At 71.5% G+C, this 115,343-nt stretch carries 91 protein-coding genes, 1 pseudogene, 1 CRISPR repeat array and 1 riboswitch (1 of these 94 cut by a window edge); of the genes and pseudogenes, 42 read left to right on the forward strand and 50 right to left on the reverse strand.

Features of this window, described 5'->3' with window-relative positions; translation table 11 throughout:
* Positions 1–133: 133 nt before the first annotated feature.
* The 7 genes and pseudogenes from ABT008_RS19845 to ABT008_RS19875 all read right to left on the reverse strand — a co-directional run.
* Positions 134–1,351, reverse strand: a pseudogene (locus tag ABT008_RS19845) (histidine decarboxylase); the annotation flags it as partial.
* Entirely contained in the window at positions 1,348–2,103 is a 756-nt protein-coding gene (locus tag ABT008_RS19850; protein WP_350697697.1) for a hypothetical protein, read from the reverse strand. The pseudogene ABT008_RS19845 and the gene ABT008_RS19850, both read right to left, overlap by 4 nt.
* A 12-nt stretch (positions 2,104–2,115) precedes the next feature.
* A complete protein-coding gene (locus tag ABT008_RS19855) occupies positions 2,116–3,588 on the reverse strand; it encodes an APC family permease (RefSeq protein WP_350697698.1) in 1,473 nt (490 codons plus the stop codon).
* Positions 3,576–4,238: an N-acetyltransferase gene (locus tag ABT008_RS19860; protein ID WP_350697699.1), complete on the reverse strand. Its 663-nt coding sequence runs from the start codon at positions 4,236–4,238 to the stop codon at positions 3,576–3,578. Before ABT008_RS19860 ends, ABT008_RS19855 begins: the two co-directional genes overlap by 13 nt.
* Before the next feature lies 1 nt (position 4,239).
* Positions 4,240–5,316: an FAD-binding oxidoreductase gene (locus tag ABT008_RS19865; RefSeq protein WP_350697700.1), complete on the reverse strand. Its 1,077-nt coding sequence runs from the start codon at positions 5,314–5,316 to the stop codon at positions 4,240–4,242.
* Positions 5,317–5,734: 418 nt separating this feature from the next.
* A complete protein-coding gene (locus ABT008_RS19870; RefSeq protein ID WP_350697701.1) occupies positions 5,735–6,400 on the reverse strand; it encodes a 2'-5' RNA ligase family protein in 666 nt (221 codons plus the stop codon).
* Positions 6,397–7,725 (reverse strand): helix-turn-helix domain-containing protein, encoded by a 1,329-nt coding sequence (locus tag ABT008_RS19875; RefSeq protein WP_350697702.1) that lies wholly within the window; start codon positions 7,723–7,725, stop codon positions 6,397–6,399. The genes ABT008_RS19870 and ABT008_RS19875 overlap by 4 nt, the downstream gene beginning before the upstream one ends.
* Before the next feature lie 262 nt (positions 7,726–7,987).
* Positions 7,988–9,359: a CRISPR direct-repeat array (repeat unit 29 nt; unit sequence GGGATCACCCCCGCGTGCGCGGGGAGCAG).
* Positions 9,360–9,662: 303 nt separating this feature from the next.
* Between ABT008_RS19875 and ABT008_RS19880 the strand changes: the two genes are divergently transcribed.
* Positions 9,663–9,959 (forward strand): NIPSNAP family protein, encoded by a 297-nt coding sequence (locus ABT008_RS19880; RefSeq protein ID WP_350697703.1) that lies wholly within the window; start codon positions 9,663–9,665, stop codon positions 9,957–9,959.
* Here the strand turns inward: ABT008_RS19880 and ABT008_RS19885 are convergent.
* From ABT008_RS19885 to ABT008_RS19895, 3 genes are all read right to left on the reverse strand, one after another.
* Positions 9,956–13,492 (reverse strand): nSTAND1 domain-containing NTPase, encoded by a 3,537-nt coding sequence (locus tag ABT008_RS19885; protein ID WP_350697704.1) that lies wholly within the window; start codon positions 13,490–13,492, stop codon positions 9,956–9,958. The two genes, ABT008_RS19880 and ABT008_RS19885, sit on opposite strands and share 4 nt — an antisense overlap.
* A gap of 132 nt (positions 13,493–13,624) precedes the next feature.
* Positions 13,625–15,847, reverse strand: a complete 2,223-nt coding sequence (locus ABT008_RS19890; RefSeq protein WP_350697705.1) for a UvrD-helicase domain-containing protein — start codon at positions 15,845–15,847, stop codon at positions 13,625–13,627.
* Positions 15,844–16,455 carry a hypothetical protein gene (locus tag ABT008_RS19895; protein ID WP_350697706.1) on the reverse strand — a complete coding sequence of 204 codons (612 nt, stop codon included), beginning with the start codon at positions 16,453–16,455 and terminating at the stop codon, positions 15,844–15,846. Before ABT008_RS19895 ends, ABT008_RS19890 begins: the two co-directional genes overlap by 4 nt.
* 705 nt (positions 16,456–17,160) lie before the next feature.
* On the opposite strand from ABT008_RS19895, the gene cas3 reads away from it, so the two are divergent.
* From cas3 to cas6e, 6 genes are read left to right on the forward strand one after another with little or no spacing between them, the layout of a single operon-like run.
* Positions 17,161–19,599: a CRISPR-associated helicase Cas3' gene (gene cas3, locus ABT008_RS19900; protein ID WP_350697707.1), complete on the forward strand. Its 2,439-nt coding sequence runs from the start codon at positions 17,161–17,163 to the stop codon at positions 19,597–19,599.
* Positions 19,592–21,097 carry a type I-E CRISPR-associated protein Cse1/CasA gene (gene casA, locus ABT008_RS19905; RefSeq protein WP_350697708.1) on the forward strand — a complete coding sequence of 502 codons (1,506 nt, stop codon included), beginning with the start codon at positions 19,592–19,594 and terminating at the stop codon, positions 21,095–21,097. The genes cas3 and casA overlap by 8 nt, the downstream gene beginning before the upstream one ends.
* A gap of 12 nt (positions 21,098–21,109) precedes the next feature.
* Entirely contained in the window at positions 21,110–21,706 is a 597-nt protein-coding gene (gene casB, locus ABT008_RS19910) for a type I-E CRISPR-associated protein Cse2/CasB (protein WP_350697709.1), read from the forward strand.
* Between the two features lie 12 nt (positions 21,707–21,718).
* Positions 21,719–22,879 carry a type I-E CRISPR-associated protein Cas7/Cse4/CasC gene (cas7e, locus tag ABT008_RS19915; RefSeq protein WP_350697710.1) on the forward strand — a complete coding sequence of 387 codons (1,161 nt, stop codon included), beginning with the start codon at positions 21,719–21,721 and terminating at the stop codon, positions 22,877–22,879.
* Between the two features lie 2 nt (positions 22,880–22,881).
* The gene (gene cas5e, locus ABT008_RS19920; RefSeq protein ID WP_350697711.1) at positions 22,882–23,634 is read left to right on the forward strand and encodes a type I-E CRISPR-associated protein Cas5/CasD; all 753 of its coding nucleotides are present in this window, start codon (positions 22,882–22,884) and stop codon (positions 23,632–23,634) included.
* Complete coding sequence (gene cas6e, locus ABT008_RS19925; RefSeq protein WP_350697712.1) at positions 23,616–24,320, forward strand: type I-E CRISPR-associated protein Cas6/Cse3/CasE; 705 nt, start codon at positions 23,616–23,618, stop codon at positions 24,318–24,320. The genes cas5e and cas6e overlap by 19 nt, the downstream gene beginning before the upstream one ends.
* Positions 24,321–24,365: 45 nt before the next feature.
* On the opposite strand, the gene ABT008_RS19930 is transcribed toward cas6e, so the two are convergent.
* Genes ABT008_RS19930 through ABT008_RS19940 form a run of 3 tightly spaced genes read right to left on the reverse strand, consistent with a single transcriptional unit; the run spans position 24,366 to position 26,423 of the window.
* On the reverse strand, positions 24,366–25,043 hold the full coding sequence (locus ABT008_RS19930) for a hypothetical protein (protein WP_350697713.1): 678 nt from the start codon (positions 25,041–25,043) through the stop codon (positions 24,366–24,368).
* Complete coding sequence (locus tag ABT008_RS19935; RefSeq protein ID WP_350697714.1) at positions 25,031–25,855, reverse strand: hypothetical protein; 825 nt, start codon at positions 25,853–25,855, stop codon at positions 25,031–25,033. Before ABT008_RS19935 ends, ABT008_RS19930 begins: the two co-directional genes overlap by 13 nt.
* Positions 25,848–26,423 carry an RNA polymerase sigma factor gene (locus tag ABT008_RS19940; protein WP_350697715.1) on the reverse strand — a complete coding sequence of 192 codons (576 nt, stop codon included), beginning with the start codon at positions 26,421–26,423 and terminating at the stop codon, positions 25,848–25,850. The genes ABT008_RS19935 and ABT008_RS19940 overlap by 8 nt, the downstream gene beginning before the upstream one ends.
* 79 nt (positions 26,424–26,502) lie before the next feature.
* On the opposite strand from ABT008_RS19940, the gene ABT008_RS19945 reads away from it, so the two are divergent.
* The 8 genes from ABT008_RS19945 to ABT008_RS19980 all read left to right on the forward strand — a co-directional run bounded on the left by ABT008_RS19945 (position 26,503) and on the right by ABT008_RS19980 (position 34,420).
* A complete protein-coding gene (locus tag ABT008_RS19945) occupies positions 26,503–27,753 on the forward strand; it encodes a YncE family protein (protein ID WP_350697716.1) in 1,251 nt (416 codons plus the stop codon).
* 189 nt (positions 27,754–27,942) lie between these two features.
* Positions 27,943–28,362 (forward strand): roadblock/LC7 domain-containing protein, encoded by a 420-nt coding sequence (locus tag ABT008_RS19950; RefSeq protein ID WP_350697717.1) that lies wholly within the window; start codon positions 27,943–27,945, stop codon positions 28,360–28,362.
* A gap of 92 nt (positions 28,363–28,454) precedes the next feature.
* Positions 28,455–28,629, forward strand: a riboswitch (cobalamin riboswitch).
* Between the two features lie 30 nt (positions 28,630–28,659).
* The gene (locus ABT008_RS19955; RefSeq protein ID WP_350697718.1) at positions 28,660–29,352 is read left to right on the forward strand and encodes an energy-coupling factor ABC transporter permease; all 693 of its coding nucleotides are present in this window, start codon (positions 28,660–28,662) and stop codon (positions 29,350–29,352) included.
* Positions 29,349–29,678: an energy-coupling factor ABC transporter substrate-binding protein gene (locus ABT008_RS19960; RefSeq protein ID WP_350697719.1), complete on the forward strand. Its 330-nt coding sequence runs from the start codon at positions 29,349–29,351 to the stop codon at positions 29,676–29,678. The genes ABT008_RS19955 and ABT008_RS19960 overlap by 4 nt, the downstream gene beginning before the upstream one ends.
* Positions 29,678–30,421 (forward strand): cobalt ECF transporter T component CbiQ, encoded by a 744-nt coding sequence (cbiQ, locus tag ABT008_RS19965; RefSeq protein WP_350697720.1) that lies wholly within the window; start codon positions 29,678–29,680, stop codon positions 30,419–30,421. The genes ABT008_RS19960 and cbiQ overlap by 1 nt, the downstream gene beginning before the upstream one ends.
* Positions 30,418–31,284: an energy-coupling factor ABC transporter ATP-binding protein gene (locus ABT008_RS19970; RefSeq protein WP_350697721.1), complete on the forward strand. Its 867-nt coding sequence runs from the start codon at positions 30,418–30,420 to the stop codon at positions 31,282–31,284. The genes cbiQ and ABT008_RS19970 overlap by 4 nt, the downstream gene beginning before the upstream one ends.
* A 31-nt stretch (positions 31,285–31,315) precedes the next feature.
* Complete coding sequence (locus tag ABT008_RS19975; RefSeq protein ID WP_350697722.1) at positions 31,316–33,490, forward strand: alpha-glucuronidase; 2,175 nt, start codon at positions 31,316–31,318, stop codon at positions 33,488–33,490.
* 99 nt (positions 33,491–33,589) lie between these two features.
* Complete coding sequence (locus ABT008_RS19980; protein WP_502890465.1) at positions 33,590–34,420, forward strand: SCO4651 family lipoprotein; 831 nt, start codon at positions 33,590–33,592, stop codon at positions 34,418–34,420.
* Between the two features lie 38 nt (positions 34,421–34,458).
* Here the strand turns inward: ABT008_RS19980 and ABT008_RS19985 are convergent, their stop codons facing one another.
* Positions 34,459–35,193, reverse strand: coding sequence for a MerR family transcriptional regulator (locus tag ABT008_RS19985; RefSeq protein ID WP_502890471.1), 735 nt, complete (start codon positions 35,191–35,193; stop codon positions 34,459–34,461).
* A gap of 63 nt (positions 35,194–35,256) precedes the next feature.
* Between ABT008_RS19985 and ABT008_RS19990 the strand changes: the two genes are divergently transcribed.
* On the forward strand, positions 35,257–36,822 hold the full coding sequence (locus tag ABT008_RS19990; protein WP_350697725.1) for a DUF6194 family protein: 1,566 nt from the start codon (positions 35,257–35,259) through the stop codon (positions 36,820–36,822).
* Positions 36,823–36,882: 60 nt separating this feature from the next.
* Here the strand turns inward: ABT008_RS19990 and ABT008_RS19995 are convergent, their stop codons facing one another.
* The 5 genes from ABT008_RS19995 to ABT008_RS20015 all read right to left on the reverse strand — a co-directional run bounded on the left by ABT008_RS19995 (position 36,883) and on the right by ABT008_RS20015 (position 43,673).
* A complete protein-coding gene (locus ABT008_RS19995; protein ID WP_350697726.1) occupies positions 36,883–37,563 on the reverse strand; it encodes a DUF624 domain-containing protein in 681 nt (226 codons plus the stop codon).
* A gap of 151 nt (positions 37,564–37,714) precedes the next feature.
* Positions 37,715–39,355, reverse strand: a complete 1,641-nt coding sequence (locus ABT008_RS20000; protein ID WP_350697727.1) for an ABC transporter substrate-binding protein — start codon at positions 39,353–39,355, stop codon at positions 37,715–37,717.
* 45 nt (positions 39,356–39,400) lie between these two features.
* Positions 39,401–40,324 carry a carbohydrate ABC transporter permease gene (locus tag ABT008_RS20005; RefSeq protein ID WP_350697728.1) on the reverse strand — a complete coding sequence of 308 codons (924 nt, stop codon included), beginning with the start codon at positions 40,322–40,324 and terminating at the stop codon, positions 39,401–39,403.
* Positions 40,321–41,298, reverse strand: coding sequence for an ABC transporter permease (locus ABT008_RS20010; RefSeq protein ID WP_350697729.1), 978 nt, complete (start codon positions 41,296–41,298; stop codon positions 40,321–40,323). Before ABT008_RS20010 ends, ABT008_RS20005 begins: the two co-directional genes overlap by 4 nt.
* Positions 41,295–43,673, reverse strand: a complete 2,379-nt coding sequence (locus ABT008_RS20015) for a beta-xylosidase/alpha-l-arabinosidase (protein ID WP_350697730.1) — start codon at positions 43,671–43,673, stop codon at positions 41,295–41,297. The genes ABT008_RS20010 and ABT008_RS20015 overlap by 4 nt, the downstream gene beginning before the upstream one ends.
* A 296-nt stretch (positions 43,674–43,969) precedes the next feature.
* On the opposite strand from ABT008_RS20015, the gene ABT008_RS20020 reads away from it, so the two are divergent.
* The 3 genes from ABT008_RS20020 to ABT008_RS20030 all read left to right on the forward strand — a co-directional run bounded on the left by ABT008_RS20020 (position 43,970) and on the right by ABT008_RS20030 (position 47,746).
* Positions 43,970–44,998, forward strand: coding sequence for a LacI family DNA-binding transcriptional regulator (locus ABT008_RS20020; RefSeq protein ID WP_350697731.1), 1,029 nt, complete (start codon positions 43,970–43,972; stop codon positions 44,996–44,998).
* A 20-nt stretch (positions 44,999–45,018) separates the two neighbouring features.
* Entirely contained in the window at positions 45,019–46,062 is a 1,044-nt protein-coding gene (locus tag ABT008_RS20025; protein ID WP_350697732.1) for an acetylxylan esterase, read from the forward strand.
* A gap of 262 nt (positions 46,063–46,324) precedes the next feature.
* Complete coding sequence (locus tag ABT008_RS20030; protein ID WP_350697733.1) at positions 46,325–47,746, forward strand: endo-1,4-beta-xylanase; 1,422 nt, start codon at positions 46,325–46,327, stop codon at positions 47,744–47,746.
* 114 nt (positions 47,747–47,860) lie between these two features.
* Here ABT008_RS20030 and ABT008_RS20035 read toward each other — a convergent pair whose 3' ends face one another.
* From ABT008_RS20035 to ABT008_RS20045, 3 genes are all read right to left on the reverse strand, one after another.
* Positions 47,861–49,462, reverse strand: a complete 1,602-nt coding sequence (locus ABT008_RS20035) for an RICIN domain-containing protein (RefSeq protein ID WP_350697734.1) — start codon at positions 49,460–49,462, stop codon at positions 47,861–47,863.
* A gap of 250 nt (positions 49,463–49,712) precedes the next feature.
* Positions 49,713–51,044: an extracellular catalytic domain type 1 short-chain-length polyhydroxyalkanoate depolymerase gene (locus ABT008_RS20040; RefSeq protein ID WP_350697735.1), complete on the reverse strand. Its 1,332-nt coding sequence runs from the start codon at positions 51,042–51,044 to the stop codon at positions 49,713–49,715.
* A 280-nt stretch (positions 51,045–51,324) separates the two neighbouring features.
* Positions 51,325–52,431 (reverse strand): L-dopachrome tautomerase-related protein, encoded by a 1,107-nt coding sequence (locus tag ABT008_RS20045; RefSeq protein ID WP_350697736.1) that lies wholly within the window; start codon positions 52,429–52,431, stop codon positions 51,325–51,327.
* 209 nt (positions 52,432–52,640) lie between these two features.
* Between ABT008_RS20045 and ABT008_RS20050 the strand changes: the two genes are divergently transcribed.
* Positions 52,641–53,204: an STAS domain-containing protein gene (locus ABT008_RS20050; RefSeq protein WP_350697737.1), complete on the forward strand. Its 564-nt coding sequence runs from the start codon at positions 52,641–52,643 to the stop codon at positions 53,202–53,204.
* 335 nt (positions 53,205–53,539) lie between these two features.
* On the opposite strand, the gene ABT008_RS20055 is transcribed toward ABT008_RS20050, so the two are convergent.
* The 8 genes from ABT008_RS20055 to pgi all read right to left on the reverse strand — a co-directional run bounded on the left by ABT008_RS20055 (position 53,540) and on the right by pgi (position 62,748).
* Entirely contained in the window at positions 53,540–53,839 is a 300-nt protein-coding gene (locus ABT008_RS20055) for a BON domain-containing protein (RefSeq protein WP_350697897.1), read from the reverse strand.
* A 226-nt stretch (positions 53,840–54,065) separates the two neighbouring features.
* Positions 54,066–55,271, reverse strand: coding sequence for a sensor histidine kinase (locus ABT008_RS20060; protein ID WP_350697738.1), 1,206 nt, complete (start codon positions 55,269–55,271; stop codon positions 54,066–54,068).
* Between the two features lie 13 nt (positions 55,272–55,284).
* Complete coding sequence (locus ABT008_RS20065; protein WP_350697739.1) at positions 55,285–55,980, reverse strand: response regulator transcription factor; 696 nt, start codon at positions 55,978–55,980, stop codon at positions 55,285–55,287.
* A 7-nt stretch (positions 55,981–55,987) separates the two neighbouring features.
* Positions 55,988–56,920, reverse strand: coding sequence for a S1C family serine protease (locus tag ABT008_RS20070; protein ID WP_350697740.1), 933 nt, complete (start codon positions 56,918–56,920; stop codon positions 55,988–55,990).
* Positions 56,921–56,940: 20 nt separating this feature from the next.
* The gene (locus ABT008_RS20075) at positions 56,941–57,891 is read right to left on the reverse strand and encodes a VWA domain-containing protein (RefSeq protein WP_350697741.1); all 951 of its coding nucleotides are present in this window, start codon (positions 57,889–57,891) and stop codon (positions 56,941–56,943) included.
* Positions 57,888–58,871: a DUF58 domain-containing protein gene (locus ABT008_RS20080; protein ID WP_350697742.1), complete on the reverse strand. Its 984-nt coding sequence runs from the start codon at positions 58,869–58,871 to the stop codon at positions 57,888–57,890. The genes ABT008_RS20075 and ABT008_RS20080 overlap by 4 nt, the downstream gene beginning before the upstream one ends.
* Positions 58,868–59,899, reverse strand: a complete 1,032-nt coding sequence (locus tag ABT008_RS20085) for an AAA family ATPase (RefSeq protein WP_502890472.1) — start codon at positions 59,897–59,899, stop codon at positions 58,868–58,870. The genes ABT008_RS20080 and ABT008_RS20085 overlap by 4 nt, the downstream gene beginning before the upstream one ends.
* Positions 59,900–61,113: 1,214 nt before the next feature.
* Positions 61,114–62,748 carry a glucose-6-phosphate isomerase gene (pgi, locus tag ABT008_RS20090; RefSeq protein WP_350697743.1) on the reverse strand — a complete coding sequence of 545 codons (1,635 nt, stop codon included), beginning with the start codon at positions 62,746–62,748 and terminating at the stop codon, positions 61,114–61,116.
* A 211-nt stretch (positions 62,749–62,959) separates the two neighbouring features.
* Here pgi and ABT008_RS20095 point away from each other — a divergent pair, with 211 nt between their 5' ends.
* Entirely contained in the window at positions 62,960–64,390 is a 1,431-nt protein-coding gene (locus ABT008_RS20095; protein ID WP_350697744.1) for a glucose-6-phosphate dehydrogenase, read from the forward strand.
* A gap of 208 nt (positions 64,391–64,598) precedes the next feature.
* Positions 64,599–65,750 carry a sporulation protein gene (locus tag ABT008_RS20100; RefSeq protein WP_350697898.1) on the forward strand — a complete coding sequence of 384 codons (1,152 nt, stop codon included), beginning with the start codon at positions 64,599–64,601 and terminating at the stop codon, positions 65,748–65,750.
* Positions 65,751–66,060: 310 nt separating this feature from the next.
* On the opposite strand, the gene ABT008_RS20105 is transcribed toward ABT008_RS20100, so the two are convergent.
* The gene (locus tag ABT008_RS20105; protein ID WP_350697745.1) at positions 66,061–67,497 is read right to left on the reverse strand and encodes a cellulase family glycosylhydrolase; all 1,437 of its coding nucleotides are present in this window, start codon (positions 67,495–67,497) and stop codon (positions 66,061–66,063) included.
* A gap of 193 nt (positions 67,498–67,690) precedes the next feature.
* On the reverse strand, positions 67,691–67,921 hold the full coding sequence (locus ABT008_RS20110; protein WP_350697746.1) for a hypothetical protein: 231 nt from the start codon (positions 67,919–67,921) through the stop codon (positions 67,691–67,693).
* Positions 67,922–68,355: 434 nt separating this feature from the next.
* On the opposite strand from ABT008_RS20110, the gene ABT008_RS20115 reads away from it, so the two are divergent.
* Positions 68,356–69,405: a hypothetical protein gene (locus tag ABT008_RS20115; protein ID WP_350697747.1), complete on the forward strand. Its 1,050-nt coding sequence runs from the start codon at positions 68,356–68,358 to the stop codon at positions 69,403–69,405.
* Between the two features lie 91 nt (positions 69,406–69,496).
* Here the strand turns inward: ABT008_RS20115 and ABT008_RS20120 are convergent, their stop codons facing one another.
* Genes ABT008_RS20120 through ABT008_RS20130 form a run of 3 tightly spaced genes read right to left on the reverse strand, consistent with a single transcriptional unit; the run spans position 69,497 to position 73,196 of the window.
* Positions 69,497–71,695, reverse strand: coding sequence for a xanthine dehydrogenase family protein molybdopterin-binding subunit (locus tag ABT008_RS20120; RefSeq protein ID WP_350697748.1), 2,199 nt, complete (start codon positions 71,693–71,695; stop codon positions 69,497–69,499).
* Positions 71,692–72,687 carry an FAD binding domain-containing protein gene (locus tag ABT008_RS20125; protein WP_350697749.1) on the reverse strand — a complete coding sequence of 332 codons (996 nt, stop codon included), beginning with the start codon at positions 72,685–72,687 and terminating at the stop codon, positions 71,692–71,694. The genes ABT008_RS20120 and ABT008_RS20125 overlap by 4 nt, the downstream gene beginning before the upstream one ends.
* Before the next feature lie 2 nt (positions 72,688–72,689).
* Entirely contained in the window at positions 72,690–73,196 is a 507-nt protein-coding gene (locus tag ABT008_RS20130) for a (2Fe-2S)-binding protein (protein ID WP_350697750.1), read from the reverse strand.
* Positions 73,197–73,354: 158 nt separating this feature from the next.
* Here ABT008_RS20130 and ABT008_RS20135 point away from each other — a divergent pair, with 158 nt between their 5' ends.
* The 5 genes from ABT008_RS20135 to ABT008_RS20155 all read left to right on the forward strand — a co-directional run bounded on the left by ABT008_RS20135 (position 73,355) and on the right by ABT008_RS20155 (position 79,871).
* On the forward strand, positions 73,355–73,732 hold the full coding sequence (locus ABT008_RS20135) for an MmcQ/YjbR family DNA-binding protein (RefSeq protein ID WP_350697751.1): 378 nt from the start codon (positions 73,355–73,357) through the stop codon (positions 73,730–73,732).
* A gap of 157 nt (positions 73,733–73,889) precedes the next feature.
* The gene (locus tag ABT008_RS20140; protein WP_350697752.1) at positions 73,890–74,288 is read left to right on the forward strand and encodes a tetratricopeptide repeat protein; all 399 of its coding nucleotides are present in this window, start codon (positions 73,890–73,892) and stop codon (positions 74,286–74,288) included.
* Positions 74,285–76,969, forward strand: coding sequence for a CHAT domain-containing protein (locus ABT008_RS20145; RefSeq protein WP_350697753.1), 2,685 nt, complete (start codon positions 74,285–74,287; stop codon positions 76,967–76,969). Before ABT008_RS20140 ends, ABT008_RS20145 begins: the two co-directional genes overlap by 4 nt.
* A 13-nt stretch (positions 76,970–76,982) precedes the next feature.
* Complete coding sequence (locus ABT008_RS20150; protein WP_350697754.1) at positions 76,983–77,381, forward strand: hypothetical protein; 399 nt, start codon at positions 76,983–76,985, stop codon at positions 77,379–77,381.
* Positions 77,382–77,468: 87 nt separating this feature from the next.
* Complete coding sequence (locus tag ABT008_RS20155) at positions 77,469–79,871, forward strand: phage holin family protein (RefSeq protein ID WP_350697755.1); 2,403 nt, start codon at positions 77,469–77,471, stop codon at positions 79,869–79,871.
* Here the strand turns inward: ABT008_RS20155 and ABT008_RS20160 are convergent.
* Together ABT008_RS20160 and ABT008_RS20165 are read right to left on the reverse strand one after the other, a co-directional pair.
* Entirely contained in the window at positions 79,804–80,385 is a 582-nt protein-coding gene (locus ABT008_RS20160) for a DedA family protein (protein ID WP_350697756.1), read from the reverse strand. The genes ABT008_RS20155 and ABT008_RS20160 overlap by 68 nt on opposite strands.
* Complete coding sequence (locus ABT008_RS20165; protein ID WP_350697757.1) at positions 80,382–81,254, reverse strand: MBL fold metallo-hydrolase; 873 nt, start codon at positions 81,252–81,254, stop codon at positions 80,382–80,384. Before ABT008_RS20165 ends, ABT008_RS20160 begins: the two co-directional genes overlap by 4 nt.
* 207 nt (positions 81,255–81,461) lie before the next feature.
* Between ABT008_RS20165 and ABT008_RS20170 the strand changes: the two genes are divergently transcribed.
* On the forward strand, positions 81,462–83,303 hold the full coding sequence (locus tag ABT008_RS20170; RefSeq protein WP_350697758.1) for a family 43 glycosylhydrolase: 1,842 nt from the start codon (positions 81,462–81,464) through the stop codon (positions 83,301–83,303).
* A 48-nt stretch (positions 83,304–83,351) separates the two neighbouring features.
* Here ABT008_RS20170 and ABT008_RS20175 read toward each other — a convergent pair whose 3' ends face one another.
* Both ABT008_RS20175 and ABT008_RS20180 read right to left on the reverse strand, forming a co-directional pair.
* Positions 83,352–83,717, reverse strand: a complete 366-nt coding sequence (locus ABT008_RS20175; protein ID WP_350697759.1) for an MmcQ/YjbR family DNA-binding protein — start codon at positions 83,715–83,717, stop codon at positions 83,352–83,354.
* Positions 83,718–83,874: 157 nt separating this feature from the next.
* On the reverse strand, positions 83,875–84,624 hold the full coding sequence (locus tag ABT008_RS20180) for a Clp protease N-terminal domain-containing protein (RefSeq protein WP_350697760.1): 750 nt from the start codon (positions 84,622–84,624) through the stop codon (positions 83,875–83,877).
* Positions 84,625–84,969: 345 nt separating this feature from the next.
* Here ABT008_RS20180 and ABT008_RS20185 point away from each other — a divergent pair, with 345 nt between their 5' ends.
* From ABT008_RS20185 to ABT008_RS20215, 7 genes are read left to right on the forward strand one after another with little or no spacing between them, the layout of a single operon-like run.
* On the forward strand, positions 84,970–85,716 hold the full coding sequence (locus ABT008_RS20185; RefSeq protein ID WP_350697761.1) for a class II aldolase/adducin family protein: 747 nt from the start codon (positions 84,970–84,972) through the stop codon (positions 85,714–85,716).
* Positions 85,717–85,752: 36 nt separating this feature from the next.
* Positions 85,753–86,772 (forward strand): ABC transporter substrate-binding protein, encoded by a 1,020-nt coding sequence (locus ABT008_RS20190; protein WP_350697762.1) that lies wholly within the window; start codon positions 85,753–85,755, stop codon positions 86,770–86,772.
* Entirely contained in the window at positions 86,769–87,590 is an 822-nt protein-coding gene (locus tag ABT008_RS20195) for an ABC transporter permease (protein ID WP_350697763.1), read from the forward strand. Before ABT008_RS20190 ends, ABT008_RS20195 begins: the two co-directional genes overlap by 4 nt.
* Positions 87,587–88,396 carry an ABC transporter permease gene (locus tag ABT008_RS20200; RefSeq protein WP_350697764.1) on the forward strand — a complete coding sequence of 270 codons (810 nt, stop codon included), beginning with the start codon at positions 87,587–87,589 and terminating at the stop codon, positions 88,394–88,396. Before ABT008_RS20195 ends, ABT008_RS20200 begins: the two co-directional genes overlap by 4 nt.
* Entirely contained in the window at positions 88,393–89,208 is an 816-nt protein-coding gene (locus tag ABT008_RS20205) for an ABC transporter ATP-binding protein (protein WP_350697765.1), read from the forward strand. Before ABT008_RS20200 ends, ABT008_RS20205 begins: the two co-directional genes overlap by 4 nt.
* The gene (locus ABT008_RS20210; RefSeq protein WP_350697766.1) at positions 89,205–90,140 is read left to right on the forward strand and encodes an MBL fold metallo-hydrolase; all 936 of its coding nucleotides are present in this window, start codon (positions 89,205–89,207) and stop codon (positions 90,138–90,140) included. Before ABT008_RS20205 ends, ABT008_RS20210 begins: the two co-directional genes overlap by 4 nt.
* Positions 90,140–91,093 carry an amidohydrolase family protein gene (locus tag ABT008_RS20215; protein WP_350697767.1) on the forward strand — a complete coding sequence of 318 codons (954 nt, stop codon included), beginning with the start codon at positions 90,140–90,142 and terminating at the stop codon, positions 91,091–91,093. The genes ABT008_RS20210 and ABT008_RS20215 overlap by 1 nt, the downstream gene beginning before the upstream one ends.
* 87 nt (positions 91,094–91,180) lie before the next feature.
* Here ABT008_RS20215 and ABT008_RS20220 read toward each other — a convergent pair whose 3' ends face one another.
* From ABT008_RS20220 to ABT008_RS20240, 5 genes are all read right to left on the reverse strand, one after another.
* Positions 91,181–93,634 carry a M14 family zinc carboxypeptidase gene (locus ABT008_RS20220; RefSeq protein ID WP_350697768.1) on the reverse strand — a complete coding sequence of 818 codons (2,454 nt, stop codon included), beginning with the start codon at positions 93,632–93,634 and terminating at the stop codon, positions 91,181–91,183.
* 114 nt (positions 93,635–93,748) lie between these two features.
* Positions 93,749–93,829, reverse strand: a complete 81-nt coding sequence (locus ABT008_RS20225) for a putative leader peptide (RefSeq protein ID WP_350697899.1) — start codon at positions 93,827–93,829, stop codon at positions 93,749–93,751.
* 70 nt (positions 93,830–93,899) lie between these two features.
* The gene (locus ABT008_RS20230) at positions 93,900–94,556 is read right to left on the reverse strand and encodes a response regulator (RefSeq protein WP_350697769.1); all 657 of its coding nucleotides are present in this window, start codon (positions 94,554–94,556) and stop codon (positions 93,900–93,902) included.
* Positions 94,553–95,887, reverse strand: coding sequence for a sensor histidine kinase (locus ABT008_RS20235; RefSeq protein ID WP_350697770.1), 1,335 nt, complete (start codon positions 95,885–95,887; stop codon positions 94,553–94,555). Before ABT008_RS20235 ends, ABT008_RS20230 begins: the two co-directional genes overlap by 4 nt.
* 42 nt (positions 95,888–95,929) lie before the next feature.
* The gene (locus ABT008_RS20240; protein ID WP_350697771.1) at positions 95,930–97,945 is read right to left on the reverse strand and encodes a serine hydrolase domain-containing protein; all 2,016 of its coding nucleotides are present in this window, start codon (positions 97,943–97,945) and stop codon (positions 95,930–95,932) included.
* 267 nt (positions 97,946–98,212) lie between these two features.
* Between ABT008_RS20240 and ABT008_RS20245 the strand changes: the two genes are divergently transcribed.
* Complete coding sequence (locus ABT008_RS20245) at positions 98,213–98,854, forward strand: hypothetical protein (RefSeq protein ID WP_350697772.1); 642 nt, start codon at positions 98,213–98,215, stop codon at positions 98,852–98,854.
* 87 nt (positions 98,855–98,941) lie between these two features.
* Here ABT008_RS20245 and ABT008_RS20250 read toward each other — a convergent pair whose 3' ends face one another.
* From ABT008_RS20250 to ABT008_RS20260, 3 genes are all read right to left on the reverse strand, one after another.
* Positions 98,942–100,501 carry a ricin-type beta-trefoil lectin domain protein gene (locus ABT008_RS20250; protein WP_350697773.1) on the reverse strand — a complete coding sequence of 520 codons (1,560 nt, stop codon included), beginning with the start codon at positions 100,499–100,501 and terminating at the stop codon, positions 98,942–98,944.
* A gap of 159 nt (positions 100,502–100,660) precedes the next feature.
* Entirely contained in the window at positions 100,661–100,951 is a 291-nt protein-coding gene (locus ABT008_RS20255; RefSeq protein WP_350697774.1) for a flavin reductase, read from the reverse strand.
* 149 nt (positions 100,952–101,100) lie between these two features.
* Positions 101,101–102,168 (reverse strand): cation diffusion facilitator family transporter, encoded by a 1,068-nt coding sequence (locus tag ABT008_RS20260; RefSeq protein ID WP_350697775.1) that lies wholly within the window; start codon positions 102,166–102,168, stop codon positions 101,101–101,103.
* Positions 102,169–102,219: 51 nt separating this feature from the next.
* Here ABT008_RS20260 and ABT008_RS20265 point away from each other — a divergent pair, with 51 nt between their 5' ends.
* Positions 102,220–102,579, forward strand: coding sequence for an ArsR/SmtB family transcription factor (locus ABT008_RS20265; protein ID WP_350697776.1), 360 nt, complete (start codon positions 102,220–102,222; stop codon positions 102,577–102,579).
* Positions 102,580–102,599: 20 nt separating this feature from the next.
* Complete coding sequence (locus ABT008_RS20270) at positions 102,600–103,238, forward strand: class I SAM-dependent DNA methyltransferase (RefSeq protein ID WP_350697777.1); 639 nt, start codon at positions 102,600–102,602, stop codon at positions 103,236–103,238.
* Between the two features lie 184 nt (positions 103,239–103,422).
* On the opposite strand, the gene ABT008_RS20275 is transcribed toward ABT008_RS20270, so the two are convergent.
* Positions 103,423–103,947 (reverse strand): DinB family protein, encoded by a 525-nt coding sequence (locus ABT008_RS20275; protein WP_350697778.1) that lies wholly within the window; start codon positions 103,945–103,947, stop codon positions 103,423–103,425.
* Between the two features lie 60 nt (positions 103,948–104,007).
* The gene (locus tag ABT008_RS30490; protein WP_502890467.1) at positions 104,008–105,468 is read right to left on the reverse strand and encodes an NsdA family TPR-like regulatory protein; all 1,461 of its coding nucleotides are present in this window, start codon (positions 105,466–105,468) and stop codon (positions 104,008–104,010) included.
* A gap of 83 nt (positions 105,469–105,551) precedes the next feature.
* Here ABT008_RS30490 and ABT008_RS20285 point away from each other — a divergent pair, with 83 nt between their 5' ends.
* Positions 105,552–105,704 (forward strand): hypothetical protein, encoded by a 153-nt coding sequence (locus ABT008_RS20285; protein ID WP_350697780.1) that lies wholly within the window; start codon positions 105,552–105,554, stop codon positions 105,702–105,704.
* Positions 105,701–106,897, forward strand: coding sequence for a helix-turn-helix domain-containing protein (locus tag ABT008_RS20290; protein ID WP_350697781.1), 1,197 nt, complete (start codon positions 105,701–105,703; stop codon positions 106,895–106,897). Before ABT008_RS20285 ends, ABT008_RS20290 begins: the two co-directional genes overlap by 4 nt.
* A 37-nt stretch (positions 106,898–106,934) precedes the next feature.
* Here ABT008_RS20290 and ABT008_RS20295 read toward each other — a convergent pair whose 3' ends face one another.
* A complete protein-coding gene (locus ABT008_RS20295) occupies positions 106,935–109,760 on the reverse strand; it encodes a condensation domain-containing protein (protein WP_350697782.1) in 2,826 nt (941 codons plus the stop codon).
* Between the two features lie 137 nt (positions 109,761–109,897).
* Here ABT008_RS20295 and ABT008_RS20300 point away from each other — a divergent pair, with 137 nt between their 5' ends.
* Positions 109,898–115,343 carry the 5' portion of a non-ribosomal peptide synthetase/MFS transporter gene (locus ABT008_RS20300; protein WP_350697783.1) on the forward strand. Its footprint extends 149 nt past the window's final position, so the window shows 5,446 of its 5,595 coding nt (coding positions 1–5,446); the start codon lies at positions 109,898–109,900; its stop codon lies beyond the right edge, outside the window.

The raw sequence follows: 115,343 nt of genomic DNA on the forward strand, positions 1-115,343 counted from the left end.
ACCCGGCCGGATCACTGCGCGCCGCCGTACCGGTCCGCCCGGCCGGATCACTGCGCGCCGCCGTACCGGTCCGCCCGGCCGGATCACTGCGCGCCGCCGTACCGGTCCGCCCGGCCGGATCACTGCGCGCCGCTGGAGCACTCCGCGCCGCCGGACCACTCGGCGGTGCCGGGTCCAGACCATTCCGCGCTGCCGGGTCTGGGTGCAGGTCGGCGACGAAGGCGTCGATCTGGCCCTTGGTGAGGCCGGGCATGCAGACGATGTGACTGATCGGACCGTCGGTGGCCAGGAGCCACTTGCGGCGTACGGATGCGGGCGGGGTGTCGAGGACGACGGTGAAGGCGTGCGGGTGCCGCCAGGCGGGCCAGCCGACGGCGGTGAGCCGGTCGACTGCGTACGCGGCGAGGCGGCGGGCCTCGCTGACCCGCCACCGGTGTCCCTCGCGGCCGTGGGTGGCGATGGCGTGCCAGAGCAGGGCGGCGGCCAGGCCGCAGCGGGAACCGGTGACCGTGGTGTCCACGGTGTCGGTGTAGGCGACGGGGGTGCCAGAGGAGCGGAGTCGTCCACGGAGGAGGACGACGCCGCACGGGGTGGGCGTACCGAAGAACTTGTGGCCGCTGATGGCGATGCTGTCGATGCCGCTGGACGGGTCGAGGCGGAGCCGACCGTCGAGGGCGAGCGGGATACCGGCGAGGGCGGCGTCGACGTGCAGGTGCCCGCCGGCGGGGTGGGCGGCCAGGACGGAGTGGATACGGTCCGGGTCGTCGACGGCTTCGGTCATGGTGGTGCCGGCGGTGGCGACCACGATCGCCGGGCGGGTGGGTCGTCGGCGGAGCTGCGCGGCGAGGTGCTGGTGGTCGATCTCGCCGTCGGGACGGGCGGGTACCGGGAGACGCCGGGCACCGAGGATGTCGAGGATCTTGGGGATCGAGTAGTGGGCGGCGGTCGAGTGGTAGACGACCGCTCGGGGATGACGGCGCTGGGCGGCGTGCAGGGCGGCCAGGTTGCCTTCGGTGCCGCCGGTGGTGACGTACCCCCATCGGTCGTCGGCGGGCATGGCCAGCAGGTCGGCGACCCAGGCCACGACGGCCCGCTCCATGGCCTTGGTGTGGGCGGCGCCGCCCGGGTCGGTGGCCGGGTCACCGATGTTGTTCCACAGCCGCCGGCCGAGCCGCGCCATCACCTCACTGTGGTCGAGGTCGACCGCGCCGGGGAAGCCGATGCTCGTCGACGCGGCGGCGTCGGCCCGGTCGACCAGATGACGGAGTACGGCCGCCACGTCGATCCGGTCGCGCCCCAGGTCGACCAGGTCCGCGTCCACGACGGACGGCAGCGTCGGGGTGTCGGTCACGGGCGTTCCCGGGGGAGCAGGTGGGCGGCGAGGACAGTGTGCAGCGACCCGAGTGCCCGCCACACCTCGCGGGTGTGCTGGTCGCCCTGCTCGATGAGGTCGTGGTGCGGGTTGTAGTGGGTGATCCGGTCGGGGTCGAGGGTCCGGGTGCAGCGGATGCCGTCGACACCGAGACGGGCGTGCGGGTTACGGTCGACGTGCAGGGCGGTGCCGTCGGTCAGCAGCGCGTAACACTGACCCTTGAGGTCGAACGCGGACAGCCGCCGACCGCCGGCCGGCGCGTCGCGCAGGGTCCGGGCGACCTGGTGCCAGCGGCCCTGGTCGGTGTCGAGGGTGGTGACTCCGACACCGACGTAGACGGCACCGGCCGGTGGGCTCATGTCGCCACCGTTGACCATCGACCGGTACGGCCCGAGGGGATGCCACCGGTCGCCGGTGGCGGCGCAGCGGGCCACGTTCTCGGCCGCGATGTCGGCCAGCTCACCGAGGAGCCGGGGCAGGTCGTCGGCCTCGGGCGAGGACAGCCACAGCCGGTACGCGGTGTGTAGCCGGTAGCCGTGCGGTTCGGTCGGCGCGGCGGAGACGAAGAACAGCATCACCCCGTGCGGGCCGAGCGCGTCCCGTCGCCCGTAGCGCTGGTCCGCCTCGACGAGGTGGCCCACGTTGAGCCGTTTGGTCCGGAAGACGATCTGCCGGCGCAGGTCGGCCCAGCGTCGGGCCTCCGGCGACACGGTCGTGGCGTGTGTGGTCATCGACTGCCCCGTTCAGATCGCCACGTCGACGGAGTCGGGCACGGCGTTGGTCCTCGGCGTGCCGCGACCGATGCCGGCGTACACGTCGGGGCGGCGGGCACGCAGGTGCCGGGCCCACAGCCCGCCACCGACCGCCGCGCCGAGAAGGACCAGCGGCAGCAGGTACGGGTACGGCGAGCCGGGTGCGGCACCGAGCAGCGACCCGACGTTGCCGACCATCGCGGCCAGCAACGCCGACCCGGCGAACACCCCCAGGGTGGGGGCGAGCCGCCACTCCCAGCGGCCCGGCCGGGGACCGCGTACGGCGGCGGGGGCGGTCGTCGCGGCCACCGACGCGACCAGCAGCAGACCGAGCAACCCCATCGCGCCCAGGGTGGACAACCAGGTGAACATGATCGCCAGCGGGTCGGCGCCGTGCAGCGCGAACGCGGCCACCACGACCGCCGCCACGGTGCTCTGAGCCAGCGAACCACCGCGCGGCGCGCTGACCCGGGTCCCGGTGCCGGACTGCGCGAGGCGGGCGGGCAGCACCTGCTCGCGGGCCATCGCGAAGACGTACCGGGCGACGACGCTGTGGAAGGCGAGCATCGAGGTGAGGATCGCGAGCACCAGCAGCACCTCCGCCACCGGCGGCCACCCGCCGCCGACCCGGGCCAGCACCGCGAACGGCAGCTCGGCCGACGGGTCGGCGGCCAGCGCGGCGACGTCGCCGGGACCGACCGCGACCCCCATCGCCCAGGCGGCGAGCGTGTAGACGGCACCGAGGACGACCACCGCGCCGACGGTGACCCGACCCAGCGACCGGCGGTCGGTGGTCTCCTCGACCAGCGAACCGGGGGCGTCGACGCCGGTGAACGCGGCCACGCAGAACGCGACCGCACCGCCGACACCGCTGACCGCCAACCCCGACGCGTCGAAACCCGCCCAGGACAGCGCGCCGCCGGCCGGTCGCGCCACGGCGGCCAGCACGAACACCGCGACCACCAGCAGCGACGCGGCCAACACCGCGACCAGGAACCGGGTGGACAGCACGATGGCGCGTACCCCGAGCACCCCGACGACGGCCAGCGCGAGGCCCGCCCACACCCACCACGCACCGCCGAGCCGCGCGGCCACCGTCGCGCCGAACAGCCCGTACAGGCTGATCTGGATGGCGTTGTAGGCGACCAGCGCGACCAGACCGGCGGCGACACCCGCGCCACGACCCAGCCCGTGTGCGGCGATGCCGTAGTGGGCGGCCGGGTGCCCGACCTGCCGGGCCATCGCGGTGTAACCGACCGCGAGCAGCGCCACCGCCCCGGCCACCAGCAGGAACGTCAACGGCAGCGCCACCACGCCGGTGGTCGCGTAGGTGGCGGGAACACCACCGACGAGCACCACCAGCGGCGCCGAGGCGGCGGCCCCGAACACCCACGACCCGAAGGGCGTGAGGGTACGGCGGGCGAGCGCCACCGGCACGTGCGCGGAGCCGGTCAGGGTCGGCATGGCAGATCCTCCTGGGAGTGTCGGGGAACCGGGACGCGGTGCACGCGTACCCGGCGGGGCAGAACGCTGTCGTGGTGGGGCGAGGCCCGCCACAGCCGCCACAGCACCGGACCGCCGCCGTCGAGCCGGACCGGCGTGCGCGGTGCGTAGCCGAGTCGCGCGAGCAGGCCGGTCCGGGGCCGGTCGGTCACGATGTCGGCGTACGACGGCAGGGCGTGCGGGTCGATCAGCCGGTGGCGGGCGGCGAGCAACGCCTGCCCGGCGTGCTCGTCCCCGGCCAGGTGGGCGAGCCGGTGGTGCGGTCGGTGCGGATGCACCGCGTCGGTGTGCGCGTGCAGCAGCACGAACCGGCCCGCGTCCCGCCCGAGCGCCCGGTGCAGACCGAACGGTGCTGCCGTAGCCGGCGCGGGCGGGCCGAGCCGGGGACACCAGACCGCCACGGCGGCGCGATCCCCGCTGGTCTCGACCTGGCCGTGGGCCAGGCCGTGCGCCACCACGAACCGGGCGTACGCGGCCAGCAGTGCCCGCCGCCGGACCGGGTCCGGCACCAGCCAGGACGCCAACCGCCCGCGCGCCAGATCGGCGGTGAGCAGCCCGGTCAACGCGGGCAGATCGGCGGCGGTGGCCCGCCGCACGGTGAGTCGTCGCACGTCACGCCTCCGCCGGACGGTCGACGGCACACTGGTCCCGCTGCCGCCCCGGCCGCCGCCCCCACCGCGCCGAGTCCCGGCCCCGCCCGAACGTGACCGCCAGGTGCAGGTCGGCGGCGGCGATGCCGGGGCCGGACAGCCGGGACCGGGCCGCCTCGATCAACGCCGGAGGCCCGCAGACGTACACGGCCTGCCCCGGCCGATGGTGACGCCGGGCGACCGTGACCAGGTCACCCCGGGCGGCCGGAGCCACCGCCGGATCGTCGGAGAACGCGGGCACCACGGTCAGCCAGTCGCGATGGGCCCGCTGGAGCAGGTCCAGGGTGGACGCGTCGTACAGGTCGAACAGGGTGCGCGCGCCCACCACCAACGTGACCCGCCGCCCGTCGGGGGCCGTGGCGACCTGTTCCACCATCGCCCGCAGCGGCGCCAGCCCGGTCCCACCGGCCGCCAGCAGCAGATCCGCACCGCCGGACGCCTCCAGCGACAACCCGACGTCGACCGCCGGACCCAACCAGAGCGCGTCACCCGGCCGGACCTGCGTCGCCAGCAGCGGCGACAGCGTCCCCGCCGACACACTGCGAACATGGAACTCCAGCGTCCCGTCCGGACGCGGCGCGTTCGCCGGGGAGTACCACCGCCACACACCCGGCAGCCGGGGCGTACCCACCGGCACCGCCTGCCCCGGCCGGAACCGCAACCGCCGCACCGGCCGGACCGTCAACACCACCACCCCGGCGACCGGCTCCACCCGCGACTCGACCTCACCGACCATCACCTGCGGCCCGTCGCCGACCGCCCCCGCCACCCGCTCCACCAGCCGCAACGCCCGCCGACACCCGCGTTCCCAGCGCCCCGCCGCGCCCGCGTCCCAGGCCGTACCCGAGAACCGGCCCACCGTGTCCACCAGCGCCGCGCTGATCGCGGTGTCGTGATAGGCGTGCAGCCCGAACCGCTGGTACATCCGCCCCAACACGGCCAGCGCCGCCCGCCGCCCCGCCGGATCGTCCCGCCCCGCGATCACCTGCCCGAGCGTGGTGAAGAACATCGGCGCGTACAGGTGCGGCAGAAACCGCACACTCCGATCCTCCATGAACGCCCAAAAATGATCACTGGCAGAGTCATCCGCTGCGATGGTGGCTGTCCAAGAAGATTCTTGAGTAGCCATTCTCCCGGCAATAGGCACGGATTGGCCTCCTCTCGATAAGCGCACTTCGCGGGATGCGCGAATGGCGCCCGGTGGCGCCGATAGAGCGACTTAAGTCGAGGCAAGGGTCTGTCGGCTAGATGTGTCCACTGTTCTCGACATTCCGATGACAAATCGCATCGCCAGGCTCAATTGCGAGACGGGCTCAGATGTATGTCGAAAGAATGTCGTGAAGGGCGCCATCCGGCAGGACCGGGGATAATGCTGGGTGGTTGCCGCCGTCGTCCACTTTGAGCGGCTGAAGGTTGAGCGCTCTAGTCGGTGAAGGCGGAAGGGTGGCGGTCGAGCGTCACCCTTGCAGTGGCAGCATTGCGATGGTCGTCCATCGGTAGGTGTGCGCTTCGCGTCGGAGGGCGATCAGCGTCACGTGGCGGACGGTGGTCCCTACGGGTGGCAGATGCCGCAGTTCGGCAAGTTGGTTGCGTATCGGAGCGATCGGCGCGGGCGAGCCGCTGTAGGCGATGGTGACGTGAGGCCGGAAGCCCTCGGCAGGCTCGGGCACCTCTTCCCAAACCTCGCCAATGGCCTCCCGAACCGCACAGCGCAGGCGCTCGACTTGGTCCCAGGGCTGAACGAGAAGACCGATGCCTTCGGCATCGGCATCGACCGGCCCGAGGGTCAGTCTCATCGGTGGCAGCGTGGCGCAGCGGTCGCGAGCCACAGCCACGATGTCGGCGACATCGGCGTCGCTGACCTCGTCGGTGAACCCGAGACCCTGCATGGTGAGGTGAAGGCCATCGAGCGGCACCAGGTCCAGACCCGGCAGGGCGAGCTGACGTTGGAGTTGAGAGACGAGGTCGTGCAGGTCGGGTTGATCGTCGAACGTCAGATGCCAGGTGTAGAACTGACGGTCTGCACGCCAGCCGGGACGCCAGTACCAGTGATCAGTAAGGCTGGTCAGCTTCCCGTAAGCGGTCCAGCGTTGACGTAAGCTGGCCAGTTCCCGACCGGTCATGATGGCGATGGTAGGCCCGGGAGGGCCAGTGCGCCGGGCTGAGTACGTGCGGACAGCAGTTCCGCGACGTGCCGTAGCTCTCGTTGCCGAGCGAACGGCCTGGCGGCGGCGAGGAACTGACGCGCGCGTTGGTGCACCGACTCGTAGCGCTGGTCTGCGGTGAGATCGAACGCCTCCAGCACCAGAGCGCCAGCCTGCTCGGGCTCGGGATCGTCACGGTGCAGATACGCGGTTGCCAGGTCGAGTCTGCTCAGAGCCTGAGGACCACGAAGCTCAGCGGCATCGAACGCGGTTATCGCGGTGGTCAGGTGGGTGGTGACATCAGTGCCGCTGCCGATTGCGAGATAGGCCGTTGCTGCGTTGGCCGCTGTCCGCGCCCGACAATAGGGGCCGAGAGCAAGACTCGCGCTGACCTGTCCATCGGAGGGGTAGGTGGACAGCAGGCCGAACGCTCGATCGACCGCGCTGTCAACGCCGTGTTGGTTCCCGAGTCGGGCGCAGGCCCGTGCCTCGCCGTTGACGAGCAGGCGGATCCGGTGTGGACTCGGACCAGCCAGGCGCAACCCGTCCTGGGCGTAAGCGAGAGCGTCGTGGTAGTCGCCGGTGTAGAAGGCTATGAGGCTCTGAGTGGCCCGAGCCCAAGCCCGCGCGTCAGGCTGCTCTGCCGCGTCGGCGAGGTCGAAAGCTTCGGCGGCATAGGCGTGGGCGACTCGAAACACGCCAAGATCCAAGGCGAGGACGCCGAGCAGCCCAGACAGATGGGCGGCGGCCACGTAGAGGCGTAGACGTAGCGGCGGATGCTGTCGGTCCGACATGAGCTGGTCAACATAGCCGCGAAGGGGCCGCATGCGAATCAGGAGCGCAGCAGGCGTCAACTTTTCGTTGTCGGCAATGGCTTGGCGGATCTCGCGCTCAAGATATGCCAGCCGAGCCTCGTCGTCGTCTGCCCCCCTCAAGGTCAGCCGGCGGGCGTCAATGCTGCCTACGTCCTCCCAGACAGTCGATCCGGTGTCGACGTCAGTGATCTCGGACTCGCTTCTTGCAGTCAACCCGATCGCCGAGAGGCGGCGTTGCCGACGATCCTGCTCCCCGATGCGGTCGTACTCGGCAGTGAGCATGCCGCCGGTCTCCAAGGCGTCATCGCAACGTACCCAGAAGGCGCGGTCAGGGTACTGATGGCCGGTCTCCGTGCTCGCCACCGAGCTGCGGCCGTACTGCACGAGCCGCGCGAAGCTGTGCTGGGTGTGATCCGCAGCCTTCCTCAACTGCGCGAGCCGGCGACCAAGATTACGCCGCGCGGTCGATGTCTCATTTCTGTCAGCCATCGCTGTCCCCTGGCTACCTGCGGACGCTGCGACCCCAAGGCCCGCATCTATGACTATAGAGGTTGGTATTTCGGCTATCAGTTGTGCTTCGAGGAGCTTCCAGGATTACCTTCCTGGGCATCGTCGGTGGGCTCATTATCCAATAGGGGGTCCGTCGCAAGGTGCTGTGCATGTCGGGATTTTGTCGGAGTTGCTGTCGGTAGTGGTCGATGGAGTTCGGCTTGAGGCGTCAATCAGCGGGACGGTGTTGCGCTCCCCGGCTGGGATCACCCCCGCGTGCGCGGGGAGCAGGCCGCGGCGGTGGACGCCACGCTGTGGGCGGCGGGATCACCCCCGCGTGCGCGGGGAGCAGCAGAGCTGCTGCTCAGACTGCCGGGCCGCCACGGGATCACCCCCGCGTGCGCGGGGAGCAGGGGCTGCGGGACTGCCCACCGGGCAAGGGCCTGGGATCACCCCCGCGTGCGCGGGGAGCAGGTACACCAGCCCCGCGCTCTTGGCCTGCGACAGGGATCATCCCCGCGTGCGCGGGGAGCAGGTCGCAGTCCCAGCTGGGGCGCAGCGGCTGGTGGGATCACCCCCGCGTGCGCGGGGAGCAGATCAAGGCCGGGTCGATCCTGGCGATCGAGCAGGGATCACCCCCGCGTGCGCGGGGAGCAGGTCGGCCGTGACGCCGAACAGGCTGCGGACGTCGGGATCACCCCCGCGTGCGCGGGGAGCAGCAGGCACCCCACCGGTCGTACAGGCGGCGGGCCGGATCACCCCCGCGTGCGCGGGGAGCAGGGGGTCAGCCCGGCAGCCTGCGCGGCGGGAATGGGATCACCCCCGCGTGCGCGGGGAGCAGGCGCGGATCGCTCGGGCGATCTTCTCGGCGAGGGGATCACCCCCGCGTGCGCGGGGAGCAGCCGAGCGAGGTCAAGCGCGTGCTCATGGCGAAGGGATCACCCCCGCGTGCGCGGGGAGCAGAGGGCGCAGGTGGTGACGCCGTTGGAGTCCTCGGGATCACCCCCGCGTGCGCGGGGAGCAGGGACCGGCCACCGCGACCGGCACCGGCCGCAGGGGATCACCCCCGCGTGCGCGGGGAGCAGTGCACGGTGCAACCGTTGGAGGTGTGGAGCATGGGATCACCCCCGCGTGCGCGGGGAGCAGAGTCGGACGTTCGCCCGGCGCAACGTTCGAACGGGATCACCCCCGCGTGCGCGGGGAGCAGTTCTTCTACGGGACGAACCAGTACGTTGAGAAGGGATCACCCCCGCGTGCGCGGGGAGCAGGAACCGCTGCGTACGGCCGGTCACCTGCTGCTGGGATCACCCCCGCGTGCGCGGGGAGCAGCTTGGGCAGGGCGGCAACGGCGGGTCGCGGGCGGGATCACCCCCGCGTGCGCGGGGAGCAGTTCGAGCGTCAGCAGTTGAAGGCCGTCGCCGACGGATCACCCCCGCGTGCGCGGGGAGCAGTGGCGTGCCTGCCTGTACGAGCGGACGGGCGAGGGATCACCCCCGCGTGCGCGGGGAGCAGTCCGTGTCGTCGAGCTGCACAGACGGTCCGTCGGGATCACCCCCGCGTGCGCGGGGAGCAGGACGTCCGAATGCTCGCCTGGGACTGGGTGGACGGATCACCCCCGCGTGCGCGGGGAGCAGACTTCTTGACCTGCGGCACTAAAGATCAAGTGTGCGGTTTTTCTTCACTTTGCTCCTCAAGATCACTACGCTCCTCGGTCTCGGGGTGACGAGTCGGGTCGGCGTTCACGTAAGCGTGGCGTACAGCGTAGCGGGCATCGGTGATCAGGCGTGTGCACCAACCGCGCGGACCGGTCTTGCCGCGTCCGTGAGATTCCGACTCCGGAGAGCCGTTGGAAGATCGCGTGCGATCGGGCAGCGTGCCATCGTGGGTGGACCGCTGACGAGACGTGGGTTACGGCGCTTCGACGGGATGGCGATGCTGTGAGGACTGTGCAGATCCGCACCTACCGCGTGCGTGAGGGGCGGCTGGACGAGTGGGTGCAGGCGTGGCGGACTCTGGTGGTGCCGTTGCGGCGCGAGTTCGGGTTCGAGATCCACGGGTCGTGGGTGGACCGGGAGCGCGACGCCCACGTCTGGGTCATCTCCTACGACGGGGAGCAGTCCTTCGAGGAGGCGAACGCCGCATACTGGGCCTCGTCACAACGTGAGCAGCTCGGTCTCGATCCGGCGGAGTATCTCGTCGGCGAGGAGGTTCGCACGGTGGAGCAGGTGCTCTAGCCGGCGGTGACGGGCAGCAGGTGGGCGCGGCGCTCGTCGGCGGTGAGCGTCCGGAACACCCGGTGTCGTGCCGCCTCGGTCATCTCCGCCAGGTCCAGGTCGACGGCCCAGATGCGGGCGGTGGCGTCGGCCGAGCCGGTCACGACGTGGGTGCCGTCGGCGAGCCACGCCAGGCAGGTGACCGCGTCGCGGTGCACGCCGATGACCTGGCCGTCGTGGTCGGCCTCAAGGTCCCATCGGCGTACGGTGTGGTCGTCTCCGCCGGAGGCGAGACGGCGGCCGTCGGGCGAGTAGGCGACGGCGCGTACCCGCCGGTCGTGGCCGGTGAGGACACGGGCCGGTGCGTGGGGGTCGGACAGCGACCAGACGCGGACGGTCCAGTCTGCGGAGCAGCTCGCGAGCTGCCGCTCGTCGGGTGACCAGGCCAGGCCGTCGACGTAGTTCTGGTGGCCGGCGAGTACCCGGCTGGTGGCGGGGTTCTCCATGTCCCAGATGCGGATGGTGCGGTCGTCGGAGCCGGAGGCCAGGTAGCGGCCACTGGGCGACCAGGCGAGTGCGCCGACCCAGTCGGTGTGACCGCGCAGGACGCCGCCGACGGTGCGGCCGGGCACGTCGACGAGGTAGATGGTGTTGTCCTTCGCCCCGGCCGCGAGTCGCGATCCGTCGGGGGAGAAGGCCAACGACTCGAACTCCACGCCGCCGTCGATCAGCACGTCGACGCGTGCACCGTCGAGCAGGCGCAGCGAACCGTCCTGGGCGGCCACGGCCACTCGGTCGCCTTCGCCGGCGAGGGCGGTGACAGCCGCAGGCAGTGTGTGGTCGGTGGCGTGGCGGCGTCCGTCGCGGTGCCAGCGGCGTACCGTGCCGTCGGCGGCACCGGCCACCACGTGCCCTGCGCCGTCCACGGTCAGCGCGGTGACGGCGGTCCGGTGGCCGGCGAGCAGGACCCGCTCGGCGCCCCGGGGATGCAGCGCCCAGATCCGGGCCGTGGTGTCGGCGGAGCCACTCGACACCCGGGTACCGTCCGGGCTGACCGCGACACACCAGGCTGTGTGTTCGTGTCCGCGCAGCTCGGCGACCTCCCGCAGCCGGTCGGCGTCCCAGACGTGCACGGTGCCGTCACCGGTGGCGAAGGCGAGCTGCTGCCCGTCCGGCGTCCACGCGACCGACCAGACGGCGGCACGCTGACCGCCGATCGCACTGTGCTGGGTGCCGGTGGCCACCTCCCAGATGCGGAGAGTGCGGTCCGCGGAACCGCTGGCGATCCACCGGCCGTCGGGGGAGTAGGCGACCGCCTCAACGAGGTCGAGATGGCCCCGCAGGGTGAGTGCCGGTCGACCGGTGGCCGGATCCCAGACCACCAGCGTCCGATCGTGGGAGGCGGTGGCCAGCCGGGTCGAATCCGGTGCCCAGTGCACACCCCACACGTCGTCGGTGTGCCCGGCGAGACTGTCGTGGACGGCCCAGGTGGCGGTGTCCCACAGGTGGACCAGCCGGTCACGGCTGGTGGCGGCCAGCCGGGCACCGTCCGGCGAGAACGCCACACCCCGCGCACAGTCACCGCAGGGCAGGACGGCGACCAGCGCACCGTCGTCCGCGTTCCAGACCCGGACGGTGGCGTCCCGCGACGCGGTCGCCACCCGAGCACCGTCCGGAGCGAAGGCCACCGCGTCGACCATGTCGGTGTGGCCACGCAGGACGGCGGCGACCGTGCCGGTGTCCGCATCCCACAGCCGGGCCGTGCCGTCCCGGGAAGCCGTCGCGACGTACGCTCCGTCGGGCGACCAGGCGACGCCCCGGACCGCGTCCCGGTGCCCGGGGAGTACGGCCTCGACGTGGCTGAACGCCAACGCGGACATCAGGGCCCGCGCGGCGGCCGGCGTGGTCGGGCACTCGGTCAACGCGGCCGTGGTCAGCAGGACCGCCAACTCCGGATACCGGTCGACGTTGGTCAGCGCGTACAGGCCGATCGACTCCGACACCCGCCGCAGGAACGCGGTGTCGCGGCGGCGGGACGCGTCCACCAGGTCACGCGCGGCCGGGGTGTCCTGCCCGGCCGACTGCATCGCCTCCAACCACTGCCCGGCCAACGCCAGCCGATCCCCGGTGAGCAGATAGTCTTGGCTGCGGCCGGAACGCTGCCAGTCGGCGGCCCACCGCTCCAACTCCGCCCGCCGCTTGAGATGCTCCGCCCGCGTCTCCACCTCCTGCCGCAACGGTGCCCACTGCCGGAACAACGCCTCGTGCGCCACCTGCACGACGCCGCCCGCGTCACCGTCGGCGGCAGAGGTGAGCAGCCGGGCATCGGTGAAGACGTCCACGATGCGGCGTTGCTCCGTCGACAGCTCGGCCAGCGGCACCCGACGCCGGGTCGGCTCCCCGCCGTCCATCGACACCAGGCGCAACAGGGTGGTGAGGATCAGCTCGACGTCGTACCGCGAGCGTAGCTCCGCCAGCACGGCATCGGCCTGCCGGGCGAGCGCACCGGTCACCCCACCGGACTCCCGATACCGCTGCCGGGTCACCGTGTTGCCGGGACCGACCGCCAGATACAACTCCTGAAGCAGGTACGCCAGCAGAGGCAACGCGTCCGGAGTGCCGGTCTCCTCGACGATCGTGTCGACCAGGCCCGGCGCGAACCCCATCCCCGCCAACCGCGCCGGCTCCTCGACGACCCGCACCAACTCACCCCGACGCATCGTGCCCACCGCCGTGGGCGCCGCGAACAACTCCGCATGCTCCCCGGCCAGCAACTCGGCCAGGAACTCGATGCGCAGCGTCGCCACCACCCACAGCCGACGGTCGGCGCGCAGAGCCGAGGCGACCTGATCCAGGAACAACCTCCGCTCCGCCGGCCCGGACAGGGTGACCAGCTCCTCCAACTGGTCGACGATCAGCAGCACCCGTCCGTGCCTGCTGCCGTGCTTGACCCGCCAGGCGCGTACCGCCCTGGCGAAAGCCTCCGCGTCCGACCACAATTCGCGCAGCACAACCTGCCGCTGCCCACCGGTCAGGCTCGCCGTCAACGCCGCCAGCCGCGCCACCGGTTCACCGGCCGGCGTCAGCGACGAGAGCACCTGCCAGCGGTGCCCCCGCAGCCGAGGCACCACACCCGCGTGCACCAGGGACGACTTGCCACTGCCGGACGCCCCGGTGACGCAGACGAACCGCGCCGCCGGCTCAGCGGACAGCACATGCATGCCCCGGACGAGGTCGGCCGCCAGGTCGTCACGGCCGAAGAAGACCGCCGCGTCCTGCTCGGTGAAAGCCGACAAGCCGGGGAACGGCGAGCGGTCCCCGCTCCAGACCTGCTTGGGAGTACGCGGACTCTCCCACCAGAGAATCAGAGCATTGCCGCCGACCAGCACCAATAACAGGACGATCAGTGCGGGGCCGGCGATGGTCTCGACCCAGGTGAAGACGCCGGAGTTGGTGGCCGCGTCGGTGGCCAGGCTTGTCGTGAGTTCGAGCAGCACCGCCGCCACGAGCAGGGACAGTTGCAGCGTCAGTGACGACCGCCCGCCGTGGCGCAAGCTTCCTCCCCCGTGAGGTCTGCGGAGCAGCCGCCCGCAGGGCATCCACGGTAGTCGACCAAGCGCCGTCCGTGACAGTGTGGCGGTCGGGCAAGCAGCTCTGCTGGATTCATCGTCGGTGCAATTCCTGGTTCAGGGCATCTCCTGTAGCGCTCCAGCACTGATGGCAGTCCCCAACACCTCTGGTAAGGATCCGTTAGCCCTGTTGACATGTATCTCGACGTGCCTGCTGGCCCGTGAGATCGCAAGGTAGAGCTGAGACAACAGATGCCTCGTCTGGGGCCACCTCGGGTGGCGCCGCGTTCGCGGTAAGCCAGCGACGATCACGGTATCGAACTGCAGCCCAGCGACGTACTCAGCCGGAGCGAGAACGACAGTGCGCTTCTCGTACTGCAGGCTGACAAGATCATCCCTGCTGCCCAGCACGTTTACCCGCACCGTGTCCGAGTCGAGCGCCACCTCCTCATAGAGATCCAGAGCATCCTTGTCTACGAGAACGACAGCCACTCGGCCGCCGTCGGGCCGATTAATCCAGCCGCGCGCAGCGCGGAGAGCGTTCCGCGCCTCGTCATGCGCGTCGGTATGCCGGTACAACGTGGGTACCGCCGACGACGGCGCTTCGGCGCGTGCCTGGTCTAAGTCGAGCTCCCAATCATCGCCGAGATCGAGTTGGGGCCAGCTCTTGTTGATGTGCCGCAACAGGGCTAGGACGGTCCGTCCAAAACGGTGCACGCGGGTCAGTGAGTGCTGCGTAACCTCGCCCATGATGGCACCGCTGCGCCCAGACTCCTCACGGGTTACGGAGCGGCCGGCGACGCCGGTATAAACGACTTCTGCCGATTGGCGTGGATCAAGTGCCATGAACATTTTGGGGTAGGTCTTAAAATCTTTCGTCAGATGGTGGAGTGCCCGGCGCTCCTGCTCGTTGAACAGATGTAGTTCGTCCACAAAAATGAGGTCGTATCCACCGGTCAGTCGCTGGTACTGCCAGCTACTCTTCTCAAGATCTTTCACGAAGTCATTAATAATTTGGTCCGAGCTGATCAAATTGTCAGCGCGTAGGCTGTCCACGTAGTGGCCATAGACAACGAGGATAAAGTCCTTTTCTGCGTCCTCCTCCAGGTCCATCATCCAAGACGCGCGTTTGAGTTCCCGGAACTCCTCAGTTGCGTCGTGTGTCCCTGGCGCGATCCCTTCCGGGCCAAGGACGCAGGCAAACTCGTTCAGCACGTCCCAGGAGAAGATCCTGAATTCATCGCTTTCGGGGTCGCTTTCAACAATTTGAGCGAACTCCGATCGAGTTCGGCTTCGATAGGCTGGCCAGTCCGTTTTGACTGCCTTGCTCAGCAGTGATTTAACGCGAGTAAATTGCTCCTGCTTGCCATCATGGCTGTCTTCACCGAGTGGCTCAAGTCCCGCAGGAAGTGTTGTGTTAAACAACATGCTACCGGCGCTAAACAAAGGGAAGACGTCGATCTCATCAATTGCGTTTCCGCCGTTCAGGGTTCGCAGAAGCTGATCGATCTGTGTCTCCATCGCCCAGCTGTGTGTCAGGAAAAGAACTCTAAGGGTCTTGCCTTCCATGCGTGCCTGGGTGACCTCGCGGATGGCCTTGAGTAGTAGGCAGAGTGTTTTTCCCGTGCCAGCGGGCCCTCGCAACTTGACCGGCGGCATCCGTTCAAGAAACTGGCGCTGGTCGTCGCTAAGGTGAGGCAGCCAATCTGCATATGTGCGACCACGAGACGTGGCATCGAACGTGGCGTTGAGCGCCACCATTGGGGACGCCAGATCAGACGACCTCGGGGTTCCGCTGAATCTTGTACGTGCCTCTTCGAGTGCCTCGTCCCAAAACAAGGAGGCTTCTTCGTACCAGGTGTAATCAGGGCGAAAGTCTTGTAGAGCTATGATGTGGTTAGGCGGTGAGAACCGCCAGAACAGCACGTCAACCGATTCTTGTGGTCTGTTTTCAACCGTCCATCGACTCATCCGGTCGGTCTTCGTTCGACGGCTGCCGAAGAACGAGAATAGGTTCTTGTGATGGAAGGCGTGCCAGTCGCGGGGCAGTGAAACCGGTGGAGCGGCCGCCACTATTGCCGCCCGGTGTACCCGCTCAAGAACCGACTTCTTCATCCATCGACTGTTTGCGACGCCAAAAGGCTCCTGATCCACTATCGCGATGCGCCGGGTGGCTGGTTCGTCGGATTCGTGAATGAAGTATGTGGTGTCGCCCAACTCTACGCGCTCGACCTGCCATTGCGAACACTGATCACCTGGCATTTCGGCGAACCACGAGGTCTCAGCCGAAACTAGACAAGCTTGCAGGGACGCAATGCTGAAGACGTAGTTGTCCGTCACGTTCTCTCCAACATGGGCTCAGGCGCTAGGCGGGAGTCGAGGATGCTGTCTCGCGCCAATTCGTATTCCACGGGCAGGCCGATCGAAGCGAATACATCGGCCATCTGCTGCGTTAGTCGGTACACGTATGGTGCGCGCAACGAAGAAGTGCGGTTGGCGACTATGCCACGCGCGTCCTTGTCGTAGTACGAGGTGGAGAGCTGGTGTAGCTGTGTCTCGCGTATAAGGCGGAGATACGCAACGTACCCTTCGGTGTGGTCCTGGTCCAAAGAGCTGAGGAAGAAGACGTCGCCAGGCAAATTCTTCAAACGGTCGCGCACGTCACTCAACAGTACTTCCGATGCGGACCTCTTCTTCGTTGCTGGGAGTATTGACGCTAATGCAACGAACTGCTCGTGATAAGTCGAGGACGTGCGCGCACTTTCGCAGACGGAGATTTCTCCGATCATTGCGGTGAGGGTTTCCCTGTCTTTCTGGCCTAGGTAACGAAGGTGTTGCGCTAGGTCCTCTATCCCGTTTTCAACGGTTGCGAGCACCTCGATGGCATGCGAGGAGAGTCCGGGTTCAATTCCTAGGTCCTTTTCGATCCTCCCCACCGTCTCGGACATTCTTGCCAGTGTGCGCTTGCGGCGGTCATCAGCGATTCTCGGAATTATCCGCCACGCTATATAGTCCCGAAGTGGAAGGATTGGTACGTACGAAATAATTCCGGCATGTTTGTCGTTGGCTATATCGCAATCGGCAGTTACGATTACTCCCGCCTTCCGCCATATGTCACTATCATTTCGGCGATCGCGGAATATGAAGATGTCGCCTTGACGGATGGGTGCGCCGTCGGCGACGGGTGTGCATTCAATTAATACATCGCCCATGGCGCCATCATTGTGCCATTGGTGCGGCTCTGTCAACGCACGTCGTCAATTCGGGCAATTGCCTAACTTGGGGTTAATTCGGATCTGGGGTGGTCGCGATCTGTCGTTGGTCTCGCGTGGGGGATGCGTCTGGGGCAATGAATGATCGGGAGCGGGCGGCCGGGGTGACTTTGCTTTGCTGGATGCGCTGAAGTCCTGTGATCGGGCTGCTCTCGTATCGATCGTGCGCCAGGTCGAGACGTCCACGAACATGTGCGGGACTCCGTCGCCTCGTGATGTCATTTATTTGACAGGAGGCTTTGCTGTTCGGAGTCGCACGCCCATCCTCGGTTCCTCGTGCACGACGATCTCCACCGTCCGCTCCTCGCGAGTTGGTAGGCGGTATCGACGGCGGAATCAGGACGGGTGGGCGTGGCCGTTGTGCCTCTGAGTGGTGAGCAGGTGGACGTCCGTGTCTTCTGGGGCAAGGCCGGCGTGGCCAAACAGGGCGAGGGAACCGTTCCGCATCCCCTGATCTGCCACACGCTCGACACCGCCGCCGTCGCCGAGCTGCTCTACGAACGGCTGCTCAGCGCCGCCTGCCGTGCGGAACTCGATGCCGCCTTCGCCCCGCTCGGCGGTGACACGGCCACCTGGGTCGGCCTGTTCTGCGGGGTGCACGATCTCGGCAAACTCTCGCCCGCCTTCCAGGCGTTGCGGGCCGATGTCGCCGCGAGGCTGCTTCCGCCGGAGGCGGTCGCACAGACCGACCGGCTGAGCCGGATCAGGGCCCGGGGCGGACGGACCGACACCCTGCACGGGATCCTGACCTGCCACCATGTCCGGCAGCTTCTGATCGAGTGGGGAGCCGAGCCCGCGACGGCCCGGACGGTGGCACAGGCGATCGGCGGGCATCACGGCAGCTTCTTCTCCGACAGCGTGCTGCTCGACGCCGAGGTGGCCGTGCCGGATCACGGCGGGCGGCGATGGGCGCGTTGGGCCGAGGAGTTGTTCTGCCGTACCGCCGAGTTGCTGGGGTTGCCTGATCCCCGCACGGTCGGCTGGTCGCAGGTGCAGCTCGGGACCGGCGGCGCGGTCGCGCTCGCCGGGTTGACCACGGTCAGCGACTGGATCGCCTCCGGATCGATCCGTAAGGCCACCCACGCCGGCAGCGATGTCGACCTGGTGGCGTATCTCCGGCTCGCGCGGGAGCGTGCCGTCGAGCAGGTCGTCGACCGGCTCGGATGGTCCGCGTGGCAGCCGGCGGGTGATCTCGGCTTCGTCGCGCTCTATGGGCAGCAGCCTCGTCCGCTGCAACGGGCCTGCGAGCGAATGCTCAGCACCAAGCACCGTCCGGGCATTCTGATCGTCGAGGCTCCCACGGGAGAGGGCAAGACGAAGATCGCGCTCCAGGCGACCTTCGGCCTGGTCGACCGGCTCAGGCTCGCCGGGTTCTTCGTCGCCATGCCCACCCGGGCGACCAGCAACCAGGTGTTCGACGAGGTCGACGCGCTGGTGGCCGGCGTCGACCCGACGTTGTCGGTGAAGCTGCTGCACGGCACCGCTGCCGAGCACCTGGCCGACCGGCGCGCTCGGACGGCCCGGTCGGAACCGATCACGGCGGAGCATGTCGGCACCGACGATCCTGCCGGCGCTCAGGACGCCGCCGTGCGGGAGTGGTTCACCAGGCTGAGGGCGCTACTCGCCCCGCTGGCCGTGGGCACCGTGGACCGCATCCTGCAAGGGGGCATCCGGTCCTCGTGGGCCCCGGTGCCGTTGGTCGGGCTCTCCAACCGGGTGCTGATCCTCGACGAGGTCCACGGCTATCAGGTGTACATGTCGACGATCCTGGACCGCATCCTGTGGTGGATGGGCCGGCTCGGGGTGCCGGTGATCCTGCTGTCCGCGACCCTGCCCCGGGTCCGCCGGGAGGCCCTGCTCCGCCACTGGTACGCCGGTGCCCGGCGATCACGTCCCGACGAGGTGGAGGTGAGCCTGCCCGCGCTGACCTACCCGCATGCCCTCTGGCTCGACGACCGGGGCGTTCCCGAGGTCGTGCAGGCGGAAGCCTCCGACACCAACGCGGATCGGCGCGTCGCGTTGCTCCAACTCACCGACGCTGACCTCACCGGGTGGGTGCTGCGGCAGGCGCGTGCCGGAAAAGGTGTCGCCGTCGTGCACAACCTCGTGCGGCGGGTCGACCACACGGTGGCGATGCTCGAAGAGGCGACGAACGGGCTGCCCGATTCGAAGCGACCGCGGATCGTGGCGTTGACCGGTCAGTTGACGGCGGCGGTGCGCGCCACGGTGGAGCAGGAGTTGCGCGAGCGGTTCGGCCGGGACGGCAGTCGGGCACCGGAGGCGGGGTTCGTCGTCGTCGCGACCCAGATGCTGGAGCAGAGCCTCGACCTGGACTTCGACGCGATGGTGAGTGATCCGGCGCCGGTCGACAGCCTGATCCAGCGGGCCGGGCGGCTGCACCGATTCCGGAAGATCGATCCTCAGTTACCGCCGACCCTCGCGGTGGTGGGTGTGACCGAGAACGACGCGGGCCCGACCTGGCCGCCGTACACCACGAACATCTATCAGGATGCGGTTCTGCTGCGGACCTGGGCCCTGCTGCGCGGTCGGCAGGACCTGCGGATGCCCGATGACGTGCCGGACATGGTGGACGCCGTCTACTCGGAGCCGGACCGGATCGTGTACCCGGCCGGTTGGCAGACCCGATGGCACCGCGCGCAGCAGAAGCTCGACCGGGCGCAACGCGCCGACCACGACATGGCCAAGGCCCTCTATCTCCCGCCCCCGACGGTGCCGGACGCGCTGTGTGAACTCACCCGACATCCACGCCACAGCGGTCAGACCCGCAAGCCGGACGGACGGAGCCGCCGCGATGGATGAGTACGGCGGGACCTCGGTTCTCGGCGAGGGGGTCGACGTGGTCGTGCTTCACGAGGAGAACGGGCGGACGGTGCCGGTGGCGGGCGTGCGCCCCGTCGACCTCGCCGACCCGGCCGACGGCGATGAATGGGAAGGGCTGTGGCGGGCGAAGAAGTTGCCCAGACCCAAGCTGCACGCCGACCGCTTCGAGCTGTTCGACGCCGTTCAGCCGTTCCTCCAGTGCCCGGCGGTGGCCGGTGTCCCGGCGTCCAGCGCGGCGAAGCTGGTGTCCTACCGGGCGGTCGGCAACAACACCACCCTCTTCGACCACACCACCGCGCAGGCCGAGGTGCGCCTGACGCCCGCCGAGGCCGCGCGGTGGCTGGTCACCCTCCAGGCGTACGACCCGGGCGGCATGAAGACCCCGTATGCGAAGGACAAGTCCTCCCAGGCCGCCCCCGTCAACGGCCTGGGAATGGTCCTGGTGGAGGGGAGCACGCTCAAGGAGACGTTGCTGCTCAACCTCGTGCCGTACCGGCCGGGCGAGAGCCCCCGGACGACCGACCTGGACGACCGTCCGGCGTGGGAGGCCCCGCCGCCCGGACCGGAGCCGGCGAAGCGGCACCCGAAGGGCTGGACCGACCTGCTCACCTGGCCGTCACGCCGAGTGTGGCTGGTGCCTCGGCAGATCGACGGTCAGACGCACGTCGACCGGGTGGTGATCACTCCCGGCACCCGGCTCTCCGGTGAGCTGGAAGAGCACGAGTGGATGGCCGCTCACCGCCGGCCGAGGATCAGAGAAGCCCGCACCACCAGGAAGGGCACCACCGCACCCAAGTACGGCCCCTGGTACGCCGTACGGCTCCAGGAGCACCGGGGGGTGTGGCGGTTCAGCCAGGAGATGCTGCTCGCCCCGGTCGCCTCCGAGGAACGGCACTGGCAGCGACCACTGGCCCTCGACCACGTCGCCGCGATGGTCGTGAAGGACGTGATCCCTCGGAAGGCCGTCTACACCCTGCGGGTCTTCGGGCAGCAGCTCGACAGCAAGGGTTCGGTCGTGCAGCAGACCATGGAGGAGACGGTCGCCGCCCCGGTCGCGCTGTTGCGCTCCGACCATCAAGTTGCCGGTGCGATCATCGGACGCAGCATCGAACTGGCCAACCTGGTCGGCAGCGCGCTCAACCAGATGGAGCGGCAGTACCGCGCGGAGTTCAGGTCGACCGCGTCCGTCGGTCTCGACCTGACGTACTGGCCACTGCTCTCCGGGCCCTTCGACACCTTCTTGCACACCCTCGCCGAAGCGTTGGACGCGGAGATCAGCCCGCGCCCGGCCACCGACGGTTGGGAGCACGCGGTGAGGCGGATCGCCTCCGAGGCCGCCGAGCGGTGGGCCGAGCGCGCACTGCGACACGGTCGCAGTCTCGACGTCGCCAGCCAGTGCTACGAGCAGTTCCTCGACCAACTCGACCACGACTTCCGCCCCAGATACCGCGGCTACCTCGCCCGCTACGTCGAGTAGGAGACGGCGCTCATGAACACACCACCGACGGTGGGTCAACGGCGGGACGCATTCGTGCACAGCCTCTACGGGCTGCACTACGCTCTCGACTCCGGAAACCCGCACAAGTCCGGTGAAGCCCGCCGTACGCTGGCCCGACTGCGGCGGTCCTTCACCGGCGGACGGCAGGAAGCCGAGGCGTACAACGTCGTCTTCCCACACGACCCGCCCGAGCGGGAGCAGCAGGTCTGGCTTCTCGTCGCCGGGCTCTTCGCCCTGTACCCACATGGCACGGCCCGAGGGCGCGGCCTGGGCCTCGCGATGCGCGACCTGGTCGAGAAGCGGTCCACGGCGGCGCGACGGTTCACCCAACTGCTCTCCGTCGACCCTCCTGCGCTGCCGCACTATCTCCGGCAGGCCATCCAACTTCTCCGTGCCGAGGACGTGGCTCTGGACTACCACCGGTTGCTCGCCGATCTGGTGGACATGCAGGAGTCAGCGGAGCAGGCGCACCGGACGCGGCTGCGTTGGGCCAGGGAGTACCACCGGCCCAAGCGTCCCACCACACCCACTGACCGCACCCACACCGACCCGGCCGAAGGCGTCGCCGCCGCGCCGGCCAACGCCTAGCCAGGAGAACCAGTGATCATCGAGTTGCATCTGCTCCAATCCTTCCCGGTGAGCAACCTGAACCGCGACGACGTCGGGCAGCCGAAGACCGCCACCTTCGGCGGTCAGGTACGCGGTCGTATCTCCAGCCAGTCGCTCAAGCGCGCCGCCCGGCTGCTCTTCAACCGCTACGGGCTGAGGCCCGACGAGACCGGGGTGCGCACCAAGCGACTCGTGGAGCAGGCCGCCGGGCTACTCAGGGACGAGCACCAACGCGATTTTGAGGAAGCCGTCGCGGTGGCCTCGTCGGGACTGCTCGCTCTCGGCTTCGGGCTCGACAAGCGGCGCAAGACGCTGAGCGAATACCTCCTCTTCGTCGGCACCGAAGCGGCCACGCTGCTCGCCGAGTACTGCGAGCGCGACTGGGACCGGCTGGCCGCCGACGCCGTGGACCGGGCCAAGGCCGCCGAGAAGAAGAAGGCCGACGCCACCGAGGAGAAGACGAGCAAGGTCAAGCCGGACAAGGCGACGCTGGACGCGGCAGCGCGGATTCTCGACGCCAGCCGCGTGGTGGACGTCGCGCTCTTCGGTCGCATGATCGCGGACAACAAAGACTTCAACGTGAGCGCAGCGTCCCAGGTCGCGCACGCGATCTCGACGCACGCCGTGGTCAACGAGTACGACTACTACACCGCCGTCGACGACCTCCAGCCGCAGGACGAGTCCGGAGCCGACATGATCGGGACGGTCGACTTCAACTCCGCCTGCTACTACCGCTACGCCAACCTGCACCTCGACCAGCTCGCCAGCAATCTGAGCGGCGACACCGAGCTGGTGGCGCGAGCGACGAGGGCCTGGTTGGAGGCGTTCATCGACGCCGTACCGAGCGGCAAGCAGAACTCGACGGCGGCCCTGACCCCGCCGGAGACGCTGCTGGTGGTCGTGCGGGACAGGAGCGCCTGGAACCTGGCGAACGCCTTCCTCAAGCCGGTCACCGGCAACGACCTGATGGTGACCTCCACCCAGCAACTCTTCGGCCACTTCAACCGGCTGCGCCGGTTCTACGGCGAGGACGACCTCCGAGCGGTGGTGGCCGCTTCGATCACGGCGGACGTGGCGGGGCTCGACGAGAGAGAGGTCGCACCCAGCAGGCACGAACTGGTGGCCCGGGTGCTGGCCGCGACGAAGGGCTGACCGTGTACTCGATCGCCCTCTGCCTCGATGCGCCGATGCAGTCCTGGGGCACCCGTTCGCGCGGCAGTATCCGGGACACCGCGCGGGAGCCGACGAAGTCCGGCGTCGTCGGGCTGATCGCCGCCGCTCTCGGTGTTCCGCGCGACGAGTCGGACTGCCTGGCCGAGCTGAGCACGCTGCGGATGGGTGTCCGGGTGGACCGAGAAGGCATCCTCGAACGCGACTTCCACGTCACCCAGAACGTGCCGACCACGTCCGGCGGCGGGCATCGCACGGCCCTCAGCCACCGCTACTACCTCGCTGACGCCGTCTTCCTCGTCGTCCTCGCCGGTGCCGACGGGGATCGGCTCGACCAGATCCAACAGGCGCTGCGGGCGCCGGTCTGGCCACTGTTCCTCGGCCGGCGCGCCTTCCCGCCGGCCCGGCCGCTGGTCACCAACGGACATCACGACGGGGCGCACACGGGCCAGGGGCTGACCAGGCAACCACTGGAGATGGCCCTCGCCACCCACCCGTGGCTGGAGGACCGACCCGAAGTCCGCGCGGCCGAGCGCAGGCGTCCCGACCGGCAACCGCTGCGAACGGTCATCGACTGCGACCTGACCGATCCGGACGCCGAACTGCGGATGGACGTCCCCGAGTCGTTCACGGCCGACGACCGGCGTTACACCGCCCGCGCGGTCCGGTCCGGAACCGTACCCCTGACCGACGACCTGATCACTGCGAAGGACGCCTCGTGTACCTCAGCAAGCTGACGGTCAACGTGTACTCGCGTGACTTCCGCCGCGACCATGCTGATCTTCGACAGATGCACCGGACCGTCATGTCGGGTTGGCCGGACCTGGCCGACGACAGCCCCGCCCGGCAGTCCCAAGCCGTGTTGTGGCGGCTCGACACTGTCCATCGCGGCTTCGTGCAGTACGTGCAGAGCAGCTCCAAGCCCGATTGGAGCCGCCTGACCGCCGACTATCTCACCGAGCCCGCCCAGGTACGCAGCCTGCAACCGCTCCTCGACGCCATCACCCCCGGACGACGATTCGCCTTCCGGCTGGTGGGCAACCCGACCCGCAGCGTCATCCGGCCCGCCACCTCTACTCAGTCACCGGTCGAGGGCGGCAAGCGTCCCCGGGGCAAGCGAATTGCCCGGCACAAGCCGGAAGAACAGATCGAATGGCTGATCCGGAAGGGGAACCAGTACGGTTTCGTGGTGCCGACCGCGCACAACGGTCAGCCCGACGTGTCACCGTCACCGTGCCTCACTCAGGCAGGCCAAGCCCGCCCTGGCGATCAAGGGCCGATCACCGTTGTGCCGGTGCGGTTCGAGGGGCACCTGATCGTCACGGATGCGGATGCCTTCCGTACGGCGGTTCGGCAGGGCATCGGTCATGGGAAGGCGTACGGGTGCGGTCTGATCAGCCTCGCCCCTGCCCGCATGCCGTGAGGCAAGAATGAAATCGTCTGATCAACATCCGGGTGATGCGCGCTTTCAATGCGGAGCCGGAGTACGTCTGCTGAGGTTGGCGTACCACAGGTACGTGGCGACGAACGACATCAGGCTCACCGTGAGAACGAGACAAGCGACGGTCGCGATGGTCGGGACTCGCGGATCGTGGAACAACATGACGAACGCGTACACCTGGAATGCCGCGAGGGCGGTGATACCCGCCCAGGAGTCAGTCGTTCGCATCACCTGATGCAGGCGGTCCACTGCCGGATGCTCATCGACGTCGAGTCGGACCGGGCTGGCATGGGTCGACATCGGCCCGTTCCACGGGCTGAGCAGAGGTAACAGCCCGGACGCCCGCCAACTCGGCAATTGCTGACCGGCCGCCTCGTGGAAGACGCGTCGATAGAAGAGGGATAGCCGTAGGGCGGTGACCGCACGGAGCACCATGAGCATCATGGCGACCGGGATGACGAGCCGCACCGGGGAGATGTCATGGATCTTCATCCCCAGCAGTTCGGCTTCCAGGAGCGTGCTGTGCGTGAGGACGACGAATGCGGCGGCGAGAACGAGCCCCCGGGACACCGCCCGACTGGCACTTCGTCCCTGGTCCTCCTGCACCTGCAGGAGGCGCGACAGGAAGAAGCGCACGTCGTCCTTGTCGACGTCGTCGCTCCTAAGGAGCCTGGTCGCCCGCTGCTCGATCGTCAATTCCTCCACGATCTTAACGATATCGAGGTGTGGCAATGCAAATCTGGTCCGGCGGCGGTGACGTCGGCACCGATTCTCGCTATCCGAGGGGTGGACGCGATCTCCACCGCTTCGTCCTTCGTCAGCTCACCTTCGAGGCGGTAGGTCACTCCGCCCTGCTCCCAGATCAGTGTCGCGGCGGCGAGCCGGGCGCTTTCCTCCCGCACCACGCCGTCCCGGTCGACGTACGACACCGGGTGCGGGCCGGCGATCCACACCGCCTGTCGTCCGCCGATCTCCATCCACTGCGCCCCGGAAACGCCGGCCTGTTTGAAGAAGACGCCGTCGAGGCGTCCGTCGAAGGCCTCCAGCCGGATCTCACCGCCCCGATAGAGCAGGGTCGCCACCCGGTGACCGCCCGCGCCGTCCGGGTCAGCCACCAGCACCTGGTCGGGCGGGCCCAGCGCCGCCGGCACCCGGACCGGGAACCGCACCAGCCGTCGCGCCTCGCTCAGGTCGGCCGGGCGTTGCGCGGGCAGCGGTGACGGGGGAGTGGTCGGTGGCGACGAGTCGGGTGCGATGCTGATGGTGATGCCGGCGAAGCGCAGCAGTCCGGCCACCGCGTCGGCCAGCGCGGCCCGGCCGGGCGGCAGGGCCATTACCAGCAGGGCGGCGAGGAGCGCGGCGACCGCGTACCGCCACCGACGACGGCGTCCACCGATCGTCCGGGAGGACCGGGCGGGGGCGGCCAGCCGGGCGCGGACCTGGGCGGTGACGTCCGGTGGCTCGGGGGTCTCCAACCAGGCGGACAGCTCGCGCAGTTCCCGTTCGAGGTCAGCCACGGCTCGGCTCCTCGACGTCGAGCAGGCCGCGCAGCTTCACCAGGGCGCGGGAGGTCCGCGACTTCACCGTGCCGCGTGCCCAGCCGAGCATGGCGACCGTCTCGTCCTCGGACAGGTCGAGGAAGTAGCGGCAGACGATCACCTCGCGGTCGCGCTCCGGCAGCGACCGCAGCGCCCGGACCAGGGTGGCCCGCCGTTCCCCGGCGAGGACGGCGTCGACGGCCTCGTCCTCGACCGCCTCCGAGTTCGGTGCCACCCGGGCGGCCCGCAGCACCAGACCGGTACGCCGGTCGCGTGACCGGTGCAGGTTGCGCGTCTCGTTCGCCACTATCGCCAGCAGCCAGGATCGGAACGAGGCGTCGCCGCGATAGCGGGACAGTTTCCGGTAGCCCTTCACGAACGCCTCCTGGACCACGTCCTCCGCGTCGGCTCCTGCGCCGAGCAGGATCGCCGTCCGGTAAGCGGACGCGGTGTGCCGGGCGACCAGGAGTTCGTACGCCTCCAGGTCACCTGCCTGCGCGCGGGTGACGAACTCCTCGTCGTCCAGGGAAACCTCCGGTGGGATCACTGTCCTGACACCGGTCGCGCCGTCCAGGTTCCACTGTCCGCCGACGGAACCGGGATCGGCGTGGCGGTGTCATCCGGGCATGATGGCGAAGAGAACGGCCACCCGCCGTACCCTGTTGTCCGCGCTGGTGGGCGCTGGTGCCGCGACGCTGGTCGGGTGTGATCCGGACAGGTCCCGGGTGGCGGCGGTGCCGCCGGATCCGCTGCTCGTCGACCTGGCCGACGGACTCGGACTACTGCGCGGTGCCGAGCGGCAGGTCATCCCGCACGCCGTCGCCACCGCCGACGGGCGGTCGGTGTACGCGAGCGCACCGGAGGGTGCCGACACCGCGTTCTGGCGGATCGAGACCGCCACGGGTGTCGCCTCCGCGCGGGTGCGGCTGCCCGGCCGCTGGGTGCCGCAGACAGTCTCCGCCGACGGCACGTGGGTGGCACTGACCACCGAGGCGGTGAGCGTCACCGCAGTGTCTCCGGCCGGGCGGGACGTCACTCCGGTGCTGATCGCCGACGCGGGTGGAGTGCGGCAGCGGCTACGGCTGCCGGGCAACGTCGTCCCGGAGGCGTTCACCCACGACCACGGCGGGCTGTTCGTGCTGGAGTGGCTGCCGCCGCAGGCACCGGACCGGTACCGGGTCCGGGTGGTCGACCTCGTCACCGGTGTGGCGGGCCCGTTGCAGACCCGCCTCAAGCAGGCGATCCCGGCGGGCGCGGAGGAGGAGATGCGCGGCGACGGGCGGCAGGCCGTGCTCGCCCCGGACCGTCGAGTCCTGTACACGCTCTACACCCACCAGCCCGATCACCGGCATACCCGGGACCGGATCAGCGGGCGGCCGGGCCGTGACGTCCACGCCTTCGTGCACACACTGCACCTGTACGAGCGGTGGGCGTACTGCGTGGACCTGCCGCACCCGTTCGGGGAGGGGCCGGCAGACGGGCACGTCATGGCGATCGCCCCGGACGGCTCCCGGCTGCACGTCGCCGACCTGACCTCCGGCACCGTCGCCGAGATCTCCACCGACGAGCTGACGGTACGCCGCACCGCCGCCGTGCCCGTCGCGTCCGGCCCGGCGTACGCGACGGCGGACGACGATCGACTGTTCCTCGGCGGGGCCGGTGTGGTGCGTACCGTGGATGCCGCCGGTCTGCGGGTCGTCGCCGAACGGCCGGTCGACGCTCCCGTCACCGGTCTCCTCCTCGGCCCGGAGAGCGGTCGTCTCTATGTGGGTGGGCGGGATGCGCTGAGATGGCTCGACCCGGCCAGCGGTGCCGAACTCGGCCGTGCCGCGGTGCCCGGCCTGGTGGGGTTGCGTGGCCCGGTGCCGTCGTCCTGAGCGGGAATCACCGTCGGTCAGAGGAGCGATTCCCGGTGTGACCGTGACGTCCGACCCGTCCGATTAGGGTGACCAGCGTCGTCGTACGTTAGGGGGATCAGGGAACCGGATCCGGGGGAGTGTCAGCCCCCTGAGGCCGCGTCTTCTCTGGTACGAACGTAGGAGTTTCGACGAGAGGACAGCGCCCTTATGACCCATGCCCTGGTCACCGCCGAGAACCTCAGCGCCGCGCTGGACGACATCGTGGATCGCGTGCCCGGTGCCAAGTTCGCGGTGGTGCTCTCCCCGGACGGCATCATGCTGGGGGCCTCGCGGGGCATCGACGAGGAGATCGCCGAGCAACTGTCCAGTGTGGTCTGTGGTCTCCAGGCGTTGGGTCTGGCTGCCGCACGATTGTGCGGTGAGGGTGAGCTGCACCAGGTGGTGGTGCAGATGTCGCGGGCGTTCCTGTTCCACGCCACCACCGGCAACGGGGCGATCCTCACCGTCGGTATCGACGGCTCGGCCGAGGTGGGGGACATGGCGTACGAGGTCGCCCTCTTCTGCGCCAGGGCCGGGCATCACCTGCCGGTGTACGTGGAGCCGGCGCCCCACCTGACCGGGCGGTGACCTACCCGGGAATCGTCGTGACAAACGGCACTCTTCGACCGCGTCCGGCCGCTGGGGCATCGATGAGTCTTGTGCGCCGGTGCGCGGAACGGATAACGTCTCGCCGTCGCGGTAATGGGAAGCCGGTGTGAGACCGGCGCGGCCCTCGCCACTGTGACCGGGGAGTTCACTCCGACTTGTACGCCACTGGGTCCGTGGAGGACCTGGGAAGGCCGGAGTACGCGACGATCCGGGAGCCAGGAGACCGACCCCGACGTGTGATCTCGTCCACGAGGTGTTGGAAGGGGAGGTCGACTCATGCACATCGCTGAGGGCTACCTACCACCGGTGCAGGCGGCGGCATGGTTCGCGGTCTCGACACCGTTCGTCATCCACGGTGCGCGCAACCTGGTCCAGCAGGTCCGCGCGAACCCCGACGCGAAGCTGTTGCTCGGCGCGGCCGGGGCGTTCACCTTCGTCCTGTCGGCGCTGAAGATCCCTTCGGTGACCGGGTCCTGTTCTCATCCGACCGGTGTGGGTCTCGGTGCGATCCTGTTCCGAGCCCCCGTGATGAGTGTGCTCGGCACGATCGTGCTGCTGTTCCAGGCACTGCTGCTGGCTCACGGCGGGTTGAGCACGCTCGGCGCGAACGTCTTCTCGATGGCCATCGTCGGCCCCTGGGTGGCCTTCGGCGTGTACGCGCTGATCCGCCGGCTCGGTGGCGGCCTCGGCATCTCGGTGTTCTTCGCCGCGGCCCTGGCCGACCTGGCGACCTACTGCGTGACCAGCGCCCAGCTCGCGCTGGCCTTCCCGGACCCGGATTCGGGCTTCGTCGGCGCGCTGGCCAAGTTCGGTTCCATCTTCGCGGTCACCCAGATCCCGCTGGCGATCAGCGAGGGCCTGCTCACCGTCCTGGTGGTGCGGTTGCTGGTCCGGGTGAGCCCGCAGGAACTCCGCCGGCTCGGCATTCTGCGCCGTCCGGCCCCGACGACCGAGGGAGCGGTGGCGTGAAGTCGTTCGGCCGGACCAACCTGTTGTTGCTGCTCGCCGTGGTGGCGTTGGCGGTGGCGCCGCTGGTGCTGGGTCTCGGCAGCGGCGAGGAGCCGTTCGCCGGGGCGGATGCCCTCGCCGAGGAGGCGATCGTCAACGACCACCCCGACTACGAGCCGTGGTTCAGCTCGATCTACGAGCCGCCGTCGGGTGAGATCGAGTCGGCGTTGTTCGCGCTCCAGGCCGCCCTCGGCGCCGGGTTCCTCGGCTACTACTTCGGGGTCGCCCGGACCCGGCAGCGGCTGCGTGGCGAGCAGACCGCGACCGGGGAGAAGACCACCGACTAGTGCTCGCGTTGGACGTGGCGGCGTACGCCAGCCCCTGGCGACGCCGCCACCCGGCGGAGAAGGCCCTGTTGGCCCTGGGGCTGTTGGGCTGCGCGTTGCTCCTGCCACCGTGGCCGGGTGCCCTGGTGGTGGGCCTGACCGCGGCGGCGGCGTTGCTCGGGCCGGCGGCGCTGCCGCCGCGCCTGCTGGTCCGGGCGGCCCGGACCCCGCTGTTGTTCATCCTGACCGGCTCGGTGCCGATGCTGGTGGCGGTCTCCGGTCCGACGCGCGTGCGGTGGGCGCCGGAGGGGCTGGTGACGGCCGCCGCGACCGCCGGTCGGGCCTGCGCCGCGCTGCTCTGCCTGCTGCTGTTCGCCGCCACCACGCCGCTCGCCGACGTGCTGCCCCGACTGCAGCGTCTCGGGGTGCCCAGCGCGGTCACCGAGGTGGCCGCGCTGATCTATCGGATGTTGTTCCTGCTGTTGGAGAGCGTGCACGCGGTGCGGCAGGCCCAGGCGGCCCGGCTGGGGTACCGGACCTGGGCCAGCACCTACCGGTCGCTGGCCGGGCAGGCGGGCGCGGTCTTCGTCCGGGCGTTCTCGCTGGCCCGGCGCTGGGAGGAGGGGTTGGCGCTGCGCGGTTACACCGGCTCGTTGGCGGTACGCACCGAGGTCCGCCGGCCGTCGGCGGCGTTCCTGGCGGTCACCGTGCTGCTGTTGGCGGCGGTGGTGCTGGCCACCCGGCTGCTGGTGGCGCTCGCGTGAGCAGCGACCCGCCGCTGTTGGAGCTGCGCGGCGTCAGCTTCGGGTACGAGGCGGAGCGGCCGGTGCTGACCGACGCCGACCTGCGGGTGCCGGCCGGGCGGCGGATGGCCGTGCTGGGGCCCAACGGCGGTGGCAAGACGACCCTGTTCCGGCTGATGGTCGGCGCGTTGGCCGCCGACGCGGGCACGGTGCTGGTCGGCGGGGTGCCGCTGCGCCGGACCCGGTCCGGGCTGCTCGACGTGCGCCAGCAGGTGCAACTGGTGCTCCAGGACCCCGACGACCAGTTGTTCGCCGCGACCGTCTTCCAGGACGTCTCGTTCGGGCCGGTCAACCTCGGCCTGGACGACGCGCGGGTGCGGCAGCGCTGTGCCGAGGCGCTGGCGGCGTTGGAGATCACCGACCTCGCCGACCGCCCCACCCACCTGCTCTCGTACGGCCAGCGCAAGCGGGTGGCGATCGCCGGGGCGGTGGCGTTGCGGCCCCGGGTGCTGATCCTGGACGAGCCGACCGCCGGGCTCGACCCGTCGGGGGTGGAGGCGCTGCTGCGGACGCTCGACGCCCTGCACCGGGCCGGCACCACGCTGCTGCTCGCCACGCACGACGTGGACCTGGCGTACCGGTGGGCCGACGAGCGGGTGCTGGTGGCGGGTGGCCGGATCCGGCAGGGCGTGACCGGTGCCGAGCTGGGCGGCGGGGACCTGCTCGACGGTGCCGCGTTGACTCCGGCGTGGGCGCCGGTGGTGCACCGGCTGCTGGACCGCGTACCCGGGCTGGCCGGTGCCCGACCGCGCACCCCGGCGGAGTTGGCGCGGCTGCTGGACGCTCTGGTCGGTACCGGCCGAAAGGTCCCGGAAGGACCTTGACGCATCGATCAGCGTGGTTACGATATGCGCAATGCGACGGAATCGCCCGGAGTGCGACACCAGCCCCGACCCGACCGACGTCCATCCCGCCTGGCTGCCGCCGGCCGCGTTTCGCGCCGTCGGTTCCCGGCACACGCTCGTCCACGGCGACGGCCTGCTCGTCGACACGGTGCTGCGCGAGGTCCGACTCGCCTGCGCCACGCACGGCGGCACGGTCCGCCGCTCCGCCGACGGCCCACCCGCCCACCTCGTCCTCGCCCTGACCGGCCGCTCACCACAGCCCGCCGAGACCGAGGCCGCCGGTCGGCCGGGCGGGACCGCACCCGCGACCGAGCCGTCCGGCCGCACACCATCCGTCGTGAACGACGATGGGATGCGGCGAGTCCTCGACGCCGCGCGGGCCGACCTGGCCGCCGCCGGGGGCGGGCCGCTCGGCGACGAGGGGTACGCGGTCGTCCGCCACGGCGAGGTCACGGTGGTCCTGGCCGACGCGCCGGCCGGACTGCTCCACGGACTGTTCCACGTCGTCCGGCTCGGCGAGTCGGCGTTCGGCGCACCGCATCCGGCGCGGGCGTACCGGCCGGTGATGCGGCGACGGATGCTGGACCACTGGGACAACGTCGACGTGCACCCGGTGATGGGCCAGGTCGAACGCGGGTACGCCGGTGGGTCGATCCTCTGGCGCGACGGCCGGGCACACCCGGACCGGGCGCGGGTGCGGGCGTACGCGCGACTGCTGGCGGGGTGCGGGATCAACGCGGTGTCGGTGAACAACGTCAACGTGCACGCCACAGAGGCGCGGCTGCTCACCGACCGGCTCGACGACGTCGCCGAGATCGCCGACGACCTGCGTTCGTACGGCATCCGGGTGCACCTGTCGGTGAACTTCGCCGCGCCCGTGATGGTCGGTGGGCTGTCCACCGCCGACCCGCTCGACGAGAAGGTACGCGCATGGTGGGTCGAGACCACCGCCCGGGTGTACGCCCGCATCCCGGACTTCGGCGGCTACCTGGTGAAGGCCGACTCGGAGGGACAGCCCGGCCCGTTCAGCTACGGCCGCGACCACGCCGACGGGGCGAACCTGCTGGCCGAGGCGCTGGCGCCGTACGGGGGCGTGATGCACTGGCGGGCCTTCGTCTACAACCACCGGCAGGACTGGCGGGACCGCTCCACCGACCGCGCCCGCGCCGCCCACGACACCTTCGCCCCGCTCGACGGGCGCTTCCAGGACAACGTCATCGTGCAGGTCAAGCACGGTCCGGTGGACTTCCAGACCCGGGAGCCGGTGTCGCCGGTGATCGCGGCGATGCCCGGCACCCGGCTGGCGGTGGAGTTCCAGGTGACCCAGGAGTACACCGGCCAGCAGCGGCACGTCTGCTACCTGGCGCCCTGGTGGCACGAGGTGCTGCGGTTCACGCCGTGGGGCGACGACGGGCCGACGGTCGCCGACGTGGCCGCCGACGGGGGTGGGCTGGCCGCCGTCTCCAACGTCGGCGACGACCCGTTCTGGACCGGTCATCCGCTGGCCCAGGCCAACCTGTACGCGTACGGCCGGCTCGCCTGGGATCCGCGCCTGCGTCCGGAGGACGTGCTCGACGAGTGGATCGACCTCACCTTCGATCCGGCGGCCAGCGCCGACCCCGAGCTGCTGCGCCGGACGCTGCACGAGATCATGGACGACTCGTGGCGCACCTACGAGCGGTACACCGCCCCGCTGGGGGTGGGCTTCATGGTGCGACCCGGGCACCACTACGGCCCGGACGTCGACGGGTACGAGTACACCGCCTGGGGCACCTACCACTTCGCCGACCGGGACGGGGTGGGCGTGGACCGGACCCGGGCCACCGGCACCGGCTTCACCGGCCAGTACCCGCCACCCTGGTCGCAGGTGTACGAGTCGCCTGAGCAGTGCCCCGACGAACTCCTGCTCTTCTTCCACCACGTCCGCTACGACCATGTGTTGCGCAGCGGCAGCACGGTCGTGCAGCACATCTACGACACCCACTTCGCCGGGGTGGCGGAGGTGACGGCGATGAGTGACCGTTGGGCGGCGCTGGCCGGGTTGGTCGACCCGGTCGTGCACGCCCGGGTGGACGAGCGCCTGGCCGAGCAGCAACGCAGCGCCCAGGAGTGGTGCGACCAGGTCAACGCCTATTTCCACCGTAAGTCCGGAGTGCCGGACGTGTACGGTCGCCCGCTGTACTGAGCCCGGGCGGGGTCGGTGCGGGTTGACCGACTCCGGTAGCGTGTCGGCGGTCTGACTGGGGGAGGTCCCCCAGCGTCGTCCAGGGAATGGGGCTGTCAGTTGTCACTGTCCAAGAGGGTCGCCGTCGTGGCGGTCTCCGCGCTCACGGCACTCGCGATGACCGCCTGCGGCGGTTCGTCGTCCGACTCGGATGCTGCGGCGCAGCCGAACGTGTTGGAGCAGCTCGCCAAGGACCTCAAGGGGTCGCTGCAGAAGACCATGGAGAAGACCGAGTCCGTCGACTCGGTGACCATGTCGATGCAGGGCACGGCGGCCGGTGAGAAGATCACCGCGCAGGGTGTCATCGACCTGCGTGACCCGATCAAGGTCGAGATGACCACCACGGGCCCGGACGGCACCCCGACGACCATCCGGATGATCGAGACCGCGGTGTACGTCGAGGTCCCGGAGGCCGACCGCGCCAGCATGGGCGGCAAGCGTTGGCTCAAGATCGACGTGGCGGCCGCCGGTGCGCAGGCCGGCATGGACTTCACCAAGCAGCTCGAGGACGTCGACCCGACCAAGCAGGTCAAGGCGCTGCTCGCCAGCGAGAACGTCACGGTCGTGGGCGAGGAGAACGTGAACGGGGTGGACACCGTCCACTACACCGTGACCCAGTCGATCGAGGAGTACCTCCAGCAGATCGACGCCGAGATGCGCAAGGGCGTCGAGCAGGAGATGGCCAAGCAGGGCGTCAAGGAAGTCAAGATCGACCTCTGGGTCGACGGGCAGTACCAGCCCCGTCGGGCCAAGGTCGTCACCGGCAACCTCGGTGACATCACGGTCGACTACACCGACTACGGCAAGCCGGTGAACATCGAGACCCCGCCGGCGGCGGAGACCACCGACTTCGCCGAGATGATGAAGGGCCTCGGGGACCTGACCTCCTGACCCCGGACCAACACGACTGCCCGGTCGGTGAGTACCCCTCACCGGCCGGGCAGCGTCGTCTCCGCAGGATGGTCCAGGTACGCGGCGAGTCGCGCCGCGCCGGTGAGCAGGTGCCGGCCGCGTACCGTGAGCCGTTCCCGCCAACCGCGCAGCGACGCGGCGAGCGGTGCGGCACCCCCGGCGGCGCGTACCCGGCGGAGCACGTCGGCGATGTGGTCGAGCCGGTATCCGCCGCGCCGCAGCAGGTGGGCGAGTTCGGCGTCCCGCACGTCGTCGGGGGAGTAGACGCGGTAGCGGGTCGCCGGGTCACGGTCCGGCCGCAGCACGCCGGCCCGTTCCCACTTGCGCAGGGTCGCCGGCCGTACGCCGAGCCGGTGCGCCAGGGCCCCGATCGGCACCCCCTCCCGGCGGCGCGGTTCGGGCGTGGCCCCGGTGAGGACCGCCACCGCCGTCTCGACCGCGTCCAGGGTCTCCCGGTCGCGGCGCAGTAGGGCGTGACCCTCGTCGATCACCCGCAACGCCGTGTCGATCTCGCCCCGGTGCACGGCGCGCATGATCTCGCCGCTCGCCGCGTGCCCGTGCCCCGGGATCAACGCCAGGTACGCGTCGAGCGCCCGGGCGTGCCGCTCGGTGTACCGGCGGTATCCGCTCGGACTGCGTGCGGCGGGCGGCAGGACCCCGTCCCGCTCGTAGTTGCGGACCGCCTGCGTGGACAGGCCGTACGGGCGGGCCAGGTCGATCGGTCGCCGTACCCCGCTGTTTGAGGGTTGCACCACGTTCACCGTGCCATTTTGCTGGAAAGTCTCAACGGGCGGTTCAGCGATACGGTCGATGGAGTGACGAATCTCCTGGACCTGCTTCCCGTACCGCCGACCCTGCTCGCGCTCGGCGAACCGACACACGGCGAATCCGCCTTCCTCCAGATCCGCAACGAGTTGTTCCTGGCGTTGGCGCAGCGCGGGTACCGGTCCATCGCGCTGGAGAGCGATCGGGCCGCCGGCCTGGTCGCCGACGAGTTCGTGCGGGGCTCCGCCACGGTGACCCTGGACCGCGCCCTCGCCGAGGGGTTCAGCCACGGGTTCGGCGACGCACCGGCCAACCGGGACCTGCTGGTGCGGATGCGCGAGTACAACGCGGGGCGGCCGGAGGTCGAGCGGCTGACCTTCCACGGCTTCGACGCCCCGCTGGAGATCACCGGTGCCCCGAGCCCCCGTACCTTCCTGCTGCGGGTCTGCGAGTTCCTGGGCCAGGACCGGACGGCCGAGATCGACGCCCTGGTGGGGGACGAGGCCCGGTGGAGCGACCAGGCGGCGATCTGGGAACCGGGGCGGTCGGTGGGCGACACGGCCGAGGCGCACCGCCTGCGGGTGCTCGCCGACGACCTGCTGACCGAGCTGTACCTGCACGCGCCCCGGCGGCGCGACGGCTGGCGGGCGGCGTACGCGCAGGCCACGTCTGCGGTCGCGGTGCTGCGCTACCACGCGGCGGCCGCCGCGCCGCTGGGCCGGGAGGAACGCTTCGCCCGACTGGTGGCGGTCCGGGACGCGCTGATGGCGGAGAACCTGCTCGCGATCCGCGCGGCCGAGGCGGACCGGGGACCCACCCTGGTCTTTGCGCACAACCGGCACCTGCAACGCGACCCGGGCACGATGACGATGGCCGGCACCGAGGTCACCTGGTGCAGTGCCGGTGCGATCGCCGGCTCACTGCTGGGCGACGGGTACGCGGTGGTGGTCGGCAGCCTCGGCGTCAGCCCGGCGCTCGGCATCGAGGCACCCGAGCCCGGCTCCTTCGAGGCGGCCCTCCAGCGCGACGGCGACCTGCCCCGGTACGTCCCCGCCGCGACGGTGCGTCCCGCCGGGAAACGTACCCACGACTATCGCTACTTCCCGCTGGAGCAGGCGACCGTGGACCACGCCGACGTGCTGCTGCACGTGCCGACCGGCACCGACCCGGCGATGCTCGCCGCCCGGATCCTGGCGTTGCCCGACACCACGCAGCTCGTGGCGAGCGAGGAGAACGGGGCGCCGGAGGGTGCCTGGGGTGACCGGTTCTTCTCCGTCGGCCCGGATCACCGCCGACCGTTCGCCACCATCGTGGAACGCGACGTGCCCGGCTTCGACGAGGACTCCGGACTCGACCGGCCGGGTGTCTTCCGGCTCAACCTCGACCTGGGCCGGACCGAGTTCGCGCGACTGTTCGGCTTTCCGCCCGCCGACTTCCCACAGCACCGGCACGAGTGCGACTTCGCCCGGCTGGACACCGTGCTGCCGCATCCCGCGTACGCCCGGCAGGGCTTCGCCAGCATCGTCATGCCCGGCCCGCAGATGCTGCCCGAGATCGACCGGCTGCTGGCGATCGCCCACGCCCGCGCCGTCGCCCGTGCGCAGCGCTCGCGCTGAGGTGTTAGCAGGGGACCCTTCCTATACACGAGACGTTAGGAAGGGTCCCTTCCTTTCACCTCACCGCACGAACTCCTCGCGGACCACGTCGGTCATCGGCGCGGCGCCGCGTACCAGCGCCAGCGCCAGCAGCGACCCCAGGGCCGCGGTCGCCGCCTCCGACGCGACAAGCGTCAGCGCCGTCGCCGCCACCAGCAGCAAGGCGACACCGACCGCCACCACCGGGGTACGCAGTACGAAGTAGCCGGCCAGCCGCAGCACGTCCCGCAGCCGGAACGCGAACAGCGAGGTGATGACCAGCGCGTTGACCCCGACCACGGCGACCCCGACGCCGACCGTCACCAGCGGCACCACCCACCAGCCGGGGACCCCGGCCACCGGCAGGTTGACCAGGTTGACCGCGATGACGGTCAGCCACACCAGCGTCGCCACCCAGACCAGCAGCGCACCGACCAGGTTGGCCCGATAGCCGCGCCAGAACAGCCGCCACGGGTGCAGGTCGGTCAGGTCGAGGCGTTGATGGTGCAGCGTGTAGAGCGCGGCGGACAGCGCCGGGCCGAGCGGCACCGCGCAGAGCGCGACCAGCGGCAGGTTGCTCGGGTGCCGTTCCAGCGCGAACAGGGCGACCAGGCCGGGTCCCGCGCAGACCAGCAGCAGCACCTCGACCACCAGCAGCGTGTAGACCAGCGCCGCGCCCCGCGACAGCGGCCCGTCGCCGAACTCCCGCACCACGGCGCTCACGGCCGCTCCTGGTCGAGCCGGCGGCTCTCGTTCCCGCAGGGCGCGGTGTGGTCGACAACGGTGGTGCGCATCCTCGTCCTCGGGGCTCGCGGGGGCGGGGCGGGGAAGTGGCCGGTCCGATCGCACCGACACGATCGGACCGGCCCGGGGGTCAGCCGTTCGCCTCCTTGTAGCGCTCGTACGCCTTGTTCGCCAGCTCCACGTACGCGTCCATGTTCTTGCTCTTCAGCTCCGCCAGGTAGGCGTCCCACTGGCCGAGGTCCCGCTGGCCGAGGACGAACTGGAGGGTGGCCTGGTAGACGTGGTCGCGTAGCGGGGTCTCCCAGAGCGACACCTGCTCGCGTTCCTCGTCGTTGAGCGGGTACGGCGGTGGCGGTGACTTCGGCGCGCGGGCGTTCATCACCTGCTGGAACTCCTGCTCCTCGGGGGAGAAGAACGCCTGGACCAGCTCGGGCTTGCCACCGTAGGCGAACACGCCGTTGTAGAAGCCGAAGTCCTTCTGCAGGTGCTTGGGCGCGCTCGGGTTGAGGCCGATGACGTTGACGTCGGGGGCCAGCGTGGGCTTGCCGGAGGCGTCCTTGACGAAGGTGGTGCCCTCCACGCCCCACTTGGCGAACTCCTGGCCGGCGTCGGAATACCAGAGCCAGTCGACGAACTGCATCATGGCCACGAAGTTCTTGCTGTCCCGTGCCTTCGACGAGATCATCATCCCGTTCTCCAGGCGGCTGGAGGGGTTGATCTCACCGGCCGGTCCGACCGGCAGCGGGATCTTGGCGATCTTCGCCTTCGGGTTGGTCGCCGCCAGGTCGGGCCGGTAGTCGTTCACCACGGCCTGGGCGTTCGCGCTGATCACGAAGGACTTGCCGTTGGCGAGCTTCTGCCGGGCGGCGTCGTCGGTCTGGGTGAAGCTCTCCGGGTCGAGCAGCTTCTCGGCGACCAGCTTGTTGAGGTACTCCAGTACGTGCCGGTAGTGCTCGCTGGCACCGGTGTACTCGAACTTCTGCGCCTGCGCGTTCCAGCTCATGTGCTGGAAGTTCCAGCCGGCGCCGTCCAGTCCGTGCGTGACGGCCAGCAGGTTGAGCAGGTTGCCGGCCGGGTTGGGCTGGCTCCACCGATCGGAGAACGGATAGACGTCCGGGTACGCGGCCTTCATCGCCTTGAGCACGGTGTAGAGCTCGTCCCAGGTCTTCGGGATCTCCAGGTTCAGCTCTTCGAGGATGTCGGTCCGGATCGCCAGCGAGTAGTCGTGCCAGGGCTTCTCGTGCAGACCGGGCAGCAGATAGAACTTGCCGTCCTGCTGGCGGAGCGTGTCGATCTCAGGCTGGAGGTTCCACTTCTCGATCTTCTCCTTGAGGTTCGGCATCAGATCGAGGTAGTCGCTGACCGGCAGGATCGCCCCGGAGGAGACGAACGTGTTCACGTCCGGCGGGTACGTCTTGGGAATCAGCAGCGGTGCGTCACCGGCGCCGATCAGCAGGCTGCGCTTCTGGTTGTAGTCGCTCAGCGGCACCGCCACCGGATCCAGCTTGACGTTGGTCCGGGAGGTCAACTCGGACCAGAACAGCCAGTCGTTCTTCAGCGGGTAGTTCGGGTGGTTGTTGTAGAGGACGGAGAAGGAGATCGGCTCGGTGGCCTTGAACTGCGTACCGACCGCGTAGTTCTCCATCGCGCCGGCCCGGTTCTCCGACAGGTCCTGGTTGTCGGACGGGTCGTCGCCACAGGCGACGAGGCTGGAGGCGGTGAGCAGGGCGGCAGCGGCTATCGCCACCTGGCGCCACGATCTGCGGAGCATGGCGGTCCTTTCGGTGTGGTGGTGGGAGCGGGGGTGAACCGCTGGTCAGCCCTTGACCGCGCCGAGCATGATGCCCCGGACGAAGTACCGCTGGACGAAGGGATAGACCAGGAGGATGGGCAGGGTGGTGAGCACGATGGTCACGGACTTGAGGGTCGCCTCGGCCTGTACCTCGTTGGCCTCGGCGATCGCGCCGATGTTCTCCGCGCCGGTGGCACCGGCGATCAGGTTGCGCAGGTACACGGTCACCGGCCACAGCTCCTGCTTGTCCATGTACAGGAAGGCGGCGAACCAGGAGTTCCAGAAGGCCACGGCGTAGAACAGCACCATGGTGGCGACGATCGCCTTCGACAGCGGGAGCACGATCCGCAGCAGGATGCCGTACGTGTTGAGCCCGTCGACGGCGGCGGCTTCCTCCAGGTCGTTCGGCAGGCTCTCGAAGAACGCCTTCATCACCAGCAGGTTGAACACGTTGATCGCGTTGGGCAGCGCGATGGCCCAGACGCTGTTCTTCAGGCCGAGGCTGGTGACCAGCACGTAGTTGGGGATCAGGCCGCCGGAGAAGAACATGGTGAACACCGCGATGCCGACCAGCGCACTGCGTCCCTTGAGGTCCTTCTTGGACAGCACGTACGCGTAGCAGGTGGTCAGGACGATCGAGATCAGCGTGGCGGTGACGGTGTAGAGCAGGGTGTTGCGGTAGTTCGTCCAGAACAGCGAGTCGGACAACACCAGGCGGTACGTGTCGACGGTGAACCCGCGCGGCACGAGGTTCACGTCGCCCGCGATGAGGTACGCCTCCCTGCTCAGCGAGCGGGCCACGATGTTGACGAACGGATAGAGCGTCACCAGCACGACCAGGGTCAACACGATCGCGTTGACCACCTGGAACGCCCGGTAGCCCCGGCTCTGCCGGATGCCCCTGCGGCGACGGGGACGGGGACGGACGGCGGTGGGGTCGACGGTCACCACAGGCTCGTCCCCACCGTGCGACGGGCGATCAGGTTCGCCGACAGCACCAGGACCAGCCCGATCACCGCCTCGAACAGGCCGATCGCGGCGGCGTAACTGAAGTTGCTGGACCCGAAACCCATCCGGAACAGGTACGTGGAGATCACGTCGGCGGTCGGGTAGGTCAGCGGGTTGTACAGCAGCAGGATCTTCTCGAACCCGACCGCCATGAAGGTGCCGATGTTGAGGATCAGCAGCGTCACCATGGTCGGCCGGATCCCCGGCAGCGTGACGTGCCAGGTCTGCCGCCAGCGGTTCGCGCCGTCGATCCGGGACGCCTCGTACAGGTCCTCGTCGATGGTGGTGAGCGCGGCGAGATAGAGGATGGTGCCCCACCCGACGGTCTGCCAGACCTCGGAGGAGATATAGATGGTCCGGAACCACTCGGGGCGTTGCAGGAACGGCACCGCGTCGCCACCGGCGGACGTGACCAGCGAGTTCACCGTGCCGTCCATGGAGAGCAACTGCATCACCATGGCTGCCACGATCACGATCGACAGGAAGTGCGGCAGGTACGACACGGACTGCACGAACCGCTTGAGTCGGCGCGCCCGGACCTCGTTGAGCAGCAGCGCCAGCACGATCGGCAGCGGGAAGCAGAACAGCAGCGTCAACCCGCCCAGCACCAACGTGTTGGTGAAGACGTTCCAGAACGTCGGGTCGGCCAGGAACATCTTCACGTACCGCAGGCCGACCCAGTACTCGCCGAAGATGCTGCCGCCGGGCTGGAACCGGCGGAAGGCGATCACGTTGCCCAGCATCGGCAGGTACCGGAAGACCAGGAAGAACAGCAGCGGCAGGATCGCCAGTGAGTAGAGCTGCCAGTCCCGGCGCAGCGCCCGTCGCCAGGTACGCCGTGCCGCGCGCGGGGGGCCGGGCGGGCGGGCCGGTGGGTCGGTGGCCGGTGCGGTCACCGTGGCCGGGGCACTCATCGCCGGCCCCGGGTGGCGGGGGCGACCCGGGCCCGGGAGACCAGTTCCCGCTCGGGGCCGACCTCGCGTTCGGTGCCGACCAGCCGCAGCGCCAGGTGCGCCACCGGATCGCCACTGGACCGGGCCAGCCGCAGCTCGACGTCACCGGGCTCCACCACTCGTCGGCCGCGCAGCCCGGTGAAGGAGGTGACGTCGGCCGGGACCTCGAAGGTGACCCGGGCCGCCTCGCCCGGACGCAGCGGCACCCGGGCGTAGCCGACCAGGCGTACCACCGGTCTGGTGGTCTGCGCGACCGGATCGTGCAGATAGAGCTGGACCACCTCGGTGCCGGCCCACGAGCCGGTGTTGCGGACCGTGACGCCGACCGTGGCGACGCCGTCGACCGGCCACGGCGTGGGTCCGGTGTCGTCGGCGCCGGCCACCGTGGCCTCGTCCCACTCGAAGGTGGTGTAGCTCAGGCCGTGCCCGAACGGGAACGCGGGCGTCGGGTCCACCGACGACACCTGCGTGCGGTGGCCGAGCGGCGGGGAGAGGTACGTGCCGGGCAGCCCGCCGCCGTGCCGGGGCACGCTGACCGGCAGCCGCCCGGACGGGTTGACCTCGCCGGTGAGCACCTCGGCCAGCGCCTGGCCGCCGAGTTGCCCGGGGAAGAACGCCTGCACGACGGCAGCGGCGTCGTCCGCCTGCGCGCCGAGCGCGTACGGCCGACCGGAGAGCACCACCAGCACCACCGGCGTACCGGTGGCCAGCACCGCGCGGACCAGCTCGGCCTGCACACCGGGCAGGTCGAGGTCGACGGCGTCGCAGCCCTCGCCGGAGGTGCCCCGGCCGAACATGCCGGCCCGGTCGCCGACGGCCAGGACGCAGACGTCGGCCTCGGTGGCGGCCTGGACCGCCGCCGCGATGCCGGAGGTGTCGTCGCCGGTGACGGCGGTTCCCGGCAGGTACGTCAGGCGGGGGTGGCGCTGCTGGAGGGCCGTACGCAGCGACGGCATCTCCACCCCCACGCCGTGTTCGGGATAGTGCACCCCCACGTGCAGCGGGAACGAGTAGCAGCCGAGCATCGCCATCGGGTCGTCGGCCACCGGGCCGATCAGGGCCACCTGCCGGTCGGCGGCGAGCGGCAGCACGCTCTCGGTGTTGCGCAGCAGGACGACGGACTGGCGGGCCAGCCGCAACGCGACGGACCGGCCGGCCTCGTCGTCCAGGCGCAGCTCGTCGACGTCGGCGGGCAGCTCCTGCCAGCCCTCGTCGAGCAGCCCCAACTCGATCTTCTGGATCAGGACCCGGCGCAGCGCGCGGTCGACCAGCGCCTCCGCGACGGCACCGGAGCGGACCGCCGCCACCAGCGGGGCGCCGTAGGCGTCCACGGTGGGCAGTTCCACGTCGATGCCGGCGCGCAACGCCAGGCCGGCGGCGTCCCCGGCGTCGACGGCCACCCCGTGCAGACTCTGCAGGAAGCGGACGGCGAAGTAGTCGGCGACCAGGACTCCGCCGAAGTCCCACCGGTCGCGCAGCAGCCCGGTCAGCAGCTCCTCGTCGGCGGCCACCGGCACCCCGTCGATCTCGGCGTACGAGTGCATGACCGAGCGCGCGCCGCCGAGCCGCAACGCCATCTCGAACGGCGGCAGGATCACGTCGGCCAGTTCCCGGCGGCCCATCGGCACCGGCGCCAGGTTCCGTCCGCCCCGGGAGGCCGAGTAGCCGGCGAAGTGCTTGAGGGTCGCCACCACCCCGGCCCGTTCCAACCCCCGCACGTACGCCGCGCCGACGGTTCCGACCAGGTACGGGTCCTCGCCGATGGTCTCCTCGGTGCGTCCCCACCGGTAGTCGCGGGTCACGTCGAGCACCGGGGCGAGTCCCTGGTGCACACCGGCCGCCCGCATCGACCGGCCGATCCGGTCGGCCATCTCCTCGACCAGCTCCGGGTCGAAGGCGGCGCCCCAGCTCAGCGGTGCCGGGTAGACGGTGGCGCGCCAGGCGGCGAAGCCGGTCAGGCACTCCTCGTGCACCTGCGCCGGGATGCCGAACCGGCTCGCCGACACGATCTGCGCCTGCGAGGCGGCCAACGACCGGGCGCCGAGGACGGGGTCGACCGGCGCGGTGCCGAACGGCCGGGTCAACTGCCCCAGGCCGTACCGGATCGCCTCCGGCCAGGGGGGAGTGTGCTCGACCATGTCGGTCTGGTGGGGTGCGACGCCCTCGCCGGAGGCGTCTGCGCCGACCCAGAGGCCGACCAACTGGGCGACCTTCTCCTCCAGCGACATCAGCGGGATGAGCGCGTCGGCCCGCTCGTCGGGGCGCCGGGCCGGGTCGCGCCACCGATCGTCGTCCGGTGACGTCAATCGATCGTCGACAGGTAGCTGACTCGTCATGCGAACCCCTCTGGCCGTACTCCGGCAGGTCGTCCCGGCAGGCCGCACGGACGCCGCTGCGGACGGCGATTCTCGAAATTTTCGGAAACCAGTTCGTCACCCGTGTCGGGAACTTAAGGGCGTCGATGGAGTGTGTCAAGGGTCCGCGAAGCGACTGCCCACGCGGTACCCGCAGGGCAGGCAAGCGATTTCCGACCGTTCGTTCACTCCTCGTCCGCATCGACCGGCGTCGTCGCCATCGGCGGGATCCCGTGCTATGGTTCCCCGAAATTTTCGGGATCGTTGCAGAGGGTCGGATGACGGAGAACCGATCGCCGGACGTGCTCGGCTCCACCACCATCGCGACCATCGCGCGAGAGGTGGGGGTCTCGGCGGCGACCGTCTCCAAGGTCCTCAACGGCCGTTCCGACGTCGCCGCCGCCACCAGGGCGCGGGTCGAGGCCAGCCTGGAGCGACACCGGTATCGTCGCCGTGCCCGGCGGCCGTCCGGCGAGGGTCAGATCGAGCTGGTGTTCCACGAGTTCGGCTCGGACTGGGCCCTGGAGATCATCCGTGGGGTGGAGGCCGTTGCCGCCCTGCCACCGGTGAACCTGGTGCTCTCCCAGCTCGGTGGGGCACGTCGACCGCCGCAGTCGTGGGTGGACGCGGTGCTCGCCCGGCGTCCGCTCGGCGTCCTGCTGGTCATGTGCAACCTGACCGACCAGCAACGCCGACGGTTCGACCGGCAGTCGATCCCGGTGGTGGTCATCGACAACGACAGCGCCAGCGCCGCCTCGGTGCCGGCGGTCGGCTCGAACAACTGGAACGGCGGCCTGCTGGCCACCCGTCACCTGCTGGAGCTCGGTCACCGGCGGATCGCGATCATCTCCGGCCCGCAGGACGTGCTCTGCGCGCGGGCCCGGACGGCGGGATTCCGCTGCGCGCACGAGGAGATGGGCGTACCCGTCGCGCCCGACCTGGTCCGCTTCGGCAACTTCCACCTCGACGCCGGCTACACCCACGGCATGCAGTTGCTCAGCCGCCCGGACCGCCCGACCGCCGTCTTCGCCGGGTCCGACCTCCAGGCGATGGGCGTGCTGCGGGCCGCCCGGCAGCTCGGCCTGGACGTGCCCGGCGACCTGTCGGTGGTCGGCTACGACAACCTGCCCGTCTCGGCCTGGATCGGTCCCGCGCTGACCACCGTCAACCAGCCGCTGCGGGACATGGCCGGTACGGCGACCCAGATGTTGCTCGACCTGGCGCGCGGAGTCGCGCTGCCGACCAGCCGCATCGACCTGGTCGCCGAGCTGATGATCCGCGAGAGCACCGCCCCGCCGTCCACCTGAGCGACCCGCTGCGAGGAGCCATGCCCCTGTTCGACCTGCCCCTCGACGAGCTGCGGCGGTACGCCCCGACCGTGCCGGAGCCCGCCGACTTCGACGCCTTCTGGCAGGGGACCCTGCACGCGACGGCGGCGACACCGGTGCTGATCGACGTCCGGCCCGAGCCGACCGACCTGCGTCTGGTCGACACCTGGGACGTCACGTTCGCCGGCTTCGCCGACGAGCCGGTCCGGGCCTGGTACACCCGGCCCTCCGGGGTGGACGGTGCACTGCCGGTGGTGGTGGAGTACGTCGGCTACGGGCGCGGTCGGGGCCTGCCGCACGAGCGCCTGACCTGGTCGGTGGCCGGGTACGCGCACCTGCTGATGGACGCCCGGGGACAGTCCGGCCAGTACGGCCTGGGTGACACGCCCGACCCGCACGGCGCGACGCCCGGTGGGCCGACGCCGGTGACCCGGGGCATCCTGGCGCCGGAGGGCTACTACTACCGGCGGCTCGTCACCGACGCGGTCCGGGCCGTACACGCCGCCCGTGCCCTGCCCGGCACCGACCCGGCGCGGGTGGTCGCCGCCGGCAACAGCCAGGGCGGTGGCCTGGCGCTGGCCGTCGCCGGACTGGTGCCCGACCTGGCCGCCCTGGTCACGACCGCGCCGTTCCTCTGTCACGTGCAGCGGGCCATCGAGATCACCGACGCCGCCCCGTACGGCGACATCGTCACCTACCTGGCCGTGCATCGGGAGGCGGAAGCGGCGGTCCGGCGCACCCTGTCCTACGTCGACGGGGTCAGCTTCGCCCGGCGGGCCCAGGCGCCCGCGCACTTCGGGATCGGGCTGCGGGACACCGTCTGCCCGCCGAGCACCGTCTTCGCCGCCTACAACCAGTACGGTGCCGGCACCGGCGGTCCCGCCCCCCAGCGGAGCATGCACGTGTACCCGTTCAACGGCCACGAGCACGGCGACGCCACCCACGTACGCCGCCAGCTCCGGTGGCTGGCCGAGCTGTTCTTGGAGGCGACGGGCCGGCCCGGGTCACCGAAACTTCCGGAGGTGTCGGTCGGGATCGGCTGACGGCCTGGCCACAGGGTTATCCCGCTGCGAGGTGCACGGAGGTCCGACTCGGACGGGTCGAAAGTGTGTCGGTGCGCGTTGAGCTTTCAGACGTGTTTCGATACTGTTTTCGATACAACAGCCTCGATCTACTCATGGTGGCGGGCTGCAGGCACCGACCGGCGCGGCTCACGGGCAACCGCGCAGACGGCGGGAGCCACCATGTTTGGGCAGTAGTCGGGGCCGGCTTCCATCAGCACGGCTTCGTCGAAAGGCTCATGCCATGAACAACGCCTTCGCCCGCAGCAGCGGGCGTCCGGCTTCCCGACTGCGGCCACGCATCGCGTTGGTCTCGGCCGCCGTCGGTCTCGCCCTCATCTCCACCAGTGTGGTGGTGACCTCCAGCGCGAGCGCCGCGACCACCCTGGGCGCCTCGGCCGCCGAGAAGGGCCGCTACTTCGGCGCGGCCGTGGCGGCGAACAAGCTCTCCGACTCCACCTACGCCGGCATCCTCAACCGCGAGTTCAACTCGGTCACGGCCGAGAACGAGATGAAGATCGACGCGACGGAGCCGCAGCAGGGGCAGTTCAACTTCGCCAACGCGGACCGGATCGTCAACCACGCCATCTCGCGCGGCATGTCCGTCCGGGGACACACCCTGGCCTGGCACTCGCAGCAGCCCGGCTGGATGCAGAACATGTCCGGCACCCAGCTGCGTAACGCGATGCTGAACCACGTCACCCAGGTCGCCACCTACTACCGGGGCAAGATCCACTCCTGGGACGTGGTGAACGAGGCGTTCGCCGACGGCAGCAGCGGCGCCCGCCGCGACTCCAACCTCCAGCGCACCGGCAACGACTGGATCGAGGCGGCCTTCCGCGCCGCCCGGGCCGCCGACCCCGGTGCCAAGCTCTGCTACAACGACTACAACACCGACGACTGGACCCACGCCAAGACCCAGGCCGTCTACCGGATGGTCCAGGACTTCAAGCAGCGCGGTGTGCCGATCGACTGCGTCGGCCTGCAGTCGCACTTCAACGCCAACTCGCCGTACCCGAGCAACTACCGCACCACGCTGTCCAGCTTCGCCGCCCTCGGGGTGGACGTGCAGATCACCGAGCTGGACATCGAGGGTTCCGGCACCTCGCAGGCGAACGCGTACCGCGGCGTCGTCACCGACTGCCTCGCCGTCGCCCGCTGCACCGGCATCACGGTGTGGGGTATCCGGGACACCGACTCGTGGCGCTCCGGCGGCACCCCGCTGCTCTTCGACGGCAGCGGCAACAAGAAGGCCGCGTACAACTCGACGCTGGAGGCCCTGAACGCGGGCGGCACCACTCCGCCGCCCACCACTCCGCCGCCGACCACTCCGCCGCCCACGACCCCGCCGCCGACCACCCCGCCGCCCGGCGGATCCGGCTGCACCGCGACCGTGTCGCTGAACTCCTGGACCGGCGGATTCGTCGCCACCGTCCGGGTCACCGCCGGCTCCACCAGACTCAACGGCTGGGCGGTGACGGTGGCGCTGCCGAGCGGCAGCACGGTGACCAACACCTGGAACGCCCAGGGCAGCGGCACCAGCGGCAACGTGACCTTCCGCAACGTCAGCTACAACGGAACCGTCAACGCGGGTACCACCACCGAGTTCGGCTTCCAGGGCAACGGGAACGGCCCGACCGCCACCCCCACCTGCACCGCCAGCTGAGATGAAAGGAAGGGTCCCCTGCTAACGCCTCGTGCATAGCAGGGGACCCTTCCTAACACCGCACACCGCACACCGCCGACCGCGCCCGGTGCGCCGGGCGCGGTCGCGCGGGGATCAGCAGCGGCTGATGCTCGCGTTGGAGAGCGTGACGTTGCTGATGGTCAGGTTGGTGGCGCAGGGGTTCTCCACGATGCGGTTATTGGCCAGCGTGAAGTTCCGCAGCGTGATGTCACGGTTGCCGGGGAACTCGGCACGGGCCGCCAGGCGGACCTCCCCGCCACCGCTGATCGTGCCGCCGCCCGCCGCGATGTCCACGCCCGTGCAGTTCTCGATCAGGACGGCGTTGTTGCCGGTGTTGGCGATGTCCACCCGGTTGATCGCCGTGCCGCCGGACTCCGAGACGCAGAAGACACCCCGGCCGCCGCCGCGCGCGCGGACCGTGCCGACCCGGATGTTGATCGGGTACGACGAGCCGATCCGACCCGCGCGGTTGGCGACCCGGAAGGCGGCGTAACCGGTACCCGTACCGGCGTTCTCCGCGTCCACGGTGGTCACCGTGGCGTTGATGGTCTCGTTGAGCAGCAGGCCCGACTCGCCGACGTTGCGGGCGGTCACCGTGCCGATGGTCAGCCCGTCCACACCGTACGTCTCGACCGCGTGCGACCGGGCGCCGGAGACGTACACGTTGTCGATGCGGATGTTGCGCGACCACTGGCTGGTGTCGCCCCGGTTGTCGATGCGGACGCCCAGGCCGCCGGAGAGCCGCATGTCGATCTGCCCGAGGATCACGTTGGTGACGTTGCGCATGAAGATGCCGTACAGCGGGGCGCCGGTGACGCTGAGGTTCTGCACCTCGACCTGGGTGGTGCCGCGTGAGTAGATCGGGGCCTGGTCGCCGGTGCCGGAACCGGTGACGTTGATGGTGCCGCACACGTCGATCGTGGTGTAGCTGGGCAGCGAGATGCGGGAGCCCGCGCTGATCGTGCCGGAGCCACGGACCACGACCCGCTGCTTGCTGGTCCGGCCGGCGCTGAGGCTGTTCACCGCCGCCTGCACGGCGGCGCGCATGTCGGTGCCGGTGTAGACCGTGCTGCCGCCGTTACGGGCGGTCCAGGTGCCGCCGTTCAGCACGGCCTCCGCCTGGAACGCGCCGCTGCCGCAGCCGCTGGAGCCACCCAGGACGGCCAACTGCCACTGCTGGTTGGTGCCGCCGACGTCCTGGTACTGCGAGATTGTGCCGCCGTCCGCGGTGGACCACTCCCACACGTCGAGCGCCTTGTTGGAGTGCCGGTTGACGAAGCGGACGTAACCGCCGTCGGAGTCGGCCAACCGGAAGTGCTGCCGGTTGTTGCCGCTGACCGGCGCGTTCTGCACGAGCTGGACGCCGTCGTTGGCGTTGGGTAGTTCGAGGACCTTGCCGCTGTGCACCGAGCGGATCTGGTAATAGCCGTTGCCCACGTCGACGAAGCGCCACTGCTGCACCGCCGCGTCGTTGCGGGTGAACTGGTTGACCGGGGCGTTGTCGGCGGTGGACCAGTTCCACACGTCCATCGCCTTGCCGCTGTGCCGGTTGACGAACACGTACGTGGCGTTGGGGTCGACGGTCGCGGCCCGTGCGGCCGGCGCGGTGACCGTCTCGGCGGTGCCGAGGAGCACCAGCGCGGCGACGACCACCAGGCCGAGGCGTGGTCGTCCCTTCGTTGTCCTGAGCAGCATGCGGTTCCTCCGGGGTGTGGATCGGTGGTGGCGCGCCTGCCGGCGGAGCGGTGGGACGGGCAAACGCTTTCCCTGTAACCAATATATCGACATAAAACGATTAATCACAACGTGGCGACGCCCGCGCGGACGTGGACCGCGCGGGCGCCGCGTGAGGTGCAAGGAAGGGCCCCCTGCTAACGCCTCGTGCATAGCAGGGGACCCTTCCTAACACGAAACTCCGGGTGGCGAGGGGTACGCCGGCCCGGGGTCAGGCGATCGCGCAGGGCGTGGTGTTGAGGGTGAAGGCCGACGGTGCGGCGGTGTTGCCGCCGTGGGTGGCCTGGAAGCCGATGGTCACCGAGGCGTTGGGCGCGATGGTGCCGTTGTAGGCGGCGTTACGGGCGGTCACCGCACCTGAGGTCGGGGCGTAGGTGGCGTTCCAGCCGCCGGTGATGCTCTGCCCGCCGGGCAGCGTGAAGGCCAGACTCCAGCCGTTGACCGAGGTCGGGCCGGTGTTGGTGATCGTCACCGAGGCGGTCAGCCCGGTGTTCCAGGCGTTGACCGTGTACCCCACCCGGCAGCCGGTACCCGGCGGCAGGGTCGGGGTCGGCGGCGCGGTCGGGGTCGGCGGTGGGGTGGTGGGGGTGATCGTCGGCGTCGGGGTGGTGGTCGGCGGCGGCGCGTTGTCCAGGCCGAAGAACCGCACCGCCCCGGCGGCGTCGACCGGCAGGTTGTGCGACACCCCCTGCATGCTGATCGCCTCGACCGGCGCGGTGCCGCCGGTGCCCCCGTACCGGGTCCGGGTGTAGCCGGCCTGCGGGCTGTCGGTCATCGTCGGGGTCTGGCTCAACCCGTCCACGTTCGTCCACTGCTTGACCTGCTCACCGAAGTTCGGATACCGCAGGATGTCGTCGTTGGTGCCGTGCCAGATCTGCATGCGCGGTCGCGTCCCGGAATAGCCCGGGTACGCGGCGCGGACCAGGTCACCCCACTGCTGCGGGGTACGCGTCACCTGCCCGTTGGCGCACTCGCTGTTCCACTCCGAGCCGTTGGTGGTGGCGAAGCAGCCGAACGGTACGCCCGCGAAGGCGGCCCCGGCGGCGAACACGTCCGGATAGACCCCGAGCAGCACGTTGGTCATCATCGCGCCGGACGAGACACCGGTGACGAAGATCCGCGACGCGTCGACCGGGTAGCGCTGCCGGACGTGGTCCACCATCGACATGATGCCCACCGGATCGCTGCCGCCACCCCGGCGCAACGCCTGCGGCGAGGAGACGTCGAAGCACTGGCTGCTGCGGGTCACCGACGGGTAGACCACGATGAAGCCGTACCGGTCGGCCAGTGACGCGAACTGGGTGCCGGAGTGCAGCGCCGGCCCGCTGCCGGTGCAGTAGTGCACCGCGACCAGCAGCCCCGGCCGGGGCGCGACCCGGTCGGGCACGTAGAGGTACATGCGCAGGTTGCTCGGGTTGGTGCCGAAGTTGGTGACCTCGGTCAGCGTCGCTGCCGAAGCGGGTGTCGGGATCGACAGCGCGGCCAGCGCCGTCAACGCGATGGCCGCCAGGGCGGCGCAGCACAGTCTGATCGCCGTTCTCATCGGGACGTGTCCTCCGGACGGGGTGCGGACAGGGTGGTGTTCCGATCGTGGGCTGCCCGGTGCCCGTGGTCGTCCGGCTCAGGAACATCGATGATTATCAGTCGATGGGGTGGCGGCTGGCAAGCCGCCCGACCCGCCGTGGCTGATGGTCGACGTCAGCTATGCCTCGCCGGTACCCGTGCTCACTGCTCGTCGTCGACCACGTCGGTCTCGCCGTCGTGGGAGAACAGCGACGGCAGGTGCTCGTCGGGCTGCGGTGCCGCCGACCACCCGAACGGGGTCAGGGCCGCAACAGCACCGGACCGGCGTCGATCCGGGTCCGAAACAGCGCGTACGGCTTGCGGCGCAGGTCCCGGCCCCGGTTGAACGGCGGTTGCCGGTGCACCTGGTTGGCGATCACGTACAGGTGCCGGTCGACGGCCACGCTCAACGTGTCCGGCCAGAGCAGCCGCGCGTCGTGCACCACGGTCTCGTACTCGCCGTCGGGTCGTCGGCGCAGCACCGCGTTGTGTTCGTAGTTGGTGAGGTAGAGGCGTCCGGCGTCGTCGGACTCCAACCCGTCGGCGCCGCCGCCCTTGTCACCCTCGTCCACCACGGTCGCCGCCACCGCCGCGTCGCCCAGGGCGCGGTCGGCCAGCGCGTCGGTGGCGACGCTGTACCAGCGGCGGGTCGCGAGGGCGCAGTAGTACAGCCGGGACCCGTCGGCGGAGATGGCGATGCCGTCCGCGCCGACGCCCACCGGTTGCGGCGGGCCGTCCGGCGGCCGGACCAGGAACGGGCGGCCCTCGACCACTGGGCGGAAGTCGGCCGGCGGCGCGGCCTTGGTCGACGGGTGGTCGTTGAGCCGACGCCACGACTCACCGCTGGCCAGGTCCACCACGATCAGCGCGTTCGGCGCCCCGTCGGCGGAGTCGGTGAGGTACGCCAGGCCCGCCTCGCCGCGCCGCAGGTCGAAGCGGACGTCGTTGAGGTACGAGGTGGGCAGTGCCACGTCGGGCGGGAACGTGATCACCTGGACGACCCGGTCGGTACGCAGGTCGATCCGGACCAGCTTCGGCCCGCCCGGCTCGGTCGGCTGGAACATCGGGCTGCCGGTGTCGAGCACCCAGAGCCGGTCGGCGGGGTCGACCACGACGCTCTGCACGGACACGAAGGCCGAGGGGTCGTCGTTGCCGGACGGGGTGTTCCACGCCCGGTCGGGGTACGCGACCTCGCGTCCGCGCCGCAGCTCGACCACGGTCGCGGGCACCTCGTCACCCCAGCGGGGAAAGTTGACGAAGATCCGCCCCCGGTGCGAGACGGTCACCCCGGTCGGCATCGGGCCTCGGAACCGGTGCACCACGTCCAGCGTGCCTACCGGCTCGTCGGTGGGTAGTCCGTTGCGCATCTGCGACCTCCCGGAAGATCCCGGCATCGGTTGATCTCTCTGTATCAATCATTGCAAATCGGGCAGGGGGTCGGACACCTCGCGTCAGCCATCCGACCCACCGACGGCCGGAAATCCATTCGTCACGCAACCGTCATGCGTCCGCGCGGTACCCGCCACCTGCCGGCGGCACTGTGGGGCCGACCCCTCTACGTGGAAAGGAGCGCGCTATGGCCGTTGCACTGGACGACCACCTGGTCACTCTGACCTGCGACAACTGCGGTGACATCGTCACCGGGTCGGGTGCGCCCTCGGGCGGCGAGGTGGTGTGGACGCTGCTCTCCGAGCACGGTTGGAGCGGCTCGCCGCTCGCCGACGGTCCGCACCGATGCGCCCACTGCACCCGACTCGGCCCGGCTTCAGACGGCGTACCCGGAGGCGTCACCGGCATCGAGCACCTCGACGGCGTGACCGTGGTGACCATCGCCGGTGACGTCGACCTCGACACCGGCGACGCCCTGGAGTTGGCCTTGCGGCACGCGACCGACATGGGTGGTCACGTGGTGGTCGACCTCGGCCGCACCGACCTGATCGACTCGACCGCGCTGGGGCTGCTCGTCCGGGCCCACCACCGCGTCGCCGAGCGTGGCGCGACGCTCTGTGTCGCGGCGAGATCGCCGCTGATCCGTCAGGTGCTGCGGGTCACCCGCCTGGACGAGGTCTTCCCGCTCGTCGATACCCGGGCCGACGCGCTGGCCCGCCTCGACGGCGCCACCTCCGACCCTGCCCGCTGACCGACCGTCGACTCCACCGGCCGCCTGAGGCCAGGACGGACGCCGCCCTCGACTCCGTCTCGCGAGCGAGGGCGGGACGGTCGCTGTGCCGATCCCGTCCGCCGAACGGCGGCCCGGCGGGACGCCGTCCACGAGGCGGCCGGGCCGTCGGCGCGCTGATCCGCGTCACCCGCAGAACGGTGGCCGGGACGGTCGTGTCGCCCGACCCCGGGCCCTGGGGGAGGGGCCCGGGATCGGACCGGCCGCGGGACCTGGCCGGGGGATAGGCGACACGGTGTGAACAGATCCGGCCCGCCCGTACCAGCCGGTGCCTGGCGGTACGGGCGAGCCGGAGTTCAGCGGCGGCTGCGCCGGGTGTTGGCCAGCCGCAGGGCGTTGCAGACGTCCACCACACCTTCGACGTCCCAGGCCAGCTCACCGGCGGCCCGGCGGGTCTCCGCGCTGCCGACCAGCCCGGTGAGGATCACCACGCTGTTCTGCACCATCACGGTGATCTGCTGCCGTCGGGTGGTCCAGTCGGCGCTGAGTCGCTGGGCGACCAGGGCGGCCAGGCGGACGTCCTCGTCGTGGTGCTGCGGTTCGTCCCAGAGCGCGCGGAAGGAGTGGTCGTCGGGCATCGGCCAGGGCCACGGCATCACCACAGCGGTCTCCTTCGTCGTCGACGCCGGCGACGCGAGGCGCCGTCCCGATCGACCACCACACTGCGCAACGACCTTGGAGTGGACCGCACGGTTGGATGACATTTGCATGACAGATCCTGCCGATGCCCGCCGCCCACCGGTGCCCGCGCCGGGTCGGCCGGCCCCACCCGGCGTGGCAAAGCCCCGGCAGAAGGCCAGGACAGAGCGCCAGAAGGCCAGGTCAGAGCGGTGCGGTGACCGGCGGCGGCGCGTCGTCGGCCCGGTCTGCGGCGGGCAACCACAACACGAAGACGCTGCCCGCGCCGGGCCGGGAGAAGACCGCCGCCTGCCCGGCGTGCGACTCCACGATTTGCCGCACGATGGCCAGCCCGAGTCCGGTACGCCGATCCCCCGAGTCGCCCCGCCCGGTCTCGCCACGCCAGAACCGGTCGAAGACCCGGCGCTGGTCGTCCTCGGCGATACCCGGTCCCTCGTCCGCCACCGCCAGCCACAGCCAGCCGCCCGCCCGGCCCGTCGCCACCTGGACCGCCCCGCCCAGCGGGGAGAGGCGTACCGCGTTGGAAAGCAGGTTGCCCGCCGCCCGGCGCAGCGCGTCCGGGTCGCCGATGAGCCCCAGGTCGGTGCCGAGCGCGTACCGCAACCGCAGCCCGCGCCCGGCGGCCAGCGGGGCGAAGTCCTCGCCCGCCTCGCGTGCCACCGCGCTCAGGTCGACGTCGGTGTCGGCCATCGCGTCGGCGTCCCGGCGGGCGGTGGCCAGCAGGTCCTCGACCAGCCGGGACATCCGGGTGGTGGCCCGGTCGATCGTCGCCACCGCCGCCGTACGTTCCGGCTCGGTCGCCTCCGGCGAGTTCAGCGAGGCGTCCAGGTTCGCGCGGATGATCGCCAGCGGACTGCGCAACTCGTGCGAGGCGTCGTCGATGAGCTGACGTTGGGCGTGGAAGGCGTGGTCCAGCCGGTCCAGCATCGAGTCGATGGTGTCGCCGAGATCCCGCAGCTCGTCGCGGGGACCGGCCAGCCGGATCCGGCGGGACAGGTCGGTGGCCTGGATGTCCCGGGCGGTACGCGCGATCGCGCCCACCGGACGCAACGCCCGCCCCGACAGCACCCACCCGATGCCGAGGCTGGCCACGAAGAGTCCACCGAGCGCGATCAGCGAGTAGTCCCGGACGGTCTGCAACAGCCGCAGGTTGACCTCGTCCTCTATCTGCTGCACCTCGGCCACCTCGATGGTGGTGCCGGTGGCCACCGTCCGGCCGTCCTCCTTCTGCTTGTAGAGCTGCGCCTCGTACCGTTTGCTGATCGGCTTGGGGTCCACCGCCCGGTCCACCGCCACGTACGCCACCGCCAGCCCCGCCCCGGCCAGCGCGAACAGCAGCGTCGAGTAGAGCACCGTCAACCGGAACCGGATCGACCGGAACAGCCTCACGCCGCCACCTCGCTCACGCCGCCACCTCTCGCAACCGGTAGCCGCGCCCGATCACCGTCTCGATCGGTGGCTCGGCGTCGGTGCCGGTGAGTTTGCGCCGCAGCGTACCCACGGTGACCCGGACCGTCTCGGTGAACGGGTCGGCGTTGGCGTCCCAGACGTGCTCCAACAGCTCCTCTGCGGGCACCACCCGACCGGGATGCGTCATCAGGTACTCCAGCACCCCGAACTCCTTGCGGGTGAGCTGGAGTTCCCGGACGCCCCGCCGGGCCTCCTGCCGCGCCACGTCCAGGGTCAACGCCCCCACGGTCAGCACCACCCCGGTGCCGCCGGTGTCCCGCCGCAACAGGGCCCGTACCCGCGCCAGCAGCTCGACGAGGGCGAACGGCTTCACCAGGTAGTCGTCCGCGCCCTCGTCGAGCCCGCGTACCCGGTCGCCGAGCGCGCCCCGGGCGGTCAGCATCAACACCCGCAGGTCCTGCCCACCGGCGACCTCGACCGCACCGGAGCGGATCGCCCGGCACACCGCGAACCCGTCCTCGTCGGGCAGGTTGACGTCCAACAGCATCAGGTCGTACGCGTTGACCAGCAGCAGCTCGTACGCCTGCGCCGCGTCCACCACGACGTCGACGGCGTAGCCGGCGCGGACCAACCCGACCCGCAACGCACCGGCCAGGTCCTCCTCGTCCTCCACCACGAGCAGCCGCATGTCCCCGTCACCCTCTCGCGATCAGCCTCTGCGCCACCTGCGACGCGCGGTCGATCGGGACCGCGAAGCCGATCCCGATGTTGCCGCCCCCCTCCAGTGTGGCGATGGCGGTGTTCACTCCGACCACCTCGCCCCGACCGTTGACCAGCGGCCCGCCCGAATTGCCGGGGTTGATGGACGCGTCGGTCTGCACCGCCGGCTGCCGAGCGCCACCACCGAGCCGGACCGGACGGTCCAGCGCGCTGACGATCCCGGCGGTCACCGTGCCGGAGAGCCCCAGCGGCGAACCGACGGCCAGCACCGGTTCGCCCACCCGAGTCTGCCCGGTGGGGGCGAGCGGCAGCGGGCGCAGCCCGTTGCCCGGATCGACACGCAGCACGGCGATGTCCGTACCCGGGTCACGGCCGACCAACCGCGCGGTCAGCCGCCGGCCGTCCTGACCGACCACCTGGATCGTGCCGCCCCGGGCCACCACGTGGTCGTTGGTGACCACGTGCCCCCGACCGTCGATCAGGAAACCGGAACCGGAGGCACCGCGCCCGCCGGAGGAGGTCTGCACCGACACCACCCCGGCCAGGACCCGGTCGGCGGCGGCCACCAGGTCGCCACCGGGCCCGAGGGCGAGCGGCGGCGCGGCGGCCTCCGCCGCCTCCGGCGCGTCGTCGCGGGCGGCGAGGTGACCGGCCACCCCACCAGCGCCCGCCGAGACCGCCACCAGCGTCAACCCGACCAGCAACATCCGGGGCCACCGCGACGGGCCGCCGCCGGGGGAGACGTCCGGCGGCGTGTCCGGCCCGACCGACCCACCGGGCCCGGCGGGTACGCCCGGCGGAGCCGGTGTGCCTCCCGGTACGCCGGTCGGGGCGGTACCGGGAGGCAGGTTCGGGGAGACGAACCGCGGCCCGCGCGGCTCACCGAGGCCCGGAATCGTGCTCGTCATGAACTGTCCCTTCGAAGTCGTCACGGCAGGCGGGAGAACCAGAGCATCGACGCCGCCGCGGCCAGCAGTGCGAGCACCAGCCCGCCACCGATGAACCGGGCCGACACGTCCTGCCGCTCCATCCGGTAGCCCACCGACGAGCCGATGTCGGCGTACGCCTCGCGCAGCTCGGCGCTGCTGCCCGCCTCGTAGTAGCCGCCCCCGGACTGCTCCGACACGACCCGCAGGGTCTCCCCGTCGACCGGGACGCGCTGTCCTGCGCCGATCTGGCCGTCGAGCGTGCCGAAGGAGATGGTGTCGACCGGTACCCCGGCCTCCACCGCGTCGCCCGCCGCCGAGGTCGGGCTGCGCCCGGTGGTGTTGGCCCCGTCGGAGAGGATCACCACCCGGGCCGGCGGCGGCTCGGTGACCGCCTGCGCGTCCAGCGTGCGGATCGACTCCAGCGAGGCGTCGATGGCATCGCCGATCGCGGTGCCCTGCACGCCGGTGACGCCCTCGTCGAGCCGGTCGATGCCGGCCGCCATCACCTCCCGGTCGCCGGTCGGCGGCACCATCACCGAGGCGCTGCCGGCGAACGCCACCAGCCCCACGTTGAACTCCTCCGGCAGGTCCGCGACGAACTCCCGGGCCGCGTCCTTGGCGGCGATCAACCGGTCCGGCGGTACGTCGTCGGCGAGCATGGACCGGGACACGTCCACCGCGACCATCACGGTGGCCCGCTCACGCGGTACGCGTACCTCGTCGGTCGGCCGGGCGAAACCGACCACGAGCAGGGCCAACATGGCGATGAACAGACCGGCCGGTACGTGCCGCCGCCACGCCGGACGGGCCGGCGCGACCTTGTCCAGCAGTCGCAGGTTGGTGAAGCGCACCGCGTACCGGCTGCGTCGCCGCTGCATCACCAGGTAGCCGACGACCAGCGCGACCACCCCGGCGAGCAGCCACAGCCTTTCCGGCGATTCCCAACTCACGCTTTACTCCCTCCAGCCGGTCGGGTGGCTCGGGCGAGCCGTCGTTGGGCGTGGACGTGACGGACGATGTCGGTGATCCAGTCCCGGTCGGTGCTCAACGGCAGGTGCGACGCACCGGCCCGCCGCAACGCCCGGGTCACCGCAAGGCGCTGGGCGGCGGCGGCCGCCGCGTACCGCTCCCGCAGCTTGCGGCTGCCGGTGGACACCTCGCGGCGCTGACCGCTTTCCGGGTCGACGAGCGTGATCAGGCCGACGTCGGGCAGCTCCAGCTCGCGCGGATCGCGGACCTCGACCGCGAGCACCTGGTGCCGGGCGGCCAGCCGCCGTAGCGGTCGCTCCCAGTCCGGCGGCGGCCCGTCCGCGCCGCCCATCCCCTCGTCGGGCAGGCCGTCGAGGAAGTCGGAGACCACCACGGCGAGCCCACGCCGACCGGCGGAGCGGCGCACCCCGTCGATCCCGTCGGCCAGCGACACCGGCTGGGTGGCGGGCCGGCCCCGGGGCACCTCCATCAACGTCCGCAGCAGACTGATCAGGTGGTGCCGTCCGGTGCGGGCGGGGAAGCGGCGTACCCCGGCGTCACCGAGCAGGTGCGCGCCGAGCCGGTTGCCGGTGCCGGCGGTGAGGAACCCGACAGCGGCCACCGCAGCCACCGCCAGCTCCCGCTTCTCCAGCTCGGCGGTGCCGAAGTCCATGCTGGGCGTGGCGTCCACGAGCGTCCAGGTGGTCAGCTCCCGGTCCGCGTCCACGGTCCGCACGTGCGGCACGGCGGTACGCGCCGTGACCGACCAGTCCATCCGCCGTACCTCGTCCTCACCGGCCCGGTACTCGCGGCTGCCCGCCGGCTCGCTGCCCGCACCGGGCAGCAGCCCCAGGTGCTGGCCGTGCAGCAGCCCGTCCAGACGGCGGGTGACCGTCAACTCCAACCGACGCAGCCGACCCTGCGGCGCGAGCCGCCCGATACTCGTCGTGTGCGCGTTCACGCCGCCGCCCCCAGGCCGGGCCCCTGCTGCTCCTGCGCCGGGGCGATCTGCGGCGGCGGCACCGCCTCCACGATCCGCCGCACCAGCTCACCGGCATCCACCTCGTCGGCGACCGCGTCGAAGCTGAGTACCAGCCGGTGGGTCAGCACGTCGGCGGCGATCTCCCGCACGTCGGCGGGCAGGACGTAGTCGCGGCCCCGCAGCAGGGCCAACGCCCGTGCCGCGGCGACCAGGCCGAGCGTGGCCCGAGGGCTGGCACCGTACGCGAGCTGGTCCGCCACGTCGGCCAACCCGAAGCGGCGCGGGTCCCGGGTGGCCAGCACCAGGCGTACGACGTACTCGGCCAACGCATGATGGACGAACACCTCGCGCGCCCGGGCCTGGAGCGCCACCAGTCGGCCCGGGTCCAGCACCGGCCGGGCGGCCGGGCTGCTGGTGCCCATCCGATAGAGGATGCCCAGCTCCTCGTCGTCCGTCGGGTAGTCGACCACGACCTTCATCAGGAACCGGTCACGCTGCGCCTCCGGGAGCTGGTACACCCCCTCGGACTCGATCGGGTTCTGGGTGGCCAGCACCAGGAACGGAGTCGGCACCGGATAGGTGCGTCCACCGAGCGACACGTGCCTCTCGGCCATCACCTCCAGCAGCGCCGACTGCACCTTCGCCGGAGCCCGGTTGATCTCGTCGGCGAGCACCAGGTTGGCCATCACCGGCCCCAGCTCCACGTCGAAGCTCTCCGTCGACGGGCGATAGATCCGGGTGCCGAGGATGTCCGACGGCACCAGGTCCGGGGTGAACTGGATCCGGGCGAAGCTGCCACCCACCGCCGTGGCCAGGGTCTCGGCGGCGAGCGTCTTCGCCACCCCGGGTACGCCCTCCAGCAGGCAGTGCCCCCGGGCCAGCAGCGCGGTCAACAGCCGCTCCACCAGCCGGTCCTGCCCGACGATGACCCGCTTCACCTCGAACAGGGTCTGTTCCAACAGTCGGGCCGCCCCGGCGTGCTCGCCGATGACGTCGAATTCGCGTATGTCGGTCGTCGTCACGCACTCGCTCCTCGGTCGCGTCAGGGACGCGGGTACCCGACCCACGGGGAAGGCCGGGTACCCGCTCGTGACCCATTGGGCCAGAGCCCCCCGAAAGCCAACCGAACGACGACCATGAAGGCCGGGCACCGCCAGTTCGATGGACCCGTTCTCCGCAGGTTGTTGGGTGCGGAGTGCACGTGGTCGGCTGCTGGGTGGGGCATCCCGACGAGGTGAAGTGGGGTGTGCGAGCGCTATCGAGCTGATGGCACAGACGGATCGCGGTCCGGCCCCGCGCACCGTCGCGCACGACGATGCCCGTCGCGATAGCACAAACGGTTCAGCTCAACAGGGCGCAGGCCCACAGATGTACGCCGTCTCCGGTCGTGAACTGATTCGGCAGACGAGAGGGCGCCCCGCCCTGCCCCGCCAAGATCACGCTCGATCCTGGATCGAGTGGCATCCCAGCGCCACGATAACGACTCGATCCAGGATCGAGCACGACCTTGATGTCAGCGGCCGGGTGGGCTGACGGGACTCGCCCCGCCCTCGCCCTGCTCGCCCCGCCCTCCTCCGCGTCGATCATGGAGTTGGGGTCGCTCGTTTGTGTTGATACGCCCAACTTTGTTACCGCCACAACTCCATGATCGCGGGGCGCAAGGCGCAGGCCTGGGTGATCAAGAAGTTTTGGTCGTTTACACCGGGGTGGCGTGATTAAAACTTCTTGATCAACTCGCCGGGGCGGGGCGGGGCGGGGCGGGGCGGGCGGGCGGGGTGAGGCGCCGGTCCCGTGTTCCCGCGAGCCCGTCAAGATCCGCGCAACTTCATCGAAGTTGCTGCCTCCAGGTGCCTCCGAGGCAGCAACTTCACTGAAGTTGCGCGGATCTTGCGCGGGTCGGCGCAAGCGAGCGTCAAGCAAGCGTCCGGCGTGCCGAGCCCGTGTGCCCGCCGTGCCCCGTGCCTGCCGTGCCGCGTGCCCGGCGTGCCGCGTGCCCGGCGTGCCCCGGTGCCTGCCGTGCCCGGCGTGCCCCGTGCCGCGTGCCCGGCGTGCCGCGGTGCCTGCCGTGCCCCGGGTATTCGGCGTGCCCCGGGTATCCGGCATGCCCTGGCGCCGGCCGTGCTGCGCGCCTGCCGTGCTGCGCGCCTGCCGTGCTGCGCGCCTGCCGTGGCGCGTGCCCGCGTGACGTGCGTGCGCCGTGCCGGGGTGCCCGCGCGTCCGGTCAGGGGCGGTTGCGTTGGGTGCGGTAGCGGCGGATGAGGGCGGCGGTGGAGCTGTCCAGGGTGGTCAGGTCGGGCTCGTCGCCGGTGAGCAGGGGAGCGAGCTGGTTCGCCATCACCTTGCCGAGTTCCACGCCCCACTGGTCGAAGGGGTTGATGTCCCAGATCGCGCCCTCGGTGAGGACGATGTGCTCATAGAGGGCGACCAGTTGGCCGAGCGTGGCGGGAGTGAGACTGGGGGCCGTGATCGAGGTGGTGGGGTGGTTACCCGCCATCACCTTGTGCGGTACGAGGTCGGCCGGGGTGCCCTCCGCGGCGACCTGCTCGGCGGTCCGGCCGAAGGCCAGCGCGGCGGTCTGGGCGAAGAAGTTCGACATGAACAGGTCGTGCATGTCGCCGATCTCGTGGTTGGGCTCGCTGAACCCGATGAAGTCGGCCGGCACCAGCCGGGTGCCCTGGTGCAGCAACTGATAGAAGGCGTGTTGGCCGTTGGTGCCCGGCTCACCCCAGAAGATCTCCCCGGTGTCGTACGACACGGGTTGCCCGTCGGTGCGGACCGACTTGCCGTTGCTCTCCATGGTGAGCTGTTGCAGGTACGCCGGGAACCGGTGCAGGTACTGCGAGTACGGCAGCACCGCGTGGGTCTGCGCGCCGAGGAAGTTGGCGTACCAGATGTTCAGTAGGCCGAGCAGCACCGGGGCGTTGCGGGCCGGCGGCGCGGTGCGGAAGTGCTCGTCCATGGCGTGGTAGCCGGCCAGCATCTCGTCGAAGCGCGCCGGGCCGATGGAGAGCAGCACCGACAGGCCGACCGCAGACGGCAGCGAGTAGCGCCCGCCGACCCAGTCCCAGAAGCCGAACATGTTCGCCGGGTCGATGCCGAAGTCCGCCACCCGCTGCGCGTTGGTGCTGACCGCGACGAAGTGCCGGGCCACCGCCTCGTCGCCCGCGTCGAGCCCGGCCAGCAGCCAGCGCCGGGCCTGGTGGGCGTTGGCCAGGGTCTCCTGGGTGGAGAAGGTCTTCGACACGATCACGAACAGCGTGCTGGCCGGGTCCAGGTCGGCGGTGGTGTCGTGGATGTCGGTGGGGTCGATGTTCGACACGAACCGGCAGGAGATGCCGGCGTCGCGGTACGCCTTGAGCGCCTCGTACGCCATCACCGGCCCGAGGTCGGAACCGCCGATGCCGATGTTGACCACGGTGCGGATCCGCTCGCCGGTGTGCCCGCGCCACTGGCCGGAACGCACCTGGTCGGCGAAGTCGGCCATCCGCTGCCGGACGGCGTGCACGTCGGCCACCACGTCCTGACCGTCCACGGTCAGCGTGGCGTCGCGGGGCAGCCGCAGCGCGGTGTGCAGGACGGCCCGGTCCTCGGTGCCGTTGATGTGCGCTCCGGCGAACATCGCGGCGATGCGGTCGGTGAGCCCGACCCGCTCGGCCAGCGCGGTCAGCAGGGTCAGGGTCTCGTCGGTGACCAGGTTCTTGCTGTAGTCGACGTAGAGATCGGCCACCTCGACGGTCAACCGCTCGCCCCGGTCGGGATCACCGGCGAACAGGTCCCGCAGGTGCGTCGCGCGGATCTCGTCGGCGTGCTTGCGCAGGGCCTGCCACTCGTCGGTGGTGGTGACGTCCGCAGCCATCGGATCGATCGTCTCCTCGCAGGGTAGGCACACCGGCGGCGTCGTCCGTCCGGCGGGATGGGACCAGCCTGCCACACGAAGATCGCCGTGCCGGGCCGGACGCGGGGGGACCGGTCACGATCCGCGCGGGTGTCGATGCGCTGCGCGCACGGGCGGCGGACGTCGGCGGGGTCGCTGCCCGGTCCCGGCGCGGACAGGGCAAGGTGGAGGCATGACGACGTCGGCACCGAAGACTCCCGCAGCCGCCTCCGCGACCTCCGCCACCCCTCGGCAGACGCTGCTGGTGCTGGGCGCCAGCGGCGACCTGACCGGTCGGCTGCTGCTGCCCGGTCTGGGCCGGTTGCTGGCCAGCGGCGCGGTGCCGAACCTGCGGCTGATCGGCAGCGGCATGGAGGACTGGGACGACGAGCGCTGGCGTCGCCGGGTGGCCGACTCGTTCGCCAGCGTCGACGCGCAGGGCCCGGTGGAGACCGAGGTGCTGCGCGGGACCCGGTACGTGAGCGCCGACGTGACCCGCGAGGAGGACCTGCGGGGGCTGCTCAGCGGCTGTGCCGGCCCGGTGGTGATCTTCTTCGCGCTGCCGCCTTTCGTGACCGCCCGGTCGGCCGCCGCGTTGGCCCGCATCGGCGTACCGCCGGGCACCCGGCTGATGTTGGAGAAGCCCTTCGGCGTCGACCGGATCTCGGCGCGCTCGCTCAACGAGCTGCTGGCCACCCTGGTGCCCGAGGACCAGGTGCACCGCATCGACCACTTCCTCGGCAAGTCCACCGTGCTGAACCTGCTCGGCCTGCGCTTCGCCAACCGGATCTTCGAGCCGGTGCTGAACAACACCCATGTGGCCTGCGTGGACATCGTCTTCGACGAGACCCTGGGGTTGGAGGGCCGGGCCGGCTACTACGACCGCGCGGGCGCGCTGGTGGACATGGTGCAGAGTCACCTGCTCCAGGTGCTGGCCCTGCTCGGCATGGAGCCGCCGCCCACGCTGAGCGCCAAGGAACTGCGCGGGCGCAAGGCGCAGGTGCTGCGGGCCGTCCGGCTGTGGCAGGACGACCCGGTGGCGGCGAGCCGCCGGGCCCGCTACACGGCGGGCGACATCGACGGCCGCCACCTGCCGGCCTACGCGGCCGAGGAGGGCGTGGACCCGAGCCGGAACACCGAGACCCTCGCCGAGGTGGTGCTGGAGGTGGACACCTGGCGCTGGGCCGGGGTCCCGTTCCGGCTGCGCTCCGGCAAGGCCACGTCGGCGGTACGCAAGGAAGCCGTTATCACCTTCAAGCAGCCGGCCCGGGTGCCGGACGGGCTGACCGGGTACGAGGAGCCGGACCGGCTGCGGATCGGGTTCGGGCCGGACTGTCTCGGGCTGAACCTGAACATCAACGGTCCCGGCAACCCGTTCGACCTGGACCAGGTGCACCTGACGGCGGACTTCGGCCCCGGCGAGCTACCCGCGTACGGCGAGGTGCTGCGCGGCGCGTTCGAGGGCGACCCGACGCTGTCGGTGCGCGGCGACGTGGCCGAGGAGTGCTGGCGCATCGTCGAGCCGGTGCTGGCCGCCTGGAAGGCGGGGAGCGTGCCGTTGCAGGAGTACGCGGCCGGTTCGGCCGGTCCGGACGACTCGCTGCTCGGCCCGGTACGCGGCTGACCAGGGCGACCGGCGGCTGCACCGCGTGAGGGACTTTCACTGATGGTGACAGTGCGATATCTCTCAGCTACTTTTCAGCCACCGGTGCTAGCTTCCCGACTCGACGGGATCCATGATGGACGGCGCCGATTCCGTTGCGACACAACGGCTGAGGCGTAGGAGTTTCACGTCCGTGCCACGGTCGCGCCTGCTGTCGAGGGAGAAGCTCGTGGTGTTCAAGAAGATGCTGGGTGCCTTCGGGATCGGCGCGCCCAGCGTCGACACGGTCCTGTCCGACCCGGGCACCCGCCCCGGCTCGGTGCTGACCGGCCAGGTCAACCTGACCGGCGGCAACCAGGACGTGGACATCGACCAGGTCGTGCTGAGCCTGGTCACCCGGGTCGAGGTCGACGGCGCGGACGGCGACCACGATGCGACCGTGGAGTTCCATCGGGTGCCGGTCGCGGGTGGGCTGCGCCTCGCCGAGGGGCAGCACCTGGTCCTGCCGTTCCAGATCCCGATGCCGTTGCAGACCCCGGTGACCGACGTGTACGGCCAGCGGCTGCCCGGCATGACCATGGGCCTGCGCACCGAGGTCGCCATCCGTGGCGCGGTCGACAAGGGCGACCTCGACCCGGTGTTCGTGCACCCGCTGCCGGTGCAGGAGCGGATCCTCGAAGCGTTCGGGCGGCTGGGATTCCAGTTCAAGGGCGCCGACCTGGAGCACGGGCAGATCGCCGGGGCACACCAGACGCTGCCCTTCTACCAGGAGATCGAGTTCTTCGCCGCGCCGCAGTACGCCCACGAGGTCAACGAGGTCGAGCTGACCTTCCTCGCCGACGAGCAGGGCGTCGACATCGTGCTGGAGTTCGACCGGCGCGGTGGCCTGTTCACCGGCGGACAGGACTCCTACGGCCGCTACCGCGTGGCGCACGCCGACGCCGACCAGCGGGACTGGGCCGCCGAGGTCGACGGCTGGTTCCGTCAGGCGCTCGACCAGTACCGCACCCTGCACCCCGGCGGCGGCTTCGCCCAACCCGGCCCGCAGGGCTACGGACAGCCGGGTTACGGGCAGCCCGCCTACGGCCAACCGGCCTACCCCCAGCCCGGCTACCCCCAGCCCGGCTACCCCCAGCCCGGCTACCCCCAGCCCGGCTACCCCCAGCCCGGGTACGGGCAGCCGGTCGGCTACCCGCCGCAGCAGCCCACGTACGGGCACCACCAGGAGGAGCACCACGAGCGGCGCGGGCCGGGCATGGGCGCGGTCGCCGCCGGTGTGGTCGGTGGCGCGGCGCTCGGATTTGCCGGTGGCATGGTCGCCGACGAGGTCTTCGATTCCTTCGGTGACGACGAGGGTGGTGACGAGGGCGGCGAGGAGTGAGCCGCTGATCCTCGTCGCCCCGTCGACGTCACCCACGAAGCGGGTGTCCACCCGCGACGGCCGCCCGGTCGCCAGGCTCCCCACTGGTGGCCGGGCGGTGTCGTGTGGCGGGTCAGCACCGGCCGGTCCGCCTCGATCCGGGCCCGGGTGAGGAAGGCGAGCTGGGCGCTTGTCCGGCCTGTCGATCTCGCCGGCCAGGGTGAACCCCTCGGCGAGGCTCGGGGTGGGCCGCCAGCAGTTGACCGGGGTGGGCTACTGGAACGCCCGGTGAGCGGCGGCCCCGGCGGATCTGCGCCGGGGCCGCCGTCGGTCAGCTCGTCGGGAAGTTGTCCGGGGTCCGGATGCGCTCGCGCATGAACGCGCCCGAGGTGGTGAGCACGGACGTACCCGTGTAGTTGCTGCCGTTGCAGGTGCCCGGCCGCAACGCCGCGCTGCCCTCGGCCTTGTCGGAGAACGTCCAGTTCGCGTACCCGATCTTCAGCCGGTCGAGCAGGTCCAGCCACTGGGTGCTGCTGGCCAGATCGGCGGCGCCGTCACCGGTGTAGTCCACGGTGCCGAACTCGGTGACGAACAGCGGCAGCCGGGCGGCGGCCCGCTCGACCTCGGCCCGGTAGTTGTCCCGGTGGGACGCGGCGTAGAAGTGGAACGCGTACATGACGTTGCTCGCGTTGACCGGGTTGTTGACGATCTCGGTGTGGGTGGCGCCCTCCGAGACGCCCAGCGAGGACCAGCCCCGGGTGCCCACGATGACCACCGCGTCCGGGTCGTTGGCGCGGATGACCGGGATGACCTGGTCGGCGTAGTTCTTGATGGTCGACCAGCTCACCCCGTTGGGCTCGTTGGCGATCTCGTAGATCACGTTGTTCTTCGACGCGTGCCGCGCGGACACCGCCGCGAAGAAGGTCTTGGCGCGCTGAAGGTTGTGCATCGGGTCGCCGGGCGTGAGCGTGTGGAAGTCGATCATCGCGTACATGCCCCGCTCGGTGGCCTCCTCGACCAGGGCGTTGACCCGGTTGGTGAAGCCGGCCGGGTCGGTCTCGTACCCGTCCTCCTGCACGTACATGGCGATCCGGAACAGGTCGGCCCGCCAGTCGGTGGCGAGCGCGTCCAGCGAGGCGTCGTTGTAGCAGTTGCCGAACCACTGGAGACCGTGGCTGCTCATGCCGCGCAACTGGATCGGCCGACCGTACTGGTTGCAGAGGTTGACCCCGCAGACCCGCAACTGCCCGTTGATCGCCACCGGGGTCTGCCCGCCGGGCGGCGGGGTGGTCGGTGGCGGCGTCGTCGGCGGCGTGGTGGGCGGCGGCGTGGTGGGCGTGGTCGAGCCGGTGCAGACCGTGCCGTTGACGGTGAACGAGGTCGGCGCCGGATTCGCGCCGGTGAAGGTGCCGTTGAAGCCGATGGTGGTGCTGGCGCGGGTGGCCAGCGACCCGTTCCAGCTCAGGCTCCGTGCGGTGACCTCGCTGCCGCTCTGACTCCAGGTGGCCGACCAGCCCTGCGCCAGGCGCTGGCCGCCGTCCGGGAAGCGGAAACCGAGCGTCCAGCCGTTGACCGGGTCGCCGACGTTGGTGATGGTCACGCTGGCGGTGAACCCGCCGGACCAACTGTTCGTCGTGTAGGTCACCGAACAGCCGGGCGCGGCCATCGCGGCGGTCGTGGGCAGGACGGCCAGCGTGCCGAGGGTCAGCGCGCCGACGGCACCGGCCGCGACCAGGAGGCGCCGGGTGCGGCGCGGAGGATGCTTCATGGGAACCGTCGCAATCTGGTGGGTGGTGGGTAGGCCCTCCGGCGAGAAAGGACGGAGGCCCGGGAGCGCTCCCACGGCAGCCTACGATGGCTGGAAACATCGGCGCAATATTTAGCGACATCGAAGCGATCTGACGCGGCGACGCCCCGGGAGGGGCTCCCGGGGCGTCGCCGTGGACGGTCGCGCGGGTGCGTCAGAGTTCGCCGGCGGCACGTCGCCGGTCGGCCTCGGCGTCAGCGGCGCCGACCGGGGTCGGGTCGGTGTCCCGCTGCGCCCCGGACAGGTCGATGTCGGCGCCGGCCCGGGCCGCGTCGGCCGCCGCGTCGTCCGCGCCGACCACCTCGCCGGCCTCCGGGTCACCGTCGTTGCGTACGAGATCGCCGGCCGCGGCGAACGCGATCGGCGTGTAGCGGGGCTCGGTCATGTCGTCCTCCTCGTCGCCGGTGTGCTGCTCTGATACCCGGCTCCGGCGCGGCCCACACCGACCCGTGCGTCCACCCTCGACTGTTCGGGGCCGGGGCGGATTTTCGGTGGGTGCGCTACCCGGAGAACCCTTTCCTGAACGCACGCTCAGTAGCGATGTGGGGTTCGTCGATATCTCGGATCGTTGCCGGATCGTTGCATCCGCTTGTCGTATGGCAAAGATCACGCTGAGTGCCTAGGATGGCCCGATTTTCGGTGGCACCGGGCCGAAGATCGGCGTACCGCAGCACTCTGGACACCCAGAGTGAGTGTTTCCAGAGTGTGGCGCGTCCACCCCACGGGACCGTGGCACAGGTGTGCCACCAGGATTTGCGCTGCTCACTACCCTGATCCTGATCATCGGTAGTGAGCCTCTCGACTTGACAAGGGTTTCAGATGAGCGACAGCCACTCTCCGTACGGAGGGCAGCCGGACCCGAACGCCGCCCCGTGGGGTAACCCGCCCGGTTCCCCGGTCGGTCCGCCGCCGATGCCGCCCGGCAGTCCGGCGGGCTACCCGATGCCGCCGGGTGCCCCCACCAGCGGGCCCGGTGCCCCGGGGTACCCCACGAGCGGGCCTGGTGCGCCGGGCTACCCCACGAGCGGGCCCGGTGCGCCGGGCTACCCCACGAGCGGGCCCGGTGCCCCGGGGTACCCGTCGTCGCCGTACGGCGCACCCACGCCCCCACCTCCTCCGCCCTACGCCGTCCAGCCCCAGAAGTCCGGTGGTAACCGGAGCGTCTGGCTCGGCCTGGGCATCGGCGCCGCCGTCATGGCCGTGCTGGTCGCCTGCGGCAGCACCATCGGCTACTTCGTGCTCGGCGGCGACGACGAGCCTGCGGACGTCATCGCCAGCAGCAGCCCGTCGCCCGGGGGCGACACCGGCGGCGGTGAGGGCACGGAGCCTTCGCCGACGCCGGCCGAGCCGGACAACGACGGCGGCAACGGCAACAACAACGCCGTCACGGCCCGCAACTCCAGCGACTTCAACGCCGTCTGCGACGGCAACCCGGTGCTGAACGCGGCGCCGTACACCTCCGCCAAGGGCGCCAAGGTCTACACCTTCGCCAACAACCCGGACCGCCCCGGTTCCTGGCTGAGCAAGTCGGTCGGCTTCAACAAGCCGTACTACGCCCGGACCTCCGACTGGGCGACCGTCTCGGTCGTCGGCTGCCTCACCTTCGTGCAGGGCAGCGAGGGCGAGCCGCGCAAGTGCCAGTACAAGGACCGCGACGACAAGCAGGTCACGGTCGACTACATCTCGTCCCGCTACACCCTGACCTTCCACAACGCCCAGACCGGCGAGAAGATCGGCGACGGCGGTCGGATCAACGCCCCGGCCGGGCGCTGCCCGAGCTTCATCTCCTACAACCGGGAGACGCTGAAGTCGTACGCCCAGCCGGACAACGGCGCCATCGAACTGGCCCTGGACAAGTTCACCTCCTGACCGCAGGCGCCTGACCGGCGGGGGTGGGACCGAGAGGTCCCACCCCCGCCGTCGTCGTACCGGCAGGCGGCGGTGCCGGCGACACGGGCTGTCAGAGGAGCTGGTCGAGAGTGATCGGCAGCGACCGGATCCGGGTGCCGGTGGCGTGGTAGACGCCGTTGGCGATCGCGGCGGCGATGCCTGGCAGGCCCACCTCGCCGATGCCCTTGGTGCCGATCGGGGTGGTCCGGTCCGGACCGCCGACGAAGACCACGTCCACCTCGCCGATGTCGGCGTTGACCGGGATCAGATAGTCGCCGAGGGTGGCGTTCGCGATGCGACCGGTGTCCGGGTCGGTGACGGTCTCCTCCAGCAGCGCCTGCCCGATGCCGCCGACCGTGCCGCCGACGACCTGGCTGCGGGCCAGCTTCTCGTTGAGGATCCGCCCGCCGTCGACCGCGGACACCACCCGGGGTACCCGCACGAGTCCCAGGTCCGGGTCGACGTGTACCTCGACGAACTTGGCCGCGAACGCCCCGGCCGGGGCCATCCCGATCTGCTGCGGGTCGGGCGGGGCGCTCGTGCCGTCGGCGGTCAGCTCGTACAGACCGTGCCGGTCCAGGATCGCGGCGAAGCTCTCGCCCCGCCGCGCGTCGCCCCGGTGGTGCAGCCGACCGCCGTTGACCATGACGTCGTCCATCGTGCAGCCGTGCAGCGGTGACTGGGTGTCGGTGGTGACCAGGTCGAGCACTGCGCGGACCAGCGCCTGGCAGGCCGCGTACACGGCGTTGCCCAGGGCGCCGGTCAGCCCGGAGCCGCCGGCCTGCGGCGCTGCGGGCATCCGCGAGTCGCCGAGGTCGAAGCGGACCTGGTCCAGCCGCAGCCCGAGCAGTTCTGCGGAGAGCTGTCGCATCACCGTGTACGTCCCGGTGCCGATGTCGGTGGCGGCGCTGCGGACGTAGGCGGTGCCGTCCCGGCTGACCGTGGCGCGGGCCCGGCAGGGCACCTGCCACCACGGGTAGCTGACCCCGGCCACGCCGAAGCCGACCCTCCACCGGCCGTCCCGCATCGCGCCGATCCGGGGATCACGGCGGGACCAGCCGAACCGCCGTGCCCCGACCGCGTAGCAGTCCCGCAGCGCCTTGCTCGACCAGGGCAGGCCGGACTCCGGGTGGACCTCGGCGTCGTTGCGCAGCCGCAGTTCCAGCGGGTCCATCCCGAGCTTGTAGGCCAGCTCGTCGAGCGCCGACTCCAGGGCGAAGTTCGCCTGCGCCTCGCCGGGCGCCCGCATCGACCCCGGGCAGGGGATGTGTCGCCGTCGCTGCCGGTCGCGGGCGGTCACGTTCGGGCAGGCGTACGCGGTGGCGCTGGCCGCCGCGACCGGCTCGGTGTTCTCGTCGGCCACCGCCACGGTCTGCGTCGCCTCGTGGTCGATCGCGATGATCGTGCCGTCGCGCCGGGCGCCGATCCGGAGCCGCTGGACGGTGTCCGGCCGGTGCCCGACGCCGGTGAACATCTCCGGCCGGGTGAGCGTCAGCGTCACCGGTCGCCCCACCGTACGCGCGGCGAGCACCGCCAGCAGCACGTGCGGCCAGACCCGCAGTCCCGCGCCGAAGCCGCCGCCGACGTACTTCGCGTAGACCCGTACCGCCTCCTCCGGCAGCCCGAACACGGCGGCGACGGTGGCCCGGGTGTTCGAGGTCCACTGGGTGGAGTCGTGCACGGTGACCGTGTCGCCGGCCCAGACCGCCACGGTGGTGAACAGGCCCAGCGGGTTGTTCGTGTTCTCCGCGGTGCGGTAGGTCGCCTCGTGCACCACCTCGGCGGTGGCGAGCGCAGCGGCGGTGTCGCCGCGCGTGACGTCGGTGCCGAACGGGTCGACGCGAAGCTCGGTGTCGTCGAGGGCCGCCGTCGGCTCGGCACGGTAGGAGACGGTGACGGCGCGGGCCGCCGTGGCGGCCTGCTGCCGGGTCTGCGCCACCACGACGGCCACGTACTGCCCGTGGTGCCGGATCAGGTCGTCCTGCATCGGCGGCGGTGGGGCGGGCCCGATGCTGGTGGTGGGTCCGGCGGCCAGCCGTGCCGCGTCGCGATGGGTGATCACCGTCAGGACTCCGGGCATCGCCTCGGCGGCGGTGGTGTCGAGGACCGCGATCCGCCCGGACGCGACGGTGCTGCGGACCAGCGCCGCGTAGGCCATGCCGGGGTAACTGACGTCGGACGGGTACGCGGCCGTGCCCGAGACCTTGTGCGGCCCCTCCACCCGGTCGACGCCGGCACCCACCACGGTCACCGGTTCGGTCATCGTCATGGCAGGTCACCCACGATGTCGGTCAGGGCGCGGACGACGGTGCGCCGGGCCAGTTCGGGCTTGAACGCGGTGCCGGGCACGGTGAAGGCGTCCCGCAGTTCCGCCTCGGCGGCGGCCCGGTACGTCTCGGGCGTCGCGGGCGCGCCGGTGAGCACCCGTTCGGCCGCGCGGGCCCGCCAGGGGATGGTGCCGACGCCGCCGAGTCCGATCCGCGCCTCGGTGACCGTGCCGTCGGCGACGGTGACGGCGGCGGCGACCGAGACGAGCGCGAACTCGTAGGAGGCACGGTCGCGGACCTTCAGGTAGCCGGAGCGTACGGCCTCCGGCGGCAACGGCACCTCGACCGCGGTGATCAGGTCGCCGTGGCGCAGCACGGTCTCGACGTCCGGCCGTTCGCCCGGCAGGAGATAGAAGTCGGTCAGCGGGACCTTCCGTTCGCCGTCGGTGCCCCGGATGTGCACCACGGCGTCCAGGGCGACCAGCGGTACGCAGAGGTCGGAGGCGTGCAGCGCGATGCAGCTCTCGCTGGCGCCGAGGACGGCGTGCATCCGGGCCCCGGCACCGGTGATCGCGGCACAGCCGGACGACGGGTGCCGCTTGTTGCACTCGGGCACGGTCGGGTCGCGGAAGTAGCGGCAGCGGGTGCGTTGCAACAGGTTCCCCCCGATGGTGGCCATGTTGCGGAGCTGGGTCGACGCCCCGGCCAGCAGCGCGGTCCGCACCAGCGGCAGACGTACCGCCACCGTCGGGTCGGCGGCCATCTCCTCCATGGTGGTCAGCGCGCCGACCCGCAGCGCCCGGCCGTCGGTGGTCACCCCGCGCAGCGGCAGCCGGGTGATGTCCACGACCCGGTCCGGGTCCAGGATGCCGTCCTTGAGCATCAGGTCGACCTGGGTGGTGCCCCCGGCGAGGTACTGGGCGGTGGGCCGCTCGCTCACCAGCGTCACCGCCGCGCCGACGTCCTCCGGCCGCAGGTACTCGAACTCGCGCACGGTCAACCGACCCCCTGGCCGGCGACCTCGCGGATCGCGGCGACGATGTTCGGATACGCGCCACAGCGGCACAGGTTGCCGCTCATGAACTCCCGGATCTCGTCGTCGGAGGCGGCCCGCCGTTCCCGCAGCAGCGCGACGGCCGACATGATCTGTCCCGGGGTGCAGAAACCGCACTGGAATGCGTCGTGCCGGACGAACGCCTCCTGCATCGGGTGCGGGCGGCCGCCGTCGGCGAGTCCCTCGACCGTGGTCACCTCCCGGCCGTCGCACTGCGCCGCGAGGGTCAGGCAGGACAGCACCCGCCGACCGTCCACCAGCACCGTGCACGCCCCGCAGGCGCCCTGGTCACAGCCCTTCTTCGTGCCGACCAGGCCGATCTCGTCGCGGAGCGCGTCGAGCAGCGTGACCCGGGCGTCGAGCCGCAGGTGGTGAGCGATGCCGTTGACGGTCAGGGCCGCCTCGGTGGCGGTCGGCCCGGTCGGGGTGCCGCCGTCGTCTCGGTCCATGTGCGCCCTCCCGGTGCCGTCGTCGACAGACGTACATGAGGGATTATCGGCGCTTTTGGCCTCTTGTGGGGCGAATCGGCCGAGCCGAGCTGCCGGGATGTCCGACCCGGCGACTAGCCTGTCGCCATGTCGGGACAGGCGGGCGGAAGGGGTCCTGAATGGCTGACGCGGACGACGTCCGTCGGTTGGCGCTCGCGCTGCCGCACGTGGTCGAGAACGACAGCGACGGCTTCGACTTCCGGGTGGCCGACAAGGGGTTCGTCTGGTCCTACCCCGAGCGGCTGCCCGGCAGGCCGCGCGTGATCCGCACGGACGTGGCCGTGCTCTACGTCGGGGACGAGGCTGAGAAGCAGGCCCTGCTGCTCGGTGAGCCCGACCTCTTCTTCACCACTCCCGGCTACGACGGACTGCCCCTGGTCATGCTGCGCCTGGCGGCGGTGGGGGTGGACCGCCTCGCCGAGCTGGTCACCGACGCCTGGCGGATGCGCGCGCCGGAGTCGCTCGCCGCCGACCTCGACGAGGCCGCCGTCCGGTGACCTCCGCTGCCCGGTGACGAGCCGCCGGACGGTCCGCTCGGCGACGGGGCGGCGGGGCGGCGGGGCGGCGGGCAGTGTCGGGTTTCCTCCTCGGGGACTTCGTCGCGTGCGCGCCCGGTGACAGACTGGACGACAGTCGATGTCCCGGGGGTGCGCGATGTTCGGTCGTTGGCGCAAGCGGAAGGCACCACCGTCGAGTACGCGACGACCGGCGGGCGAGGCGCGACCGCCGGGTGCCGGCGGACCGGGCTTCACCGTCACCCCGCTGCCCACCGAGACGGCGGCCCGGCAGGCCGCCCAGGGCGGGGCACCGGAGGACCTGAACCGTCTCGGGATCACCCTCAAGCTCGCCGGCCGGGCAGACGAGGCCGCCGAGTGGTTCCGCAAGGCCGCCGAGGCCGGCAACGCCGACGGGATGGCCAACCTGGCCATGTACCTGATGGCGCGCGGTCGCAACCGCGAGGCCGCCGAGTGGTTCCGTCGGGCCGGCGGCCCGCTGGGGGAGGCGCTCGCGCAACAGTTGGCATCGGAGCCCGACACTCCGCCCGACCGGTGACCGGCATCCCCGACGCCTGGGGGACACCGCAGTACCACCTGCTGGTCAGCGCCTGCGGGCAGGCCGAGGCGCACCATGACGCGTACGAGCGCGGCGGGTCGCTGCCGGACCTGGAGTTCGCCCTCGCCGTCTTCACCGAGGTGCTCAAGGTCGCCCGGAACGTCGACATCCGCAGCACCGCCGCCAACGGTCTCGGAACGGCCCGCTGGTCCCGCTACGAACGCTTCGGTGACCTGGCCGACCTGGACGCGGCGATCGGGCTGTTCCGCGACGCGCTGGCGATGTACCCGAACGAGCGCACCCCCGCCACGCCCTCCTTCCACGCCAACCTCGGTGGGGTGCTGCGGCTGCGCTGGCGGCGTACCGGCGTCGAGGCCGACCTGGTCGAGTCGGTGGCCCAGGCCCGTGCGGCGCTGGCCGCGACCGGCCCCGCCCACCCGCGTCGCGCGGGCCGGTTGACCAACCTCGCCGACGGGCTGCTCACGCTGTCGCTGCGCTACGACGACTCGTCCGCCCTCGCCGAGGCGGTCGAGGTGTCACGCGAGGCGGTGGCGGTGGCCGGGCCCGGCGACGACCTCGCCGGGATGCTTTCCAACCTCGCCGAGATGCTGCGACTGCGGTACCGCTCGACGAACGGCCGGGAGCGGGCCCTGCTGGACGAGGCGGTCGAGCAGGGACGTGCGGCGGTGGCTGCGGCCGGCGACGGACACCCGCTGCGGGCGCGGTTCGGATCGAACCTCGCGCTCGTGCTGGTCGACCGGTACGCCGCCGGGCGGCACCCGGCCGACCTGGCCGAGGCGGGACGGCTCGCCGAGCACGCCGTGCGGGCCACCCCCGAGGGGCACCCCAACCGGGCGGAACGGATGCTCGTGCTCGCCAACATCCGGCGGGCGGAGGTGACCCGGCTCGCGGCCGAGGTGCCCCGCCCTCGGGAGGCCCGCCGGATGGCCCGGGCCGCCCGGGACGCGGCGGCGGCCGTGCCGGAGGGGCACTACCTGCGCGCCGACGCCCTGCTCAGCGAGGCCGCCGCGTTGACGGTGTGGGCGGTCAGCGGCGAACCGAAGGCATACCGGGAGGCGATCATCATCCTGCGGCGGGTCGCACGGGACCCGACCGCACCGGTCCGGGTACGCGTCGAGGCCGCCCGGCGGTGGGCCAACGCCGTCCTCGCCAGCAGCCGGGGAGGGGACCTCGCCGAAGCTCGGCAGGCGTACCACCTCGCGGTCGAGCTGCTGCCCCGGACCGCGCCGAGGCGCGTCACGCACGCCGACCGGGAGCGGCACCTGGGCGCCTTCGTCGGTCTGGCCCGGGACGCCGCCGCCTGCGCCATCTCCGCCGGTGACCCGCTCGACGCGCTGCGGCTGCTGGAACACGGCCGAGGGGTGCTGCTCGGGCACGCCCTGGACACCCGGACCGAGCTGACCGAGCTGCGGCGGCGGCGCGCCGACCTGGCGGACCGCTTCGAGGCGCTGCGGAGCGCGTTCGACCGCCCGGAGGGGATCGGTTTCAGTTCCCGGCCGGACGACGTGACGGTGCCCGGCGAGGACCGGCACACGCTGGCCCGGGACTGGGACGCACTGCTGGACGAGATCCGGGGCGTCGACGGTCTCGCCGGGTTCCTGCGCCCGCCCCCGGTCGACGACCTGCTCGCCGAGATCGCCCGGCGCGGTCCCGTCGTGGTGCTCAACATCAGTGGGCTGCGGTGCGACGCCCTGGTGATCGCCGGGGGCCGGGTCCGGGTGGTGCCGCTGCGGCTGAGCCTCGACGAGGTGACCGACCGGGCTCGGCGGCTGCGCGCGGCCGTCGCCCGCAGTACGAGTCCGAGCCTGCCCGCCCAGCTCCGCGAGGAGGCCCGGGCCACGGTCGCCGGAACGCTGGTCTGGCTCTGGGACACCGTCGCCGCTCCGGTGCTCGACGCGCTCGCCCCGCCGCCCGGCTCCCGGGTCTGGTGGGTGCCGACCGGGCCGCTGACCAGCCTTCCGCTGCACGCCGCCGGGCCAATGGACGGACCGGGCGTGTTGGACCTGGTGGTCTCCTCGTACGCGCCGACGGTGCGCAGCCTGGTCACCGCCTGGCAGTCCCGCCCGGTGGCCCGGACGGTCGCGCCGCTGGTGGTGGCCCTGCCACAGACGCCCGGACTGGGCGACCTGCCGAACGTGCCGGCCGAGGTGCGGATGTTGACCACCCGGTATCCGGCCAGTCGGGTGCTCCTCGGTGCGCACGCGGTCCGGCGGTCCGTGCTCGACGCGTTGCCCGGGCATCCGTGGCTGCACTTCGCCGGCCACGCGGTAACCGCCGCCGACGGGAGCGCGGACGGTCACCTCGTCCTGCACGACCACGCCGCCGCCCCGCTGACCGTCGCCGACATCGCGCGGCTGCGGCTGACCGGTGCCGAGATCGCCTACCTGTCGGCGTGTGACACCGGGGTCTCCCACGAGGACCTGGACGACGAGGCCCTGCACGTCGCCGGTGCCTGCCACATCGCCGGGTTCCGACACGTGGTCGGCACCGCGTGGGCGATCGACGACGCGGTCGCCCCCGGCGTCGCGGCCGACTTCTACGCCCGGCTGGACGGGGTCGACGACGCCGCGTCGGCCCTGCACGAGGCGGTGCGTACGCTGCGCGCCGCGCAACCGCACCGGCCCACGCTCTGGGCACCCTTCCTGCACGTCGGTCCGTGACACGATGGTCGATGTGACCGAACCCCGCTACGACACCGAACGTGGTGCCACCGAACTCCTCGTCGGTGCGCTGGCCGGCTCCGCCCTGCTGCCGTTCGTGCAGGCGCTGGCGACGAAGGCGGGGGAGGACGTCTACCAGATGATCCGGGACAGGCTGTCCCGCCGGGCCCGCCGCGAGGTGCAGGACGAGATCCGCACCGAGGGCACCGTCACACTCACCGCCCCCGGCGCGCGGGTGGTGCTGCGGCTGCCGGAACGGGTCACGCCTGAGATGGCGCTGCGGTTGGAGAACCTGCACCTGCCGCCGTACCGACCTGGCTGGTTGCTGCTGTCGTGGGACGCCACCCAGCGCCGCTGGGTCACCACCGGCATGTCCGGGCCGCCGGAGACCGCCACCAGTCTCGACCCCTGACCGTCCCGCGCGGCACGGCCGCTCCACCGGCCGGGAACCCGGGTCCGGCTTTTCGATCTTGTTGGTGCCGTGTGACATGGTGGCGGCATGGAACCGCAGGTGGATGCCGAGCGCCGCGCTCTGCCCGAACCCGTCCGGGTCGCCCTGCGAGTGCTGCGCGACTACCGGCCGACCTTCGCCCGGGTACGCGCCCTGGTGCGCAGCATGGTCACCTCGTTCCTGGTGCTCAGCGCGACGTTCTGGCTGCTGCCCGGCGTCACCATCAGCGGCCTGGTCGGCCTGCTCTGGCTGGTCGCCCTGGTCACCGGCGTCGGGGCGGTGCTGCGGCCGGTGCTGCTGGCCCTGGCCACCGCGCTCGGCGGGCTCGGCGCGTTGGCCATCGGCGTGGGCGTCCAGGCCGTGGTGATGTACGTCGCGCTGCAACTGGCCCCCGAGGCGCACGTCGCCGGGTTCGCCGTCGCGTTCGCCGCCGCCTGGCTCGCCGTGGCCCTGGCCGCCGCGGTCAACTGGCTCGCCGACGCCGGCACCGACGACACCTTCGTCAGCGAGATGCTGCGGTTGATGAGCCGGGTCCGGCGGTCCACCGACCGTGGTGGCCCCCGCTGGAGGCGCTGGCGCCGCAGCGGCCCGCCCCGGCGCGACGCGGCCGGCGACGCCCCGCCCGAGGGCCTGCTCGTGGTCCAGCTCGACGGGGTGGCCGCGCCGGTGGTGCAGTGGGCGGTGCGCGCCGGCAACCTGCCCACCATGGGCCGCTGGCTGCGGTCGCGCAGTCACCGGATGACCCGCTGGCACACCGGGCTGCCGGCCACCACGCCCGCCGCCCAGGCCGGTCTGCTGCACGGCGAGTTCGGTCGGGTGCCGGCCTACCGCTGGTACGAGAAGGCGCCGCCCGGCCCCGACGGGACCGCTCCGGCCGGGCGGCTCGTGGTGACCAGTCGTCCCCGCGACGCGGCCGAGGTCGAGCGGCGACTGTCCACCGGCCGGGGACTGCTGCGCGACGGTGGGGTGAGCATCAGCACCGCCTTCTCCGGCGACGCCCCCACCACCCTGTTGACGGTCAGCCGCGCCGGCCTGCCCGGCCGCTCCACGGCCGGCTACGCGGCGTTCATGACCAGTCCGTACGGCTTCGCCCGGACGGTGGTGCTCGGCGCCGGGCAGGTGCTGCGGGAACTGCACGCCGCCCGGCGGCGACGGGTGCGCGGCGTCCAGCCCCGGGCCGACCGGGGCGGCTCGTACCTGGCGCTGCGTCCGCTGGCCAGCCTGCTCAACGACCTCAACGTGTCGCTGATCGCCGAGCAGATGGCCCGGGGCGCGCCGGTCATCTTCTGCGACTTCGTCGACTACGACGAGGTGGCCCACCACGCCGGCCCGGCCCGGCCGGAGGCGATGGCCGCGTTGGAGTCGCTCGACCACACGCTCGGCATCCTGCAACGGCTGGCCGCCGAGGCGACGCGGCGCTACCACATCGTCGTGCTCAGCGACCACGGCCAGAGCCAGGGCGCGACGTTCCGCCAGCGGTACGGCGAGTCACTGACCCAGGTGGTGTCCCGGCTGGTGGCACCGGGTGTGGCCGAACCCGCTCCGGCGCCACGCAGGCGTCCGCGTGGATCGGGCCGGGACGCGGCGGTCGGCGAGCACGAGACCACCCGCAACGCCGAGGAGCGGGCCCGGGTGGACACGCTGCTCAGTGAGGTGTCCGGCCGCAGCGGGGTGACCGCCACCGCGACCCGGATGGCGGTACGGGCCCGGCCGGAGACGGCGCGCGGCCCGCACCCGCCGCCGGAGCCGGACCGGGCGTACGAGCGGGCTTCCGCGTCGGGGCGTACCGAACCGGAGACCGTGGTGGTGGCCTCCGGCAACCTGGCGATGGTCTACCTGACCCGGCATCCGGGGCGGCTCACCCGCGAGCGGATCGACGAGGTGGCGCCGGGGCTGGTGACGGGCCTGGCCGCGCATCCCGGCGTCGGGGTGGTCGTCGTCGACTCGGCCGCCGGACCGCTGGCGGTCGGGCGCTCCGGCACCCACCGGCTGCCCGACGGGCACGTCGAGGGCGACGACCCGCTGCTGCCGTACGGGCCGAGGGCCCGGCACGACCTGCTGCGGCACCAGGGCATGGACCACGTCGGTGACCTGGTGCTGATCAGTTCCGTGGATCCCGGCCTGGAGGAGGTGACCGCCTTCGAGGAGCTGGTCGGCAGCCACGGCGGGTTGGGCGGCTGGCAGAACGACGCGCTGCTCGTGCATCCCGCCGACTGGCCGCAGGAGGGCGAACTGGTCGGCCCGGACGCGGTGCACCGTCAGTTGCTCGACTGGCTGTCCCGACTCGGCCTGCGTAGCCCCGACGAGCCCGGCGACCCGGCGGACGGCCCCGATCCGGTGGCGCTGGGGAGGCGTCCGGGGGAGGCGGGACTGCGGATACCGACTATGGCGTCGCCGGTGGATGAACCGGCTCGGGCCGGCGTCGCCCCAGCAGGCTCAACCCCTGAGTGACCAGCAGGACCAGCACGATCGCGGCGAGCACGCTCTGCCACGGCTCGGGGAAGATGGCCCGGCCGAGGACGCCGATCATGGCGTAGAGGACCGACCAGAGCAGGGTGGCGGGCAGGTTGGCCACGGCGAACCGCCGCCAGGTCATCCCGGCCATCGCCGCGGCCAGCAGCACCGGCAGCCGGCCGCCGGGCACGAGCCGGGACACCAGGAGCATCGGGACGCCGCCCTCGCGTACCCGTGCCGACAGCCGGTCCAGCCGCTGCGGCCCGCGCAGCCAGCGCAGCCGCCGGGCGATGCGTTCGCCGCCCCAGCCGAGCACCGCGAAGACCACCAGATCGCCGAGGTACGCGCCGAGCGCCCCGGCGAGCACGACCAGGAGCACGGTCACCGGGTCCTGGTGGGCGGCGAGGGCGGCGGCGCCGCTGACCGCCGCACCGGTGGGCACCACCGGGACGACCGCGCCGAACATCACCACCAGCGTGAGCCACGCCAGTGTGCCGAGGACCTCAGTCATGAGCCGGGCACGGTGAGGGACTCACCCGGCTGTAGGACGCGTACCCGGGTGTCGGGGGAGATCCGTTGCGCGTACCGGGCGAAGTCGTCGCCCGGCCCGAAGAACCGGTCCGGCCGGACCCGGTCGCACCCGATCGGCCAGAAGGTGCCGTAGTGGATCGGCACGGCCCACGCCGCCGCCACCCGCCGGGCCGTCTCGGCCGCGCCCTGCGGGTCGAGGTGGCCCGGGCCGAGCGTGGGTCCCCACCCGCCGACCGGGATCAGTGCCAGGTCGAGGGGGCCGAGCGAGTCCATCTCGGCGAAGAAGCCGGTGTCCCCGGCGAACCAGGTGCGCGCCCGGCCCTCGACGAGGTAGCCGATGGCCGCGGCCCGGTGCCGTGACCAGGGGCCGCGTCCGGCGGGATGGGCGGCGGGCACGGCGGTGACGGTGACCTCGCCGACCGTGGTCGCCTCGCCGGGCGCCAGCTCGGTGTACCGGTCGGCGGTGGCGCCCAGCGCCCGCCGCACCAGCGGCGCGGCCCCGGTCGGCAGCACCAGCCGGGTGTCCGGGGGCAACCGGCGCAGCGACGCGAGGTCCAGGTGGTCGGCGTGCAGGTGGGAGACGAGTACGGCGTCCGGTGCGGCCGTCAACCGGGGGGTGGGTCCCCGTCGCCGTCGCAGGTGGGCGAGCCGGTCGCGGAGTAGCGGGTCGGTGAGCAGTCGGGTGCCGGAGTCCTCGATCCACACGGTGCTGTGACCGTGCCAGGTCAGCTCGACCACACCGTCACCCACACCGCCGTCGACACGCCTGCCACCGTAGCGGGTGCGGGTCGGCGGCCCCTCGGCGGCCGTGCCGGCCCATCCCCGGCGTGACCAGAGATAGATGGTCATCCTTGTCTGTGTGATCGCTCACATGTTAGCGTTCTCATCGGTGGTGATGGTAAGCACGCGCTCTGCGGCTTTCCGGCAGGCGGCCGAGGCGTTGATGTTGTCGCTAACACCGCCTCGGTCACGGTCGACCGGCACTGCTCGCCCCGCCGTTCCCGTCCCCGTACGGCTGGTCCGGCGAGCGCGCCACCACCCCTACAGGAGTCCGTTGTGAGCTTCGTGTCCGCGCTGCCGCGCAGCGTCAGAGCCAGACGTGGCATCGCCTGGCTGACGATTCCGTTGATGTTGGTGACCTTCTTCGCCGCTCCGGCGAAGGCGGACAATCCGCTCGTGCAACACGTCTACACGGCCGACCCCGCGCCCCTGGTGCACAACGGCCGGGTCTACCTCTACACCGGACGCGACGAGGACGGCTCGACCTACTTCACCATGCGGGAGTGGCGGGTCTTCTCCTCGGCGGACATGGTGAACTGGACCGATCACGGCGTCCCGATGAACCTGGGCACGTTCGCCTGGGCCGACGCCAACGCCTGGGCCGGGCACGTCATCGCCCGCAACGGCCAGTTCTACTGGTACGTGCCGGTGCGGCAGCGCTCGAACGGGCAGATGGTGATCGGCGTCGGCGTCTCCAGCTCGCCGACCGGACCGTTCCGGGACGCGCTCGGCCGGCCGCTGACCGGCAACAACGAGATCGACCCGCACGCCTTCATCGACGACAACGGTCAGGCGTACCTGTACTGGGGCAACCCCAACCTGTGGTACGTCCGGCTGAACTCGGACATGATCTCGTTCTCCGGCAGCCCGACGCAGATCCCGCTCACCACAGCGGGCTTCGGCACCCGGACCGGGAATGCGAGCCGACCCACCCTCTACGAGGAGGGGCCGTGGGTCTTCAAGCGCAACGGCGTCTACTACAACGTCTTCGCCGCCGAGTGCTGCTCGGAGTTCATCGGCTACTCCACCGCGCCCGGCCCGACCGGCCCGTGGACCTATCGGGGCACGGTCATGCCGAGGCAGGGCAGCAGCTTCACCAACCACCCCGGCATCATCGACTTCGCCGGGAACTCGTACTTCTTCTATCACAACGGCGCGCTGCCGGGCGGTGGCGGCTACACCCGGTCGGTGGCGGTGGAACGGTTCACCTACAACGCTGACGGGTCGATCCCGACCATGAACATGACCACCGCCGGGCCACCCCAGGTGGGCACGCTCAACCCGTACGTGACGCAGGAGGCCGAGACCATCGACCGGGCCAACGGCATCGAGACCGAGGCGTCCAGCGAGGGCGGCATGAACGTCGGATTCATCGAGAACGGCGACTGGATCCGGGTCAAGGGCGTCGCGTTCGGCACCGGTGCCTCGTCCTTCACCGCCCGGGTGGCCTCGGGCACCAGCGGCGGAAACATCGAGCTGCGGCTGGACAGCACCACCGGCCCGCTGGTCGGCACCTGTGCCGTGCCGGGCACCGGGGGTTGGCAGAACTGGGCGAACACCACCTGCAACGTCAGCGGCGCCACCGGCACCCGCGACCTGTACCTGCGCTTCACCGGCGGCAGCGGCTACCTGTTCAACATGAACAACTGGCGGTTCACCGGCGGCACCGGCACCAGCGGCAACCTGGTCACCAACGGCGACATGGAGAGCGGCACGACCGACTGGTCGGTCTTCGGCGCCGGCACGCTGGCGTCGAACACCAGCGTGGTCCGGGGCGGCACTCGGTCGCTGCTGCACTCGGGGCGTACCGCGTCGTGGAACGGCCCCAGCCAGGACGTGACGTCGAAGCTGACCAACGGCCGCACGTACACCACGACGCTCTGGGTGCGGTCGCAGAGCGGCACCCCGTCGGTGCGGCCGACGCTGGCGGTGACCGCCGACGGCACCACGAACTACGTGCAGCTCACCCCGGCGGCCACGGTCAACGCGAACGGCTGGACCCAGCTCACCGGCACCGCCACGGTGTCGTGGAGCGGCAGCCTGACCGGCGCCCGCCTCTACGTCGAGACGGCGGCGGGCACCGACGGCCTGTACCTGGACGACGTGTCGTTCCAGTGAGCCGCCACACCGTGGGCCCGGCCGCCGACCGGGCCCACGGTGCGGCGGTCAGCGGGCGTCGAGTCGGGCGAGCAGGGTCTTGGGCGCCACCACCCGGTACCCGTCCTCGATGACCTCGGCGAGTTCGGTCTCGTCCACGCCGGTGTCGAGGCGTATGCCCACCCAGCCCCGATGCCCCACGTAGGGCGGACGGAAGTAGGTCTGCGGGGCGGACGCGATCAGCTCCTCGGCCGAGCCCGGTGGCGCGGCGCACCACAGGTGCGGGAAGTCGTTCTGGTGATGGCCGTCCGGCCACACCTGGGCGAAGGACTTCTTGCCCCGGATGAACCAGGCCGGCGTCCCGTGGCTCGGGCGTTCGGTGACCTCGGGCAGGTCCAGGCACACCCGCCGGATGGTCGCCACCAAGTCGGTCATCGATCCACCGTACGGCACCGGGACGCCGCGCCCGGCGTACGCCTCGCGGCCGTCACCAGCGGGCCGGCGGCGGTGGCGGGAGCATGTGCGTGTAAGGAGGGGTCCCCTGCTATCGCCTCGTGCATAGCAGGGGACCCCTCCTTACACATCAGGCCCGTCAGCGGCGCGGCGCAGGCGCGGCGATCTGGTGGTGCAGCCGGTCGAGCCGTTCGAGCACGTCGAACATCATGATCCGGAGCGAGGCGGTGTCCGCGTCCCGGTCCGTGGCCACCCGACCGAAGGTCGCACCGTAGTAGAGCGCGGACAGTACGGCGGGGGTGACCACCTCGGTAAGGCCCACGTCCCGTAGTGCCGCCCCGGCCGCGCCGTCATCAGTCGTCAGCCCGAGCAGCAGGTGGCTGCCGAAGATCGTGGCGGACCCGTGCTCGGCGGCCTGGGTGGCGGCCGTGGTCAACGTCCTGCGGGCGTCGGTGCCCAACGTGGGTGGCGTTGCCCCGCCGTTCCGTCGAGAGGTGCGGGACATCCCCGGCCGACGCCCGACGGCTCGGTCGATCGCGGCCTGGATCGAGGCGGCCGGGAAGCCGAGCAGCTCGACGGCGTTCAGCACCAGGCTCTCGCCCTCGTCGAGAAACGCCTGGAGCAGGTCGAGCGGTTCGACGACCGCCGACCCGCGCGCCGCCGCGACGTCGTACGCCTCGCGCAGGATCGCCGCGACGTGGTGGTTGGGTGGCGGTGTCAGCTCGACCGGCTCGGGCAGTGCGAGGTCGGCCACCGCGTCGTGTGCGGCCCGGTCGGCGCCGTCGAGCGCCTGGGTCAGCGCGGTCTGGCAGATCCGCGAGACCGGCAGCCGGGCCTGGCGTACCCGCTCGGCCAGCGCGTCGGGCAGGTACACGTTGATTTTGGGCATGTGGGGGGTCCTGTCGCGGCTCGTCGGGGCGGAAGCAGGGCTGGGGTGGGGGCTGGGGTGCAGGTCACAGCGTTCACCGGCTTGATCTCCTGCAAATCCTAGGGGCATACTAGGGTTATGCCAACGCCGCTGACCGCCCGCCGCGCGGTCGACTACGGTCGCACCGGCAGCGCGCTCTGTCCCTGCCGCTGACCCGGCCGCAGTTCGCCGAGAGCCCGCGCGAAGGCATCCACCCCCACCACCCACGCACCGGTACACGCACGCGTCCGACCTCGGACGCGGCTCCCGCCTGCCCGCCGCATGGTGCGTCGACCGGCACCCCGACTACGACAAGGCAGTCACCCCATGACCCAGCAAATCCCCACCCCCTCGGCACTGCGGAGCACGCCGTTCGGCGCCGACGAACTGGCCGCCGCCCGGACCGACCTCACCACCGCCGTCAACCGGGTCTTCGCCGCCTCGGCGATGTCCGCCAGCGGACACGGCAACATCAGCGTCCGGCTGCCGGGCCACCACGACCTGCTCGCGATCAACGCCGGTGAGTTGCTGCGCCCGTGGCCCGCCGACGACCTGCGGGTCGGCGTACCCGCCCTGCGGACCGTCAACGACGAGGTCGTCGTGGTGAACCTCGACGGCGAGGTGCTGTTCGGCACGCCCACCACGTCGGTGGCGGCCATCCTGAAGATGCACGTCGGCGTCTACCGCACCCGCCCGGACGTGTCCGCCGTCATCCACACCCACTCGCCCTACGCCACCGGCTACGCCCTCGCCGCGACCAGCCTGCCCGCCCGCTACGAGGCGCTGCTGGTGCACGGCCAGGCGGTGGACGTCCCGGTCGCGCCCTGGGCGCCGCGCGGCACCGCCGAGGCGGTCCGCGCCATCGCCGACACCTACCGCGCCCACCCCGAGACGTACGGCGTCCTGCTCGGCAACCACGGCCTGCTCGTCGCCGGGGACGACGCGAAGCACGCGGCGAGCCTGGTGGTGGCGATCGAGGAGGCGGCCGTGTCGAGCGTCGCCGCCCAGCCGCTCGGTGGACCGGTGCCCTTCCCGGAGTACGTCAACGACCTCGACCTGCGTCTGCGCTTCTGACCGACCCCGTCAGCCACCCGAGAATCGAGACAGACCATGTTCCGTACCACCCGGACCCTCCGGCACGTACCCGCCACACCCGCCCTTCGTCGCGGCCTGGCCGGCGTCCTCGCCGCCACGCTGCTGACCACCACCCTCGCCGCCTGCTCCGGCGCCGACGACGACGCCGACGCGGCCGCCGGCACGGACGGCCTGACCACGGTCCGGCTGGCCTCCGCGCCGCTCGGACACCTCGCCCCGATCTACCTCGCCCAGGACAACGGGATCTTCGCCAAGCACGGCCTGCGGGTCGAGGTGGACACCCAGACCTCCGACCTGACCTCGGTGCCGTCGGTGCTGGCCGGCAAGGTGGACTTCGCCACCGGTGACCTCACCACGCTGATCGTGGCGCGTACGCAGGGGCTGGACGTCAAGGCGGTGGTGCCCGCGTCCGCGTCGACCGGCAAGGCCGGCGAGGACTACGGCGCGCTCGTGGTGGCCGGCGACTCCGGCATCACCAGCCCCCAGCAGCTCGAAGGCAAGACCGTGGCGGTGAACATCCTGACCAACATCGCCGCGGCCGCCGCCCGCGAGTCGGTCCGCACCGCCGGTGGCGACTCCGACTCGGTGAAGCTGGTCGAGATCCCGTTCCCGCAGGTCCCGGCCGCGATCAGCGAGGGGCGGGTGGACGGCGCCTGGGTGGTCGAGCCGTTCCTGTCGGCGGCCAAGGCGCAGGGTGCGGTGCCGATCGGCTGGGGCTTCACCGACCTGGCCGAGGACCTGACCGTCTCCGCCTGGTACACCTCCGGCACCTACATCGGGCAGCGCCCGGAGGTCGTATCGGCCTTCCGCGACGCGATCCGGGAGGCGTACGCGTACGCCCGCGAGCACGAGGACGAGGTGCGCGCGAAGATCCCCACCTTCACCCAGATCAGCCCCGAGGTGGCGAACACCATCACCATCACCGGCTGGCGGGACGAGGTGAGCCGGCAGGCCGCCGAGAAGCTGGCCGGGTACGCGCAACGCGACGGTCTGATCAGCACCACGCCGAACCTCGACGAGCTGATCCTGCCGTGACCACGAGCAGCCGCACGCCGGCCCCCACCCGGGGGTCGGCCGGCGGCCCGGTCGCCGGTCGCCGGCTGCTCGGCGTGGTCGGGCTGCTGGTCGCGGCAGCCGGGTACGAGGCGGTGACCCGCACGTTCTTCTCCCCACTGCACGTGCCGCCGCTCTCCGCCGTCGCCCCGGAGGCGCTCCGCCTGCTCACCGAGGCCCGGTTCTGGACCGCGACCGGCCGCACCCTGCTGGCCGTCGCGTCCGGCCTGGTGATCGCCGTGGTGGCCGGGATCGTCGTCGGCTTCGCCATCGGCTCGGTCCCGTGGCTGCTGCGGGTCACCTCGTCCACCCTGGACTTCCTGCGCCCGGTCCCGTCGATCGTGTTGATCCCGGTGCTGGTCCTGGTGCTGGACGTCGCCCAGATCACCGTCCTGCTCGTCGCCGTCTCCTGCTTCTGGATCGTGCTGTTCCAGGTGCTGTACGGGCTGCGCGACGTGGACAGGGTGGCCGTGGACACCGCCCGCAGCATGCGACTGGGCCCGCTGGCGCGGGTCGTGCACGTGACCTGGCCGACGGTGCTGCCGTACCTCGGCACCGCGCTGCGGCTGATCGTCTCGGTGGCGCTCGCGCTGGCCATCACCGGCGGACTGGTGATGGGCGCCGCCGGTCTCGGCGAGCTGATCTGGAGCAGCCAGGAGTCCGGCGAGTTCACCGGCATGTACGCGCTGGTGCTGCTGACCGGCGGGGTCGGGATCCTGCTCGACCTGGGCGCCCGCCTGGCCGAACGCCGGCTGCTGCACTGGCACGTGGCGACCCGGCGGGAGGTGGCGACCGGATGACCGGCCCACGCTCCGTCCCGCTGCGCACCGGGCTGGCCCGGGGCGCCTCCGCCGTCGGATTCGCGCTGGGGCTGCCGGTGCTGCTGTTCACCGTCTGGTGGGTGCTCAGCGCGGACAGCACCAACATCTTCCTGCCGCCGCTGCGCCGCATCGTCGAGGCGTTCGGTCAGGTCTGGCTCTCCGACGTCTTCGTCCGCGACGTGCTGCCGAGCCTGCGCCGACTCGCCACCGGGTACGCCGCCGCGCTGGTGATCGGCGTCGGCGTCGGCTACGTGGTGGGCCGCTGGTCGGTGGTACGCGCACTGACGAGCCCGATCCTCGCCTACTTCCGGGTGCTCCCGGCCCCGGTGATGATCCCGGTGCTGCTGGTCGCGGTCGGCATCGGCGACGCCACGAAACTGATCGTCATCGTGCTGGGCGCGGTCTGGCCGATCCTGCTGAACACCGCCGACGGCGTACGCGCCGTGGACCAGGTCCACCTGGAGACCGCCGCCGCGTACCGGCTGCCGAGCTGGACCCGGCACGGCCTGATCCTGCGCGCCGCGAGCCCGCAGATCTTCGCCGGTGCCCGCCAGGCGCTGGGCATCTCGCTCATCGTCATGGTGGTCAGCGAGATGCTGATGAGCACCGACGGCCTGGGCTTCACCGTGATCCGGTTCCAGCGCACCTTCGCCATCCCGCAGATGTGGAGCGGCGTGCTCCTGCTCGGCCTGCTCGGCTTCGCCCTGGCGAAGGTCTTCGAGCTGGTCGAGCGGCGTGCCCTGCGGTGGCACCGAGGCGCCACCGGACGAGAGGAGTCATCGTGACAGTCGGACCCGACCTGCTGCGGATCGACGCGCTGGGCAAGTCGTACCGGGCCCGGGAACGCACCGTGGACGCCCTGGCCGGGGTGAGCCTCACGGTCGGCGACGGCGAGTTCGTCACTGTCGTCGGGCCGTCCGGCTGCGGCAAGACCACCCTGCTGAAGATCGTCGCCGGGCTGCTGCCCGCCTCGACCGGCGAGGTGTACCTGGCCGGGCAGCGGGTCACCGAGCCGCCGGCCGACCTGGGCGTGGTCTTCCAGGAGTACGGCCGCAGCCTGTTCGCCTGGAAGACGGTGCAGCAGAACGTCGAGCTGCCGCTGCGGCACCGGGGGCTCGGTCGCGCCGCACGCCGGGAGGCGGTCGCCGAGGCGCTCGACGCGGTCGGGCTGGCCCAGACGGCACGGGCGTACCCGTGGCAACTCTCCGGCGGCATGCAGCAACGGGTCGCCATCGCCCGCGCGATCGCGTACCGGCCCCGGCTGCTGTTGATGGACGAGCCGTTCTCCGCGGTCGACGCCCAGACCCGCGGTGACCTGGAGGACCTGCTGGCCACGCTCTGGCGGCGGTACGCGATGACCGTCCTGTTCGTCACCCACGACATCGACGAGGCGGTGTACCTCGGCCAGCGGGTCGTCGTCCTCGGTGCCGCCCCGACCGGCGTCGTCGCCGAGTTCCCGGTCGACCTGCCGGCGGACCGCGACCAGCTCGGCACCCGTTCCTCGGCCCGCTTCGGCGAACTGCGCGCCCAGGTCTATGCGCGGGTCCGCCGCGCACCCGAACCCGAAACCCCGCGAGCACACGAGGTGACCCGATGAGCGAGCAGTCCCCGGAGACCGCACCACGCTGGCAGGACACCGGCGGCGGAGAGGGGCCGCTCTGGTCCTTCCCCGTCGGCGAGGTGGAGGTCTTCCCGATCCGCGAGGTCGACTACCTCCCGCTCCCGACGGACTTCTTCCCGCAACTGGAGACCGAGTCCTGGACCGACGGTGCCTTCTACACCGCCGAGCCGTTCACCCGTGACGGGCGGATCGTGCTCAACCAGGAGGCCCACCTGCTCCGGACCAAGGACCGGCTGATCCTGGTCGACGCCGGTGGCGGCAACGGCAAACCCCGCAACGGCGGCGTCTTCGACCGCGCCGACCGGCCGTTCCTGGAGCAGTTCGCCCGCGCCGGCGTCTCCCTCGACGACGTCGACACAGTGGTCTTCACCCACCTGCACGTCGACCACGTCGGCTTCGCCACCAGCGCCGACGGCTCCGGCGGCTGGGTGCCGACCTTCCCGAACGCCCGCTACCTGGTGGTCCGGGAGGAGTTCGACTGGTGGACCGGCCCGCAGGGCGCGGCGGCGATGCGGCGTACCGGCGACTACCTCGCGGACAGCATCCTGCCGCTGCGCGACGCCGGTGTGCTCGACCTGGTGCCGGCCGACCACGTGCTGACGCCGGAGATCCACCTCGTGCCCGCGTTCGGGCACACCCCCGGCAACGTCTATCTGGTGGTCGAGTCCGCCGGCCGACGCGCCCTGTTCGCCGGGGACATGCTGCACCACGGTGTGCAGCTCGAACGTCCCGAGTGGAGCATCCGGTACTGCGTGGTGCCGGGCGACTCCGCCGACCAGCGTCGCCGCCTGCTGGAACGGGCCGCCGACTCCGGTGACCTGCTGGTGCCGACGCACTTCCCGTTCCCCGCCGCCGGATACGTGCACCGGGCCGAGCGCGGTTTCACGTACACCTTCATCGAGGTCTGATGCCGCCGCTGTTCGTCGCCGACTTCCACACCCACTACGCCTGTCCGGCCTATCCGGCGCTGCCGCCCCGGCACGCCGCGCCGGAGCTGGCCGAGCGCTGGCGCGGGCTGGCCCGCCGGATCGCCGACCTGGAGGGGCTGCTGGCCGACACCGGCCGGCACGGCATCGACCTGCGGGTGCTCAGCGCGCCACCGGCGCTGGTGACTCCGCACGGCGAACGCACCCGCCCGGACGACCTGCGGCGGCTCAACGACCACCTCGCCGAGGCGGTGGCGAGCGCACCGGACCGGCTCCGGGGCCTGGCCACCGTCGATGCCTTCGCCGGTGACCCGGCCGCCGACGAGGCGGTACGCGCCGTACGGGACCTCGGGTTGTCCGGGCTGGTGGTCGACTGCGCCACCGACGGGCTCCTGCTCGGCGCGAAGGCCGCCCGCCCCACCCTGGCCGTCGCGGCGGAACTCGGCGTACCCGTCTTCGCGCACCCGATCAGCCCGGTGGCGATGACCACCGCCTTCGCCGGTCTCGGCCGGTTCGGCACCTCGCTGGCCCGGGGCACCATCAACGCCGCCGCGCTGCTGTCGCTGCTGGTCGACGGCGTGCTGGCCGAGCTGCCCGGGCTGCACGTGGTCTTCCCGATGCTCGGGGTCGCCGGGCTGTCCCTGGCCGCCGCCACCGACGGGGGAGAGGTCCTGACATCGGCGGCGCCCGCGTCGCAGCGCGCACACGTCTATCTCGACACGATGGGGTTCGCGCCGGCCGCGATCAGGTTCGCCACCGACCTGCTCGGTGCCGACCACGTGCTGGTCGGCGGGGACTGGCCGATCGGCCCGCGTGCCACCAGCCGTGCCCGGGTCGAGTCGGCGCTGGCACGGGCCGGACTGGACGAGGCCGACACCCGGCTGGTCGCCGGAGGCAACGCGCTCCGGCTGCTCGGCGACGGTCCGGGCCGCTGACCCGGGTGGGTGGGTTTCTTGTCGTCCGAGCGACAAGAAACCCACCCACCTTCCCCCGTTACCTCAGGCGGCGACGGGCGGGTCAGCTCACGGTTGCGCGGCCCAGAGCAGAGCCCGACCCAACTGCGGCTGGAGCCCCTTGGGGTGCAGCCGGAACGTCGGGTTGCTGCCGAAGAGCACCACACCGTTGCCGCCGGGGCTCACGCTCCGGACGATGCTGGCCTGGTTCGCCGCGGCGGACTGCCCGTTCGCCCCGGAGGTCGCCCACCAGCCGGCGAGCAGCGGATCGGCGGCGTACGACTGCTCCACGGTCACCCCGGCACCGAGGTCGGTGAACCAGACCGGCTGGCTGATGAACGTGTACGGACTGGCGTCGGTGCTCACCGGACCACCCCGGTTGACCACGTTCGCCACCCCGCTGGCCAGCGACGGTCCGGCGGTCGCGGTGACGCTCAGCAGGGAGGTGGCGTTGCCGAAGTTCGCCCCGGCGGTCCCGAGACCGACGACGCCGCCGCCCCGTGCCAGGAACGCGTCCAGCGCGGCACGGTTCTCCGGCGTCAGCGCCGCCACGTTCAGGTTGCTCGACACCAGCAGCACGTCGACCTCGTCGGTCAGCGTGCCGGCCAGCGTCGCGGCGGTCACCGCCTGCGCCTCGAAACCGAGGGCGGCCAGGGTGTCGCGCTGCTCGACGCCACCCAGGTACCCGACGACGATCTCACCCACCGGGGTGCCCTGCCAGCGGGCCGGAGCCCGCTCGAACGTGACGCCGTGCGTCCGCACCGCCTCCTGGAGCAGCTTGCGGCTGCCCGGGGTGGACGGCACCACCACCGATCCGTCGGCCGACCGGTACACCCGCAGCCCCTTGCGGACCAGCGAGTTGACCACGAGCAGGTCGGCGGCGTCCTGGATGTCCAGCCGGAGATCGGCACTGGCCGGCGGCAGCGTGCCCTGGGCCACCCCGTCGTAGACCCGGGTCAACTGCACCGTCGGCAGCTTCTTGTCCCAGAGCGTGTCGACGGTGGCGCCCCAGGTCAGCCCCTGGCTCCACGCGGCCGGGCCGGCGTACAGGTCGTCCACCCGGTCGGTCAGGTCGATGCCCGGTTCGAGCAGCGAGTTGACCAGGCCACGCTTGGGCTGGTGCAGGTCGACCACGTACGAACCGGCGGGGTAGCTGCGGCCGTCGGCGCGGAACGACTTCTTCGCCTTCCACACCCGACCGCCGCTGCCGATCAGCAGGTCGACCAGGCGCGCGGCGGCCGGCTCGGAACGCTGTCCGGGACCGGTCGGGATGACGTACGCCCGGGGGAAGACGGTGTTGTAGTTGTCCTCCGGGCCCCAACCCGGCACGAAGTCGTCGGGGATGTCCCGCAGCGGCTCACCGGCCCACCCGCGCCGGTACACCTCCGCCTGGTCGAACAGCACCTGGGCGCGGTTGTCCTGGATGTACTGCAACGAGGACTTGATCGCCACCTCGTGCACGTCGGTGTTGATCGCGGATCGGCGGAGGCGCTCCTCCGGCGTCAGGTTCGCGCCACGCGGGTTGAGCGGCGCCTCGATCGTGTACGGGATGCTGCTCTGCAACAGCGCGAACGACGGCACGTAGATCGGCGGGAAGTCGTCCCACACCCCGGGAGCGTCGTCCCGGAACGGGATCCGGGCCCGCTGCGTCTCGGGGTGACCGAGCGCCCGCAGGTCCCTCTCGATGCCCAGCGCGTTCGGCAGGGCGTGCTTGATGAACAGGTCGTACTCGTTGTTGACGTTGTGCGGCGGGGTGCTCGGGTGCAGCAGCGTCGGGTTGACGTAACCGTGCAGGTCGAGCGTGATGATCGGCTTGGTGTCGATGGTGAGTTCGCGGATCAGGTTCGTCTCCGGCTGCGAGACGATGGTGAGGTCCCGGTTGAGGTCGTAACCGTTCGCGTTGGCCCGGGTGCCGGCGATCCGGCCGGTCGGGTTGGCGGTGACGTTGACGATCAGCCGGTTGCGCTCCAGCAGCGTCGCCACCTCGGGATCGGTGCTGGTGGCGTACTCCTCGATGACCCGCAGCGCCGCGTCGGTGCCCTCCCACTCGTTGCCGTGGATGTTGGCGTTGACGAACAGCGGCGTCTTGTACCCGGCCAGCAGCTTGCGGTCGGTGCGGGCCCGGACCGGGTCCTCCTCGATCAGGCGCTTCCACTCCTCCTGCTGGCGGGCCTCCTTCCGGGACTCCGGGGCGGTGACGACGACCGCGTACAGGTCGTGGCCGCCGCTGGACCGGCCGGCCACCCGGGCGGAGACCCGGTCACTCGCGGCCTGCAGGGCGTTCAGCTTCGGGGCGATCTCGTCGTAGGGGATGACGCCGATCGGGATGGAGGCGTCGGCGGGGTTGTCCGGCCAGACCGGCAGCACGTTCTGCCGGGGGTAGCCGGCGATCTCGTGCAGGCCGGGCGCCGACGGTGGTACCGCCGGCAACGCCGAGGCGTTCGCCGGTGCGGCCCAGGCCGTCGTGCCGAGCAGGGTGAGGGCGAGCCCGGCGGTGGCCAGACGTATGGACGTTTTGTGCACGATGGACAGCTCTCCTGTCGGGATGGAGCGGTGCCGGTGACGGGCGCGACGGTAGGGCCGGAGACCTAACGCGGATGGCGACGCCCGCGACGGGCGAAAGGGGGGAACCCGGCGTCAGCGGCAGGGTCGACAGGCGGCGCTGGCGACGCGCAGGAGGTCGATGTGACCTCGCTTGGTCAGATAGGCGCTTCGCACGCTGAGGATCTTTCCCCGGACGATCCCCGGATGTCAATGCGCTGGCCGTGCGCGTCACACTGTCGGTGGGTCAGCGCGGCACGACGCCGTTCTGGTATGCCCAGACCACCGTCTGCAACCGGTCCCGTACGCCGATCTTGGCCATCGCCCGACCGAGGTGCGACTTGACGGTGCTCGTCTCGATGAACAGCTCGGCGGCGATCTCCACGTTCGACAGGCCCTGGGCGAGCAGCCCGACGATCTCGGCCTCCCGTGCGGTGAGCTGGTGCGCGGCCACCGCGTCGGTGCGCGGTGCGCCGGTGCGGCGGGCGAACTCGGTGATCACCCGGCGGGTGACCGCCTGGTCGACGAGCCCGTACCCGCCGGCCAGGCGGCGTACCGCCTCGATCAGCTCCTCGGGTTCGCAGTCCTTGAGGATGAACCCGCTGGCACCGGACTCCAGCGCGCCGAAGACGTACTCGTCGAGGTCGAACGTGGTCACCACGAGCACGGCGGGCGGCGTCTCGGTGGCCTCGCCGACGATCCGGCGGGTGGCGGTGAGCCCGTCCCCGCCCGGCATCCGGACGTCCATGCAGATCACGTCCGGCCGGTGCCGGCGGGCCAGGTCGACCGCCGCGTCGCCGTTCGACGCCTCGGCCACCACCTCGATGTCCCCGGCCTGCTCCAGGATGACCCGGAACCCGGCCCGCACCACCGCCTGGTCGTCGACGAGCATCACCCTGATCATGTCGGGTCCCCCTTCGCGGTCGCCGTCGCGGTGCGCGCGGCCTCCGGTGCGGTCGGCAGGCTCACGCTGACCGACCAGCCGCCGTCGGCGGTCGGCCCGGCGGTGAACGCGGCGCCGATGAGCTGTGCGCGTTCCCGCATGCCCACCAGGCCCACGCCGCCGGTGGTGCGGGTGGCCGGCTCGGGCCGCCGGGGCGGCGGGTCGTTGCGTACCTCGAGCGTCACCCGGCGGTCGAGGTAGCGCAGGGCCACCCGGACCGGGGCGCCGGGGGCGTGCTGGCGGGCGTTGGACAACGACTCCTGCGCCACCCGGTAGAGCGCCACGTCGGCGATCGGCGGCACCTCGCGCGGCTGCCCCTCCCGGACGAACTCGACCGGGCCGCCGAGGCCACCGGCGGTGCGGACGAGGTCGTCGAGGACGGCCAGGCCGGGCACCGGGACGGTGCCGTCGCCCGCGTCCGACCCGGTCCGCCCGCGCAGCACCCCCACCACCAGGCGCAGGTTGTCCAGGGTCTGCTTGCCCTGGGCGCGGATCCAGGCCACCCCGGCGCGGGCCGCCGCCGGGTCGCGGTCGATCAGCCGTTCCACCGCCGCCGCCTGCACCACCATGCCGGACAGGTGGTGGGCGGCCACGTCGTGCAGTTCCCGCGCCATCCGGGACCGTTCCGCGCCGATCGCCGCCTGCACGCCCGCCTGCTGCGCCCGGACCGCCTCGTCGGCGCGGACCCGGACCAGTTCGACGTAGCGCCGGTTGGTGGCGACGTAGCCGCCGACGAAGGCCGCGCCGAGGTAGGTCAGGGCACTCGCGGTGAGGCTGCCGAGCGTGGCGAGGAGGAGGTCGGAGGCGGCGAGGACGGCGGTGGCGACCACCGCGCCCGCCGTCTCCGCCAGCGTGGCGACCCCCGCGATCAGCAGCGCCGTCCGGACCGGCCGCAGCGTGCCGACTGTGTACGCGGCGACGAACGGCGCGATGCCCCGGATCGACATCTCCGGCTGGGACAGGCCGACGATCGCCAGTTGCAGGGCGACGACCAGGGCGAGACAGGGCAGCGGACGGACCCGACGCAGGCAGAGCAGCATCGCCTGCACGCCGCAGAGCACGAGCACCGGCCAGGCCCGCGCCGGGTCGACGGGCAGCCCCTCCGCCGGTGCGACGATCCAGAGCAGCATCGCCAGCAGCAGCACGGTGACCACGGTGACCGCCGCCGCGAGCAGGCCGTCCCGGGCGAACCGGCCGGTCACGCCGCGCCGGGTGAGCTGCTCGTCGAGCCGCCTGGTCAGCCGGGGTGACCGGGGCGTCGCCTCGGTCTGCGGATCGGGGTGGGTGCTCATGCGGTGGACTTCCTTGCTCCGGGTCCGTCCCGGATCGACGCGTCAGTAGGAGATGCTAGGCGCGAGCAGCATGAACTCGACGGCGAACCAACCCGTACCGGCCAGCGCCAGCAGGATCAGGGCGCTCGCGGCGACCCGATGCCAGCCGACGCGACGCCGTACGTCGTCGACCAGCCGCACCGTGGCGGGCAGCACCCCGAGCAGGCCGATCAGTTGGAGCGCCTGCACGGTGCGCAGCGAGGTGGCGGAGACGTCCTGCAACCCCATGACGGCCACGACGCTCACCGCCCAGCCGATCAGCGCCAGCAGCGCACCGGCGACCGCGACGCGGCTGAGCACCCGCGCGGTACGCCCCGCCCGGTCCCGACGTGGCCGGCCGAGCACCCGCCGGACCAGGGCGCCGAACGGCCAGGAAAGCACGGTCAGCGCCAGCACCAGGACGGCGGCGCCGAGCACTGGTACGACCACCGCCGTGGCCCGTGCCGGCTCGACCGGCAGCAGGGTGAACGCGGAGTCGTAGCTGATCGCGGTCACCCGGTCGTCGGTGACCCGCATGGCCAGCGTGCGCTGCCCGCCGACCTCGCGCCAGACCCAGGGCGCCACCTCTTCGTACAGTGCCGGGGTCGCCGACAGCGGGCCCGGCTCGAACAGCAGCCGGTTGTCGTCGGCGACACTGACCGTGGTCCGGCCGACCAGGCCGATCGTGGTCAGGAAGTTGCTGTCGATCCGACGCGAGTCGGCGTACGTGCCGACTGCGGCGGCGGCGTGTGCGGCGCTGGTCTCCGCGTCGACGCCCGCCGGTTGGTCCGACGTGGCCGGGAAGTAGCGGTCGGCGAAGCCGTTGACCACCGCCTGACGCAGCTCGTGACTGTCGAATCCGCCCCGGCCGCCGCCGTTGAGCGAGACGAAGATGCCGGCCCGTTCCTGCGGGTAGATCTGCAGGTGCGAGTGGAAGTACATGGTGTCGCCGCCGTGGCCGAGGATGGTTCGGCCGTTGCGGCTCTCGTCGAACAGCCCGAGCGCCATCCGGGGGCCGTCCGCGAGGGTGCCGAGCGAGGTGGCGTCGAGCCCGGGCCGCTGCATCAGCTCGCGGGTGGGCGCGTCGAGCAGCGGACCCTCACCGACCGCCTCGCCGGTCAGCGCCACCATGAAGCGGGCCATGTCGGTGGCCGGTGCGCTCAACGCGCCCGCCGGGGGAGTGCCGACGATCTCGAACGGACCGGCGACACCGGCGGCGTCGTGGCCCTTGGCCATCCGGTCGGCCAGGGCCGGGGGTAGCGGCTGCGCGAACGTCGACGAGGCCATGCCGGCGCGGGCCAGCACGTTGCGGTCGACGTACTCCTCGAACGGCGTGCCGCTGACGCGCTCGACGACGTATCCGGCCAGGGCGTTGCCGTAGTTGGAGTACGCGGGCACGGTGCCCGGCCGGTAGATCTGCTCCGGCGGGTCGGTCGCCAGCGCCCTACGCAGGTCCGGGCTGGCGCCGTCGAGGCCGATCAGGCCGGCGACCCGCTCCTCGAACCCGGCGGTGTGGGTCAACAGGTGCCGCAGGGTGACCGGCTCGTCATAGCGGCGGGGCACGGTGAAGTCCAGGTACTCGTCGACGTCGGCGTCGAGGTCCAGGTCGCCGCCCTGCACGAGCTGGAGCACCGCGACGGCGGTGACCAGCTTCGACACCGAGCCGACCCGGAACAGGTGCCGGTCCGGGTCGACCGGTACGGGCTGGCTTCTGCCGGTGCCGGTGCCGGTGTCCGCGTGGCCGTAGCCACGGGCGGTGAGGATCTCGCCGTCGCGGACGACGGCGACGGTGGCGCCCGGGATTCCGGTCCGCTGGAGCGCGGCGGGCAGCAGGCCGTCGAGCCAGGCGTCGACGTCGGTGGCGTTCAGCGCGGCCGGGTCGGCCGGCGCGCCGGGAGCGGGTGGTGTGGGGATGGACCGGGCGGTCGGCGCGGTGCCGCACCCGGCGGCGGTGGCGGCGACGGCGACAACCGCCACCAGGGTCGCGCCGAGTCGGCGCAGGCGAGAGGCCCGGGACCGGGCGGGATCTTGGGGAGACACGACGGGCTACCTTCCAGGCCGATCGGGTGTCCGGAGGGGTCCGTGTGGCGTCACCCGGCGCCTGGGGAAAGCCTGCGGGAACGGGGACGTGGTGCCATCTGGCGCAGGACGGCATTCGGCCTACGACCTTTGTCGGAAATCGACCCCGCTGCCGAGTTCCGGCATATCGCGCCGACCTCCGGGGTACGTCGATCTTCAGCGACCGTGGCGGGGATGGTGCGCCGGTCTCCCGACCGGGAATTCCCGCCGCCGGAGGAGGAGTGGATGATGTCGATGCGTAGGTGGCTCGCCGGTGCGGGTGTGGCGGCGTTGGTCGTCTCGACGGGGGCGTGTGGTGAGGCCACCCCGGACGCCGCCGCGACACCCGACGTCACGAGCACGCCGGCCGCCAGCGCGACCTCCGCCGCGCCCAGCCCGACGGAGGCATCGCCGTCGCCGACCACCGCCAACCCGCCGGTGCTCTCCGGTGACCGCCAGGTCACCATCACCCGGGTCGACGCGTTCGAGTCGGGGCTTTCGTTGACCGACGAGCGGCTGGCCGAGGTCGACGGCGACGAGGGCCGGCAGTTGTTCGTACCGACCCCGGTCGACGGGCAGACGTTCCTGATCAGGTCGTACCGGGGTGCCGGTGGTGGCCCGGGCACCGGCGAGCCGGTCTGCTGGCAGGTGCAGAACCCGGGCAACTCCCAGCCGCTGCGGGTGCAGGGCGCGGAGTGCAAGGAGAGCGAACCGCGTCAGCTCTTCACCATCGCGCCGAACCCGGAGAACGCGGAGACCTACTTGATCAGCAACAACTCGGCGTTCCTGCGGAACTCGCAGAACAACGGCCTGATCATGGAGGAGCTGGGTGACGCCGCCCCGTTCGACAGCTTCCGGTTCAACGACAACGGGGCCGCGCCGTCGTCGTAATAGTCGTAGTCGTAGATGTAAGGAAGGGTCCCCTGCTATACACCAGGCGATAGCAGGGGACCCTTCCTTACATCCCGGTGCCGTGTCTCAGCCGCGCCGCCACTTCTGGTTCGCGCCGCCGAGGCACTCCCAGAGGGCCAGGCGGGCGCCGTCGGCGTTGACCCAGCCGCTGATGTCGACGCACTTGTTCGCCTGCGGGTTGACCAGGTCACCTGCGGCGGAGAGGACGAACTGCTGGGCCGGGTTGCCGCTACAGGTCGCGATCTGGATCACCGCGCCGTTGTCCCGGGAACCCCAGGCCACGTCCATGCACATGTTGTTCTGGGTACGCAGCGTGCCGTTGACGAAGCTCCACGACTGCGCCGCCGTGCCGTTGCAGTTCCAGGTCTGCAGCGGTACGCCGTCGGAGAAGTTCGAGTTCGGCACGTCGATGCACTTGTTGTTCCAGTTGCTGATCAGCCGGCTTCCGCTGCCACCGCCGGTGGTGACCAGCGTGAGCCCGTACGCGCCGAGGATCTCGTTGACCGGCTGGAACCAGGTCTCCCCGCCGGTGGAGCAGTTGCCCCAGCCGCCGGAGGTGACGCCCTGCGCCTGGTTGCCGCTGAGCCAGGCACCACCCGAGTCGCCGCCCTGGGCGCAGGCGTTGGTGCGGGTCAGGCCATGCACGGCGCCCTGCGAGTAGTTGACCGTCTGGTTGCGACCCAGCAGCGTGCCGCACCGCCAGCCGGTGGTCCGGCCGGACCGGCACACCGAGCTGCCGATCGCGGCGTCCTGGGAGCCCGCCACCGACACGTTGCCGCCGGAGTAGTTGTTCACCCACGGCTGCGGGGTCCAGTTGCTGTTGGTCCGGACCCAGCCGTAGTCGCGGCCGGGGAACGTCGAGCCGGCGAAGGTGCCCTGGGAGACGTTGTTGTAGCCGAGGGTCGGGCTGCCGACCCCGCCACAGTGGCCGGCGGTGACGAAGCCGCCGTGCACCGCGAAGCCGACCGAGCAGAGCGTGTTGCCGTTGATGACGTACTGGTCCCCACCCCGGATGTCGTAGTTGATCCGGGGCGCCTCGACGGACTCCACGATCCGGACCAGTGCCGCGTCGACGCCGCTGGCCTTGACGAAGGCGGCGGCCTCGGCGGTCGCGCCCCGGCCGGCGGTCACCACGATCCGGTTGGTCGTCACGTCGACCGCCCAGCCGTGCACGGCGTCCGGTGGCGCCTTGCCGGCGTGCCGGTCGAGCGTCCGCTTGATCCCCTCCAGGGTGGACTCGCTGCGGGCGGCGGTGGTCACCTCGGCACCTTCGGCGCGTACGGCGGCGGCCAGCGACGGGTCGGTGACGGCCACGGTCAGCCGCGTCCCGCCGGGCGGGATCCAGGCGCCGGCGAAGGCCGTACCGAGTCGGGCGCGCAGCCGGCGCTCGACGGTGGCGGCACCGGCTTCGACGCGGAGCCGGGTCAGCACCTGCGCGTCGGTCAACCCGAGGTCGCGGCGCATCGCGCGGACCATCTCCGGCGCGAGGCCGGTGACCGAGGTGTCGGCGGTGGGGGTGTCGGCGGTGTCGGCGGCGAGGGCGGCCGGCGGGGCGGCGAGTGGGGCGAGACCGGCGACCAGGACGGCGGCCAGGGCCGCGCGCAGGACGCGTGGCGCTCGTGGCATGGGACTCCTCCTATGGGGGTGGGGCGATGCGGGGGCATCGTCGGGAGTTCGGCCAAGAGAGCGCTCTCACGATCAAGTCTGTCGATGTGAACGGTAACTGTCAAGACTCCTGTCAATTGCTGCCGGCGCGTGGTCCGTCCAGGTCGGACGGCACGGCGGTCAGCGACAGGGCGGTCGGGGCGGCAGCCAGCCGAGGAACCGCTCGTGCGACTCGGCCGGATCGGTCCCCGGGTGCCGCTCGGTGAGCTGCCCGAGCGCCTCCTCCCAGAGGGTCGCCAGATAGACCAGCAGATCGGTGCGGCGGGTGCCGTACTCGGCGAGCAGGTCCCGCTTCGCGCGTCCGCACGGCCAGGCGGTCCCGCAGGCTCGGCACCGCCAGGTGGGGCGGGACGCCACATGGTCCCGGCAGCGCGCGGTGGGTACGACGTTCGCCGCTCTGGTCGCGGGCACGGCATGTCCTCCTCCGTCGGCGGGGGGTGGCGCCCGCCCGGCGGCGGCCCCCGGGCGACGAGGGCGGACCCCCACCGAACCACGTCGCCTGACGGATACCTTGCCCAGAGTCTCCGGACAATCACCTAGCGTCGTGGTGTTGGTCGGGGTCAGCCGGCCGGTTGCCGTCGCCGGTGGGAGAGGTCGGCGTGGTGGTGTCCGCCGGGGTGGCTGTCCGGGTCGGTGTGCACGGTCGCGCTGGTCAGCCGGGGTACCGCGTGGGTCAGGCGGTGCTCTGCGTCGGCGGCGATCTCGTGCGCGGCGACGAGGCTGAGCCCGGCGTCGACGACAAGGTCGGCCTCGGCGTGCAGGCGGTGGCCGATCCACCGCAGGCGTACGGCGGTCACGTCCCGGACGCCGTCCACGTTGCGCAGCGTACGTTCGGCCCGGTCCACCAGTGTCGGGTCGACCGCGTCCATCAGCCGGCGGTAGATCTGCCGCCCGGCGTCGGCGAGCACCACGGTGATGGCGACGGCGATGGCGAGACCGACCACGGGGTCGGCCCAGCGCCAGCCGAGCGCGGCGCCGCCCGCCGCCGCGACCACGGCAAGCGAGGTGTAGCCGTCGGTGCGGGCGTGCAGCCCGTCGGCGACCAGGGCGGCCGATCCGATCCGCCGACCGACCCGGATGCGGTAGCGGGCGACCAGCTCGTTGCCGACGAACCCGACGACACCGGCACCGGCCACCCAGGGAACATGACTCATATCGCTCGGATGCAGCAGCCGGTCGATCGCGGTCCACGCGGCGGCGACGGCCGACGCGGCGATGGCCACCACGATGATGATGCCGGCGATGTCCTCGGCCCGCCCGTACCCGTACGTGTAGCTGCGGGTGGCGGCCTTCCGTCCGAGCAGGAAGGCGATGGCGAGCGGGACGGCGGTCAGCGCGTCGGTGACGTTGTGCAGGGTGTCGCCGAGCAGCGCCACCGAGCCGGAGTACGCCACGATGACCGCCTGGGCGGCGGCGGTGATTCCGAGCCCGACCAGCGAGATCCACAGTGCCCGCAGCCCCTCGCGGGAGGTCTCCAGCGCCGGGTCCACCCGGGTACGCGAGTCGTGCGAGTGCGGTACGGCCGCGTGCCGCAGCCGGTGCCACCGGCCGGGTCTGCCGTGGTCGTGGTGATCGTCGTGGCGGTGATCGTCGTGGTGGTGGTGATGGTCGTGCCGGCCCTGGGTCACGTGTCCCCCCGAGGAGAGCGGGGCCTGTGGTCCCGGCGATAATATGTGCTCATGTACGCACGCGACAACGTTGCAGGAGCCAGTGAGCGGCAACAACCCACCCCTGGCGACGGTGAGGTCGAGGCGGCCGTGCAGATGCTGCGGATGCTTGCCGACGGCACCCGCCTTCGCCTGATGTGGCTTCTCAGCGCGGGCGAACACGACGTCGGTTCACTGGTCACGGCAGTCGGTGCGGCCCGCCCGGCGGTCTCCCAGCACCTCGGGAAACTCCGGCTCGCCGGGCTGGTCAGCGTACGCCGAGACGGCCGACGGGCCCTCTACCGCGCCCGCGACGGCCACGTACGCCGACTGGTCGCGGAGACGCTGCACGCCGCCTCCCACCGGGTGACCGGTGCCCCCGAACACGACTGACCGGCCCTATCGTGGCGCCCATGCGCGTACCCGGCTGGCTCGACGACACCCGGACCTCCTACGACACCGTGGCGGCCGACTACGCCGACGCGCTGCGCGGGGCTCTTGCCGGTGAGCCGTTCCAGCGGGGCATCCTCGCCCTCTTCGCCGAGTTGGTCCGCGCCCAGGCGAACGGACCGGTCTGCGACGTCGGCTGCGGACCGGGACGGATCACCGCCCACCTGCGCGCCATCGGCCTGGACGCGTTCGGCGTCGACCTGTCGCCCGGGATGATCGACGTGGCCCGACGGGACCATCCCGGCCTGCGCTTCGAGGTCGGCTCGATGGCCCGTCTCGACCTGCCGGACGGAGCCCTGGCCGGGCTGCTGGCGTGGTTCTCCCTGATCCACGTACCCGACGACGAGGTGCCCGGCGTCCTGGCCGAATTCCGTCGCGTGCTGCGCCCGGGCGGGGTGGTGCTGCTCGGGTTCCAGACCGGGGACGGCAGCCGACACAAGACGGAGGGCTACGGCGGACACCCGATGAACGTCTACGTGCATTACCGCCCACCCGGTCGGGTCGCGGCCTGGCTGGCGGCGGCCGGCTTCACCGTCGAGGCCGAGTTGGTGCACCACCCGGAACCGGAGGTCGAGGGCGGATTCGTCTTCGCCCACCGCTGAGGCGTCTGCGGGTACGTGTCGGAGTGCTTCGCGGTCGGTCCGATGTGCGGTCCACTGCGGCAGCAGCAGGGGAGCGCAGGCCCTGTCGAGCTGAGAGCACAGACGGTTCAGCTCGACAGGGCCCACCCCGCTGTAGGCCACCTGCCCTCAGCTTCGGCCACGGCTCGGACGATCCGCGCACAGGTCAGGACGAGGCGTCCTGCACCAGCCGGAGTTGGCCGATCTCGGCGACGTTCTTCATCAGCTCGGTGTTGACCCAGGCGAGCAGGTGCGCGACGGTGTGTTCCGGATCGCGCGGCCAGGGAAACGGGGCGACCTCGTCGAGGTCGGCGTCGGTGAGCCGGTCCAGTACGGTCAACCACTCCGCCCGCAGCTCCCGCAGCCAGGTGACGGTGGGCTCACCATCGCCCGGCCAGGACACCTCGTCGCGCTCCCGTGGCGTTCGGCCCTGGAGATGGTCGGTGGCCACGCTCCACCACCAGCCGACGTGCCAGGTCAGCCAGGCGATGGTGGGCACCGGGACCGGGTCTGGCTCGGTGTCGGCCCAGTCCGGCACCCACCGGCCGGCGGCGTCCGGGCGGACCGTCCAGGAGAGCGCGGCGACCTCGCGGCGGAAGTGCGCCGGCTCCAGCCGGTCCAGGTGGTACTCGAACAGCGACCAGGTCAGGTCGAACTGCCAGCGCAGCAGGTCACGACGGGAAGACGGCATCCGGCGATCCTCCACGCGGCAGACAGAACTGTCGAGGCAGTTCTGCTGGTGCGTCCACCCTCAGGAGAATCGTGGGTGGGCGAGCGCATCGTTGTGGCGCAGGAATGCCGTGGCCCGGGTGTCGAGTTGCTTGGCGAAGGCAGGGAGACGGGTGCCGAAGCTGCTGAGTTGAGTTCTGATGTTCTTCACGGCCGAAAATGCCCGACCGGAGCTGACGCCGGACATGGCGTCCAGAGCGTGGTTCCAGTTCTCGGTCGCCTCGCGCAGTCGCCCTTGTTTGCATTGCACGTCGGCGAGGTTGGCAAGCGTCAGGGTATGGATGCGTCGGTGCGCCTCGGGGTTGCGGGTGGCGATCGACTGGTGGAGTTGGGTTTCGGCAGCAGGAAGGTCGCCCAGGTCGCGGAGGGCCTGTCCAGCTTGACTTGCCAGGGATGTCTCGGTGAACCCGCTGGTCTGGATCCACGTCGGCTCGTCGTCGGGCAGCGCCTTCGCGAGGTGGGTTTCAGCCGCGTTTATCGCCGCCGAGGCACGGGACTTGTCGTTCGTCGCGGCGTACCCGCGTGCGGTGAGAATGGTGAAGAGCGCGGTTGCGGCCGGGGTCGCTCGTCCCCGCGACCATTCGAGGGAAGCGTCAGCGAGTCGCAGGGCCTCGTGACCATGACCGAGGTCAACCGCCTGGTGCGCCATCGCCCGTAGGGTGAACCCAGCGAGGGGCCGGTCGTCTGCTTCGTTGGCCAGGCGCAACGCTTGCACGTAGTAGCGCTGCGCCAGCCCATGCAGCGAAGAGTCGAAGGCTTTCCAGCCAGCGAGGTAGGTCATCTCGGCCGCCACACTGAACATGGCCCTGCGATCGTCGTCGGTGGCGAAGCGTCCTTGAAGGTATCCGGACACGTCAGACGTGAGGTACTGGACAACAGCGAGGCGGGCATGGCCTCCACCGAACCGCTCGTCGGCTCTGGTGAACACCGCGAGCATGTCCCGTACGACGTCGATCTCGCTGCGACCCACGGGGACGGTTCCCCCTTGGGCACGCCGCCCCCGCTCCACGATCTCCTGCCACGAGTCGAGTGGAACCGCGAGCGCTGCCAGCGAGTACAGGGCGGCGCGTCCTAATTCTCGTCGCTCCAAGTCGGCCCTCCCGATTGTCAGGAGATCGGTGGCCGGGGCGTGCTCCCACCAATCCAGGCCGCCGAGGTCAGGCTCCACACTACCGCCTCTGAGAAGCCCGACATCGATGGGATGTACGACACGGCCGAGCCGGCGGGAGATCGCCTCTGCCAGGAATCGTGCGGTTCTGTCGCTCGGCTTGACTCCGGCGACCCAGTGCCCCACATGAGAGCGGTCGCAGGAGGAAAGAGGCTCGCCATGCTCGCGAGCGACCGCGCGGACGGCTGCGGCGCAGCCGTCATAGGACCACCGACACTCTCTGATGACTGTCAGCAGTTTCTCGTTGCGCTGCCTCGGTGCCCGCGCCATTCGCTGGCCTTCCGTGCTGGATCTGCCGTTCAACGCGTTCCACATGCTTGATGGCTCGTCACGCTTCCGAACGAGGTAGCGAGCCCATTCACTGTACGTAGACCTTACGACACAGGAGGTGAATGCTCGTGGTCGTCGATCTGGTGTCGGTCGCGTTGTTCGGTGGTCTGGTGCCGGGCTTTCTGCTCGGGCTGTTCGCGTTCCGGGTCAAGTCCCGGTGGTGCCCCCACTGCGGAGGGCCCACCATGTCGAGCCCGCCGCCAGCAGGACGGCAGCCGTGACCGGCCGCGAGCGACGCGACCACAACTCGGTGCCGATCGGACGCCGGGTGGCAGAGTTACGCGTCCGTCGGGGCATGAGTCAGCAGGTCTTCGCCGACCGGATCGGCAAGTCGAAGAGCTGGGTCGACAAGGTCGAACGTGGCGTACGCAGCCTGGACCGCTACTCGGTCATCCAGGACATCGCTACGGTCCTGCGCCTCGATCCGGCCACCCTGCTCGGCCCCCGACAATGCTCCTCGCCGGCAGCACCCCGCCCTGACGGGATCGACGCGATCCGCGCCGCCCTCGTCCGCTGCCACCATCAATCCGGCCGGATTGCGCCGCCGGACCAGGCGCGGCAGCAGATCGCGCACGCGTGGATGACCTATCAGCACGCCCATTACGCCCAGCTGTTGCGCGCCCTGCCGGCTCTGCTCGACACGGTTCACCGCACTCCGGCGCTGCTGGTGCCCGCCTACCGGATCACCGCCTCGATGCTGACCAAGCTCGACTCGGCCGACCTCGCCTGGCTCGCCGCCGACCGGGCCGTCACCGCCTCCGCGAGCGACCCCGACGCCACCGGTGCCGCCACCATCGCCGTCAGCCAGGCCCTGCGCGCACTCGGCCGCGACCATCTGGCGCTCACCGCCGCCGTCACCGCCGCCGACCTGCCAGCACACCACGCCGTACGCGGAGCCCTGCTCCTTGAGGCTGGGATCGCCGCCGCCGGTGGCGACGACCGTCGCAACGCCGACGACCTCATCGACCACGCCGCCGAACTCGTCGACCGACATGCTGACGACACCGACCCACACCACACCAGCTTCGGCACCACGACCGTGCACCTGGCCCGCTTCCTCGCCGCCCTGCACCTCGGCGACATGGCGGAAGCGGTGTGCCGCCACGAGAGTGCTGTCCGCCGCGACGGCTGGCGGCAACTGTCCTCCGAACACCGGGCCGCCCACCTCATCGACGCCGCGCGTGCCTACCTCCACGTCGGCAACTACGCCGCAGCCGAACGGGCACTCGTCGACGCCGACACCATCGCACCCGCCGAAACCCGCTACCGCCCCACCGCCCGTACCGTCATCGCCGAGGTGGCCCGCAGCAGCCCTGCCTCCGCTGGCATGGCCCGACTCGCAGCCCTCGCCGGTCTGACCCGGCAGGGCGCGAGGGAGCCGGTCGACCGCGATGATCCGCGCCGAGAATCCTGATTCGGCTGCTGCTGCGGGCGGTCCCGGGGCGTGACGGTCAGCCGGCGGCGTACGGGCTGACCGGAGCCGGGGACCACGGCCAGGGCACGTCGCGGAAGGCCGCCTCGACCAGCAGCGCCTCGACGCCGCGTAGGAACAGCTCGACCCGTTCCGCCGGGAAGTACCGGGTGTCGGCGGTGACGACCAACTCGATCGCGCCGGGCGCGTCGAGCACCTGGACCCGGCAGCGCCACGGGAACCGCGCCAACTCCGGCAGCCAGCGGAACTCGCTGTCGCCGACCATCGCCCGCAGCGCGGTCTCGTCCGGGCCCGCGTCCGTCGGGTCGACGTCGCGCCTCAGGCGGGCGTCGTTGAGGTAGCAGTACGGGGACAGGAAGGTCCGGTGGTCGTGGCCGAGGTCGGTGAAGGTGCGCTCCCAGACGGCCGGGTCGTAGTAGGCGTGCCGGTAGGCGTCCAGCGCTCCCCGCCGGGCCCGGGACAGCAGTTCGGCGAAGCCGGGTCGGTCGGCCAGGTCGAGCCGAGCGAGCCCGATCTGGTTGAGGGTGCCGACGGCGTCCTGGTGCCCCGGCTGGAAGCGGTTGCTGGCCATCACCACGATTCCGCAGGAGTCCTGCCCGCCGTTTCCGGTCAGCCCAGCGGCGGTCGCCGCCAGCAGCACGTTGGAGGTGCTGACGGCGTTACCGGTGGCGACCAGGCCCGCCGCGTGGTGGACGGCGCGGGAGACCAGCGACCCACGACGGTAACGCGGCGAGGCGCCGGAGCCGACCGGGTCGGAGAGGTTCGCCGCGAGGCCGGGCAACTGCCGTACCCAGTACGCGACCGCCCGCTCCGACCGTCGTCGTCCGGCGTCACGCTCCCGTCCGGCGAGGTCCACCGACTGGAGGCCGACCGGCGTGTCGAGCGTGCCGTGCCGCAGGAGCCGGCGCAGGTCACGCAGGACGACGTCGGTGGCGTGGAAGTCGACGGTGGCGTGGCTGAACACCAGCACGATCTGGCGTACCCGGTCGTCGACGGTGACCAGGGCGACCCGCAGCGGCCACTCGGCGACGTGGCCGAAGCGCGACGCGCGTAGCCGGGCGGCCAGCTCCGCCGCGAGGGCGCGGCCGTCGGGGTCGTCCACCGGTCGGGGTACGGCGTGCACGCCGACGGGAAGCCGTCCGGTGGCCGCCATCTCCTGGTGCACCTCGTCGTTCCGGCGACGGAACCGGGTGCGCAGCGATCCGTGCCGGGTGACAAGTGCGCCGAGCGCCCGCACCGCCTCGGGGACGGTCACCTCGGTCCGTGCCGACACGGCCAGGGTGCGGGTGAGGCTCAGCACTCGGTACGCCTCGGGGGACTCGAACTCCTCGACGGTCCGCCACATGGCGCGCTGCCCCCAGGTCAGCGGCGCGCTGGCGGCCCGTCCGGCCGCGAAGTCCGCGTACGCCGTCTCCTCGGTGCCGGACGGGACCGGCCCGGCGGGTGCGGTGGACGTCGACGACCAGGGCCACCGCACGTCGTCGAAGGCCGCCTCGACCAGCAACTCCTCCATGCCCCGGAGGAACGGCTCGACGGAGTCCATCGCGAGGTGCCGGGTGTCGACGGTGAGCGTGACGCCCACCGCGTCCGGCTCGTCCACGACGTGGGCCAGCAGGTGCCAGGAGGCCGCGTTCAGCCCGGCGGTCCAGGAGAAGCTGCTCTGGGCCGTGGCGGCCCGCAGCTCGTCCCGGGTCACCTCGGGTGGCTGGTCGAGGCCGCCGAGCGGCAGCCGGACGTCGTTGAAGTAGTGGTGCGGATGGAACGCCGTCTCGTAGTCGATGCCCCGCTCCTCGAAGGCGTGCCGCAGCGCGGACGGCTGGTAGTACGCGTGCCGCAGCCCGTTCAGCGACGCCGCCCAGACGCGGTGCAGCAGGTCGGCGAAGTGGGTGCACCCGGCCAGGTCCACCGCGCAGAAGCCGATCTGACCGAGGTTGGCGACCGCCTGCGCGTACTCGGTGCGGAACCGGTTGTGGGACATCGGGAAGAGGCCGGACAGTTCGTGTCCGGAGGTGCGGGCGGCCATCGCCTGGTAACCGGCGAGCAGCGCGGCGGAGACGCTGACCCGATGCCGGGCGGCGACCAGCCGGGCGGCCCTGTCGAGGGCGGAGGAGACCAGGACGCCCCGGCGCAGGTGCGGCTCCAGCCCCGGCCCGGCCGGGACCAGCGGCTGCCGGGGGAGCCGGTCGAACTCCCGCAGCCAGTACGCCACCGCCCGCTGCGAGCGCCGAGAGTCGGGCCCGTGCTGGAGCCGGGCCACGTCCGCCGACTGCGGTCCGGCCGGGGTGGGCAGGCCACCGCGCAGCAGGAGCAGCCGCAGGTCGCGCAGCACGATCTCGGCCGCGTAGGCGTCCACAGTGGTGTGGCTGAACACCAGCACGATCTGGCGTACCCGATCATCCACAGTGACCAGTGCGACCCGCAGCGGCCACTCGGCCGAATGGTCGAACGCGACGTCGGCGAGCCGCTCGGCGGCCCGTCGTGCGGCCTCTGCGCTGTCGCTGGTGCCGTCGCAGACCAGCAGCGGGAACAGCCCGGTCGGAGCGATCTCCTGGCGGGCCTCGCCGTCGGAGACCGGGAGCCGGGTACGCAGCGCGGAGTGGCGGCTGACCAGCGCACCCACCGCCCGGGTCGCGGTCGTCACGGCCACCCCGGCGCCGGGGGAGACCGACACGATCCGCCGCAGGTTGAGGAACCGGTGGTTGGAGCCGAACCGGGCGATCGAGCGCAGGAGGACCTGCTGGGCCCAGGTCAGCGGCGCCGTCCCGGCACCACCGCCGGAGAACTCGGCGTAGCGCAGCGGCTCTGACGCCCACTCGGCGGGGATCACCGTATCCGCGAATCGCATTCCCGACGGTACGACGGTCCGTTCCGCCGCTGGATCGATCGATCGAGTCTTACACAGTGGACCGATCAGCCGATCCACCCTGTGGGACGCGGGATGCAGACTACTGACTCCCGTCCGTCATCGGATTGAGGCATAGCGTGACGAACGTCGACGTGCCGGCCCGAGACACCACCGTCATCCCGAAGGCGACTCCGCCCGCCGGAACGCCCCGACTCTCCTTCGGCCAGGAACGGATCTGGTTCACCGAACAGCTCGTTCCCGGCACCGCCGCGTACCTCGTCCACTCGACCGTGCGGCTGCGCGGCCAGCTCGACGTCGAGTTGCTGCGGGCCGCCGTCGACGCGACCGCCGCCCGGCACGACAGCCTCCGCATGCGGTTCACCGAGAACGCCGACGGCGAACCCGCCGTGCACGTCGCCTCCGACGTACGGGTACCGGTCACCGTCACCGCCGTACCCGACGAGGCCGACGCCCGCGAGCTGGTGGCCACCTCGGTACGCACCCCGTTCGACCTCGGCGTCGCGCCCCTGGTGCGGGTGCTCGTCGTCCGGCTCGCCGACCAGGAACACCTGGTGCATCTGGCCATGCACCACATCGTCAGCGACGGCTGGTCCCTGACTCTGCTGCTCGACGAGATCGCCGCCACCTACGGCGCGCTGCGCGACGGCACGCCCCCGCCTCCGGCACCGGCCACCGGCTACCTGGAGTACGCAGCCTGGCAGCGGGACCGTCTCGACGGACCGGCCACCGGGGACGGGTTCGCCTACTGGACCCGGGCACTGGCCGACGTACCCGCGCTGGAACTGCCCACCGACCGGCCCCGTCCGGCCGTGCAGTCGTACGCCGGTGCGACCCACCGCTTCGCCCTCGACGCCGACCTCACCGACGGACTCCGTCGGCTCAGCCGCGCCCACCGGGCCACCCTCTACATGACCCTGCTCACCGGCCTGCAGGCGGTGCTGTTCCGCTACAGCGGCCAGCGGGACTTCGCCATCGGCTCGCCGGTCGCCGGCCGGGTGGTGCCGGAGCTGGAGAACCTCGTCGGTCTCTTCGTCAACACCCTCGCCCTGCGCGCCGACCTCTCCCCGGTCGCCGCGACCGCCGACGCCGGGACCGCCGAGCCCGCGACCACCGACACCGCCGCCGTCGAGCCCAGCTTCGCGACCCTGCTGCGACGCACCCGCACCACCGTCGTACGCGCCCTGGCCCACCAGGAGATCCCGTTCGAACGCCTGGTCAAGGACCTGAACGTCGCCCGGGACGTGAGCCGCTCCCCGGTGTTCCAGGTGCTGTTCACCCTGCAGAACTTCGCGCCCGGCGGCACGCGGTGGCCCGAGGACCTGCGCGCCGAGGGCGTCGGGACCGACGTGGCCAACGCCCGCTTCGACCTGTCGCTCTACGTCGGCGAGTCCGCCGACGGGCTGCGCGGCATGGTCGTCTACGACACCGACCTCTTCGACGCCGCCACCGTACGCCGGCTGACGGCCAGTCTCGCCACGCTGCTGCGCGCCGCCGTCGCCCGGCCGGACCTGCCCGTCGTCGACCTGGACCTGCTCGACGCGGACGAACGGGACCGGGTGCTGGCCCTGGGTCGACCCGAGCACGACGCGGTGGCCGGGGTCACCGGCGCGGCGACCACCCTGGCCGAGCTGATCGGCCCGCACGTCGCCGCCACCCCCGACGCCCCGGCGGTGGTCCTCGGCCCGGACGCGCTCACCTACCGGGAGCTGGACCGGCGGGCCAACCAACTCGCCCACTGGCTGCGGGGCCGTGGCGTCGGCCCGGACCGGCTGGTCGGGGTGCTGCTGGACCAGTCGGTCGACCTGGCCGCGACGCTGCTCGGGGTGCTCCGGGCCGGTGGGGCTTACCTGCCGCTGGACCCGGAGCAGCCCACCGCACGGCTGGGCCTGATGCTCGCCGACTCCCGCCCGACCGTGGTGCTGACCAGCCCCGACCTACGGGAACGGCTGCCCGCCGAGGCGACCACGGTCACCCTGGACGAGATCGCCGCCGAGATCGCGGCCCAGCCCGGCACCGCGCCGGAGACCGGCACCACCGGCGAGCACCTCGCGTACGTCATCTACACCTCCGGCTCCACCGGCACCCCGAAGGGGGTCGCCGTGGCACACCGGCAGGTGCTGCGCTACCTCGACGGTGTGGCCGAGCGGTTCGCGGTCGTCCCGGCCGCCCGGTACGGGCTGATGCAGTCGATGTCGTTCGACTTCAGCGTCACCCTCTTCTATCTGGCGCTGGCCACCGGTGGCGCGGTGCACCTGCTGCCCCGCCGGTGCACCGGCGCCGAACTCGCCGAGCGGCTGCGCACCGCGCACATCGACTACCTGAAGATCACCCCGTCGCACCTGTGGGCGCTGACCGCCGACGTCGAGCCGGGGGAGCTGCTGCCCGCCCGCGCGCTCGTCCTCGGCGGTGAGGCGTCCGAACTGGACCGGGTCGGCCCGCTCGCCGCCGCCGGTCCGGCCCGTGTGTTCAACCACTACGGGCCCACCGAGGCCACCGTCGGCGTCGCCACGTACGAGGTCACCGCCGACGCGCCGCCCAGCGGGCCGGTGCCGATCGGCCGGCCCCTGCCGCACGCCCGGGTGTACGTGCTCGACGAGCGGATGCGCCCCGTCCCGGTCGGCGTACCCGGCGAGCTGTACCTCGGTGGTGACCGGCTGGCGCGCGGCTACCTGCACCGTCCCGACCTGACCGGCGAGCGCTTCGTCCCCGACCCGTACGGTCCGCCCGGCGCGCGCCTGTACCGCACCGGTGACCTGGGCCGCTGGCGCGCCGACGGGCAGCTCGTCTTCCTCGGCCGTCGCGACCACCAGGTCAAGATCCGGGGCTACCGGGTCGAGCTGGGCGAGATCGAGGCCGCGCTGCGGGACTGCCCCGGGGTACGGCAGGCGGCGGTGCTGGTGCGCGACGACCGGCTGGTGGCATACCTGGAACCGACGCCCGACATGGCCGCGCCCGAGCCGGCCGCGCTGCGTCGGCGGCTCGCCGACCGGTTGCCCGAGCACATGGTGCCGAGCCGGTGGGTGTGCCTGGACCGGCTGCCGTTGCAGGAGCACGGCAAGGTGGACCGGCGGGCCCTGCCCGAGCCCGTCGACGACGGCCCGACCGGCGAGCGGGAGAGGCCGACCGGACCGGTGGAGACCCTGGTTGCCGACGTCTGGCGCGCCGTCCTCGGGGTGGCCGAGGTCGGTGCCACCGACGACTTCTTCGAGCTGGGCGGGCACTCCCTGCTGGCCACCCAGGTGGTGGCCCGGCTGCGTCGGGAGCTGCCCGACGTGGTCGACGGGGGCACACCGGTCAGCGTGATGGACCTGTTCCGCCACCGCACCGTACGCGAGCTGGCCCGGTTGGTCGCCGGGGACGGCCCGGAGGGCGGCGGGCTGCTGCACGAACTGACCCCGCCGGTGCCCGCCGCCGCCCGGGTCGCCACCCTGGTCTGCGTTCCGTACGGCGGCGGCAGCGCGGTGGTGTACCAGCCGCTGGCCGACGCCCTTCCGGTCGGGTACCGGCTGCTGTCGGTGGCCATGCCCGGGCACGACATCGGCCTGGCCGACGACCCGGCACCCGTCGCGGAGGTCGCCGCCGACGTGGTCGCGGAGATCCTGCACCGGGTCTCCGGGCCGCTGATCCTCTATGGACACTGCGGTCCCGGCGGGGCGCTGGCGGTGGAGGTCGCCCGTCGGCTGGAGGCAGCCGGCCGGGACCTGGAGGCGGTGTACCTCGGTGCGGTCTTCCCGTTCGCCCGCCCCGTCGGCGGCCTGCTCGGCCCGCTGCTGCGACTGCGGTTGGCCGAGCGGCTGCGTAGCGACCGGATCTACCGCACCTGGTTGCAGGCGCAGGGCACCTCCGTCGGGTCACTGGCACCGGACGAGGTCGCGTTCCTGATCCGCGCCATGCGGCATGACGCGGAGGTCTCCGAGGAGTACTTCACCGAGCTGATGCGGCAGCGGGTCGACCGGCTGCGCGCGCCGGTCGTCTCCGTGGTCGGCGAGCGTGACCGCAGCACCGACTTCCACGAGGAGCGCTACCGCGAGTGGCACTTCCTCACCGACCGCACCGCGCTCGCCGTGATCGACGAGGCCGGGCACTACTTCCTCAAGTACCGCGCCGCCGAACTGGCCGAGATCGTCACCGGCGTGCATCCGCACCTCGCCGCGCCACCGCCGTCCACCGCGCCACCGCCTGGACCCGGCGCGCCGGTCCGCGCCGAGCCGGTCCCGCCGCCGGCCGCCTCGCCGCGTGCGGACGGTGGGCAGCCCGCCTGGCAGCTCGCCGCCGTCTCCCACCGGGGACCGGACGGGCCCTCGGGTGGGAGCAGCGGTACGGCCACCGCGCCGCCGCCGAGCATGCGGCGCTTCGGGCTGGTCGCGGCCGGGCAGATCGTCTCCGGCATGGGCACCGCGCTGACCACCTTCGCCGTACCTCTGTGGATCTACACGCAGACCGGCTCGCTCGCCCGGTTCGCGCTCTTCGCGGTGCTCGCGTTGATGCCCGGCCTGCTCGTCGCACCGCTGGCCGGCGCGGTGATCGACCGCTTCAGCCGGCGGCGCGTCCTGCTCTGCGCCTGTGCCGCCGCCGGGGGCGGCAACGCGGCGATGGCCGTGCTGGTGCTGACCGACCTGGCCGAGGTGTGGCACTTCTACCCGTTCACCGCCTGGCTGTCGGTGGCGCTGGCGTTCCAACGGCTCGCGTTCGTCTCGGCGGTGCCGCAACTCGTGCCCAAGCGGTTCCTCGGCCACGCCAACGGCCTCGCCCAGACCGCTGTCGGCCTCACCCAGTTCACCGTCCCGCTGATCGCCGTGGCGTTGCTCCAAGCCGTCGGGCTGCGCGGCATCCTGCTCGTCGACGTGGCGTCGTACCTCTTCGCGATCGGTGTGCTGGCGGTGGTGCGGTTCCCGCGTACGCTCGCCCTGCGACGCCGCGAGAGCATCGGCGCGGAGATCGTCGCCGGGCTGCGGTACGCGCTGCGCCGCCGGGAGTTCCGCGCCATGCTGGCGTTCTTCGCCGCGCTGAACTTCTTCCTCTTCCCGGTGCTGTTCCTGCTCTCCCCGCTGGTGCTCGGCTTCGCCGACCTGACCGAGGTGGCGCGGATCGCGCTGACCGGCGGGGTCGGCGCCGCCACCGGCGGCCTGGTGATGCTGCTCTGGGGCGGCCCCCGCAAACGACGGATGCGGGCGGTGCTGCTCGGCACGCTCGGCATCGCGGTGGCCGCCGTGGTCACCGGGCTGCGGCCGAACCTGCTGGTCATCGGCCTGGGCGCGTTCGGCATGTACCTCGCGCTCGCCATCGTCAACGGCGTCTACAACACGATCATCCAGACCAAGGTGCCACCCCGGGTGCACGGACGGGTCTTCGCGCTCAACCAGATGGTGGCGCAGTCCACCCTGCCGCTGGGCTGGGGCCTGGTCGCCCCGTTCGCCGCCCGGGTGACCGAGCCGATGCTGCTGGCCGACGGCGTACTGGCCGGCACGGTCGGCGCGGTGATCGGGGTCGGGCCGGGGCGCGGCCACGGGCTGCTCTACGTGCTGTTCGGGCTCTGCATCGCGGTGACGGCGCTGGTGTCGC

The organism is Micromonospora sp. NPDC002389 (genome assembly GCF_040296095.1).
Lineage (GTDB): Bacteria > Actinomycetota > Actinomycetes > Mycobacteriales > Micromonosporaceae > Micromonospora.

Excerpts from the sequence above, each read along its gene's own strand:
- ABT008_RS19850 (WP_350697697.1), bottom strand. The coding sequence starts at position 2,103 with ATGACCACACACGCCACGACCGTGTCGCCGGAGGCCCGACGCTGGGCC.
- ABT008_RS19855 (WP_350697698.1), bottom strand. The coding sequence starts at position 3,588 with ATGCCGACCCTGACCGGCTCCGCGCACGTGCCGGTGGCGCTCGCCCGC.
- ABT008_RS19870 (WP_350697701.1), bottom strand. The coding sequence starts at position 6,400 with ATGACCGGTCGGGAACTGGCCAGCTTACGTCAACGCTGGACCGCTTAC.
- ABT008_RS19875 (WP_350697702.1), bottom strand. The coding sequence starts at position 7,725 with ATGGCTGACAGAAATGAGACATCGACCGCGCGGCGTAATCTTGGTCGC.
- ABT008_RS19895 (WP_350697706.1), bottom strand. The coding sequence starts at position 16,455 with ATGTCCGAGACGGTGGGGAGGATCGAAAAGGACCTAGGAATTGAACCC.
- casA (WP_350697708.1), top strand. The coding sequence starts at position 19,592 with ATGGATGAGTACGGCGGGACCTCGGTTCTCGGCGAGGGGGTCGACGTG.
- casB (WP_350697709.1), top strand. The coding sequence starts at position 21,110 with ATGAACACACCACCGACGGTGGGTCAACGGCGGGACGCATTCGTGCAC.
- ABT008_RS19945 (WP_350697716.1), top strand. The coding sequence starts at position 26,503 with ATGATGGCGAAGAGAACGGCCACCCGCCGTACCCTGTTGTCCGCGCTG.
- ABT008_RS19950 (WP_350697717.1), top strand. The coding sequence starts at position 27,943 with ATGACCCATGCCCTGGTCACCGCCGAGAACCTCAGCGCCGCGCTGGAC.
- ABT008_RS19955 (WP_350697718.1), top strand. The coding sequence starts at position 28,660 with ATGCACATCGCTGAGGGCTACCTACCACCGGTGCAGGCGGCGGCATGG.
- ABT008_RS19975 (WP_350697722.1), top strand. The coding sequence starts at position 31,316 with ATGCGACGGAATCGCCCGGAGTGCGACACCAGCCCCGACCCGACCGAC.
- ABT008_RS20000 (WP_350697727.1), bottom strand. The coding sequence starts at position 39,355 with ATGCTCCGCAGATCGTGGCGCCAGGTGGCGATAGCCGCTGCCGCCCTG.
- ABT008_RS20010 (WP_350697729.1), bottom strand. The coding sequence starts at position 41,298 with ATGAGTGCCCCGGCCACGGTGACCGCACCGGCCACCGACCCACCGGCC.
- ABT008_RS20015 (WP_350697730.1), bottom strand. The coding sequence starts at position 43,673 with ATGACGAGTCAGCTACCTGTCGACGATCGATTGACGTCACCGGACGAC.
- ABT008_RS20020 (WP_350697731.1), top strand. The coding sequence starts at position 43,970 with ATGACGGAGAACCGATCGCCGGACGTGCTCGGCTCCACCACCATCGCG.
- ABT008_RS20025 (WP_350697732.1), top strand. The coding sequence starts at position 45,019 with ATGCCCCTGTTCGACCTGCCCCTCGACGAGCTGCGGCGGTACGCCCCG.
- ABT008_RS20030 (WP_350697733.1), top strand. The coding sequence starts at position 46,325 with ATGAACAACGCCTTCGCCCGCAGCAGCGGGCGTCCGGCTTCCCGACTG.
- ABT008_RS20035 (WP_350697734.1), bottom strand. The coding sequence starts at position 49,462 with ATGCTGCTCAGGACAACGAAGGGACGACCACGCCTCGGCCTGGTGGTC.
- ABT008_RS20040 (WP_350697735.1), bottom strand. The coding sequence starts at position 51,044 with ATGAGAACGGCGATCAGACTGTGCTGCGCCGCCCTGGCGGCCATCGCG.
- ABT008_RS20045 (WP_350697736.1), bottom strand. The coding sequence starts at position 52,431 with ATGCGCAACGGACTACCCACCGACGAGCCGGTAGGCACGCTGGACGTG.
- ABT008_RS20050 (WP_350697737.1), top strand. The coding sequence starts at position 52,641 with ATGGCCGTTGCACTGGACGACCACCTGGTCACTCTGACCTGCGACAAC.
- ABT008_RS20055 (WP_350697897.1), bottom strand. The coding sequence starts at position 53,839 with ATGCCGTGGCCCTGGCCGATGCCCGACGACCACTCCTTCCGCGCGCTC.
- ABT008_RS20065 (WP_350697739.1), bottom strand. The coding sequence starts at position 55,980 with ATGCGGCTGCTCGTGGTGGAGGACGAGGAGGACCTGGCCGGTGCGTTG.
- ABT008_RS20070 (WP_350697740.1), bottom strand. The coding sequence starts at position 56,920 with ATGACGAGCACGATTCCGGGCCTCGGTGAGCCGCGCGGGCCGCGGTTC.
- pgi (WP_350697743.1), bottom strand. The coding sequence starts at position 62,748 with ATGGCTGCGGACGTCACCACCACCGACGAGTGGCAGGCCCTGCGCAAG.
- ABT008_RS20095 (WP_350697744.1), top strand. The coding sequence starts at position 62,960 with ATGACGACGTCGGCACCGAAGACTCCCGCAGCCGCCTCCGCGACCTCC.
- ABT008_RS20105 (WP_350697745.1), bottom strand. The coding sequence starts at position 67,497 with ATGAAGCATCCTCCGCGCCGCACCCGGCGCCTCCTGGTCGCGGCCGGT.
- ABT008_RS20110 (WP_350697746.1), bottom strand. The coding sequence starts at position 67,921 with ATGACCGAGCCCCGCTACACGCCGATCGCGTTCGCCGCGGCCGGCGAT.
- ABT008_RS20115 (WP_350697747.1), top strand. The coding sequence starts at position 68,356 with ATGAGCGACAGCCACTCTCCGTACGGAGGGCAGCCGGACCCGAACGCC.
- ABT008_RS20120 (WP_350697748.1), bottom strand. The coding sequence starts at position 71,695 with ATGACGATGACCGAACCGGTGACCGTGGTGGGTGCCGGCGTCGACCGG.
- ABT008_RS20130 (WP_350697750.1), bottom strand. The coding sequence starts at position 73,196 with ATGGACCGAGACGACGGCGGCACCCCGACCGGGCCGACCGCCACCGAG.
- ABT008_RS20135 (WP_350697751.1), top strand. The coding sequence starts at position 73,355 with ATGGCTGACGCGGACGACGTCCGTCGGTTGGCGCTCGCGCTGCCGCAC.
- ABT008_RS20140 (WP_350697752.1), top strand. The coding sequence starts at position 73,890 with ATGTTCGGTCGTTGGCGCAAGCGGAAGGCACCACCGTCGAGTACGCGA.
- ABT008_RS20155 (WP_350697755.1), top strand. The coding sequence starts at position 77,469 with ATGGAACCGCAGGTGGATGCCGAGCGCCGCGCTCTGCCCGAACCCGTC.
- ABT008_RS20160 (WP_350697756.1), bottom strand. The coding sequence starts at position 80,385 with ATGACTGAGGTCCTCGGCACACTGGCGTGGCTCACGCTGGTGGTGATG.
- ABT008_RS20165 (WP_350697757.1), bottom strand. The coding sequence starts at position 81,254 with ATGACCATCTATCTCTGGTCACGCCGGGGATGGGCCGGCACGGCCGCC.
- ABT008_RS20175 (WP_350697759.1), bottom strand. The coding sequence starts at position 83,717 with ATGACCGACTTGGTGGCGACCATCCGGCGGGTGTGCCTGGACCTGCCC.
- ABT008_RS20180 (WP_350697760.1), bottom strand. The coding sequence starts at position 84,624 with ATGCCCAAAATCAACGTGTACCTGCCCGACGCGCTGGCCGAGCGGGTA.
- ABT008_RS20185 (WP_350697761.1), top strand. The coding sequence starts at position 84,970 with ATGACCCAGCAAATCCCCACCCCCTCGGCACTGCGGAGCACGCCGTTC.
- ABT008_RS20190 (WP_350697762.1), top strand. The coding sequence starts at position 85,753 with ATGTTCCGTACCACCCGGACCCTCCGGCACGTACCCGCCACACCCGCC.
- ABT008_RS20200 (WP_350697764.1), top strand. The coding sequence starts at position 87,587 with ATGACCGGCCCACGCTCCGTCCCGCTGCGCACCGGGCTGGCCCGGGGC.
- ABT008_RS20210 (WP_350697766.1), top strand. The coding sequence starts at position 89,205 with ATGAGCGAGCAGTCCCCGGAGACCGCACCACGCTGGCAGGACACCGGC.
- ABT008_RS20215 (WP_350697767.1), top strand. The coding sequence starts at position 90,140 with ATGCCGCCGCTGTTCGTCGCCGACTTCCACACCCACTACGCCTGTCCG.
- ABT008_RS20230 (WP_350697769.1), bottom strand. The coding sequence starts at position 94,556 with ATGATCAGGGTGATGCTCGTCGACGACCAGGCGGTGGTGCGGGCCGGG.
- ABT008_RS20235 (WP_350697770.1), bottom strand. The coding sequence starts at position 95,887 with ATGAGCACCCACCCCGATCCGCAGACCGAGGCGACGCCCCGGTCACCC.
- ABT008_RS20245 (WP_350697772.1), top strand. The coding sequence starts at position 98,213 with ATGTCGATGCGTAGGTGGCTCGCCGGTGCGGGTGTGGCGGCGTTGGTC.
- ABT008_RS20250 (WP_350697773.1), bottom strand. The coding sequence starts at position 100,501 with ATGCCACGAGCGCCACGCGTCCTGCGCGCGGCCCTGGCCGCCGTCCTG.
- ABT008_RS20265 (WP_350697776.1), top strand. The coding sequence starts at position 102,220 with ATGTACGCACGCGACAACGTTGCAGGAGCCAGTGAGCGGCAACAACCC.
- ABT008_RS20270 (WP_350697777.1), top strand. The coding sequence starts at position 102,600 with ATGCGCGTACCCGGCTGGCTCGACGACACCCGGACCTCCTACGACACC.
- ABT008_RS20275 (WP_350697778.1), bottom strand. The coding sequence starts at position 103,947 with ATGCCGTCTTCCCGTCGTGACCTGCTGCGCTGGCAGTTCGACCTGACC.
- ABT008_RS30490 (WP_502890467.1), bottom strand. The coding sequence starts at position 105,468 with ATGTGGAACGCGTTGAACGGCAGATCCAGCACGGAAGGCCAGCGAATG.
- ABT008_RS20295 (WP_350697782.1), bottom strand. The coding sequence starts at position 109,760 with ATGCGATTCGCGGATACGGTGATCCCCGCCGAGTGGGCGTCAGAGCCG.